The sequence below is a fragment of the Neorhizobium sp. 05N33 genome (genome assembly GCF_056397445.1).
The window spans coordinates 502858-611820 of record NZ_JBFTNK010000002.1 but is presented as its reverse complement, the minus strand read 5'-3'; the positions used below and the strand labels follow the sequence as shown (position 1 = coordinate 611820).

The 108963-nt window shown below is 60.9% G+C and carries 114 protein-coding genes and 5 pseudogenes (2 of these 119 cut by a window edge); 49 read left to right on the top strand and 70 right to left on the bottom strand.

Features of this window, described 5'->3' with window-relative positions; translation table 11 throughout:
- Positions 1-271 carry the 5' portion of an aminopeptidase gene (locus AC1DLT_RS07370; protein WP_255761605.1) on the bottom strand. 983 nt of this gene lie to the left of the window's left edge, so only the first 271 of its 1254 coding nucleotides appear in the window; the start codon lies at positions 269-271; the stop codon falls past the left edge of the window.
- A 79-nt stretch (positions 272-350) separates the two neighbouring features.
- Here AC1DLT_RS07370 and AC1DLT_RS07365 point away from each other — a divergent pair, with 79 nt between their 5' ends.
- Positions 351-1160 carry a hypothetical protein gene (locus tag AC1DLT_RS07365; RefSeq protein ID WP_477486322.1) on the top strand — a complete coding sequence of 270 codons (810 nt, stop codon included), beginning with the start codon at positions 351-353 and terminating at the stop codon, positions 1158-1160.
- Positions 1161-1189: 29 nt separating this feature from the next.
- On the opposite strand, the gene AC1DLT_RS07360 is transcribed toward AC1DLT_RS07365, so the two are convergent.
- From AC1DLT_RS07360 to AC1DLT_RS07350, 3 genes are read right to left on the bottom strand one after another with little or no spacing between them, the layout of a single operon-like run.
- Entirely contained in the window at positions 1190-2077 is an 888-nt protein-coding gene (locus tag AC1DLT_RS07360; protein WP_477486321.1) for an MBL fold metallo-hydrolase, read from the bottom strand.
- Positions 2078-2085: 8 nt separating this feature from the next.
- The gene (gene ybaK / locus AC1DLT_RS07355) at positions 2086-2559 is read right to left on the bottom strand and encodes a Cys-tRNA(Pro) deacylase (protein WP_038548349.1); all 474 of its coding nucleotides are present in this window, start codon (positions 2557-2559) and stop codon (positions 2086-2088) included.
- Positions 2560-2575: 16 nt separating this feature from the next.
- The gene (locus tag AC1DLT_RS07350; RefSeq protein ID WP_477486320.1) at positions 2576-2929 is read right to left on the bottom strand and encodes an ArsC family reductase; all 354 of its coding nucleotides are present in this window, start codon (positions 2927-2929) and stop codon (positions 2576-2578) included.
- A 173-nt stretch (positions 2930-3102) separates the two neighbouring features.
- Here AC1DLT_RS07350 and AC1DLT_RS07345 point away from each other — a divergent pair, with 173 nt between their 5' ends.
- A complete protein-coding gene (locus AC1DLT_RS07345) occupies positions 3103-3267 on the top strand; it encodes a hypothetical protein (protein ID WP_173426764.1) in 165 nt (54 codons plus the stop codon).
- A gap of 179 nt (positions 3268-3446) precedes the next feature.
- Positions 3447-4841, top strand: a complete 1395-nt coding sequence (locus AC1DLT_RS07340) for a methyl-accepting chemotaxis protein (RefSeq protein WP_477486494.1) — start codon at positions 3447-3449, stop codon at positions 4839-4841.
- A 20-nt stretch (positions 4842-4861) separates the two neighbouring features.
- On the opposite strand, the gene AC1DLT_RS07335 is transcribed toward AC1DLT_RS07340, so the two are convergent.
- From AC1DLT_RS07335 to AC1DLT_RS07320, 4 genes are all read right to left on the bottom strand, one after another.
- A complete protein-coding gene (locus AC1DLT_RS07335) occupies positions 4862-5344 on the bottom strand; it encodes a VOC family protein (RefSeq protein ID WP_477486319.1) in 483 nt (160 codons plus the stop codon).
- An 80-nt stretch (positions 5345-5424) separates the two neighbouring features.
- Positions 5425-6081 (bottom strand): 2'-5' RNA ligase family protein, encoded by a 657-nt coding sequence (locus tag AC1DLT_RS07330; RefSeq protein ID WP_477486318.1) that lies wholly within the window; start codon positions 6079-6081, stop codon positions 5425-5427.
- A 185-nt stretch (positions 6082-6266) separates the two neighbouring features.
- The gene (locus tag AC1DLT_RS07325; RefSeq protein ID WP_477486317.1) at positions 6267-7685 is read right to left on the bottom strand and encodes a nuclear transport factor 2 family protein; all 1419 of its coding nucleotides are present in this window, start codon (positions 7683-7685) and stop codon (positions 6267-6269) included.
- Between the two features lie 95 nt (positions 7686-7780).
- Positions 7781-8569, bottom strand: a complete 789-nt coding sequence (locus tag AC1DLT_RS07320) for a helix-turn-helix domain-containing protein (protein ID WP_477486316.1) — start codon at positions 8567-8569, stop codon at positions 7781-7783.
- 136 nt (positions 8570-8705) lie between these two features.
- Here AC1DLT_RS07320 and AC1DLT_RS07315 point away from each other — a divergent pair, with 136 nt between their 5' ends.
- Together AC1DLT_RS07315 and AC1DLT_RS07310 are read left to right on the top strand one after the other, a co-directional pair.
- Positions 8706-9263 carry a methylated-DNA--[protein]-cysteine S-methyltransferase gene (locus AC1DLT_RS07315; RefSeq protein WP_477486315.1) on the top strand — a complete coding sequence of 186 codons (558 nt, stop codon included), beginning with the start codon at positions 8706-8708 and terminating at the stop codon, positions 9261-9263.
- Positions 9264-9379: 116 nt separating this feature from the next.
- Positions 9380-11347, top strand: coding sequence for a phospholipase D-like domain-containing protein (locus AC1DLT_RS07310; protein WP_477486314.1), 1968 nt, complete (start codon positions 9380-9382; stop codon positions 11345-11347).
- 47 nt (positions 11348-11394) lie between these two features.
- Here the strand turns inward: AC1DLT_RS07310 and AC1DLT_RS07305 are convergent, their stop codons facing one another.
- The 3 genes from AC1DLT_RS07305 to AC1DLT_RS07295 form a co-directional block, all read right to left on the bottom strand.
- A complete protein-coding gene (locus AC1DLT_RS07305; RefSeq protein WP_477483890.1) occupies positions 11395-11985 on the bottom strand; it encodes a YqaA family protein in 591 nt (196 codons plus the stop codon).
- A 191-nt stretch (positions 11986-12176) separates the two neighbouring features.
- Positions 12177-12413 carry a hypothetical protein gene (locus tag AC1DLT_RS07300; RefSeq protein ID WP_477486313.1) on the bottom strand — a complete coding sequence of 79 codons (237 nt, stop codon included), beginning with the start codon at positions 12411-12413 and terminating at the stop codon, positions 12177-12179.
- A 95-nt stretch (positions 12414-12508) separates the two neighbouring features.
- On the bottom strand, positions 12509-13162 hold the full coding sequence (locus AC1DLT_RS07295) for a hydrolase (protein ID WP_477486312.1): 654 nt from the start codon (positions 13160-13162) through the stop codon (positions 12509-12511).
- 150 nt (positions 13163-13312) lie between these two features.
- Here AC1DLT_RS07295 and AC1DLT_RS07290 point away from each other — a divergent pair, with 150 nt between their 5' ends.
- The gene (locus AC1DLT_RS07290) at positions 13313-14209 is read left to right on the top strand and encodes a LysR family transcriptional regulator (RefSeq protein ID WP_477486311.1); all 897 of its coding nucleotides are present in this window, start codon (positions 13313-13315) and stop codon (positions 14207-14209) included.
- A gap of 94 nt (positions 14210-14303) precedes the next feature.
- Here the strand turns inward: AC1DLT_RS07290 and AC1DLT_RS07285 are convergent, their stop codons facing one another.
- A complete protein-coding gene (locus AC1DLT_RS07285; RefSeq protein WP_038548372.1) occupies positions 14304-14915 on the bottom strand; it encodes a TetR/AcrR family transcriptional regulator C-terminal domain-containing protein in 612 nt (203 codons plus the stop codon).
- A gap of 68 nt (positions 14916-14983) precedes the next feature.
- Between AC1DLT_RS07285 and AC1DLT_RS07280 the strand changes: the two genes are divergently transcribed.
- Positions 14984-16255: an FAD-dependent monooxygenase gene (locus AC1DLT_RS07280; protein ID WP_477486310.1), complete on the top strand. Its 1272-nt coding sequence runs from the start codon at positions 14984-14986 to the stop codon at positions 16253-16255.
- Between the two features lie 275 nt (positions 16256-16530).
- Here AC1DLT_RS07280 and AC1DLT_RS07275 read toward each other — a convergent pair whose 3' ends face one another.
- Positions 16531-17262, bottom strand: coding sequence for an SDR family oxidoreductase (locus AC1DLT_RS07275; RefSeq protein WP_477486309.1), 732 nt, complete (start codon positions 17260-17262; stop codon positions 16531-16533).
- Between the two features lie 54 nt (positions 17263-17316).
- The gene (locus AC1DLT_RS07270) at positions 17317-17769 is read right to left on the bottom strand and encodes a VOC family protein (protein WP_477486308.1); all 453 of its coding nucleotides are present in this window, start codon (positions 17767-17769) and stop codon (positions 17317-17319) included.
- A gap of 15 nt (positions 17770-17784) precedes the next feature.
- Here AC1DLT_RS07270 and AC1DLT_RS07265 point away from each other — a divergent pair, with 15 nt between their 5' ends.
- Both AC1DLT_RS07265 and AC1DLT_RS07260 read left to right on the top strand, forming a co-directional pair.
- Positions 17785-18036 (top strand): hypothetical protein, encoded by a 252-nt coding sequence (locus AC1DLT_RS07265; protein ID WP_477486307.1) that lies wholly within the window; start codon positions 17785-17787, stop codon positions 18034-18036.
- A gap of 159 nt (positions 18037-18195) precedes the next feature.
- Entirely contained in the window at positions 18196-19086 is an 891-nt protein-coding gene (locus tag AC1DLT_RS07260; RefSeq protein ID WP_477486306.1) for a transcriptional regulator GcvA, read from the top strand.
- A gap of 7 nt (positions 19087-19093) precedes the next feature.
- Here the strand turns inward: AC1DLT_RS07260 and AC1DLT_RS07255 are convergent, their stop codons facing one another.
- Positions 19094-20008, bottom strand: coding sequence for a LysR family transcriptional regulator (locus tag AC1DLT_RS07255; RefSeq protein WP_477486305.1), 915 nt, complete (start codon positions 20006-20008; stop codon positions 19094-19096).
- Positions 20009-20287: 279 nt separating this feature from the next.
- Between AC1DLT_RS07255 and AC1DLT_RS07250 the strand changes: the two genes are divergently transcribed.
- Together AC1DLT_RS07250 and AC1DLT_RS07245 are read left to right on the top strand one after the other, a co-directional pair.
- Positions 20288-21022, top strand: a complete 735-nt coding sequence (locus AC1DLT_RS07250) for an SDR family NAD(P)-dependent oxidoreductase (RefSeq protein WP_477486304.1) — start codon at positions 20288-20290, stop codon at positions 21020-21022.
- 190 nt (positions 21023-21212) lie between these two features.
- Entirely contained in the window at positions 21213-21815 is a 603-nt protein-coding gene (locus AC1DLT_RS07245) for an NADPH-dependent F420 reductase (protein ID WP_477486303.1), read from the top strand.
- Positions 21816-21951: 136 nt separating this feature from the next.
- Here the strand turns inward: AC1DLT_RS07245 and AC1DLT_RS07240 are convergent, their stop codons facing one another.
- The gene (locus tag AC1DLT_RS07240; protein ID WP_247031615.1) at positions 21952-22563 is read right to left on the bottom strand and encodes a TetR/AcrR family transcriptional regulator; all 612 of its coding nucleotides are present in this window, start codon (positions 22561-22563) and stop codon (positions 21952-21954) included.
- Between the two features lie 97 nt (positions 22564-22660).
- On the opposite strand from AC1DLT_RS07240, the gene AC1DLT_RS07235 reads away from it, so the two are divergent.
- Together AC1DLT_RS07235 and AC1DLT_RS07230 are read left to right on the top strand one after the other, a co-directional pair.
- Positions 22661-24088: a coniferyl aldehyde dehydrogenase gene (locus tag AC1DLT_RS07235; RefSeq protein WP_477486302.1), complete on the top strand. Its 1428-nt coding sequence runs from the start codon at positions 22661-22663 to the stop codon at positions 24086-24088.
- A 39-nt stretch (positions 24089-24127) separates the two neighbouring features.
- Positions 24128-24589, top strand: a complete 462-nt coding sequence (locus AC1DLT_RS07230) for a GFA family protein (protein WP_477486301.1) — start codon at positions 24128-24130, stop codon at positions 24587-24589.
- Between the two features lie 219 nt (positions 24590-24808).
- Here AC1DLT_RS07230 and AC1DLT_RS07225 read toward each other — a convergent pair whose 3' ends face one another.
- On the bottom strand, positions 24809-25693 hold the full coding sequence (locus tag AC1DLT_RS07225) for a helix-turn-helix domain-containing protein (RefSeq protein ID WP_477486300.1): 885 nt from the start codon (positions 25691-25693) through the stop codon (positions 24809-24811).
- A 157-nt stretch (positions 25694-25850) separates the two neighbouring features.
- On the opposite strand from AC1DLT_RS07225, the gene AC1DLT_RS07220 reads away from it, so the two are divergent.
- A complete protein-coding gene (locus AC1DLT_RS07220; RefSeq protein ID WP_247136495.1) occupies positions 25851-26240 on the top strand; it encodes a nuclear transport factor 2 family protein in 390 nt (129 codons plus the stop codon).
- Between the two features lie 715 nt (positions 26241-26955).
- Here the strand turns inward: AC1DLT_RS07220 and AC1DLT_RS07215 are convergent.
- From AC1DLT_RS07215 to AC1DLT_RS07170, 10 genes are all read right to left on the bottom strand, one after another.
- The gene (locus AC1DLT_RS07215; RefSeq protein ID WP_247136494.1) at positions 26956-27591 is read right to left on the bottom strand and encodes an NrsF family protein; all 636 of its coding nucleotides are present in this window, start codon (positions 27589-27591) and stop codon (positions 26956-26958) included.
- Between the two features lie 85 nt (positions 27592-27676).
- Positions 27677-28234, bottom strand: a complete 558-nt coding sequence (locus AC1DLT_RS07210) for a chlorite dismutase family protein (protein ID WP_038549975.1) — start codon at positions 28232-28234, stop codon at positions 27677-27679.
- Positions 28235-28240: 6 nt separating this feature from the next.
- Positions 28241-28876, bottom strand: coding sequence for an NrsF family protein (locus tag AC1DLT_RS07205; RefSeq protein WP_038548411.1), 636 nt, complete (start codon positions 28874-28876; stop codon positions 28241-28243).
- Positions 28873-29427, bottom strand: a complete 555-nt coding sequence (locus AC1DLT_RS07200; protein ID WP_477486299.1) for a sigma-70 family RNA polymerase sigma factor — start codon at positions 29425-29427, stop codon at positions 28873-28875. Before AC1DLT_RS07200 ends, AC1DLT_RS07205 begins: the two co-directional genes overlap by 4 nt.
- A 103-nt stretch (positions 29428-29530) precedes the next feature.
- Positions 29531-30151, bottom strand: a complete 621-nt coding sequence (locus tag AC1DLT_RS07195) for a TetR/AcrR family transcriptional regulator (protein WP_247136491.1) — start codon at positions 30149-30151, stop codon at positions 29531-29533.
- A gap of 116 nt (positions 30152-30267) precedes the next feature.
- Positions 30268-30477: a hypothetical protein gene (locus AC1DLT_RS07190; protein ID WP_038548417.1), complete on the bottom strand. Its 210-nt coding sequence runs from the start codon at positions 30475-30477 to the stop codon at positions 30268-30270.
- Complete coding sequence (locus tag AC1DLT_RS07185) at positions 30474-31172, bottom strand: hypothetical protein (RefSeq protein WP_477486298.1); 699 nt, start codon at positions 31170-31172, stop codon at positions 30474-30476. The genes AC1DLT_RS07190 and AC1DLT_RS07185 overlap by 4 nt, the downstream gene beginning before the upstream one ends.
- Before the next feature lie 71 nt (positions 31173-31243).
- Positions 31244-32341 (bottom strand): Rieske 2Fe-2S domain-containing protein, encoded by a 1098-nt coding sequence (locus tag AC1DLT_RS07180; protein ID WP_477486297.1) that lies wholly within the window; start codon positions 32339-32341, stop codon positions 31244-31246.
- Positions 32342-32503: 162 nt separating this feature from the next.
- Positions 32504-32719 carry a hypothetical protein gene (locus AC1DLT_RS07175; RefSeq protein ID WP_477486296.1) on the bottom strand — a complete coding sequence of 72 codons (216 nt, stop codon included), beginning with the start codon at positions 32717-32719 and terminating at the stop codon, positions 32504-32506.
- Positions 32720-32726: 7 nt separating this feature from the next.
- Complete coding sequence (locus AC1DLT_RS07170; RefSeq protein WP_477486493.1) at positions 32727-33413, bottom strand: SDR family NAD(P)-dependent oxidoreductase; 687 nt, start codon at positions 33411-33413, stop codon at positions 32727-32729.
- Positions 33414-33702: 289 nt separating this feature from the next.
- On the opposite strand from AC1DLT_RS07170, the gene AC1DLT_RS07165 reads away from it, so the two are divergent.
- The 6 genes from AC1DLT_RS07165 to AC1DLT_RS07140 all read left to right on the top strand — a co-directional run bounded on the left by AC1DLT_RS07165 (position 33703) and on the right by AC1DLT_RS07140 (position 40568).
- A complete protein-coding gene (locus AC1DLT_RS07165) occupies positions 33703-35031 on the top strand; it encodes a tetratricopeptide repeat protein (RefSeq protein WP_038548433.1) in 1329 nt (442 codons plus the stop codon).
- Between the two features lie 27 nt (positions 35032-35058).
- Positions 35059-35541 (top strand): hypothetical protein, encoded by a 483-nt coding sequence (locus AC1DLT_RS07160; RefSeq protein WP_038548437.1) that lies wholly within the window; start codon positions 35059-35061, stop codon positions 35539-35541.
- 124 nt (positions 35542-35665) lie between these two features.
- Entirely contained in the window at positions 35666-37297 is a 1632-nt protein-coding gene (locus tag AC1DLT_RS07155) for a thiamine pyrophosphate-binding protein (protein WP_477486295.1), read from the top strand.
- The gene (locus AC1DLT_RS07150) at positions 37269-38426 is read left to right on the top strand and encodes an OpgC family protein (RefSeq protein WP_477486294.1); all 1158 of its coding nucleotides are present in this window, start codon (positions 37269-37271) and stop codon (positions 38424-38426) included. Before AC1DLT_RS07155 ends, AC1DLT_RS07150 begins: the two co-directional genes overlap by 29 nt.
- A 9-nt stretch (positions 38427-38435) precedes the next feature.
- Positions 38436-39647 (top strand): CaiB/BaiF CoA transferase family protein, encoded by a 1212-nt coding sequence (locus AC1DLT_RS07145; RefSeq protein WP_477486293.1) that lies wholly within the window; start codon positions 38436-38438, stop codon positions 39645-39647.
- 279 nt (positions 39648-39926) lie between these two features.
- Entirely contained in the window at positions 39927-40568 is a 642-nt protein-coding gene (locus tag AC1DLT_RS07140; protein ID WP_020052535.1) for a LysE family translocator, read from the top strand.
- Between the two features lie 270 nt (positions 40569-40838).
- On the opposite strand, the gene AC1DLT_RS07135 is transcribed toward AC1DLT_RS07140, so the two are convergent.
- The 6 genes and pseudogenes from AC1DLT_RS07135 to AC1DLT_RS07110 all read right to left on the bottom strand — a co-directional run bounded on the left by AC1DLT_RS07135 (position 40839) and on the right by AC1DLT_RS07110 (position 46394).
- Positions 40839-42269, bottom strand: coding sequence for a pyridoxal phosphate-dependent decarboxylase family protein (locus AC1DLT_RS07135; RefSeq protein ID WP_247136488.1), 1431 nt, complete (start codon positions 42267-42269; stop codon positions 40839-40841).
- 231 nt (positions 42270-42500) lie between these two features.
- Positions 42501-42923, bottom strand: a complete 423-nt coding sequence (locus tag AC1DLT_RS07130) for a DoxX family protein (protein ID WP_477486292.1) — start codon at positions 42921-42923, stop codon at positions 42501-42503.
- A gap of 62 nt (positions 42924-42985) precedes the next feature.
- The gene (locus tag AC1DLT_RS07125; protein ID WP_247136486.1) at positions 42986-43540 is read right to left on the bottom strand and encodes a hypothetical protein; all 555 of its coding nucleotides are present in this window, start codon (positions 43538-43540) and stop codon (positions 42986-42988) included.
- 134 nt (positions 43541-43674) lie between these two features.
- Positions 43675-44484, bottom strand: coding sequence for a CE1 family esterase (locus AC1DLT_RS07120; protein WP_477486291.1), 810 nt, complete (start codon positions 44482-44484; stop codon positions 43675-43677).
- 253 nt (positions 44485-44737) lie between these two features.
- A pseudogene (locus AC1DLT_RS07115) lies at positions 44738-44995 on the bottom strand (hypothetical protein); the annotation flags it as partial.
- 475 nt (positions 44996-45470) lie between these two features.
- Positions 45471-46394, bottom strand: coding sequence for a LysR family transcriptional regulator (locus AC1DLT_RS07110; RefSeq protein ID WP_038548460.1), 924 nt, complete (start codon positions 46392-46394; stop codon positions 45471-45473).
- A 176-nt stretch (positions 46395-46570) separates the two neighbouring features.
- Between AC1DLT_RS07110 and AC1DLT_RS07105 the strand changes: the two genes are divergently transcribed.
- The 6 genes and pseudogenes from AC1DLT_RS07105 (at position 46571) to AC1DLT_RS07080 (ending at position 50488) form a co-directional block, all read left to right on the top strand.
- The gene (locus tag AC1DLT_RS07105; RefSeq protein WP_477486290.1) at positions 46571-46918 is read left to right on the top strand and encodes an EthD family reductase; all 348 of its coding nucleotides are present in this window, start codon (positions 46571-46573) and stop codon (positions 46916-46918) included.
- Between the two features lie 38 nt (positions 46919-46956).
- Positions 46957-47760: an NAD(P)H-dependent oxidoreductase gene (locus tag AC1DLT_RS07100; RefSeq protein WP_244447461.1), complete on the top strand. Its 804-nt coding sequence runs from the start codon at positions 46957-46959 to the stop codon at positions 47758-47760.
- Between the two features lie 12 nt (positions 47761-47772).
- On the top strand, positions 47773-48975 hold the full coding sequence (locus AC1DLT_RS07095) for an MFS transporter (RefSeq protein ID WP_127856755.1): 1203 nt from the start codon (positions 47773-47775) through the stop codon (positions 48973-48975).
- Positions 48972-49983: pseudogene (locus AC1DLT_RS07090) on the top strand (zinc-dependent alcohol dehydrogenase family protein). The gene AC1DLT_RS07095 and the pseudogene AC1DLT_RS07090 overlap by 4 nt, the downstream one beginning before the upstream one ends.
- A gap of 17 nt (positions 49984-50000) precedes the next feature.
- Positions 50001-50141, top strand: a pseudogene (locus AC1DLT_RS07085) (hypothetical protein); the annotation flags it as partial.
- A complete protein-coding gene (locus AC1DLT_RS07080; RefSeq protein WP_367396526.1) occupies positions 50081-50488 on the top strand; it encodes an alpha-hydroxy-acid oxidizing protein in 408 nt (135 codons plus the stop codon). The pseudogene AC1DLT_RS07085 and the gene AC1DLT_RS07080, both read left to right, overlap by 61 nt.
- 160 nt (positions 50489-50648) lie before the next feature.
- On the opposite strand, the pseudogene AC1DLT_RS07075 reads toward AC1DLT_RS07080, so the two are convergent.
- A pseudogene (locus tag AC1DLT_RS07075) lies at positions 50649-50805 on the bottom strand (integrase); the annotation flags it as partial.
- A 380-nt stretch (positions 50806-51185) separates the two neighbouring features.
- Positions 51186-52325 carry an epoxide hydrolase family protein gene (locus tag AC1DLT_RS07070; RefSeq protein ID WP_477486289.1) on the bottom strand — a complete coding sequence of 380 codons (1140 nt, stop codon included), beginning with the start codon at positions 52323-52325 and terminating at the stop codon, positions 51186-51188.
- A 162-nt stretch (positions 52326-52487) separates the two neighbouring features.
- Here AC1DLT_RS07070 and AC1DLT_RS07065 point away from each other — a divergent pair, with 162 nt between their 5' ends.
- The gene (locus tag AC1DLT_RS07065) at positions 52488-53390 is read left to right on the top strand and encodes a LysR family transcriptional regulator (protein WP_038548475.1); all 903 of its coding nucleotides are present in this window, start codon (positions 52488-52490) and stop codon (positions 53388-53390) included.
- Positions 53391-53825: 435 nt separating this feature from the next.
- Here the strand turns inward: AC1DLT_RS07065 and guaA are convergent, their stop codons facing one another.
- The 13 genes from guaA to AC1DLT_RS07000 form a co-directional block, all read right to left on the bottom strand.
- A complete protein-coding gene (gene guaA / locus AC1DLT_RS07060; protein WP_247031607.1) occupies positions 53826-55403 on the bottom strand; it encodes a glutamine-hydrolyzing GMP synthase in 1578 nt (525 codons plus the stop codon).
- Positions 55404-55464: 61 nt separating this feature from the next.
- Positions 55465-56118 (bottom strand): 5'-methylthioadenosine/S-adenosylhomocysteine nucleosidase, encoded by a 654-nt coding sequence (locus tag AC1DLT_RS07055; RefSeq protein WP_477486288.1) that lies wholly within the window; start codon positions 56116-56118, stop codon positions 55465-55467.
- Positions 56115-56564 carry a PaaI family thioesterase gene (locus AC1DLT_RS07050; protein ID WP_477486287.1) on the bottom strand — a complete coding sequence of 150 codons (450 nt, stop codon included), beginning with the start codon at positions 56562-56564 and terminating at the stop codon, positions 56115-56117. The genes AC1DLT_RS07055 and AC1DLT_RS07050 overlap by 4 nt, the downstream gene beginning before the upstream one ends.
- A 72-nt stretch (positions 56565-56636) precedes the next feature.
- Entirely contained in the window at positions 56637-57089 is a 453-nt protein-coding gene (locus tag AC1DLT_RS07045) for a TspO/MBR family protein (protein WP_477486286.1), read from the bottom strand.
- Positions 57090-57126: 37 nt separating this feature from the next.
- Complete coding sequence (locus tag AC1DLT_RS07040) at positions 57127-58209, bottom strand: DUF1513 domain-containing protein (protein ID WP_477486285.1); 1083 nt, start codon at positions 58207-58209, stop codon at positions 57127-57129.
- A gap of 4 nt (positions 58210-58213) precedes the next feature.
- On the bottom strand, positions 58214-59317 hold the full coding sequence (locus AC1DLT_RS07035; RefSeq protein WP_477486284.1) for an imelysin family protein: 1104 nt from the start codon (positions 59315-59317) through the stop codon (positions 58214-58216).
- Positions 59317-60855, bottom strand: a complete 1539-nt coding sequence (locus AC1DLT_RS07030) for a di-heme oxidoreductase family protein (protein ID WP_477486283.1) — start codon at positions 60853-60855, stop codon at positions 59317-59319. Before AC1DLT_RS07030 ends, AC1DLT_RS07035 begins: the two co-directional genes overlap by 1 nt.
- Positions 60856-60908: 53 nt before the next feature.
- Positions 60909-62186 (bottom strand): imelysin family protein, encoded by a 1278-nt coding sequence (locus AC1DLT_RS07025; RefSeq protein ID WP_477486282.1) that lies wholly within the window; start codon positions 62184-62186, stop codon positions 60909-60911.
- Between the two features lie 134 nt (positions 62187-62320).
- A complete protein-coding gene (locus tag AC1DLT_RS07020) occupies positions 62321-63610 on the bottom strand; it encodes an RsmB/NOP family class I SAM-dependent RNA methyltransferase (protein ID WP_247136153.1) in 1290 nt (429 codons plus the stop codon).
- 97 nt (positions 63611-63707) lie between these two features.
- Positions 63708-64118 (bottom strand): septal ring lytic transglycosylase RlpA family protein, encoded by a 411-nt coding sequence (locus AC1DLT_RS07015; protein ID WP_247031595.1) that lies wholly within the window; start codon positions 64116-64118, stop codon positions 63708-63710.
- Positions 64119-64499: 381 nt separating this feature from the next.
- The gene (locus AC1DLT_RS07010) at positions 64500-65372 is read right to left on the bottom strand and encodes an SDR family oxidoreductase (RefSeq protein WP_247136152.1); all 873 of its coding nucleotides are present in this window, start codon (positions 65370-65372) and stop codon (positions 64500-64502) included.
- On the bottom strand, positions 65372-66547 hold the full coding sequence (queG, locus tag AC1DLT_RS07005; RefSeq protein WP_247136151.1) for a tRNA epoxyqueuosine(34) reductase QueG: 1176 nt from the start codon (positions 66545-66547) through the stop codon (positions 65372-65374). Before queG ends, AC1DLT_RS07010 begins: the two co-directional genes overlap by 1 nt.
- Complete coding sequence (locus AC1DLT_RS07000) at positions 66528-67220, bottom strand: glutathione S-transferase family protein (protein WP_007775165.1); 693 nt, start codon at positions 67218-67220, stop codon at positions 66528-66530. The genes queG and AC1DLT_RS07000 overlap by 20 nt, the downstream gene beginning before the upstream one ends.
- 155 nt (positions 67221-67375) lie before the next feature.
- Between AC1DLT_RS07000 and AC1DLT_RS06995 the strand changes: the two are divergent.
- A pseudogene (locus AC1DLT_RS06995) lies at positions 67376-68176 on the top strand (undecaprenyl-diphosphate phosphatase); the annotation flags it as partial.
- A gap of 149 nt (positions 68177-68325) precedes the next feature.
- Here the strand turns inward: AC1DLT_RS06995 and AC1DLT_RS06990 are convergent.
- From AC1DLT_RS06990 to dnaN, 7 genes are all read right to left on the bottom strand, one after another.
- Positions 68326-68478 carry a hypothetical protein gene (locus tag AC1DLT_RS06990; RefSeq protein WP_007763306.1) on the bottom strand — a complete coding sequence of 51 codons (153 nt, stop codon included), beginning with the start codon at positions 68476-68478 and terminating at the stop codon, positions 68326-68328.
- A gap of 259 nt (positions 68479-68737) precedes the next feature.
- On the bottom strand, positions 68738-69718 hold the full coding sequence (locus tag AC1DLT_RS06985) for a complex I NDUFA9 subunit family protein (protein ID WP_247136150.1): 981 nt from the start codon (positions 69716-69718) through the stop codon (positions 68738-68740).
- Between the two features lie 102 nt (positions 69719-69820).
- A complete protein-coding gene (locus tag AC1DLT_RS06980) occupies positions 69821-70108 on the bottom strand; it encodes a DUF1330 domain-containing protein (RefSeq protein ID WP_038548507.1) in 288 nt (95 codons plus the stop codon).
- A gap of 150 nt (positions 70109-70258) precedes the next feature.
- The gene (pyrF, locus tag AC1DLT_RS06975) at positions 70259-70951 is read right to left on the bottom strand and encodes an orotidine-5'-phosphate decarboxylase (RefSeq protein WP_477486281.1); all 693 of its coding nucleotides are present in this window, start codon (positions 70949-70951) and stop codon (positions 70259-70261) included.
- Entirely contained in the window at positions 70948-71541 is a 594-nt protein-coding gene (locus AC1DLT_RS06970) for a histidine phosphatase family protein (protein ID WP_477486280.1), read from the bottom strand. The genes pyrF and AC1DLT_RS06970 overlap by 4 nt, the downstream gene beginning before the upstream one ends.
- A 2-nt stretch (positions 71542-71543) precedes the next feature.
- Complete coding sequence (gene pmtA, locus AC1DLT_RS06965) at positions 71544-72137, bottom strand: phospholipid N-methyltransferase PmtA (RefSeq protein ID WP_247136146.1); 594 nt, start codon at positions 72135-72137, stop codon at positions 71544-71546.
- Positions 72138-72258: 121 nt separating this feature from the next.
- Complete coding sequence (gene dnaN, locus AC1DLT_RS06960; RefSeq protein WP_038548517.1) at positions 72259-73377, bottom strand: DNA polymerase III subunit beta; 1119 nt, start codon at positions 73375-73377, stop codon at positions 72259-72261.
- A 269-nt stretch (positions 73378-73646) separates the two neighbouring features.
- On the opposite strand from dnaN, the gene rsmI reads away from it, so the two are divergent.
- The 9 genes from rsmI to AC1DLT_RS06915 all read left to right on the top strand — a co-directional run bounded on the left by rsmI (position 73647) and on the right by AC1DLT_RS06915 (position 82662).
- The gene (gene rsmI, locus AC1DLT_RS06955) at positions 73647-74567 is read left to right on the top strand and encodes a 16S rRNA (cytidine(1402)-2'-O)-methyltransferase (protein WP_477486279.1); all 921 of its coding nucleotides are present in this window, start codon (positions 73647-73649) and stop codon (positions 74565-74567) included.
- Complete coding sequence (locus AC1DLT_RS06950; RefSeq protein WP_247136144.1) at positions 74548-74937, top strand: YraN family protein; 390 nt, start codon at positions 74548-74550, stop codon at positions 74935-74937. The genes rsmI and AC1DLT_RS06950 overlap by 20 nt, the downstream gene beginning before the upstream one ends.
- Before the next feature lie 113 nt (positions 74938-75050).
- The gene (ugpB, locus tag AC1DLT_RS06945; RefSeq protein ID WP_247031575.1) at positions 75051-76373 is read left to right on the top strand and encodes a sn-glycerol-3-phosphate ABC transporter substrate-binding protein UgpB; all 1323 of its coding nucleotides are present in this window, start codon (positions 75051-75053) and stop codon (positions 76371-76373) included.
- Between the two features lie 77 nt (positions 76374-76450).
- A complete protein-coding gene (gene ugpA / locus AC1DLT_RS06940; RefSeq protein ID WP_477486278.1) occupies positions 76451-77335 on the top strand; it encodes a sn-glycerol-3-phosphate ABC transporter permease UgpA in 885 nt (294 codons plus the stop codon).
- 9 nt (positions 77336-77344) lie between these two features.
- Entirely contained in the window at positions 77345-78193 is an 849-nt protein-coding gene (ugpE, locus tag AC1DLT_RS06935; protein WP_038548528.1) for a sn-glycerol-3-phosphate ABC transporter permease UgpE, read from the top strand.
- 1 nt (position 78194) lies between these two features.
- Complete coding sequence (locus tag AC1DLT_RS06930; protein ID WP_038548531.1) at positions 78195-79295, top strand: sn-glycerol-3-phosphate import ATP-binding protein UgpC; 1101 nt, start codon at positions 78195-78197, stop codon at positions 79293-79295.
- A 107-nt stretch (positions 79296-79402) separates the two neighbouring features.
- Positions 79403-79906, top strand: a complete 504-nt coding sequence (locus AC1DLT_RS06925; protein WP_477486277.1) for a cupin domain-containing protein — start codon at positions 79403-79405, stop codon at positions 79904-79906.
- 74 nt (positions 79907-79980) lie between these two features.
- On the top strand, positions 79981-80931 hold the full coding sequence (gene gshB / locus AC1DLT_RS06920) for a glutathione synthase (protein WP_477486276.1): 951 nt from the start codon (positions 79981-79983) through the stop codon (positions 80929-80931).
- A 195-nt stretch (positions 80932-81126) separates the two neighbouring features.
- Positions 81127-82662 (top strand): YifB family Mg chelatase-like AAA ATPase, encoded by a 1536-nt coding sequence (locus AC1DLT_RS06915; protein WP_477486275.1) that lies wholly within the window; start codon positions 81127-81129, stop codon positions 82660-82662.
- Between the two features lie 99 nt (positions 82663-82761).
- Here the strand turns inward: AC1DLT_RS06915 and cysK are convergent, their stop codons facing one another.
- A complete protein-coding gene (gene cysK, locus AC1DLT_RS06910; RefSeq protein WP_477486274.1) occupies positions 82762-83730 on the bottom strand; it encodes a cysteine synthase A in 969 nt (322 codons plus the stop codon).
- A 128-nt stretch (positions 83731-83858) separates the two neighbouring features.
- Positions 83859-84329 carry a dUTP diphosphatase gene (gene dut, locus AC1DLT_RS06905; RefSeq protein ID WP_477486492.1) on the bottom strand — a complete coding sequence of 157 codons (471 nt, stop codon included), beginning with the start codon at positions 84327-84329 and terminating at the stop codon, positions 83859-83861.
- A 98-nt stretch (positions 84330-84427) separates the two neighbouring features.
- Between dut and AC1DLT_RS06900 the strand changes: the two genes are divergently transcribed.
- Positions 84428-86011: a peptide chain release factor 3 gene (locus AC1DLT_RS06900; RefSeq protein WP_477486273.1), complete on the top strand. Its 1584-nt coding sequence runs from the start codon at positions 84428-84430 to the stop codon at positions 86009-86011.
- Positions 86012-86025: 14 nt separating this feature from the next.
- On the opposite strand, the gene AC1DLT_RS06895 is transcribed toward AC1DLT_RS06900, so the two are convergent.
- Both AC1DLT_RS06895 and AC1DLT_RS06890 read right to left on the bottom strand, forming a co-directional pair.
- Positions 86026-86970, bottom strand: a complete 945-nt coding sequence (locus AC1DLT_RS06895) for a threonine/serine dehydratase (protein ID WP_477486272.1) — start codon at positions 86968-86970, stop codon at positions 86026-86028.
- 62 nt (positions 86971-87032) lie between these two features.
- A complete protein-coding gene (locus tag AC1DLT_RS06890) occupies positions 87033-87926 on the bottom strand; it encodes a LysR substrate-binding domain-containing protein (protein ID WP_477486271.1) in 894 nt (297 codons plus the stop codon).
- A 111-nt stretch (positions 87927-88037) separates the two neighbouring features.
- On the opposite strand from AC1DLT_RS06890, the gene AC1DLT_RS06885 reads away from it, so the two are divergent.
- The gene (locus tag AC1DLT_RS06885; protein WP_477486270.1) at positions 88038-88745 is read left to right on the top strand and encodes a glutathione S-transferase family protein; all 708 of its coding nucleotides are present in this window, start codon (positions 88038-88040) and stop codon (positions 88743-88745) included.
- Between the two features lie 103 nt (positions 88746-88848).
- Here AC1DLT_RS06885 and otsA read toward each other — a convergent pair whose 3' ends face one another.
- Both otsA and otsB read right to left on the bottom strand, forming a co-directional pair.
- The gene (gene otsA / locus AC1DLT_RS06880; protein ID WP_247136135.1) at positions 88849-90225 is read right to left on the bottom strand and encodes an alpha,alpha-trehalose-phosphate synthase (UDP-forming); all 1377 of its coding nucleotides are present in this window, start codon (positions 90223-90225) and stop codon (positions 88849-88851) included.
- A 17-nt stretch (positions 90226-90242) separates the two neighbouring features.
- Positions 90243-91058, bottom strand: a complete 816-nt coding sequence (gene otsB, locus AC1DLT_RS06875; RefSeq protein ID WP_477486269.1) for a trehalose-phosphatase — start codon at positions 91056-91058, stop codon at positions 90243-90245.
- Between the two features lie 194 nt (positions 91059-91252).
- On the opposite strand from otsB, the gene AC1DLT_RS06870 reads away from it, so the two are divergent.
- Positions 91253-92047 carry a class II glutamine amidotransferase gene (locus AC1DLT_RS06870; RefSeq protein WP_038548565.1) on the top strand — a complete coding sequence of 265 codons (795 nt, stop codon included), beginning with the start codon at positions 91253-91255 and terminating at the stop codon, positions 92045-92047.
- 3 nt (positions 92048-92050) lie between these two features.
- Here AC1DLT_RS06870 and coaBC read toward each other — a convergent pair whose 3' ends face one another.
- Complete coding sequence (gene coaBC / locus AC1DLT_RS06865; RefSeq protein ID WP_477486268.1) at positions 92051-93256, bottom strand: bifunctional phosphopantothenoylcysteine decarboxylase/phosphopantothenate--cysteine ligase CoaBC; 1206 nt, start codon at positions 93254-93256, stop codon at positions 92051-92053.
- Between the two features lie 128 nt (positions 93257-93384).
- Between coaBC and AC1DLT_RS06860 the strand changes: the two genes are divergently transcribed.
- Both AC1DLT_RS06860 and AC1DLT_RS06855 read left to right on the top strand, forming a co-directional pair.
- Positions 93385-93744, top strand: coding sequence for a hypothetical protein (locus AC1DLT_RS06860; RefSeq protein WP_477486267.1), 360 nt, complete (start codon positions 93385-93387; stop codon positions 93742-93744).
- Positions 93745-93966: 222 nt separating this feature from the next.
- Positions 93967-94527, top strand: a complete 561-nt coding sequence (locus AC1DLT_RS06855) for a glyoxalase superfamily protein (protein WP_477486266.1) — start codon at positions 93967-93969, stop codon at positions 94525-94527.
- 26 nt (positions 94528-94553) lie between these two features.
- On the opposite strand, the gene AC1DLT_RS06850 is transcribed toward AC1DLT_RS06855, so the two are convergent.
- The 4 genes from AC1DLT_RS06850 to ubiE form a co-directional block, all read right to left on the bottom strand.
- Positions 94554-95330: a COG3904 family protein gene (locus AC1DLT_RS06850; RefSeq protein WP_477486265.1), complete on the bottom strand. Its 777-nt coding sequence runs from the start codon at positions 95328-95330 to the stop codon at positions 94554-94556.
- On the bottom strand, positions 95317-96654 hold the full coding sequence (locus AC1DLT_RS06845) for a hypothetical protein (RefSeq protein WP_477486264.1): 1338 nt from the start codon (positions 96652-96654) through the stop codon (positions 95317-95319). The genes AC1DLT_RS06850 and AC1DLT_RS06845 overlap by 14 nt, the downstream gene beginning before the upstream one ends.
- Positions 96655-96802: 148 nt before the next feature.
- Entirely contained in the window at positions 96803-98365 is a 1563-nt protein-coding gene (ubiB, locus tag AC1DLT_RS06840) for a 2-polyprenylphenol 6-hydroxylase (protein WP_038548582.1), read from the bottom strand.
- Positions 98366-98369: 4 nt separating this feature from the next.
- Complete coding sequence (ubiE, locus tag AC1DLT_RS06835; protein WP_046627918.1) at positions 98370-99146, bottom strand: bifunctional demethylmenaquinone methyltransferase/2-methoxy-6-polyprenyl-1,4-benzoquinol methylase UbiE; 777 nt, start codon at positions 99144-99146, stop codon at positions 98370-98372.
- A 151-nt stretch (positions 99147-99297) separates the two neighbouring features.
- Here ubiE and mutM point away from each other — a divergent pair, with 151 nt between their 5' ends.
- From mutM to AC1DLT_RS06805, 6 genes are all read left to right on the top strand, one after another.
- Positions 99298-100176: a bifunctional DNA-formamidopyrimidine glycosylase/DNA-(apurinic or apyrimidinic site) lyase gene (gene mutM, locus AC1DLT_RS06830; protein WP_477486263.1), complete on the top strand. Its 879-nt coding sequence runs from the start codon at positions 99298-99300 to the stop codon at positions 100174-100176.
- Between the two features lie 38 nt (positions 100177-100214).
- Complete coding sequence (locus AC1DLT_RS06825; protein WP_477486262.1) at positions 100215-100988, top strand: enoyl-CoA hydratase; 774 nt, start codon at positions 100215-100217, stop codon at positions 100986-100988.
- Between the two features lie 191 nt (positions 100989-101179).
- Complete coding sequence (gene rpsT, locus AC1DLT_RS06820; RefSeq protein WP_038548594.1) at positions 101180-101446, top strand: 30S ribosomal protein S20; 267 nt, start codon at positions 101180-101182, stop codon at positions 101444-101446.
- A gap of 859 nt (positions 101447-102305) precedes the next feature.
- Positions 102306-103871: a chromosomal replication initiator protein DnaA gene (dnaA, locus tag AC1DLT_RS06815; protein WP_151040492.1), complete on the top strand. Its 1566-nt coding sequence runs from the start codon at positions 102306-102308 to the stop codon at positions 103869-103871.
- Positions 103872-103909: 38 nt separating this feature from the next.
- The gene (locus tag AC1DLT_RS06810; protein WP_244447463.1) at positions 103910-104494 is read left to right on the top strand and encodes a LysE family translocator; all 585 of its coding nucleotides are present in this window, start codon (positions 103910-103912) and stop codon (positions 104492-104494) included.
- Positions 104495-104503: 9 nt separating this feature from the next.
- A complete protein-coding gene (locus AC1DLT_RS06805) occupies positions 104504-105097 on the top strand; it encodes a class I SAM-dependent methyltransferase (RefSeq protein ID WP_477486261.1) in 594 nt (197 codons plus the stop codon).
- Positions 105098-105108: 11 nt separating this feature from the next.
- On the opposite strand, the gene hemW is transcribed toward AC1DLT_RS06805, so the two are convergent.
- Genes hemW through rph form a run of 4 tightly spaced genes read right to left on the bottom strand, consistent with a single transcriptional unit; the run spans position 105109 to position 108104 of the window.
- Complete coding sequence (gene hemW, locus AC1DLT_RS06800) at positions 105109-106302, bottom strand: radical SAM family heme chaperone HemW (RefSeq protein ID WP_477486260.1); 1194 nt, start codon at positions 106300-106302, stop codon at positions 105109-105111.
- Between the two features lie 6 nt (positions 106303-106308).
- The gene (rdgB, locus tag AC1DLT_RS06795; RefSeq protein WP_477486259.1) at positions 106309-106953 is read right to left on the bottom strand and encodes an RdgB/HAM1 family non-canonical purine NTP pyrophosphatase; all 645 of its coding nucleotides are present in this window, start codon (positions 106951-106953) and stop codon (positions 106309-106311) included.
- An 8-nt stretch (positions 106954-106961) separates the two neighbouring features.
- The gene (locus AC1DLT_RS06790; RefSeq protein ID WP_038539097.1) at positions 106962-107369 is read right to left on the bottom strand and encodes a VOC family protein; all 408 of its coding nucleotides are present in this window, start codon (positions 107367-107369) and stop codon (positions 106962-106964) included.
- Positions 107370-107387: 18 nt separating this feature from the next.
- Positions 107388-108104, bottom strand: a complete 717-nt coding sequence (gene rph / locus AC1DLT_RS06785) for a ribonuclease PH (protein ID WP_247031539.1) — start codon at positions 108102-108104, stop codon at positions 107388-107390.
- A gap of 176 nt (positions 108105-108280) precedes the next feature.
- On the opposite strand from rph, the gene hrcA reads away from it, so the two are divergent.
- Positions 108281-108963 carry the 5' portion of a heat-inducible transcriptional repressor HrcA gene (hrcA, locus tag AC1DLT_RS06780; RefSeq protein WP_038539103.1) on the top strand. The gene runs 397 nt beyond the window's last position, so 683 of the gene's 1080 nt are visible here — the first part of the coding sequence; it begins with the start codon at positions 108281-108283; the stop codon falls past the right edge of the window.

Below are 108963 nucleotides of genomic sequence, written 5' to 3'. Positions count from 1 at the left end.
AGCCGGATGCCTTGTCGAAGCTGCCGTCTGGCGCATATTCGTAGCGCGCCAGCGTCGTTTCCTCGTCGGAATAGAAGGTCGTGACGATGCCGGCGCCGGCCATATAGGCGTGTTTGGTGATCAGCCGCACGAGCGGCAGGGCGGCGATCGGTGCCGTGATCACCAGATCCTGGCCCTTCTCGAGGCGCAAGCCCACCTTGATGGCCACTTCCGCCAGCTTTTCGAGCTTTTGAGGATCGACGACGGTTTGAAAATTCGGCACGATTGTCATGAGAGACCTCACCTGATTTCTGTCATCGAAGAGACTTAAAGAGGTTTGGGGCAAAATTGAAGCTCAGGGATCGATGTTCATGAAAACCGCCTTGTTATGCGCCGTTCTCTTCGGCGCCTCGGCCTCCGTCAGTCTCTCGGCAGATTTTGCAGCGACCATGTTCGACCATCAGGTGGCCATCGCATCCGATGACGATGAGGAGAAACTGACGATCGACGGCAGGCAGGTCCATTCCAATCGCTTCCTGCTGATCGACAACGTCGGTCTGGTCGCGGGCGTACCGTTCGTCGTGGTGGTGAGTTCGGACGGCGGCAACGCCTGCCCGGGTTCGCCCCTGGTCGTCTCGTTTCCACCGGGCGGAGAGCCGCGCGTCGACGAGCCGATGGACGATTGCCGCGGTGCCGCTTCGATTGCGGCAGAGGGCGATCACCTTCTGCTTGCAACCGAAGCCATCCCCGGGCAGCCGAGCCTGCGCTGGACCTGGACACCCGGAAAAGGTTTCGCCGAGGCAGGCAAGGTCGCCTTCCAGCCGAATGCGACGATGGGCTGGGATGACATGAAAAAAGCGGGGCACCCTTCCGAGCTTCTCGGCATAGGTCCGATCGCCGATACGGCAAACGCCATGCTTGGCGAGCATCGACAGGAATTCGAGAACTCCATCACCGGACCCGGCAGCGGAGCGTTCAAGAACGGTTTTTATATCGGTGAAGCCTGCATGCCGCATATGTGCACCGAGGTCGAGGCGTTGGTCGCCGCCGATATTTCGGCGAGAAAGCTTTATCTCGCCTGGAAGCCGATGGGAAAGAAGATCATCCTGCGTCCGGCGGTCCGCAGATGGCCGGCACCGGCGCTTGCCGCTCTCAAGCAATGGTCGGCGAAATGGCCGTGATGATTTGATCCGCCGGTTCATCCGGCCGGTCAGCGCTGCAGCGCCGCCTTGACCGCGGCAATGTTGCTGGCATGAACCTCTTCGTAAGGCGAGAAATAAAGCACGGCGCCCGAGGCGATCTCTTCTGCGACGAGCGACTTCAGCGAGGGATCGATATCCTTGCCGGCGGCGATCGCGCCCGCCATACGGCGCAGATAGGCGCGGTTGGCGTCGATCAGGTCCGGCCCATAACCGCCCGCCGCGATACGCTCCGCATCGCCATGCGCCGGCAGGATTTTTGCGATCGGCCAGGAGGCCATCCGCGCGAGTTCGCCGATATGCGTACCGATCTCGGCCGCTTCCGAAATATAGGTGACGGTGTCTTCCAGCGTGTCGCCGGCGAACAGAAGCCGTTCTTGCGGCAGCCAGATCACGTTGCCGTCGGCGCTGTGGATGGCGAAATGATGCAGTTCGATCCGACGGCGGCCTACCGTCAGATCGAGCTGGCCATCGAATAGCGTCGTCGGCATGACGAGGGGTAAGATGGGTGGATTGGCGCTTTCGATCTTGTCGCGGTTTTCTTTCAGCCTCTCGGCCGTCAGCGTCAGCGCGATGATTTCGCAATCGGCAAAGATCGCGTTTCCAGCAATATGATCCTTGTGCCAGTGGCTGAGCACGGTGCGGATCTTCCTGACGCCGAGCCCTTCCAGATGGGTGCGGATCGCCTTGGCGTGACTGAGCGAGATATGGGTGTCATAGACCAGCGCCTCGCCTTGATCGACGATCGCATAGGACGCGACGCCCAGCGAATAGGCGCCGTCGTCCAGCCAGTTTGCGCTTTTCGCATGCAGCCGTTTGCCGGGCACCCGGCCATCGTAATAGGCGAAGATGCCGGGATAGGGCTCGAGAATTCGAAGGGTCGAAGTCATTTCACTCATGATCGCCATCATGCCACCAGCGGCGCTGCGACCGCCTTCAGTGCGTCGCGGGCCGCCTTCGGGTCGAGCCGCACCTGCAGTCCGCGTTGGCCGCCATTGATGAAGACATGCGGCTCGTCGAGCGCGGTGATCTCGATCGCGGTCGGCACCAGTTTCTTCTGGCCGAAGGGGCTGATGCCGCCGACATGATAACCGGTCGCCCGTTCCGCATCGGCGGGCTTCATCATGTTCGCCGACTTACCGCCGAATGCCGCTGCAAGCTTCTTCATCGAGACTTCACGGTCCGACGGCACCACGACGCAGACCGCTTTGCCGTCCACTTCCGCCATCAGCGTCTTCAGGACACGGCGCGGCTCCTCGCCGATCGCCTCCGCCGCCTGCATCCCGATCCGGTCCGCATTCGGATCGTAGTCATAGGTGACGGTGGCAAAGGCGATACCGGCCTTTTCGAGCATCTGGGTGGCGCGGGTTGTCTTGGACATGGCTCGAATCCTGGATTCAGATCTCGGAAAAGGCTTCTTCGTAAATCTCCGGCTTGAAGCCGACGATCAGCTTTCCCTCCGCTTCCAGCACCGGCCGTTTGATCATCGAAGGTTGGGCAAGCATCAGCGCGATCGCCTTCTCCCGGTTGAGGTTCGCCTTGTCCGTTTCGTCGAGCTTCTTGAACGTGGTGCCGGCGCGGTTGAGCACGATTTCCCAGCCGGCGCGGTCCGTCCAGGTATCGAGAAGCGCCCGGTCGATCCCTTCAGCCTTGTAATCGTGAAAAGTGTACGTGACGCCCTTGCGGTCGAGCCAGTCGCGCGCCTTCTTCATCGTGTCGCAGTTCTTGATGCCGTAGATCGTGATTGCCATCGAAGCCTCTTCATTTGGGCTCGACCGATACCAAGCACAACCCTCGCCACGCAAGTCATCCGGCGTGGTTAACGGTTGTTATGTGACAGTTGCATGGCTCCTCTGTTTCGTTGTGCATTGCACAAAAACAGCACAGACATCATATCTTAGCAGAACGAAAAGGAGAGTTTCACATGTCCGTACAGAAGAAGACCCGTGGCAGCGCCATTGGCCGCGCCTTTGCAGTTATGAGCGCCGCAATCTCGGTTTCGGCTGCCGTTGAAAACCATCGCCGTCCGAGCAACGTCGACCTGACCACCCTCGGCATCGATCCGAAGGCTTTCGATCGTCTCGGCTAATCCGTCTTTCCCGCCTTATCCGGCCGGGAGGGGGTGTCGTATCTCAGCCTAAAGTATATGTCTTTGCGAGATACCCGCGGCAACTGTCCGTTAACCATAGATATCCTATATTCCCCTAATATTCGGGAGATGTGGATTTGGTCGGACAGGTTGTCAGGGAAGAAGTGCCGTCTGAGCCCATGGCTGTCGACGGCGAGGCGTTGAAGCGATCCGTCGCCAAGCTTGCAAACGAGGCTTCCGCGCTTGGCCTTCATCTGGTTGATATCGCCGGCGCCATCCAGGATACGGCGACGCAATCCTCGGAACATGCGAAATTGCTTGGTCGCTTGACCCAGTCCGCTCAATCGATCGCGGACGCCAATGGCCATGTTGCCCGTTCCCTCCAGGAATCCGACAAGCTGACCGCGAACGCTCGCAAGGTGCTCGGCGAGCAGGCTGAGCAGCTTTCCGGCTCGATCACGGCAATCGATCACATGGTGCACGCTTCCCAGGAAATCGGCGCCGAGATCAAGCTGTTTTCCACGGCGCTCGGAGACGTTGGTCGTTTGGCGGACGCGATCGGCATGATCGCCCGGCAGACGAACCTCCTGGCGCTGAATGCCGCGATCGAAGCGGCCCGTGCGGGCGAAGCCGGCAAGGGTTTTGCCGTTGTCGCCGCGGAAGTGCGGGCGCTTTCGTTACAGACTTCCCAGACCACAAGTTCGATCCAGGTCACGCTCGATCAACTGAACAGCCGCATCGATCGGCTGGTGACGGCCGGCGAAGGCGCCAGCCAGTCGGCCGAGGGCGTCAAGACGACCGCGATGAAGGTCCAGGGCTCATTCAAGGGCGTCGAAGGCGTCATGACCCAGATCCTCGACAACGCGTCTTCGCTTGCCGGGACCACCGAGACCGTCGACCGGCAATGCGGCGAGTTCGCCTCTTCGATCGCTTCCGCCGCAAGCGCGATCCTGAAATCCAACGACCAGCTGCAGCAGACCTCTTCCCGCGTCGGCGAGGTGGTGACGATCTCCGAGCGGATGATCCAGACGACGGCGAGCGTCGGCATCGAGACGCCGGACAGCCCCCATATCCGCGCCGTGATGGCCTATGCCGCCGAGGTTTCGTCCGTCTTCGAGGCAGCCGTCAAATCCGGCCGCATCGACCTCGGCGCCCTGTTTGATCGGCAATACGCGGCGATCCCCGGCAGCGATCCCGTGCAATACATGACGCGCTTTACGGAGTTCACCGACGCCGTCCTGCCGCCGATCCAGGAACAAGCAGCCGAAAGCGACCCGCAGGTGGCATTCTGTGCGGCCATCGACGAAAACGGCTATCTGCCGACCCACAATCGAAAATTTTCGCAGCGCCAGCGTCCCGGCGACGTGAACTGGAATACCGCCAACTGCCGCAACCGGCGCATCTTTAACGACCGTGTCGGCCTGGCGGCTGGCCGCAACAAGGAACCTTTCCTGCTGCAGACCTACCGTCGAGATATGGGCGGCGGCCAATTCGTGTTGATGAAGGACATTTCCGCTCCAATCACCGTCAACGGGCGTCACTGGGGTGGGCTGCGCCTCGCGATCAAGGTCTGATATCGGCAGGTGGCGTTGCGTCATCCCGCGTAGGCAGCGTCCAGTTTGGCAATTTCGATCTTTTTCATCGAGAACATGGCCTGCATGACACGACTGGCCCGGGCGTTGTCGCTATCCGTCAGCATGGTCGCCATCCTGGCATAATTGACCTGCCAGACGAGGCCGAAACGATCCGTCAGCCATCCGCAGGGCTGCTGCTGGCCACCTTCGACGAGCTTGCCGTAATAATGGTCGATCTCATCCTGCGTCTCGCAATGGACAAGGAAGGAAACCGCGCCGTTGAACTTCGCCAAAGGTCCGCCGTTGATCGCGGCAAAGCTCTGGCCTTCGAGCTCGAAGCCCATCGCCATCACCGAACCCTTCAAGCCAGGGCCGGCGTCGCCAAAGCGCGAGACATCGGTGATCTTTGAATTGTCGAATATCGAGACGTAGAAATTGACCGCTTCTTCGGCGTCGTTCTCGAACCAGAGATGGGGCACGATTCTATGTTTCTGGATGACCATCATTCTCTCCTCAAATGGGTGACCGGCCACAGGACGCCCGCGCTCCCGTCGGCCCGACATGTTCACGAAATTCTTTTCCGTCAGATCGTCATGCGGAGCTGTTCTGGCCGCATCGGATAAGCAGGGGCATTCGGATCGAAACTCCATCTCCCGAATTCCTCGTGCCGGGTTTCGCCATAATGGCTGTAGACCAGCATGAATTCCCCGGCGATCCAGGCGTAGTTCCGCTCGATAGGCATGGGTTCAATTCGGCCGCAGCCATAGATCAGCGTCACATGCGGGGCGGCGTCCGCCATCCAGACATTCGGTAGGTTGTGTCGGGTGAGGGCATGACGCAGCATCTGCGCGAACTGGTTGACAATCGGATTGCCCTTGGCGCGATACAGGGCGAGGTGACGCCTGCCTCCAAACAGGCCGCTGCTGTCGAGCGTGATCGGTATAGGCCTTGCGTGGATGCCGGCCATGACCATCCTGGTTGCCTCGATAAGCGCCAGGGGCGGCTCATCGAACTCTTCCATGCAAAGCAGGCTCATATGAAGAAGATCGGCGGGATAGGCATCGCGAGTATTCTGGTTTGTCGCGTGAATCATGGCATCGCCATGCATGATGAGACCGAGGGGAGCGGAAGGCTTGAGCACGAACATCAGCTTGCTCTTCCGCCGTTCTGGCCGGTTGGGTAGCTGCCAGCTCTCGCCAAAGGGGAACGAGAGCTGGCTAGCGTGCTTGCGCAAGCTCATCTTGCTACCGTCATAGTAATGCGACCTCATGCCGTTGAATGATTTTTAGCGAGACTCCTTGGATGAGTAAAGAACAAATGCGGAACAATTGCAATCATGGTTAATTTGCGAGCCGCTCCGGCACCGGCTTTAGCGGATAAGCCTGCCAGAAGAAGCTGTCGGCCGCCGCCTGGTCCTCCTCAAGTTCAGCGGGTTTTCGACGCGCGTTCGGCGGCGCGCTGGGTGAGCGCCCTGTCGCCGGTCTCGTCCGTCGCAATCATGGTCAGGGCGGAAATTTTCCAGCTGCCGTTAACCTTGGCGAGCTCGTAGCGGTAACTGCCGATCAGCACCCAGAGATCAGTTCCGATGCGATGGGTCGCCTGGAAATCGGCCTCGGCGGTCGCCTTCTCGCCTTGTAAGCCCGTGATCGTATGATTGGTCACGAGATGCAGCGTCTCGTCGAAACCCGGCAGGAAACCGGACCATTGCCGGATCACCTCATCGGCCGGTTGAGCAATCGGCTTGCCGCCCCAGAGGCTCGTATAGTCAAGCGTCACCTCGTCGGCGAAGGCGCGACGTACCCGATCCCATTGATGCCGGTCGGCGCCTGCGGCGATATCGGTGATCGTGTCGATGATCGCCGCACGGTCCTCGGGATTGGTCTGCCGGATCGCATTGACGCGGGTGAAATGCGCTGCCGCGGCGTCCGCCGCAATCGTCACCGGCTCCGATCGGTCGTAGAAGTCGAACTGACTGATACCGTCGAGCCAGAGTTCCGACTTTTCGCCCGGCAGCAGCGCGTAAAACGCATGCGCACCCTGCGGCACGGCAGCTCCCTCCGAATGAACGATCAAGGTCGGCTTGTCGAGCTTTGCCCCAAGCGAAACGGAATCGTAGGTCAGCCACGGCTCCCAGGAGGCGAGGTTGAAGCGGTTGTCATATTGCGGGATAAGGCCGCGATTGGCCTCCGTGTAATAGGGGACCCGATACATGAGCGAGGCCTTGTCGGTCGTGCTGGCGGCGGTGACGATCCTTGGTTCATCCCGGCGCTCGGAGGCCACCGCCTCGCGTGACGTGGCGATCAGCTTGGAAACGCCGTCCGGCCCGCCATAGACCTGCTCGACGATCTGTCGGTTGTGCAGCCATGGTGCGACCAATGCGACGGCAGCGAAATTGCCATTGTCCGTCGCCGCCGCTGCCATGTATCCGGCCGACGCGCAGATGCCGAGCCCGTTGATGTTGGTCGCATCCACTTCCGGCAGTGTCGCCATGAATGCGGCCGCGGCAGCGATGTCGCCGGTCTTTTCGGCCGGATCCTCCTTGAAGCGGATTTCACCGCCCGACTGTCCCCAGCCGCGATGATCGAAGGCGAGTGCGGCAAAACCGCGGTCCGCCATTTCGCGGGCATAGAGGCCGGACATCTGCTCCTTGATGGAAGTCCAGGCGCCGCTAACCACCACGCCTGGACGTTTCTCGCCGGCTCTGTAGTCCGGTGGCAGATAGAGCGTGCCAGCGAGCGCCGCGCCCTGGTTCTCGAAGGAAACGCTGCGGGTCTGGATATCCTCCGCGAGGGCAGCGGAGGTCATCATCGCGACGCAGAAGGTTGAAAAAGCAGCGGCTTTCATGGCGTTCTCCCATCTTGGTTACAATGACGGGAATTTGGCAGTTACGCAGAAGCGGCACAGGCGCAGATCTTGGCGTTCGCTATGCGATTATTGCTTCAATCGACCCTGAAGGCAGCGGGCGTCGTGCCCGTGTGGCGACGGAAATGCTGGCCGAACCGCGAGACATCCTCATAACCGACCCGGGCCGCAACGGAGGCGATCGGCAGCCGCGTGGTCTTCAGAAGCAGCTTGGTGAGTTCCATCCGCTCATGGATGACGTATTGAAGTGGCGATTTGCCGATGGCCCTGGTAAATGCCCGCGCGAAATGAAAACGGCTCATCGCCGCTTCGGCTGCCATGTCTTCCAGTGACAGATCGGCCGAAAGGTTTTCGTGGATGTAGGCAAGCGCGCGGTGCAGCCGCCTGTCGTCGATTCCGACAAGCTTCGGCCGGGCAGGAGCCAGGATCTGGGCGAGGTGCGCCGCCAGCGCCAATTGCATCGTTTCACGGTAGAGCGCCGACGCATGGCCGGCAATTGACACTGTTTGGTGTGCAAGCTGCGCCAGCAGCGGGTCGAAAGTGCCGATAACCGGCCTGAAATCCGAATGACGTTCGAAGCCCACATCGGCGAGCAGGTTTTCGGGCACCTCAAGTCTCAGGAAAGACAGCGCCTCGTCATATTCGCAAATACCCGCCGCACCCGCCGGCAGGATCCAGCCTTCGACGGCTTTCAGAGGCACATGCTGCCGTTTGTCAGAGCCGACGGCGATCCGGTGGCGGTCCTGATCGACGAGAAAAAGCCCGAGCGCCAGGCGCGATATCGCAAAGCTTCCCCCGCCGGCAGGCGTATGCAGCCTCTCTGCCGTCAGTCGCGCTTTTCCGGCCAATGCTTGCGATCCGCTCATGGGGAAAATTTAAGGAGCGGTCGGGGAACTTCAACCGGCAGTTCTGCGAGAACTTCGCCCCTGCAGGCAAGAAACGGGTTGAATCCTTGGGCATAAGGCACGATTTTAAGGTCAATCGCAATGCGGAGGTTTCCTCATGACAATGCATCAATACCTGATTTTTGAAACTGCCGGCGGCTTCTGCGGCATCGCCTGGAATGATGTCGGCATCACTCGGTTCCAGCTCCCGACCAAAAGCGCGGAGTCGACCGAAAAGCTGCTGCGGCGCCGGCTGCCGGAGGCCGAGCCGGGCACGCCTCCGGCCGAGGTGCTCGAAGCTGTCGACGCCGTGAAGCGGTATTTTGCCGGCGAGGAAGTCGATTTCTCGAAGGTCAGGCTGGATCTCGATGGTCAGGACGACTTCTTCAAGCAGATCTATGCCGCCGCCCGCCGGATCGGCTGGGGGCATACGACGACCTATGGCGCAATTGCCAAGCAGCTTGGCGCCGGTCCCGAGGCCGCTCGCGACGTCGGCCAGGCAATGGCGAAAAACCCGGTGGCTCTGATCATTCCGTGCCACCGCGTGCTTGCCGCCGGCGGCAAGATCGGCGGTTTCTCGGCTCCTGGCGGCTCGACTTCGAAATCCCGCATGCTGGAGCTCGAGGGTGTACGCCTGACACCGCCGGAACCGGCGCAGCAATCGATGGGGTTCTGAAACATCCTTTCCCGACCATCTATCAGGGCGGGTATAAAAACGACGCATGGATTTGCGATTGTAATATTCCTGCGAATTTGATCTGCTAGGAGATGGTCAGAGGGTAGGGGATGGCCATGTCCAGGATCGTCAAGGCGAATGCGTGGTGCAACAACGAAGTCGGCTATCTGGCTTGGCGGACTGACGGGATCATCAAGGATTGTCTCGGGTTCATGATAACCCGGATCCACTTCGATCTTGCCGGCAATGAAGTTGCAAGGCGTGTCCTGCCTGCATGGGTCGCTTTCGACACGCAGTCCAATCCGAAGGGCGAGGAGCAGGATACCAGCGTCTGGCCCATCCAGAAATTTTCCTGGCGCGATCTTACGCTTCGCCGCAGCCGCAACGAGACGGTGCTGCGGGAAGGGGAGTTCAAGGTCCGCTACGAGGTCGTACCGGTAGGCTTGGCCGGTCCGGGGCGCTTGTCTGTGCCGCCTTCGGCGACGGCGCCCTTTCTCGACGATGCCGGAAAGCCTCGCTACAAAGGTGACCCGATCCCCCTCTTCTTCTGCGGGGAGCCCGTTTTGACCGATGAACTGCTGGTGACCGGCCGCTTTGGCAAGGCCACGGTGGCGTTCAACAACGGCATCCTGTCGACCCAGAATCTGAGGAAGCAATTGAAGACCCCCGATGGCAAGACGCCATCGAAGAGCGAGGTTCTCAGGCGCATCGCCGACAGACGCGATCCCTTGCGATGGTTCCTGGGCGGCGATGCGCTGAAGACGGTCAAAGGTTTCTTCGATCTGGCGGAAAAGCTGGACGCGGATGTCTATCTGGCGCTCTACGAACTCCACGACGAGGAACTGATCGACCTCATCGATACCCACCATGCCCGTATCCACCTGATCCTTTCGACCGCCGGCAAGTCGAAAGACGGCAAGACCTGGGACACGACCAACGAGGCTGCGCGCGACAGATTGCGGGCCAAGCTTGGAGACCGTTTGCAGAACCGGATGTTCAACAACAGCAAACATATCGGCCACAACAAGTTCGGCGTGCTGGTCTCCAAGACGGGCGAGCCCATGGCCGTGCTGACTGGCAGCACCAACTGGACGTCGACCGGTCTTTGCGGCCAGACGAACAATGCGGTGATGATCGAAGACATGAAGCTCGCCGAGGTCTATCTCGGCTATTGGCAGCGCCTTCTGGCCGACGTGATTCCCGAGCCGGCTCCGCTGAGCAAACCGAACAATGTCGATCAGGGGCCCCAGCTGCGTGCGGATGGAGCGACCCCGCATCCTCTCGATATTGCTTCGGTGGCCCCGTCGGCGAAGGCGATAGCCTGGTTCTCGCCCAACATGTCCAAGGTCAGCGTTCCGCGCCAGAATCCGGCGACACCTCCGGACATGCAGGAGGTCTTCGACCTGATGCGCGGCGCCAAACAAGCTTTGCTGTTCCTGAGCTTCTATCCGGCCCAGCAAGGCCGCAACAGCATCATCGGCGAGGCGGTCAAGATCGCCGCCGAAAAACCCGACCTGCTCGTGCTTGGAGCCATCAGCGCGCCACAGGCGATGCCCAATTACGAAATTCCGATCCGGGAAGACGATGCCGACGAGGAAGACGGGGCTACCAAGGCGCCGGCGCCTTCCATCTATCAATTAAAGGGTGCACCCCGCGTGATGATGGTGAGGGCGAGCGCCATCCGCGACCTGATCGGGGATTTCCAGCGCGAATTGCTGACGGCGGGGACTGCGATCATACACGACAAGATCGTGGTGATCGATCCACTGTCGCAGACCGATTGCGTCGTGATCACCGGCAGTCACAATCTCGGTTTCAAGGCGTCCTATGCCAATGACGAGAACATGCTGATCATCAAGGGCGCGCCGCAGCTCGCGGCCGCCTATGCGGTGCATGTCCTCGACGTCCAGGACCATTACCGTTACCGGGCCGTCCTCGAGGAGCAGCGCAGAAAGGCGCTGCTGACCGGTGCCACTCCACCGAAAGCCTCGACCGGGCATGGTTTTCTCCACACTGACGACGGCTGGCAAGAGCCTTATTTCGATGGGCGCAAGGGCGACGAGCTACGCTATTTTGCCCGCTGACGCGTGATCCCGGTGCCCCCTGGGCAGAGGCAAGAAACGTGAACGCCTCAATGCGTCAGGAATTTGTAAGCGACATAAGCGACGATCAGCACCGCCGCGACCGCCATTGCGATCAGGCCCAGCCGCTTCTCGATGAAATGGCGAATGTCCTCGCCGTAACGGCGCAGCAGCCAGGCGAGCAGGAAAAAGCGGGCGCCGCGGGTGACGATCGCCGAGACGACGAACAGGCCGAGATTGATATGTGCCACCCCGGACAGGATCGTCACCACCTTGATCGGCGGCAGATGCGCGAAGCCCGACGTCACCAGCATCAGCACCACGGCTTCATACGTGATGCCGGCCTTGAGCTCGTTGAAGGTGTCGAGCTTGCCCCAGAACTGAAGGATCGGTTCGGCAAGCGCATCGAAGGCGAAATAACCGATGCCCCAGCCGGCAATGCCGCCGAGCACGGAAAAAACCGTGGCGATCAGTGCATAGCGCCAGGCACGCTCCGGCCGGGCAAGCGCCATCGGCAGGAACAGCACGTCGGCCGGCACCAGGAAGACGGAGCTTTCGACGAAGGCGATGATAGCAAGCCATACCGCCGCGGATTTGCGGGCGCTGAGCGCCATCGTCCAGTTATAGAGGCTGCGAAGCATAAATCAGGCGTCCTGTACGTTTTGGTAACCGGCAGCGTGTGCCGCCTTTATGAATTTGCGAACGAAGGTAACAAATTTCTCGCACCTTCCGCCACCATCAGGCCGGGCTCGTCATAGACGTCCTTCGACAGTGCAGCAACAAGCGCCTTCAGCGCCTCGCGACCTCGGGGAATGTTGGGATTGTGTTGGATCTAATCCGTCACGGAGCGGAACTCCACTGCCGACGCATCATGACGTTGGAATAGCGAGGTCATCGCCTTGATCACGAGCGCCTTGTTGCGCTGGGGACGATCATCGGAGACGCGATCCGGTGGCCGAGTGACCGCAAACGGCCCGGATGACGGATAGCCGGGCTGAGCCGGTTGCAGTCGCGGGTAGCGCTGGAGGAAATGGTCGTTGATCATGCCGGCCACCTTGCATTCAGGCATGGGCGGCCATCTTGTGAAGCGGGGATGACGCAACTCGATATGCAGCCAGCGTGTTGGCGCCGGATCGCTCAAGTCTTTCGTCACCCCCGCTCAGATCATCCTGCGTTGCTCGGCACCGGCGTATTGAGCAGCTGCTGCTCCCAGAGATATGCGATGCCGCTGCCGCTCATGTGCGAGATGAGCACTTCGGTCAGCTCTTCGACGTGTTCGGTGCGAGCCCAGTCACGCTGCCATTCGCCAGCCAGAGCCATCCAGGTCATCATGTTGACGCCGGCCGCAATCATCCGCTGTATGGCGACCTGGTGAGACTCGGTTGAACTTCCGCCCGATGCGTCGGTAATTACGGTCACGTCCCAGCCTTCGCCGGATGCCTGAATCGCGGGCATCGCTACGCAAACTTCGGTCCATAGGCCTGCGATGATCAATTGCTTGCGGCCGGTCGCCTTGACCAGGTCCACCACTTTCTCGTCCTCCCAGGTATTCACCCAGGTCCGGTCGATCACTTCCTGCCCTGGGAAGACGTCAGTGATTTGCTTGAAAAGCTTGCCACCGCGATCCGCGATCACGCTGGTGAGGATCGTCGGAACATTGAAAGCCCTTGCCAGCTTTGCCAGCGCGGTCACATTGTTGACGACAGCCTGCGGGTCGTGGCTATTCAGATTGGTGAGCTGGTAGGGCTGGTGGTCGATCAGAACGAGTACTGAATCTTCGGGACGAAGAAGCGAAGCAAGGCCATTACGAAAGGTCATTGTTACATCCTTTGCTGCCGTGTGAGCGGCATTGGTTTTTCAGAGACATGTGCCAGGGGCACGTTGCCCGCAAGGACTATTGCCGTTCCTATCCAAGTTGCGGTAGTCCCCTTTGGCGGTAAGCTGTGTCGCGAAATAAGGAACGCTGATTTGGACATTGAAGAGCTGCAGACCTTCGTAGAAGTTGCTGATGCTGGAGGCGTTTCCGCGGCTGCGCTCCGGCTCGGCGTCTCCAAGTCGATCGTCAGTCGTCGGCTAATCCGGCTTGAAGCGGAACTTGGCGTCCAGTTGCTTGCACGAACGACCCGGGGCGCCGCTCTCACGGAAGCCGGCGCCACTTTCCGAGACTATGCAGCCAGAGTTTGCGCCGAGATCGACGTTGCCAAGGAAACAATCCTGCCCGCCGGTGACCTTCGCGGCCGCTTGCGAGTTGCCGTGCCGCTTTCCTTCGGACCGACCCACTTCGCTCCCATCCTTGCGGAAATGGCGCGACGCCACCCCCGGCTCCAAATCCACACCTGCTACAGTGATCGCTTCGTCGATCTCATCACGGAGGGATACGATTGCGCGATACGAGTTGGCTATCTCCAGGACTCCAACCTGGTCGCAAGGCGCGTCGGACCGATCTATGGGAAGCTCGTCGCGAGCCCGGACTATATCAAGGCGCATGGGGCGCCCGAAACGCCGGAGGAACTTGTCGCTCACGAGGCCCTCATGCAGGGCACCGAAGCCTGGCAACTCATGGATGGCGACAAGATCGTCACGGTTCGTCCGCAAGGTCGCTTCAAGGCCGACAACGGCATAGCTCTCGTTGCCGCCGCGACAGCGGGACTCGGCATCGCTTACCTGCCCGATTACCTTACCCATGAATATATAGCTTCCGGTGCGCTCATGCCGGTCATGACGCGTCATCCACCACCCCCGGCCGGTGCATATGTCATCCGCCCGCCAGGTCAGCATCCCGCACGGAAGATACGGGTCCTCACCGAATTGCTGATTGAGTATTGCGAACCGGCTCCGCACCTCGCAGGACCTGCCCCTGTCTGAGTGGCGCCGCGGGCCGATCACCTTGCTCACATTGTAACGAGAGCCATCCTGACAAACCCTCCGAGCAACGACGTCAAGAAAGCGACGCGTTGAATCAGGTCCGCATCTGACGGTCGATGGTCGCCCTCGTTGATCGGCGCTCCACTCGTGCGGCGAGGCCATCAAGAATCAGCTTCAGCCCTTCTTCGAAAGCGGCTTCGTGATCTATCTGCGGAACCCCGATCAAATCGTCCGCAGTTGCGCCGAGACTGGCCTCGGCCTGTTCCTCGAGCACGCTTCCGACGGTGAAGCGGCTGGACGCGAGCATCGCCATCTGAGCGTCCCGCTCGGGCAAACCGGACGCGACCAGGAAGGCCATCTTGTGCGCGATCCGATCGATGTCCGCCACACCGGGGCGGCTGCCCGCGTGGAGCTTTGCGCCATCGCGGCGCATCAGCAGCGTTCGCCGGAAACTGCGCGTGTTGTCGAGGAACCAATCACGCCAATCGTCGGCTGGCCTTGGAAGCGTAGCGGTCGCGTGGGGCGCCATCGCAGTCTCGGCCATGGCGGCGAGCAGTTCCTCCTTCTTGCGAAAATGCCAGTACAGCGACGGTTGTTCGACGCCGAGCCGCTTCGCGAGTTGTCTCGTGCTGATGCCCTCAAGACCAACCTCATCGAGCAGATCGAGCGCTTCGGCAATTACGGTTTCACGAGTTAGCTTAGCCATCTTGACAATCTATCGCCGATAGGGAATTTCGTAAATCAGCCTATCACTGATAGATTCGAGTTGCGCACATGAAAATTGAAACTGAAAATCGCTCCCTCAAGATTCTTGTCTGCGGTGGAGGGATTGCGGGTCCGGCCTTGGCCTATTGGCTCACCCGAAGCGGCCATCAAGTTGTCGTAGTCGAGCGGTTCTCAAACCTCAGGGCCACGGGTGCGCAGGTGGATCTGCGCGGTCAAGGCATCGAGGCCGCCAAGCGCATGGGGCTTATCGGCGCCATCCGGAGCAAGCTTGTCGATGAGGCTGGCGTCTCGTTCGTCGACTCCCATGGTCATGCCAAGGCGACGATTCTGGCCAACACATCCGGTCGCGGCGCGCAATCGCTCACGTCCGAATACGAGATCATGCGCGGCGATGTCGTGCGCATTCTCCGTGACGTGACCAGGGATGACGTTGAATACGTCTTCGGCAAGACCGTGGAGCGGTTCGAGCAGGACGACGAGAAGGTTTTAGCTCACTTCTCCGACGGCACCTCTGACACCTTCGATCTGCTGGTCGGAGCGGATGGTCAGGGATCGCGCATTCGCAAGGGTATCCTGCCGCCGGATGCAGCCGACCCTTACCTGCGAATGGGCATCCACATGGCCTATTGGTTCATCCCACGCACACCGGCCGACGACGGCAACATCCGCAATACATACCTCGCTCCTGGCGGCCGGATGATCATGCGGCGGAGCCATAATCCGACGGAAACGCAAGTCTACTTCGTGCTCAGGGAAAGCTCCGAAGAAGCATCGGCCATTCACAGGGCGCCGTTGGATCAGCAAAAGCAATTCTGGATAGAGCGGTTCCGGGACGCCGGCTGGCAGACCGATCGATTCATCCAGGGCATGATGACGACGCCCAATTTCTACTCTCAGGAAGTGGTGCAGGTCCGCACAGACACCTGGTGCAAGGGTCGCGTGGTTCTCGTTGGCGATGCCGCACATTGTGCGTCCCCGTTCAGCGGCATGGGCGTATCCGGCAGCCTGGTCGGAGCTTATGTCTTGGCGGGTGAGATCAATCGCAATACGGGAGATCTCGCGCGAGCCTTTGCGCTCTACGACAAAACGCTACGGCCCTTCGTCAACGAAATCCAGAACGTAAACCCATCGTTCCTGCGCCTGGGGATGCCCAAGACGCGATTTGGGATAAACGTCTTTCTTTCCGTGACGGCCTTGGCCGCACTGTTCCGCATCCCGGACCTGGTCGCCAGATTTTCGTCGGAAGACAGGGACGGCAGCTGGCTTCTGCCCGAATATACGGAGCTGCATCCGGCCCATCAAACTGCGCTACCGGGTTAGGTGAGAACTCAGGATGCAGGCCGTGATTGCGCCACACCGGAAGGAGTTTCCTTTCGAAGATCGATCGCCTCCGGGCCCAGCGGTCGTGCCGCCTAAGCCAGTCGATATAGTCAGGAACGGCCTGCTCGACGTCGAATATCGGCTTGAAGCCCCTGTCTTTCTGAAGCCGAGCAATGCCGAGAGAGTGGTCCGGGCGGCGATCGGGATTCCGGCCAGCCGGACGTGCGATGTCTGCGCCGGTAATGGCTTTGCTGATGGCTCCTCCGCGGAAGCGATCAGATTAGGCTCTGGCCGCCGTCGATATGCAGCGTTTGGCCCGTCGTGAACTCGCTCTCCATGGCGTAGACATAGGCCAGCGCCACATCGGCTGGTTTCGCGATCCGTCCGACCGGGAGCCGCGTCGCCATGCTCTCGAAAAGGCTGGATTTATTCTCGCCGGCCAGTTCGGTGAACATGGGTGTATCGACCCAGCCCGGCGACACCACGTTGACCCTTGTCGGCGCCAGTTCCAGCGACAGCGCATGCGCGAAATAGCTGAACGACCCGGCGATGGCCGCCACGACCGATCCGCCGGGAACCGGCGGCTTGTCCTTGTTGATGCCCGACGTGTAGGTCATCGATCCGCCCTTCTTCAAGGTGCGGACTGCGTACTTGGCCACCAGGACCGCGCCCACCAGCTTGTTGTCGATGAAGCCGCGAACGACATTTAAGTCGGTGTCCCCGATGGGGTAGCCGGGCGGGGGCGTTCCTGCCGTCGAGACAAGATGATCAAGGCCGCCGATTCCTGCGAACAGGCGAGCGATCTCTGCCTCCTGGGTCATGTCGGCTGCGAAGGTGCTGACTTTGCCGGCTGCCGCAAGCGCCCGTTCGGCTGCTTGCAGCTTCTCCAGCGACCGGCCGACAATCATCACTTCGGCGCCTCTGTCCAGAGCGGCGGTCGCAACGCCGAGACCGATGCCGGAGCTGCCGCCGATGACGAGAATTCTCTTGCCCATAAGCGTCGCCATGGGTTCCTCCATATCTGAAGTGGTGCTGTGAAGTCGGGCGCGACGAGGGCGTCGCTAACCCTGGTAGGCGCGTTCGAGATCCGCGATGATGATCTTCTTCATCTTGTACATGGCCTGCATCACCCGCTCCGCCTTGTCCTTATCCACGTCGGCGATCATCTTCAGCAGGATGGCGGGTGTGACCTGCCAGAAAACGCCGAACTTGTCCGTCAGCCATCCGCAGGGCTGCTCCTTGCCGCCGTCTGCGATCAGAGCATTCCAGTAGTAGTCGGTTTCTTCCTGATCGCCTGTTTCGACGAGGAACGAGAACGCCTCGTTATACGGCACGCGCGAGTTGGCATTCAGCGCGGCGATCTGCAGGCCGCCGAGCTCGAACCGCACCACCGACAGTTCCGGGTTGGGCAGTTCGGTGCGTGCAAGGAGCCTGGAGTCCTTGAACACGGATCGATAGAATTCCATGGCCTCTTCTGCCTGGCCATTGAACCAGAGATGGGGGTAGATGTTCATGATCATTGTCCCTCGATGATGGCTGGCGAAGCGGTCGGCGGGCTATGGCTGCCGCAGGACGACGGTTCCGTCCCAGTCGCGCTCGAAGCCGATGTCTTCAAGGCTGTGATCCGAAAAGCGGCCGAGACGCCGCATGTCGGTTCGATGCCGGATCACCAGAACCTGGCGCGTGGCCAGATCGCGGGCGGCACCGATCAAAGCGGCGATCGCATTGATTGGCCGATGCCCGCGTTCCCTTGCTGCCGATCCATGAAAAATATCAAATGATGCGTGAGTAACACTCATGGTCTTAATCCTCTTCAGTGGCGCTTCTCAGCTTGGTCGCCGTCGCCTTTGCGTTATTGACAAGAAGGAGTTTGCTTCTTTCCCTGCTGGACGACAAACGACTAATAGTGCATAATTTGTGATCAACGCTCACAGGTCATCATGCCAAGAAAGCTCCCCCCGTTGACCGCTCTGCCCGCCCTCGAGGCGGCGGCTCGCCATCTGAGTTTCACCAAGGCCGCGGAGGAACTCTTCGTGACCCACGGCGCCATCAGCCGGGCGATCAAGAACCTGGAACAGCAACTCGACGTAACGCTGTTCGATCGGGGGACGCGTTCGGTCCGGCTGACGGCGATCGGAGAGCCCTATGCGCGCGCGGTGCGCGAAGCGCTCGATCAACTGGCAGCGGCCACGAGCATTGCGACGACGCGCCGCTCCGACACGACATTGACTGTGAGCACGTCGGGCGGCTTTGCGGGCAAATGGCTCGTGCCGCGCCTCTATCGCTTTCATCGGGCACACAGCGAGATCGACGTGCGTGTCTCGACAACAGGCACGCTGACCAATTTTTCAGGCGATGGGATCGATATCGCCATTCGTTATGGCGGAGGCGACTATTCAGGACTGACGAGCGAATTCCTGGCCGGCGAAGATGTGTCGCCGGTTTGCAGTCCACGACTCATGGCGGGCAAGCACCCGTTGCGGACACCCGAGGATCTCAAATATCATACCCTTATTCGCGACGGCTATCCGATCGATTGGGCGGCCTGGCTTGAGAGCGCAGGCGTGACGGGCCTAGACCCAAACGGGGGGCTGACCTTCGATTCCTACACCTTCGCGATCGAGGCGGCGGTTCAGGGCGAAGGCGTCGCGCTTGGCCGGACCATGCTTGTGGAAGGCGACCTCGCAGCGGGGCGGCTGGTCCGCCCGTTCGAACATGCGTTGAAGGCCCAATCCAGTTTTTATCTCGTTTACCCTCCCGATGCGATCCGGCAGCGCAAGGTGAAGGCGTTTCGGGACTGGCTTTTTTCCGAGATGGGTGAAGACGGATAGCCTGTAACTAGTCCGGCCCGCATCGTTCTCGATCCGTCGCGGCTTGCCCCGCCAAAAGCGGAGCGTACGCTGCGAGCCTGCGGGATACGAACTCCGTGAAGAGCCGCACGCGCTTGGTCTTGCGTGTCTCCCCGTGTGTGAGAAGCCAGAGCGTTCCGTACATGTGCAGGTCGGTACCCGGCACCCTCACCAGGTGGGGGTCGGCATCTCCGACGAAGCACGGCAGCGTCGTGATCCCGAGCCCTTGCCGCACAGCAGCGATCTGCGCCTCGGCGTCCGTGACCCTGAAGGGAACCCCCGTGGTGCGAACCTCACCCGCGCTGGCCCAATCCGGAATTCCATGAATGCTTATGACGATCCACCGGATGGGATCAGGTGCGCCCGCACCCCATGCGGCTAGCCGATCGCGGGACATGTAGACGCCGCCAAACAGATCCGGTCCCTTCAGGCCGTGAAGATTGACCGGCAGGGTTTTGCGGTCGTAGACGACGCGGATCGCCACGTCGGCCTCTCGGTTGGTCAGATTTGCGAGCTCGCCGGACGACAAGATGTCCATCTCGATGTCCGGATGCAGACGCGCGAAATCGGCGAAGTCCGGCATCAGCAGGTGTGTCGCGAGGGTCGGGGCCAGCGTCACCCGCAGAAGCCCGCGCACGCTCTGGTCGCGCCCGAAGACGCGCGTCTCCAGCTGGTGCGACGACGCTTCCATCTGGTTGGCGAGTTCGAGGACTTCTTCGCCCGCAGCCGTCAGGCGGTAGCCGGAGGGCAACTTTTCGAACATCTGCGCCCCGAGGCGTTCCTCGAGCTGTGCGATGCGTCGCAGCACGGTCGAGTGATACACCCCGAGGCCCTCGGCGGCAGCCCGCACCGAGCCTCCGCGCGCCACGGCAAGAAAGTAGCGAATGTCATCCCAGTCGATCATGGTGCAATCCCGCACCGCACCGCGCGGTGCGCCTTCCCAAGCCCGTATCCAACGCGTCGTACAGCAGTACGGGCGGTCATCATAGCTTATGTGGGCATGTGCGGCCTGATTTCAAACGGCGGACACCGATCGTTGAGGTTGGCGTCAGTCGTCCGGCCGGATTGATTTTGCACCACCGATGTGCGCGCTTCCGCACTCAACGCCTGACTCCGTCGGACCTATCTGGAGGTTCTCGGGGCATCCCCGAACGACCAAAGGCAGAGCCTAGAAGGAGAAGTCATGGGAAAGCTTGAAGGTAAGATTGCAGTCATCACCGGTGGATCGAGCGGCATGGCGCTGGCAAGCGCCAAGCGGTTCGTTGAAGAAGGCGCCTATGTTTTCATCACGGGCCGGAGACAGGAAGTGCTGGACGAGGCCGTCAAGCTGATCGGCCGGAACGTGACCGGCGTGCGCGGCGACGTGTCCAATCTCGACGACCTCGACCGCCTGTTCGATACAGTCAAACGGGAAAAGGGCAAGATCGACGTCCTGTACGCGAGCGCTGGCACGGGCGAAGCCGTCCCCCTGGGCGAGATTACCGAGCAGCATTTCGATGCGACCTTCAACCTGAATACGCGGGGCACGCTGTTTACGGTTCAGAAGGCGCTGCCGCTGTTCAACGATGGCGGATCGATCTTCATGACCGGGTCAGTTGCTTCGCTGAAGGGTTTTCCTGGCTACAGCGTGTATGCGGCGAGCAAGGCGGCGCTGCACGCGTTCGCACGCGGCTGGCTCAACGAACTCAAGGGCAGGAATATCCGGGTGAACGTGCTGCACCCGGGGCCGATCGCCACGCCGATGCAGGACCAGGTTCTCACCGCCGAGGCGAAGCAAATGTTCGAATCCTTGATCCCACGGGGAACGATGGGTCGTCCTGAGGAAATTGCGGCGGCCGCGCTGTTCCTTGCTTCAGACGATTCGAGCTTCGTGAATGGGTTGGAGTTGTCAGTCGACGGCGGCTTCTCGGCCATCTGAATTCGTGCCGGATCGCGGGAGGCGGCTGATCGGCGGGAACTAGCGTGTCCATGGTGAAATGACTTCCGCGTTGAACGGTCGGTCCGACCGCTAGGAAGTCGTTCACGACGGGACGTCTACGCAAAGGTCGGCGCACGGCAACCCGGCGTCGTTGAGGGCGGGGAATCAATATCAACGCAGGAGAAACATTATGAGCTACGCAATTATAGGATTCGGTGCCGTAGGCCAGGCTCTCGCCCGTGCCTTCGCTCGTAGAAATATCGAGGTGGCCGTCGCGAGCCGCCGTCCGCCCGAGGCGTTGGCGCCGCAGGCTCGGGCGATTGGCTCCACGGTCGTCGCCAAGCCGCTGCGGGATGCGCTCGAGGCCGACACAATCATCCTGGCGGTCCCGTTCGGGGAGCATCGCGAGGTTGCGAAGGTCCTGCCGAGCTGGGAAGGCAAGACAATCATCGACGCGACGAATGCGTTTGGAGTTCCCCCTGAAGAGCTGGACGGCCTCCCGTCCTCCGCCTTCGTCGCGAAGTCGTTCACCGGCGCCAGGTTCGTGAAAGGTTTCAATCACTTGGTTGCGGCCACCCTGGCTGCCGATCCGATCGTCGAGGGCGGGCACCGGGTCGTCTTTCTGTCGAGCGACGACCAGGGCGCGATCGCTCCCGTGGCGGATTTGGCCAAACAGCTCGGGTTCGCACCCGTCAAGCTCGGAAAGCTCAACGAGGGTGGCGCGCTGGTGCACGCACGCGGCCGCACTTGGGGCCAACTCATCTTCCAGGATTTGTTCAAGAAGGAGCAGTAATCGATCTGCGACCGTGTGATCGACGCCGAGAACTGGTCGCGCGCCAACGTCTTCGGACAGCGCGCGACCGAATATCTGAAGGCCACACGAAGGTTGGGGTGGCCTGACGGCGTGTGGGCGCCGTTCTCAGCCAGTGTCATGTTGCCGGGTTCGCCAGCCCTTCCACCAGCGTGCCCAAGGCCGCATCCAAGGGAGCCGATCCGACCTTCTCGGGCACCAGTAGCCCATCGATCGCAAGCATGGTCATGCCGTGGATGAGCCCCCACCAAGCTGCTGCCTGGCCTTCTATTGGCCGCTTGCGAATGCTCCCTGCGGCCTGGCCACGCCGAAGGATTTCGAGCGCCACATCGAAGACCGCAAGCGCCCGCTGATTGAGATGTACCCCTTCGGCTTTCTCCTCCCCTGCGCTGAACATCAGGCGGTAGAGAGCCGGGTTGTCCGTTCCGAACGCGACGTAGGCACGAGATATTGGGGCAATTTCGTCGTGCAGAGTTTTGGGCGCTTCAGACTTCGTTGCCGATAGGGTCTCGCGCAGCCGGTCGAAGCCGATCATGGCGAGTTCTGCAAGCAGCGCCGCTTTGTCCGGAAAGTGCTTATAGGGTGCTGCGTGGCTGACGCCAGCCCGGCGCGCTACTTCCCGCAGCGTGAACTGCCAGCCCTTCTCCTCGGCAAGCATGTCCAACGCTGTCTCGATTACCGCGCGACGGAGATCACCGTGGTGATAAGGGCGGTTGGGAGCGTCTTGCATGATGCCTCAAAGTTTCTTGTGGTTACATTGTTGACAGTGGTTACTTAAACGCCTACGTCAAGAGCGAAAGTTTCTCCTGTCTACATTGGAGTGGACCATGAACGCAACCGTAAATACCGCCGACGCCGATCGGCTAGGCAGTCTCCTCGCGGCTCAGCGCGCTGCCTTCCTGCATGAGGGCGCACCGTCGCTGGCGCAGCGACGCGCTGATCTGACTAGGTTCAGGGCCGCGATCATCGGGCACCGCAAACTGATCGAAGAGGCCATCAATGCCGATTTCGGGCATCGCTCGAAGTATGAAACGGCGATCATGGAGGTGGGAGGGGTCGCCGAGGGCACCAAGTATCTGATCCGCAACCTTGCCAAATTCATGGCGCCGACCCGCCGCCACGTTGCTCTGCACATGCGAATGGGCAAGGCCCGCATCGAATACCAGCCGCTTGGCGTCGTTGGCGTGATGTCGCCGTGGAACTATCCGGTAAACCTCGCGCTGATGCCGGTCGTAACTGCTATCGCCGCCGGAAACCGTGTGATGCTGAAGCCCTCGGAGTTCACGCCCGTCACCAATACGCTGCTCGCAAAAATGCTCGGCGAGGTATTCGCCGAAGATCAGTTCGCGATCGTCACTGGCGATACCGCCGTGGGGGCTGCCTTCACGACTTTGCCGTTCGACCACTTGGTCTTTACCGGGAGCACTGCTGTAGGGCGATCGGTGATGAAAGCCGCAAGCGACAACCTCGTTCCGGTCACCCTCGAACTCGGAGGCAAGTCGCCGAGCATCATTGCCAAGGGACACGCCCTCGACCAGGCGGCGGCGTCAATTGCATACGGAAAGCTGCTCAGCGCCGGACAAACCTGCATCGCCCCGGACTACGCACTGGTCCACGAAAGCGAGGTTGACGCATTCGTCAAGGCATATGACCAGAAGGTGGCTTCCTTCTATGCGGATGGTCCGACGAGTGAACATTACACCTCGATCATCAACGAGCGGCACTATGCCCGGCTCCAGGGCTTGATCGACGACGCCCGCTCCAAAGGAGCGCAGATCATCGAGGTCGGCAATCGGCCCGGTGAAGCATCCCTTCGCCTCAACACACTGGCGCCAACCGTGGTGCTTGGCGTCACAGATGACATGCGCATCGCTCATGAGGAAATCTTCGGCCCGGTCCTGCCGATTTTCCCCTGCCGCGACGTCGAAGACGCGATCGCCTACGTGAACGCCCGGCCTCGGCCGCTCGCGCTCTACTATTTCGGTGCCGATGACGAAGACCGGCACAAGGTGCTGAGCCGAACGACCTCCGGCAACGTCACCGTGAACGGCACGATCATGCACATCGCCCAGGATGACCTGCCTTTCGGCGGCGTCGGGGCCAGCGGGATGGGCGCATATCATGGCATCGAAGGCTTCCGTACCCTCAGCCATGCCAAGGGGATCTACGAACAGGGGCGTTGGAACCTCTCCAACCTTCTTCGCGCGCCCTTCAGACAGCCGATCGATACCATCCTCAACGTGATGCTCCGGTGACCAGCATGCCGTCATCAAATCAAGCTCGGGAGCAAGAACATGACCAATGACACGTCGTTGCTATTACGCGGCTCATGCGAATGCGGCGCGTGCTCGTTCGAGGTGCTTGCGGCCCCGAAGGGCAGATTCCGGTGCCACTGCATGATCTGCCAGGCGTTCAACGGCAAACCGTTTGCGGATGTGATCGCTGTCCGCAGCAGGGATGTCGTGCTGAAAAACGCCGGCAATATCTCATTCAAGAAATACCGGCCCCCGCCGAACTTCAATCGCGGGGTCTGCCGGACCTGCGGCAAGCCCGTTGTGGAGGTTGCCGGCTTCGGGCCTTTCAAGGTGATGTTCATCCCGGCGAGCAACTTTGAGCCTGAGGCCCGGCTGCCGCCGGTTCGGTTCGACATGTTCTATCATCGTCGAGTGCTGGACATGCCCGATAGCGTGCCCAAATACAGCGGCTATCTCGCGAGCGAGCTGGCGGTGGGGAAACTGATTATGGGTGGCTTGTAGAGGGCCGGCTAAAGTACCCTTCGCGCGGAAACGCTCGTGAAGGGCGGCTTTCATTGGATTTCAAAGCTGCAAAAAAGTACTGTCAGACCGGGATGACGGCACTTAAAAGGGAAAATCGCCGAATACGAACGCCGTTTCGAGATATGATGCCGCGCCCTTGGCAGGATAGAATCAATCTCCAAGCTATCCGCGGCGGTTAAGGCGCTATCCTCAAGGCCTTCAGTTCTTGTACTGCCTGCGAAACTTGATCGGGGTGAAACCGGTTTCGCGGCTGAAAAACTTGGCAAAATTGGTTGCCTCCTCGAAACCGAGGCCCTCTGCAATGAGGTAGATAGGCCTGTTGGTATGGACCAGGAGCCGTTTGGCTTCCAAGGCGATGCGAGCCGCGATGGCGTTTTTGGCGCTTTGCCCGGTCGCCTCCAACGCCGCTCGCGTCAGGCTTTTCTCGGTACAGCCTAGAGCTGCCGCATAGGCGGATACCCGATGCCAATCGGCATAGTTTCGTTCGACCAGCCTGCGGAACCTGGCATAACGCTGCACACCCGGGCTTTGTGCCACGTCGATGCCCATGTGCTGATCCTGCAGGATGGCAAGGCGCAGAAGCAGCGCACAAAGTTCGTATCTCAGGAGCGCGTGTATATCCTTGGGCGGGGCGGGGCTCGCGGCGTCCCGCTGCATCCTGGCGATCGCCTCCTTCACAGCGCCGAAATCGGCAGCGATCAGGGATAGGTGATCCGGTAACCGATCCAGACTCAGGACAGGCAGCAGATCGGCAGTCGCCTGCGTCTCCGATGGGAGGAATTCTGCGCGGAACAGGACCATCCATCCGTCCCAACCTTTATCACTACCGAAACTGTGAACCTGCCCGGGCCTCAAGACGAGGAGGGATCCAGCCGCGCAATTGACCGGCTGGAAGTCCACGACCTGGGTCACCGCACCTTCGGTCACGCAGATCAGGGTGTGGAAGGAATAATGGTACAGCGCCAGGATCTGCTCGGAGCTCACCCGGCGCCGCAAGTCCGAAAAACGAAATATCTCAACATCCAGATCGCGCCCACTCGGACGGTAATTCAGTTGATCAAGCTTCGCTCGGCTCTTTGTCATTCGCGTTGCGCCAATCCCGATCAGGCATGTCCGATAAGTATCATATTTCGGCGCCTATGAACCACGACAGAATGGCATTCCACCCATTATTATCACTCTTATGAGCTGCGAAGGACACTTCGCAGCAGGTTCCAACATCTGCAAATGAGAGACCGAAATGACCACTATCGACATCGGAAAAGCTTATATCAAAGCCGTCCAGACCGGCGATCAGGCCACGCTTGGCGAACTGCTTTCGCCCCAGATCATTTGGCATCAGCCGGGCAATAACCAGTTCTCGGGCACCAAGAACGGCATTGCCGAATTTGGTGCCATGATGGGCGCCATGATGGCAAAGTCTGGTGGTAGTTTCGCGATCACCCATGCCCATCGTTATCTCGCCAACGGGGATCTCGTTGCCATCGAGATAGAGTTCGCGGGTCAACGCGAAGGCGCCAAGGTCGACCAGTCCGGTATCGATCTGCTGCGCGTGCAGGACGGCAAGATCGTCGAAGTCTGGCTGTTCTCCTCCGATCCGGAAGAAGAGGACCAGTTCTGGGGCAAATAAGTCACCGCATCTGGAGCAGCGGGACGAAAGTGGCCCTGCTCCAACGACTTGTCCATTTTCCAGGGAGCTTCGCGACGAGCGCGAACAACAAGCAGATCGTCACCGACGCCTACCGACGCCTACCAGCGAATTTTCGGTGATTTGGACGGCTCTGAAGTAGACAACAACATGAGCACCAAACGTTCGTCCGCATACGACACGTTACCTTCAACGACAGAATACGAATTCCCACGCCAGGCGACGCTAAATCCCTACTCCCACTCTATTATTTTTTCTGCACCAAGCATTTGTTTTTATTGACGAAAATTATTTCATGCGCTCCATGCTCCGTGGAGGGGAACGTCAAAAAGTTAGCCTTATGATTTTACAGCGGTTTTCGATGCAGCTGCCGCACTAAAAATTCTGTGGACTATCGATATCTATCGACCATTTCGCGGGGTGCCGTAGGCGGCGAAGGTCGAATCTAGCCCGCCAACAAAGTACCGTCAAAACGGATAAAATCAATACACCCTCTCCCGTCCTGGGTTGGGGGATGGGGGTAGTGCCCACGCGTAAAAGGCAGGGGTTGAAAGGATGACGATGGTTCTCGCGAACAGGAATAGCCAAAGCTGTCGGCTTGCAATCAGCGACCCTGTTCCAGACGATTGTTCATAATGAACGCCATCGACTTTCGCCGGACGGATAGGGCCGGCATTTGCGAACTGCATAATCGCAGCTACCACCTTAGAAAGCGTCGGCCGGCAAAATACCCGGCAATGGCCACAATCAGTATGGCGATTGGATACCAGGTTGCGACGAACAACGGACTGTCGTCGGGGCAATTGGAGGCGTAAAGGGTGGCTGCAATACCGGCGGATGCCAATGCCGCGATTGCCCCAGCCTGACCGGGGTGATCCGGCGCACCATGGCGCATCACCAGAAAGAGGAATACGGTCGGCGCTAACGAAAGGATCGGGATGACCGTCAGGCAATGCAACGCATTGTGGCCAACCAGTCTGCTTCCCCAAAGATCGGCCGGGGTGACAATCATCTCGATGGCGGCGGCGGCGATCAGCAGCGCTGGTGCGAGCAGCAACAACCAGCGCCCGGCCGTTGCGCCGTGCCCTGGACGGATAAGGCTCTCCATCAGCGATGCCGCCACAAAAAACAGCGCCAGGGTGGCGATGAACTTGAATGCGAAACGCACAGTCAAGATGGCTTGAGCAAAATCAGGTCGAACACCCAGGACCGAAAAGAACACCAATCCCGCCATCAATGCGCCAGCAGCTGTCGCCAGAGCAAGCGCCCTCGTGAGGTTGACGGGCCGCCGTGTGTCCTCTGATATCAGATTGATCAGGTCTTCCGTGTTCACTCAAGTACTCCGTGTGCGGCCGGCCCGACGAGAACCGTTCCGCTTTGTTGCGCAACCTTACCCAGGATTGGCTATCTTAGCATCATCAATCAGGTTGCCATATCCGCAAGCGGATCTCGACCTCGCGTTCGACAAAACGCCATTCTTCAGTCGCACGCAATCGAAGGAGCATGGCATCAAATTGGGGGGCATCTTCCTCCGCGAATTCGAACCAGGTGAGAAAATCAAAAGGCTCGCCAAGATCACGACTGTGATAGAGTCGTCTAGCGACGGCAGGCAAATAGTCCATCCCGATCTGAAAATGCGCCGACCTCTCCTGAATGATGGCCCTGCGCTCGTCCTGTGCAAGAGACCACCAAAGATCCGACTTGCGGATCGGGATCAAGACCGCGAGGCATGCCGCTTTGCGGCCCAACGGAGGTTGGCGTTCTCCGAGCCGATCGAGCTCGACACGGGTCGTGTATCGCGCGCTGCCGGCTGTTCCGCGCAGAACCCAGGCCGCTGAATCGGGTAATATGACCTGATTGGTGTCCATGACACCAAGACGAGGCGCAACATCCAGACCCTTACCAGCAATGGCGCGCGTTGCCTCGACCTGCCATTGGCCACTCTCACCAGCCACGAAGTATGTCGGCTTTACCATCATGACCTACCAGCGCAACAGTCTGTGGCCAAGCAGAGCACCGGTTCCGGCAACCATCGAAATGGCGATGGGGTACCACAACATTACAAAGAGCGGGCTGTCATCATCGCAATTGGCTGCGTAGAATGTCGCCGCGATCCCTGCCGCGACGAGCCCGGCAACAGCTCCGGCGACCGCGGGTCGGGTGGGGGCAGCGTATCGAAGCGCGTAGAGAAAACAGGCAAGAGGACCGACCGATAAGAAAGGGATAATCGTAAGGCAGAGGCTGGAATTGTGCCCGATCATGCGCGTCGCCCATGTCTCCGACGGCATGACCAACAGTTCAAAGATTGCCGCTGCACTTATCAACAGAGCTGGAACCGTCAAGCCCAATGCCATCAACCGAACCGGGACGCCCGGTCTTCCGATCCGGAACATGACCAGCCCACCGGTCAAGCCGAGAGATCCTGTGATCACGAATTTGAACAGGAAGCGGCCGGTCTCGATGGCCGTGCCGAAGTCCGCACGCAAGCCGATGGCGGCAAAGAACAAAATGGCGGCGATCAATGTGGCGGCTGTGGCAGCATGCATCAGGGCATGATCAAGATTCAGTCGAACCGGCGTATCCTGCACGAGCAGGTCGATCAATTCGTCAGTCTTCATGTCGCGCGCGCCGAATAAAGAGCAGCCAACCCCTTCAATGCCCTATGCAGGGAAACACGAACCGCCACCTCTGTCATTTCCAGCCGATCGGCGGTTTCCCGAACACTCGACCCTTCAATCGATATCGATTGAACGATCGTTCGTTGCGGATCCTTGAGCTTGCCCAGAATCTGTTCGATATCGATGCGATCCGAGGCTGCGATGCGTTCGTCTGTTTTGAGTGTTGCAATGACGTCCTCAAGCGGTACCGACTGCCTGCCACGGCGCCGCAGGCTATCGACCACCTTGTTGCGAACGATTGCCGATAGCCATGGCCCCAAAGGCCGTGACGGATCCCAGGTCCCCCGCTTGAGATGGATAGTAAGCAGCACTTCCTGAACCACGTCCTCAGCCTCGCTGGCCGGCGCACCGAACTGGTCACAACGCTTCCGCGCCATCACCCGTAAATGTGGTGTGAGGGCCGTCAGGAATTTGTGATAGGCATGGCTGTCGCCCGCAATCGCGGAACGCAACCAGGATGCCCATTCCTTCTCACGCGCCAGATCGTTCACCCGACATATCCTTCTTCGGCGGTTCTCGTGCAATTGTTACAGAGATCAGCCAGATTTTTTTGCGTGTGAGATATCAAGCCAAAGCGTGCAAGCATTTGAACGTTCATGTCATCGATCGTGAGATAAGATTGTCTGACTGTGATTGGGGTTCCAGCAGTGCAAAAATGGGCCGGATAAGACCTTCCAGAAGGTCTCGTTCAGGACGCGTGCGCGCAAGCACACGAATACCAAGCAGCGTGCCGAGCAACGTGCCGGCCATGTCCGATGCATTTTGGCAACGATTGATGGATCCGTCTTTCTGGCCACTTTCGATGCAGCGCCTGAAGAAAGCCTCAACCTGCACCAGGACTTGAGCCACCACCCGCTGAAACTCATCATCATGTGGTGCGACCTCGAGCGCGGAATTGACCAGCATGCAGCCTTTCCGCTTGGTATCACTCAACGACCGGTCGATAATTTCGTTGAAAAATGCGCCAATCGCCTCACGCGGCGGTTTCGTCTCAAACCGGCCGACACGGTCGCCGAAGCTCCGTTCGACATAGAAATCGAGCGCTTTGCGATAAAATGCGCGCTTGTCGCCAAAGGCATTGTAGATGCTTGCGGTGGTCAGCCCGATTGCCTGGGCCAGATCGCGGATTGACGTTGCCTCGTAGCCGTGTTCCCAAAACCGCTCCACAGCCAGCAGCAATACTTTTTCTTCATCAAATTCTCTGGGTCTGGCCATATATCCTGTCTCCCAGAACATGGATTGAACGGGCGACTGCCCAGGGGCTGTTGCCAATCCATTTTAGAACATATGATCTAAAACTCAACCCATGCGGTTCGACCTTTGACTGCTTTCTACTTCATCAATCTCAGCGTCAGGCTGTTAAGGGCGGAGAGCAGCCCGACAACGGCAACCCCGAAGATCACGTAGCGCAGCTCCTCGAACGGGGTGCCGCTCAGATAGCCCAGACCATACTGCCATGCGAGAATGATCATGATGATAGCAATCAGCGCCAGCAAAAGACCGAACAGATGGCGCCAGAATCCTCTGACATTCCGGGTCATGCTCCCGCCTTCTCGCTGAAACTGTCGATCTTGAAAATCAGCAGATCGTCGCGGCGTTCGATATCGCCTTCGAGCACCACCGGTAAACCGGTCTTGTCAAGCAAGGCCGCCGGCATCGGTCCTCCGTCCTTGGAAGCGAGAAGAAAGAAGATGTGGCCGTCCACGGGTGAAGTGGAAACGAAGACGGGTGGAACACCTCCGGAAATACACAGATTGGCGCAGGCCTTGTGCGCAAGGCCAGTCCCCGGCTTCATGGCGCCGGCACTGCATTTTCCATCACAGATCTCGCCCGTCAAACGCCACCGACCGAGATTCTCCGGCACGGACGTAACCGGCAGGGCCGGCATTTGCGGATCGCCTGCTTTCAGGTCGTCTTCGCCGCCGATCAGCAGCATGACCAGGTCTCCACGCTTAACGAAGATGCCACCGGCCTGTGCGGTTTTGCCCGCAAGTGGCAGCGCCCTGTCGTCTACCCCGAACTTGCCCGAGCCCGCCAGCATGACAGCGCGCGCGGGCTTTGTGCCGTCGGCGGGAATGCGAAGAATTGGATAGGGTTTCACCTCCATGGTGCCGATCAAATGCGCTCCGGAGAGCCCATCTGCATAACTGCCGGCCCCTGGACTTTCGGTATTAAGGGACAGCAACGCCGAGGTCGTCGCCATGGCGGCAATGAAGAACACGATGAACCCGATCATCAGCAACCTGACATCGGCTGGGACTTTCTTGAAGTAACCGACAAAAAATCCTCGTTCGACGGGCCTCAGCATCAAACTGTTCCTCCATTCTTCGGCGCGGCAGCCGCGGGAAGCAACTCTGCTGGGATGGTCAACGGCTCCAGTTTTGTGCCGAGAGGCAAGGGTTCCGGATCAACCAGAATGCTCGATCCCTCCAGGCGAAGGCGATATTTGCGGATCCGCTCGCGGAACGGCGGCGGTGAACAACCGTCCTCGGGGCGATACTGATAGCCATGCCAAGGGCAGGTGATAAAGCCGATGACGACCTTGCCTTCGCCGACGGGGCCGTTCTGGTGCGAGCAGATATTGGATACGGCTGAAAGACCACCCTTTGAACGGAAGACGGCAATGCGCTCGCCGCCCGGTGCCATCCCGATGATCGCCCTGCCTTCGGCAATCTCGCTGACATCGCCGACGATCACCCAAGGCGCCTCGGTGGCCTTTCGCGACGCAGCCGCGTCAGCCGACGTCTCCCGCCGACCTGCGATAAGGTGCAGGACGCACAGCGTAGCCAATCCGCCGAGCGACAAAAATGCCAAAGCAAGATCCCGGCGATCGATCAGAGCGCCGAACGCCACATGCAGGATGACCGCAACGTAGGCGAAGTAGACGCTTATGTGGATCGCCTTCCACACCGGCGGTGTCAGGAAGGAAAGCCAGAAATCGTGGCTCGTTACCGCAAGGACCGCCAGAATGACGAGCGCGAAGACGCCGAAGAGTTCGAAAGGAAAGCCAGCGATGCTCGTGAAGCTGGTATTGCTGGTGAAGAGCGCCGTGAGCTGTGGTGTTGGACTAAAGGAGAAATACCATCCGAGCACATAGTAGGCGTGCGTGGCTGCAATGATCGCGGTCATCACGCCAAAATGGCGGCGATTGTAGAGGAGCGGAACGAAACGGGCATCGATCCGCGCCAGCGGCCCGATTGCGAGGACGATGGTCAGCATCAGCAAGGCCAGCGACCCGAAGGCACGCATCCGTTGGATCGGCAGGTCGGTATCCCGGAGTGCGGAGGATATGACTGGGCCGAGCCGCAGGAAAATAAGGATGTAGATGAAGATCCCGGCCAGCATGACCGCGTCATAGATGACCTTGGTCTTGTTCCAGATGACTGGCTTGTAGGATAGGCTCACGGTTGCTTATCCCCCTGTGTTGCGGTGGCATCCAGGCGCACAGCCGGCGCATCGGCCGGCAGTTTCGGAACGCTAGCAAAGATAACAATAAGCATGATCGGGATAACGACCGCGATGCCTGTCCAGATCACTGTGTGCGCGCGACGGTGACGGCGTTGCATGCTAGCGTTCTCCCCTGGAAAGTCTGGTCCACCGCCAGACGACCAGCGGCCAGAGGAGAACGAGCCCGGGGATAAGGAGCGGCCGGACCGCATAGGCATCACGCGCTCCCGGATCGACCTTGTCGAATCCGAACAGCAGAAAGGCGACGGCGATGGCAAGACCGATGCCGGCCCAAAGCATCAATCCTGCGGAGACGGGATCGGAGATCGAAACCATGGGACCCTCAGATGCGGCCGGTCGCCGGTATGGCCGCACCAGTGACGATGCCTGCTGCAGGCGAAATGAGGAACCCGATAAGCTTGGCGATATCCATTGGCTGAATCCAGCTGTTCGTCTTCGCATTCGGCATCACTGAGCGGTTTTGCGGCGTGTCGATCGTGCCCGGCAAAATACAGTTGGCGGTAATGCGCTTGTCGCGGTTTTCCGCGGCGATCGCTTCCGTAAGCCGGATCACCGCCCCTTTGGATGCTGCATAGGCGGCTTGATTGGCGCCGGCCTTTAGTCCAGGCGCCGCCGCGACATGGACGATGCGGCCGTAGTCTGCCTGATGCATCGGTTTCAGGACCGCCGCACTAATTGCATAAGCCGTTCTGGCATTCATCTGAAACAACCGGTCCCACTGGTGCACGCCCATCTCGTCGACCGGTCCTGTCTGGAAGCCGCCGACGGTATTGGCGAGCGCGTCGAGCCGGCCAAATCTCGCGAGCGTTTTTTCGACCGCTTCCTGGCATGACGTCAAATCGGCGAGATCCATGCCGCCGATCAGCAGGATTTCGCTATTCTCGGGCAGGCTCTCTGCCAATTTCTCCAGGGCTTCCGAATTATGCTCGACACAGACGAGCCGCGTACCGTTCGCCGCAAGCTCCCTGACGACGGCGCTTCCTAGGTTTCCTGCTGCGCCTGTAACCATGACAACGGGGCTTGTTCCTGTTGCTTCACTCATGATGGTCCCGCCCTTTCGAGTTGAGGCCGCCTGCAAAGGCCAGCCCCGGTAATTCGCGGCACCACATGGTTTTGTTACATGTGTTTTCGAAAAATTCCCGCCCTCTATGCCACGTCAGGAAATTTTGGCGCGACTGCGAAAAAGTTCAGGACCGACTGTAACGAACCACCTGACGCGACCGTAAAGGTCTCTGTCGGACGAAGGGTAATGGGATCTCGAGGGTTCCCGATCGGCGTCCTCCTGAAGGAGCAAACGAATGAAGCGCGATGCTTACGGTCTCATGACCAGCACTGACAGCAACGAGGCACAACGGGCATTCGAGAATGCCGTTTTTGGTCTGGCGGCGCATCGGCCAAGTACTGGCGTGGCCATCCAGTCAACTTTGGCAGCCGACCCCCATCATGTTGCCGGCCATGCGCTGAAGGGCTTTGCAAATCTGATATTGGCGCGGTCGGAGCTCGACCAACCGGCTGCCAAGGCACTCGTTGATGCGCAGGCAGCGCTAGTGGTCAGAGGCGGAGGAACCGGTGACGAGCGCATCCTTGTGAAAGCACTGGAGGCCGCCGTCGAAGGCTCGTTTTCGCGTGCGACGGATATTCTCGACGACGGTTTCGAGGATCGGTCGGTGACGTTCTTGCCCTTTAAGATTTCGCAGGCTCTGCGTTTCATGCTTGGAGATGCCCGCGGCATGCTGCGGGCCAGCACACGTGCAGTCGCGCGCCTTGAGGCCGGCACGACGGCGAGGGGCTTTATACTTGGTTGTCATGCGTTTTCGCTTGAAGAGCATGGTCGGTATGCCGAGGCGCTTGCCGCGGGACAGCTTGCGGTTGCTCTGCAGCCCGATGATTCCTGGGGCCTTCACGCCGTCTCGCATGTCTTCGAGATGCGAGGGGATACGGAAGAAGGCATTGACTGGCTCGAGGCGAACCGCAAAGCCTGGTCGCGCTGCAACAATTTCTCTTTTCATATGGCTTGGCATCTCGGTCTGCTACACTTGGAACGCGGCGATCATGATCGGGTGCTGCAGATCTACGACGACGACGTTCGCCCACAGCAAACCGATGATTTCCGAGACATGGCGAATGCTGTCTCGCTCCTGTGGCGGATGGAGCAATCGGGAGCTCATGTCGGTGATCGCTGGACCGATCTGGCAGAAATGGCCCATCGTCGAAAGACAGACACGACCTTGATTTTTGCGGCTCTGCACAATCTCGCCGCCATGGTTGCCGTTGGCGACCGCGATGGAACTGTGGAGCTTGTATCGCATATAGAAGCCAAGGCGCTTGGCATGGATGACCAGGGCCGCGTCGCCGCCGAGATCGGTGTACCGATGGCGCGCGTTCTCACGGGTCTCGATGCTCCGGCGGACCGCCACATGCTCGAACGCATGGTGGCGAACCTGCCAAAGATCGGCGGCAGCAACGCACAGCGCGACTTCTTCGTCCTCGCGCTCGCCAGGGCGATGGCGACCGATGGCAATAATGTCGGTGTTTCGCGTATCGGCCAAATTCGCCAGCGGCTGAAGGCCGACGACCGATTGTTCAAGTCCATCGAACATTCGGTTGGCATGCGTTTGTCTGCCTGATCTCACCTCAAAGAAAGGAAAAACACGATGTCCATGATGGAAATGCAAAAGACGAGCGTCTTCCCTGAAATTCAACCAAGCCTCGGCCGGACGATTATTCTTTCCGGACTTGCCGCCAATATTACCTGGGAAATCTGGGCACGGCTGATCACCCCACTGTGGGTTGGCGGGCCACTGGAGCCGGCTGCTCTCGTTCAATCGGTGTTCGGGTTCAACAATTTGTTTCTGGCCGAAGCGATCCACGCGATCGTGGGCATCGTTTTTTATCCGATCGGCTACCTGTTCATCGCCCGCCCGTTGCAGCGGCTGATCGTCCCCAAGCTGCCGTTACTATTGACGGGTATCGGCTTCGGCATCGGTCTTTGGATCTTTGCCCTTTACGTCATGGCACACCTGTTTGGCGGCCAACCGGCATTTCTCGGTTTTGTTACTCTCACCTGGGCATCGCTGATCGGCCACATGCTGTTTGGTACGGTCGTCGCGTTCGTCGTCCGCCGCATGGAACATTAGACCCGTTGTGGGACTAGGCCTGCCCGGTTCCGTGAGCCACCGGGCAGGTTTTCTAACCGTGCAAGGGTCCAGTTGCCAGTGAGCGCTGAGCACTGCCCATTTCACCTGATTCGAGAGATTGATAGTGACCGCCGAAAGCTTCTTAACGCCGAGAGTTGCCGACATCGTCGCCAGCACGCTTCATGCCCACGGCGTCCGTCATGCCTTTGGCATGCCCGGCGGAGAAGTGGTCACGCTGATAGACGGCCTGGAGGCCTCGGGTATTGCCTTTCATCTTGCGCGTCATGAAACCGCGGCGGCGATCATGGCGGCAGGCGCAAGCGCGATGACGCAAAACCCGGAACTTCTCGTGACGACCGTTGGGCCGGGCCTTGCCAATGCGGTCAACGGCATCGCCGACGCTGCCCAGGAGCGCGTGCCTTTGATCGTCATATCCGGCATTGTCGACCGTTCGACCCGCGCGCGTTACACCCATCAGGTGATCGACCATGCGCAGTTGCTGCGACCGCTGGTCAAGGCTTCTTTCGAAATCGAGCCCGAGAGCGCTGCTTCCACGGTCGCTCGTGCACTCGCGCTTGCCCTGACAAAGCCGATGGGTCCCGTCCATCTCGACCTGTCTCCGGCGACGGCTGCCGCGGTCTCGCCAACCTTGAACGTCATTTCGCCTCCGAAGCTTCTGAAGTCCTCGGTAACAATGACGGATCCAGTTGTTCACACACTTTCCGAAAGGATTGGCCGGGCGCAACGACCGCTTTTTATCGCTGGTCTTGACGCTGTGCGAGATAATGCCGGTCCGGCACTCCAGCACCTGGTCGAAAAAATTGGCGCACCGGTTATCACGACATATAAGGCCAAGGGCATCATCCCGGAGGGCCACCCGCTGTCGCTTGGCGCCGCCGGATTGTCACCGCTGGCGGATCAAATTCTTCTGAACCTGGTCCGGGATTCGGATCTGGTCCTGTCAATTGGATATGACCCAATCGAAATGCGGCTCGGCTGGCTGGATTTCGTCGGAGATCCAGCCAAGCTGGTGGAGATTTCCGATACCGCTACGGACCACGGCATGCATCATGGCGGAACCAGAATCCAGGCTGCACCTCGCGCTTTTCTACAGGCCTTGGCTGATGTTCACGCGGGGCACAAGACCTGGACAGCTGGCGAACCTGTCGCCGTGAAAAACGAACTTGCCCGTTTATTCGCAAGCGATGATAGCTGGGGGGCCCACGCAATCATCGAGGCGCTCAATGCGGCTGCCGGTCAGGAATCGATCGTCACTGTCGACAGCGGGGCGCATCGGATCCTCCTGTCGCAGAAGTGGGTGGCGCCGCGGTCGATGTCATTGCTGCAATCGGCGGGCTTTTGCACCATGAACGCGGCCTTGCCGCTTGCGATCGGTGCCAAGGTCGCCGATCCATCACGTCCGGTTTTCGCGGTGATGGGCGACGGCGGCCTTGAGATGGGAATCGGCGAACTCGCTACGCTACGCGATCTTAATCTTCCTATCACCATCGTGCTTTTTCAGGACCGAAGCCTGGCGTTGATTGCTCTGAAGCAGGCATCCGCCGGCCTGAAATCGGCCGGCGTCACGCTCGGCGAAACTGACTTTGCCGCCGTCGCACGAGGTTTCGGCGGCTATGGCGTCAATGTGGAGAATTGTAATGACTTCCGTAACGAGCTTGAGGCAGCCCGCGAGCGCGAAGGCTTCACCCTCATCGCCTGCAAGTTCGATGCAGGCGCCTACGACGGCGCCTTCTGAACGCACCCAGGCGACAGGTTCAACCCCTCAGAAGCTCAAGCGTCCCCGTGATCCGCGGCTCGACTTTTTCCGTGGTGTCGGCATGCTGATTATCCTTCTGGCCCATATCCCGAACAACGGGTGGGCGCTGTGGATTCCGGCGCGCTTCGGTTTTTCCGACGCCACGGAAATGTTCGTCTTCCAGTCGGGAATGGCCTCGGCCATCGCCTTCGGCTCGACCTTCGACCGCAGCGGCGCGGTTGTGCTCATTGCCCGCGTCGCTCAACGTGTCTGGCAGATATTTTGGACCCACATTGCCGTCTTTGTCGTCGTTGCCGCCATCATGGTCGTCGCCGGAACCCGCTATGACGGGGTCGCTTATGTCGACAGTCTCAACCTCGTACCCTTCGTGAAGAACCCGGGCAATCTTCTCGTCGGCCTGCTGACGCTCAGTTATGTGCCGAACTATTTCGATATCCTGCCGATGTACATCGTCATTCTGGCGTTGATGCCAGCAATGATCCTTGCATCAAAGCTCCACCGCTTTCTGCCATTCGCCATGATGGTTGCCTTATGGCTGGCGACCCAGTTCGACCTGACCGGGCTGCCGGCGGAACCCTGGTCGGATCGCCGATGGTTCTTTAATCCCTTTGGATGGCAGTTGCTGTTTTTCACCGGTTTCTTCCTGATGCGCGGCAGCCTTCCGGCCCCCGGCTTCGACCGCAGGTTGATGGCGGTTGCGGTTGTCGTCGTGATCCTGACCGTGCCGTTTGCCTGGGTGTGGTTCCAACAAGCGCATCCAGCCTTCCAAATGGCCGCCAGCAAGCTTTTCCCACTCACCGACAAGACCGACTTCGGCCTGCTGCGCTTCGTTCATTTCATGGCGCTCTGCTACATCGCCGTGCATCTCGTCGGTAAGAAAGGCTCCCGGCTGCGTGGCCCTGCCGTGCGCGTTCTGACGGTCGTTGGCCAGCAATCGCTCGCCGTCTTCATCACCGGTATTGTGATTGCCCAGCCGATCGGTGTCGCGCTTGATCATGCCGGTCGCACCACTTCTGCAGAGGCAATTGGAAACCTGATTGGCTTCGGCGTGCTGATAGGAACCGCCTATCTCGTACGCTGGTTCAAGAGTTCGCCCTGGAAATCGTGAGAATCCCTTATGTCTGACCATCAAAAACCCGCCAGCCTCGAAGGTCTGCGCATCCTCGACCTGTCGCGGATTCTCGCCGGACCGACCTGCACGCAGTTGCTCGCCGATCTCGGGGCCGATGTCATCAAGGTCGAGCGCCCTGATACTGGCGACGACACGCGCAGCTGGGGACCGCCCTTCGTGCCGGATGCCGATGGCAGCGACAGTGATCTCAGCGCCTATTTCCTGTCCGCTAACCGCAACAAGCGATCGATAGCCATCGATCTCGGCAGCGATGAAGGCGTTACGCTTGTCAAGCGGCTGGCGGCTGTCTCGGACGTGGTGATCGAAAACTACAAGCCGGGCGTTCTCGACCGGCGCGGACTGGGCTATGAGGATATTCGCAAGATCAAACCGGATATCGTCTGGTGTGCGATTTCCGGTTTTGGTCAAACCGGACCCTATGCCGAGAGAACCGGCTATGATTTTCTCGTCCAGGCGATGGGCGGCATCATGAGCATCACCGGCGAAAGCGATACGGCCGGTGGCCGGCCCCTCAAGGTCGGCCTCGGCATTGCCGATGTCATGTGCGGCATGTATGCGACCGTCGGCATCCTCGCCGCTTTGCGCCATCGCGACCGCACGGGCGAAGGCCAGTATATCGATCTGGCGCTTTATGACACGCAAGTTGCCTGGCTTATCAATGCCGCGACGAACCATCTGGTTTCGGGAAAGGTGCCAGGGCGGATCGGCAACCGGCATCCCAACATCGCTCCCTACCAGACCTTCGCAACGGCTGCTGGAGACATCGCCATCGCAGTCGGAAACGATCGGCAGTTCGCCCGCTTCTGTACGGCGATCGGCCGTCCTGATCTGGCGGGCGACGAGCGGTTTCGCCATAACCGTGATCGCGTTGTAAATATCGATGCACTGGACCCGCTTGTGACCGAGGCCCTAAAAGCCGATACCGCCGAACGCTGGGAGCAGCGGCTTGTCGCTGCCGAAATCCCCGCAGGCCGGGTCGCCACGATCGATCAGGTCGTGGCCAATCCGCATACCTTGGCGCGCGAAATGGTGATGACCATGGAAACCGTAGACGGACAAACCGTCCGCCTCCTCGGCAATCCGCTGAAGATGTCTGCAACTCCGGTTCGCTTTGATCGGGCGCCGCCGCATGTCGATCAGGACAAGGACGATATCCTCCGGGAGCTCACGAGGCTCGAAGCCACGCGCGGAACTTAAATCGTCGTGGGCTCGCCCGTCAGGGTATGCGGTCCCGATACCAAAACGCTGCACCTGGTCTCTATCACCCACCTGCTCTTCGAACGACGAGTACCGCTGTTCAGCCAAATCGACGCCTATCAGCCATCATCGCGTCAAGAAGCGCAAACAGCGGGCACGCCGCAACGATCGATGATCGCTTTAAGAATACGCAGTGATAGTTTTGTGCCAGCCCCATGGCCTATCGTCGTTTTTCCGACGAATGTATTTCTAAAACGGCAAGTTTATCAGAGAATAGATATGACATATACTGAAAATCTTTGGCTTTTCTTTTCACTTTTATTCGGCATCGTCATCGTTCCGGGCGTGGATATGATTTTCGTACTGGCAAACGCGCTGACACATGGTCGATCCGCGGGTCTTTTCGCCACGGCCGGTATCATCGTTGGCAGCCTCGTGCATTCCCTATTTGCGGCTCTGGGCGTCGGCCTCTTTGCCAGCCTCATGCCTGTGCTGTTTCGGCCGCTTCTGATCGTCGGTGCGCTTTATATGGCCTGGATAGGGTTCACTCTGATGCGGAGTTCGATCACCGTCGACCAAGTCCGCGCGACAGATGCCCGCTCGAATGGGGAGGCGTTTCGCCGCGGCATCGTATCCTGCCTGATGAATCCGAAGGCGTATCTGTTCATGCTGGCAGTCTACCCGCAGTTTCTGCGTCCTGATTTCGGCCCGCTTGCGCCACAGGCTGCGGTCATGGCTGCGATGACAGCCGCAACTCTCTTATTCGTCTATGGCGGACTGTCTGTGGCTGCGGGTCGGGCGCGAGAAGTTCTCGTTGGCAACGGTACTGCAACGATCTGGGTCGGGCGGGCCGCAGGCCTGCTTCTGATCCTCGTTTCGCTTGTAACTCTTTGGGAAGGCGTCTCGGGCGGCACCCGATAATGAGACAAGTCATCGGAGTCCGTCACGGCGGGACGGAGCAGCGCAAGATATCCGCAAGACCGGGCCGAAAGTCGAGACAACCAAGCCGAATACATGCGTGCCAAATCCAGAGGAGCTCCCCGTGATGGCGAATTGCTGCTGCTCGGAATCGCCTGATGCGGGCGGTGTGGCTACAAACGGCAGGAGGTTGGCTAACCCCGTCGAAGTTATCATCCGTCAAAAGCTCATTCGTCCCGAGGGTTCCGCCAATGCCACCACCTCTCCGGCCGTTCACGAAAATTCCGGGACGAGTGCGGCAGCCGCTTCCTGTATCGCCTGCCAGACCATTTCTATATCGCTCGCAGCCGTCGTTATTGTGCCGATCGAGACGCGGACCATCCAATGCCCGGCCGCCGTTGCCGGCGTGATATAGGCCTGGCCCGAGGTATTGACCGCGTGCGCCCAGGCGCGAGTGAAATCATCGAGACGGTCGGACGCCACAGACTTCGGCCGATAAACAATACAGACGGTCTGCAGAACGACGGGCGCGATAATCTCCCAATCAGGGGTGGCTTCCACCTTCGACCGAAGATCCTGAGCCAGGCTGATGTCTCGCCGCAACCTGGCTTGCAACCCTGATACGCCCTGTTCGCGTATGGCGAACCACAGTTTCAAAGCCCTGAACCTTCGTCCCAAGGGAATACCGGTATTGCGTAGGTTACGCACTTTTTCGTCGGCACTCGATTGAAGGAAGCTCGGATCGGCAGACATCACCCGAAGCAGATGAGGCTCGTCTCGGACGAAATAGAGCGAGCAATCAAAAGGGACTCCCAGCCACTTGTGCGCGTTTATAACCACGCTGTCTGCGTCCTCGATACCGTCCCACATCCAACGCAACTCCGGCAGGATCATCGCGTTTCCGGCCATGGCTGCATCAACGTGGAGCCACAAGCCGTGTCTGCGTGCGATGTCAGCGACGCTGGATAACGGATCGATGGACACGGTGGCGGTCCCACCGACGGCCGCGACGATCGCACAGGGAGTGGATCCGGAGTGGATATCCGCGGCGATGGCATGCTCGAGCGCCGAAGGATGCATCGCGAAATTGGGGTCGGTATCAACCATGCGGACATTCTCACGACCGAATCCCGCCAGCAGTGCCGCTTTTTCCACCGACGAATGGGCGCTCGCCGACGTGTAGATTGTGAGTGGCCGGTGTTCAGCTTGCAGGCCGCGCCGCGCAAGAGAAAATCTTGTCGTCCTCTCCCGAGCACAAAGCAAAGCGACCAAAGTGCTCGTTGATGCCGTGTCGTTGATAACGCCAAACCACGCCGACGATAGACCAACCATTTGCCTGAACCAGTCGACCGTAACCTCCTCGATCTCAGTCACCGCGGGCGATGACTGCCAGGATAAACCTAGCACCCCGAGGCCACTGCTCACCAGATCGCCCAGAATACCCGAGCCAAGCGAGTTAGAGGGGAAGTAGCCAAAGAACCGTGGGTGTTGCCAATGCGAAATATTCGGAAGAACGACCTTGTCGAGATCAGCGATTATCTGGTCAAAACCCTCAGCTTCTGCCGGCGGTACGGCAGGAAGCATCGCTTTGACATCACCCGGCCGTGTCCCAGGTTGGACCGGATAGTTAGATATCTTCGCATGATAGTCCGCGAGCCAGTCAATGATTTCATGACCTCTCTGCCGGAATTCTTCGGGTGTCATGTAGATCTCCTGCTTGTGCTTAAAAATTCGTGATGTAATTGCGAGCTTTCGAAAAGGTATCTCACGCGACTCCGTATGTTCTCCTTCTCGGACACACTTTCCTGATCATCTGCTCCATGCGGGTGTCGGCCGTGCGCGATATCTCCCAGTGAGCCTAGCGGCGATGATCAGCCGTGACATGACATGAGCCTCGGAGTGGGAAGGGGGAGAGCGTTGACGACTTTCGTGTCCTCAGTCGCGGTCGACGAGGATCTTGCTGGCCAGCACGGCGATCTGGTCGCGATGCGCCCAGGCTACCATCACGCTCAGCGCGAAGAGCACGATTGCGGGGACGGGCGAACCCGGCAGCACGAAGAGATGGGTCAAGGTGGCGCCGACCATGATCGCGGCGAGCAGAAGCGCACCGAGCGAGGCCACAGCCGGGACGAGTAGCGCGGCCGCGCCAATCAGCTCGAGTGTTCCGGTCAAATACCGAAACCACTGTCCGAGCCCGATCTGCTCGAAGTTCTGAACCAACATCGGCAGGCCGTAGAGGTTGGCGCTGCCGGCGGCAATGAAGGCCGCAGCAAGGAGAAGCTTGACGCTCCACAGTCCAATTTGACGCCAGCGCGGCGCCGCTTCATTCTTTATCGCCGGGCTGTCTGAATTCTGCATGGTAACTCCTGGTATGGAACAATCAATTCTACGGCTGCGCATGCGTCTGTCTGAACATGAGTTCATTGCGAACACATCGAGAGCGCCACCTTCAATTCCAGCTCCCGGATTTTGCGGTCCTTCTCGGACACTTGCCTGATCATCTGCTCCATGCGGGCGTCCGGCGCGCGCGATATCTCCCAGAATGTCACGGTGAAAATCACAGGCATGGTGGCGGCAGTTTTGTCGTCGATAGCTGCCAGTTGATCTGACTGCTGCGATGGACTTTCCGTCGCGACACGGCCCCAAATATTGAGAGTGCAATCGGCGCCTGCATCGCAGCGGATGAAGGCTTCCAGCGCCGCTTCGCGTCGGACAACGGTGCGGCGAAACGCCGTGCTTTCGACGTGTATGCGAAACGTGGATCCATCGATGACATGGGGAAGCATCGCAACGCTCGAGACGGTCTCGAACACAATCCCGGGGCGTATCCGGGAATAATTGATCGCCAACTCCCGCTGCGCCTGAACCAGATGAGCAATGCTCGGAGTGATCACCTGCCCCCAGATAGCCGCACCTTCTCCGAAATGATGAACGATGGCATGGCCGATATTTGGACATGTAATTGACTGCAGCATGAGGGGGTTCCCTTGTAATCCTCGAACGATCCGTCAGCATCGCGTCGGATCAGGTTTGCGACCTTGCTGCCTGCTAATTCGCGGGAATGCAGGCAGTTGTTACAAAGGATCTTCGTTTTTTTGCAACCCAGTGTTCATTTGGGAAAGCCCACCGCCGTCAGGCCAGCGTCAAGCATATCGGACCGGGCCTCGTGGCCACCGTTGTGGATGCACATGACACTGTCGCCCCGAATGCAGTCGGGGACATCGTCGCACTCGATGCTATCCAGCATGACTTTTTTCGCAGCCTTCATGTCGCATTTGCCACGCTCACGCAGAATGGCCAAGCTTTTGAACGCATCGCCCTGATGGAATTTTGTGCCAATCGCCCGACCGGTGAGCGGAAACGTCTCATCCGCGGTCCCATGAAAATGGATCATTGGAGGAAGATCGGCAACGCAATCATCCGGTTCTGGAAGAGGGTTCCAGAACACGCCGGAGAAAGTAACCATCGCCGCGGTTTTCTCCCCTTGCTGGCAGGCGGTGTACCAAGCCATCGATGCGCCGATGGAAAAACCCCCGATTACCGTCCGGTCCGGGGTAAAACCGTAGCGTTGCCGCAGGTCATCAAAGACATTCGTGATGAACGCTTTTTCATCGCGATCCTGGCGGGGACCGTGAGGAAAAGACCAACTCCCGTCGATGCCATCGACGGCTACATAGGCGAGATGATGCGCGAGCGTCATCTCGACCAGAGGGCGCTGCTGCATCTGCAATCTGGCGGCGCTTTTGAAACCATGGAAATAGACAAAGACGCCGCGAATATCGCCGTCGTGCGGCAACTCGATCCGATAGTTTCCGTCCTTGACGGGACAAGCAGTCTGCGCTCCGCAAAGCATTGCGGAAGAAACAGTAAGAGGCATGACGGCGATGAGGAGGAGAGCAGCGAGCAGGCATGTGCGCATGAAGATATCACCGATCTTATAATGAGAAGTCTGCCAGAGTCCTGGCGCGTGGCGAGCAGTTTGCGCGAGGCATGTTGTAATAGCGTGCGGGGCCGCGTCTTCAATTCTGGTGTGGCGTGCCGGCGCTGGAGGGAAAGTCGGCTCCGGGCCGGGCGGTGATCGGGAAGGAGGTAGAAAGTCCGGTCACAGCAGATATTCGCGCATGGGTCGCTGAGCGTTACATTCGACGGCGAAAAATAATGAGGACTTTGCGCGGGGCCACGACCACGCAATCATGGCCAGCGGCAGAGAGTTGCCGCTGAATGCCGTAGCCACAAGGTCCTGCTTCGTAGCAAAACTTGAGGGTCCGGCCCGACTGCGAAAGCTTGGCTAGCATGCGGCTCAAGGCCGTTGGTGTGTTTACGATCTGGCCAAACGCGCGCACGTCACCGCGCTTACCGCCATCGGCAAGTGCCACCGAAATCGTCTCTTTGTGAACATCCAATCCGATATATGTGATAGTCTCTTCCATGGCCCGTCTCCTATGCATGAGGCTCTGTGCGGGGTCACCTTACGCAACCCTCGATACCTGCATATTGTGAGACGGGTCACCCAGCCGCAGGCGAACATTTAGTCTAGAACTTACTACCCGTCCGACCGTTGGAAGAAGTCTCGTAGGCCCTTTCCTACCTCAACCCCCTCCTCGACGGCAGCGGCAACGCCGCCAGACACATCCTGCGGCGGGGGCTTGCGCTCGCGGCGAGCGGAGGCGATCCAGCCACCGGGCAGCCTCACCTGGACCATTAGGTCGACGCGCTCTGGCCCCTTCTCGCGGTCTAGGGCCGCGCTGAGGAAACTGAGGACCGGGTTCGTTGGCTCAGCTCAACAACCCGATTTTCCGAGGAGCCGAGCTAGTGCGGGCGTTCTTCGGACCGGCCCAGGTTGTGAAGCAGCGGCGAACTCGATAGCCCTCGGCGATTGCGGAAACCTGTCGCCGCCCGATTAGTCTAGGCGCGCGGCGCGTCGTCTTCGCCCTCGACCATCAGCTTTCGGATCAATTCGCGAACCCAGCGCTGCCCGGCATGGCCGTGACAACGCTCGTGCCAGATCAAGCCGATATCGAACCGTTCGCTCAGCCAGGGCAGATCGATGATCATCAGCCTTTCCGATTGGGCGCGAAACAGCCGCCTGGGTACGAGAGCGACAAGATCGCTGCTGGAAACAATTTCGGGAATGAACAAGAACGAGCCCGCTGACATGACGACATTGCGCCGATAACCGAGAACTCCCAAGGCGTCGTCAACTGGTGTCTCGAAGTTGCCGCCTCGCCGTGAGACGACGATATGTTCCAGCCTGACATAGTTCTCGATCGTCAGACCAGGCTTCAGATCCGGGTGGCCTTGCCTGCCGATGAGGACATATGTTTCCTCGTAAAGATCACATGCACGTAGATGCGGCATCGAGGGATCGGGTGTGGCGATCACCAAATCGATATCGCCGTTCGCCAACTGCTGTTCCATGAGGGCGGGGGACAGGTGCCAAACCGCCACGCGCACGCCTGGTGCTATCCGCCGGAGCGCCAAGACGAGCGGCATCACAACGGCTGCCTGGACATAATCCGAGCAAGCGATCGACACAGCGAGTTGCGCCGTTTCGGGATCGAAGTCCCTGTGGGACTGCAGTGTCGAGCGCACCCGATCCAACGCCTCGCGCAATTGTGGGGCAAGTTCTGTTGCCTTGGCGGTCGGGGTCATTCCGCGCTGGGCAGGAAGAAGCAACGGATCGTCGAACAAATCCCGCAGCCGCGCGAGTTGCGCACTGACTGCCGGCTGGCTGAGATGCAGCTTCGCCGCCGCCTTGGTGACGTTCCGTTCGGCGAGCAGCACTTCGAGCGTTGCCAGAAGGTTGAGGTCGATGCGGCTGGTATCCACCACATTTATTTCCGAATAAAATATAATCGATTTCAAATATCGCTGAAAAGCCTTCATCCTGCAAGCCTCGACGCGGGAGCTTCACCAATCCCTCCCGCGGGAGGCAAGGATGTCATCGTCAGTTTTCTTTATCCCAATACTGAGCAGGCACGCTTCGATGCCGCCTCGAGAAACATGTGCCCTTGGCCCTGGGCCTGCTTGGCGACGCCGTCAGAGGGGTGATCGTCGAAACCGGCCTTGGCGGCGCACAGCCGGGTGCCCCCGCGCCCTACATCGCCGCGTCTCACGCGCTGTTCGAGTCGCCGGACAGCTTCCAAAAAGCATTCCACGCGCACGCGGCCGAAATTCACGGCGACGTATCGAACTACACCGACATCGCGCCGGTCGTTCAGCTCGGGAATGTGAGCGTCGCGACGTTGATGGCCGACGCAAAGATCATCTCCAACTTCACCAACGCGCTGGCCCATACCGAGCTTGATGATCCGGTGAAGCCGCTGGCTTGGGTACATCCCAGCGAGCGCTGAAGCGCCCCCCCACACTCCACGATAGAGACCAGAGAAGCATGATGAAGAAGAATATCCTTATTGTATCTGCGCACCCCGAAGCAACCTCGCTCACCCGGCAGTTGGTCGATGTTACTGTCGAGACGCTTGGCGCCGCCGGACACGAGATCGTGCAATCCGAACTTTACGGTATGAAGTGGAAAGCAGTGTTCGACGCCGACGACTTTCCCGTCCGCACCAATCCCGACCGGCTGTCGTTCATCATGGAATCGGGCCATGCCTATGCGACCGGCAACCAGACGCCGGATGTTGTCGCCGAACAGGCCAAACTCCTTGCCGCGGACGCGGTCATCCTGCAGTTCCCGCTGTGGTGGTATGGCGTGCCCGCGATCCTGAAGGGCTGGATCGAACGCGTCTATGCCTTTGGTTTCGCTTATGGCTACCAGAACGGCACCAACGAGTTTCGCTTCGGGGACGGCATCCTGAAGGGCAAGCGCGCGCTGGTAAATGTTCAGGCCGGTGGACCTGTGGCGGACTATGGCCCGCGCGGGATCAACGCGCCGATTGAGCAGCTGCTCTTTCCGCTGACCCACGGCGCGCTCTTCTATCCGGGCATGGATGTGCTGCCCACGCACGCTGTCTACAGCGTCGGCCATGTCTCCACCGCCGAAGAGGTCGAGGCGATCAAGGCGGGCTGGCGCGCGCGACTCGCCGGGCTGTTCACCGACGCGCCAATCCCGTTCCGTGCGCAGAACGGAGGCGATTTCCCCGATCGCCACACCATGGCGGATGACGTCGCGCCGGGCCAGACCGGCATCGTCGCGCATGTCGCCGAAAGGGTGGTCGAGACGGTTGACGCGTGAGGCACGACGATCATGAAGCCTGCGCTGATCGCGCTGGCCGCCGGAGCATTTGCCATTGGCACGACTGAGTTCGTGATCATTGGCCTGGTTCCCGGGATCGCGCGCGATCTCGGGACAACGCTCCCGGCGGCTGGTCTGCTCGTTTCCGGCTACGCCCTCGCCGTGACCATCGGTGCCCCCACGGTCACGGCGTTAGTCGGGCATCTGCCGCGCCGGCCGCTAGCGGTTGGATTGATGCTGCTGTTCGCGCTCGGCAATCTCTTGAGCGGCTTCGCGTCCGGCTATGGCGCGATGCTGGCGGGACGCATCATCACTGGCGTGGCGCACGGCGTCTTTTTCTCCATCGGCGCCACAATCGCGATGTCGTTGGTGGAACGGTCACGCGGGGCCCGTGCCGTCGCACTGATGTTCGCCGGCCTCACCGTCGCCATGGTGGTTGGCGTTCCGTCAGGAACATTCATCGGCCAGCGACTTGATTGGCGCGCGCCCTTCTTTGTCATCGCCGGGCTGGGCGCGCTGGCGGCGACGTTTCTGCACATTTTGCTGCCGCGCCAGATTTCCTTTGAGCCGTCGGCGGGCTTGCTCTCTCAGTTCAGGCTGTTGCAACAACCCAAGTTGCTCACGCTCTATGCCATCGCGGCGCTAGGATACGGCGGATCGTTCGCGGTCTTCACCTTTCTGTCGCCGCTCATGACCACAGTCACGCATGTGTCCGAGACGAGCGTGAGCCTGGCGCTGATGGTATTCGGCGCCGCCGCGGTGGTGGGCAATCTGGTCGGCGGACAATTGGGGGACGCGCTCGGGACGCGGCGTGGCCTCGCCTTTGCGCTCATCGGCCTTCTATTGGCGCTTGCGGCGCTGCCTTATACTGCGCCGCACGCCGGCGTGATGTTCGTCAATATCTTCTTCTGGTCGGTCTTCTGCTTCTGCACCGGACCGATCGTACAGGCAGGCGTGATTGCTGTGGCGGAGAAAGAGGCACCCGATGCGGTCGCCACCGCTTCAGGGTTTAACATCGCCGCCTTCAATCTAGGCATTGCTGGCGCTTCGGCTTTGGGCGGAGTGATCCTCGCCGGGCCGGGCGTGATGGTGACGCCGTTTGCAGCTATCGCCGCCGCCGCAACCGCTCTCGCCATCACCCCATTCGTTGGTGCTGTCGGCATGGCTGAAAGCGCGCCTGCTCTTCTGCCGATCAAGGGAAAGGAAATCGTATGAAAGCTTGGGTAGTCCGCGCGCCCGGTGGGTTCGACCGCCTGGAAATCGTCGAGCGCGATGATCCCGGCGTCCCTGCCCCGGGTGAGATCCGTGTCGCGATCCACGCCACCTCGCTCAATTTCCACGATCTGCTCGTTGCCAATGGCGGCATTCCGGCCGCCGACGGCCGCGTGCTGATGGCTGACGGTGCGGGTGTCGTCGAGGCGGTCGGCTTGGGTGTCACCGAATTCGCGCCCGGCGATCACGCTGTGTCGACCTTCTTCCCGCACTGGCCGGCAGGCGCGCCGTTCGATGCGGTCGGGAATTTCGCGGGCACACCGGGTGACGGCATCGACGGTATGGCAACAACCCATGTCGTGCGCGCCGCCACCGCCTTCACCCGTGCGCCAGCCGGGTGGAGCCATGCCGAGGCGGCGACGATCACTACGGCAGGTCTCACCGCGTGGCGCGCGCTCGTCGTCGACGGCGGGCTGCGCGCGGGCGCGGCAGTGCTGATCATGGGCACCGGTGGCGTCTCGATCGCCGCGCTTCAGATCGCCAAAGCGATGGGCGCGACGGTGATCGCTACCTCGTCCTCGGGCGCGAAGCGCGAACGCCTCACAGCGCTCGGTGCCGATCATACCCTCGACTACCGCGAGATGCCCGAATGGGGCCCCGCGGTGCGTGATCTGACCGGCGGTCTCGGCGTCGATCATGTCGTCGAGATCGGCGGGCCGGGCACGCTGCCGCAATCGATCGCGGCGGTGCGCGTCGGCGGGCATATCGCGCTCATCGGTGTCCTCACCGGGCGCGAGGGGCAGGTGCCGACAATGGAGCTGATGCGCAAGCAGGCGCGGCTCCAGGGGCTGATCGTCGGCAGCCGGCGCGATCAGCAGGATTATTGTGACGGCGCTGGAGGTGACCGGCATCCGCCCGGTCATCGACAGGAGCTTTGCCTTCGAAGAGCTGGCCGACGCCTTTCGCTACCAACTAAGCGGCGCGCATTTCGGCAAGATATGCGCCGAATGATAGGCGGAGACTGATCCATGATTCGGCTCGGGCTCGCGAACGCGGCGACGATCGAGGCTCTGGCGTGGATCGCACGGCGGCGCATGCCGGCGATCGCATGCGGCTATCTCGAAAGCGGGACCGGCGCCGAGCTGGCGCTCGCGCGCAACCGCGCCGCGCTCGACGCGATCACGCTCGCACCGCGCTACATGCGCGATACCAGCGGCCGCTCGACCGCGCCGCACTGTTCGGCGGCGATTATAACCTGCCGATCGGCATCTCGCCCGTTGGTCTTGTCAACGCGCTGTGGCCCGGCGCTGATAACATGCTGGCGGCGGCGGCGCGGGCAGCGAACGTTCCCTATGGCCTGTCGACCGTGGGCACGACGAGCATCGAAGCGAGCGGCAGCGATGCTGCGCCCTCCTTCGCGATCGTCTCCTTCATCAATTCGGGGTCGTCTACCGCATCCGCTGTGACGTTCGCGACCAGCGCATTCGCTCTAATGATGACGCCCCGCTACGACTGATGACTAAGCAGGCGCAAACCGCATCCAAAGCGCTGTTCACTGACTATCTAAACGACGACTGCTTCCAGGAACGCACATAATCCGACTGAACGGCCGATTATGGGGCGCTTTGCTGCCTCGCTCAAATGCGGCCCATCCATTTACGGACAGGCCGCTCCGTTTAGATTTCCGTTCGCTCTGCAAGTGTCAGCGCATCTTCAATATCGACACCGAGGTACCTTGGCCGTGTTTTCGATTTTGGTGTGACCGAGCAAAATCTGGATCGCTCGGAGATTGCCGGTCGCCTTATAGATCATTGAGGCCTTGGTTCGGCGCATCGGCCCAACCCGGAGGCACCGGACGACCAATTCTGCCGTGCCTGTCCCGCTGGGCCTTCCCAGTCGGGAAAGCCCTCGCACTGGTATCTCAGTATTGTGGTTTCGACCGTGTGACCCAGAACAGGAAGGCGGCGGGGAGAGCTGCGGTGATAGCGAAATGGCGCGTACTGGCTTCCGGCGACCAGCGGCTCGTCCACAGGCTGCGGTCAAAGGCTATTCCGCCAACGGCGTTCACCAGCCCATGCAGCCTGATGCAGGGGATCAGGCTGCCACGGCCGGTCAGCCATAGCCCGCGCCGATGCGGTCGTGACGACGCAGAGCATTGAAGCCCTGCGCCGCCAGCGCCACGCGCCGCGCTTCGGAAACGGAGAGCTCCACCTTCAGGAGCGCACTCCCGACACCGTCGCGATAAAGGCGCGCAGGTCGGCCAGCATCAGTTCCGGCTCTTCCAGCGCGGCGAAATGGCCGCCCCGCGGCATGTCGGTCCAATGCACGATGTTGTAGGTCTTCTCCGCGAACGAGCGCGGCGGCGGCAAGAACACCGGATCGGGGAAGGCCGCAACGCCGGTCGGCACCTGGATGCGGGTGCCGGCCGGAAGCATCAGCGACTCCTCAAGCCGGCTGCCGTAGTAGATCCAGGTTGCAGTCACGAACGATGCCGGCGCGATGTAGAGCATGATGTTGGTGAGGAGTTCCTCCTCGGAAAACTTGCTCCAGACGTCGGGGTTGCCATCGGCGGTTGTCGGAAGATCGGCCCACTTGCCGAACTTTTCGAGTATCCAGCCCGCCGCTCCGACCGGGCTGTCGGCCATCGCGACGCCGAGCGTTTGCGGACGGGTCGCCTGCTCGTGAAAGTAGGCGCTCTCCCGGTCGGCAATCGCGGCGCGCTTGGCGGCGAAGGACTTCTCCTCGCCGGTCGTCGGAGCGGCGTCCTCCGCATGCACGGTCATCATGTTGATATGGATGCCGAGCAGAGCGTCCGGTCGATCATGCGCTGCCCAGGCCGCGATGCCGTGGCCCCAATCGCCCCCTTGAATGAAATACCGCGCGTCGCCGAACAGTTGGATCATCAGCCCATGCACGAGCACAGCAGCCCGCCGCGGGCCAATCGGGCGCGTGATCGGGTTGGAGAACGCGAAGCCAGGAAGCGAGGGGACGACAACATCGTGCCCGTCCGCCGCGAGCGGCTCCAACAGCCGCTCGAACTCGAGATACGAGCCCGGCCAGCCGTGGAGAAGCAGGACGGGCGGCTTGGAGCCGTCGCCTTTCACATGAACGAAGTGGAGGTGCTCGCCTTCCACGTCGGCCGTGAAGTTGGGGAGTGCGTTGAGGCGCCGTTCGACCGCACGCCAGTCGTAGCTGTCCCGCCAATACGCGGCGAGCCGCTTGAGGTCATCAACCCCGACCCCCGCTGACCAGTCCCCCGCATCCGGCAGCTGGCTCCAGTCATAAGCCTCGACCTTGGCTCTGATCGTGGCGAGCCGTTCGTCAGGGATATTGATCGTGTAGGGTGAAATCATGATGTTTTCCGCTTAAGCTGGGATGCGGTTCGAGGGAGAGGGCGTCCACTAATCGGCTATCCGTATTATCGATGAATGTTTGAGAGCCGAAGGCCGCTCGGCATACTACTCGGTACGTCGCCGAGGTTGAAATCGAACCTTCTGCATGTTGTTATCCAACGAATGGATACCAGAAACCTCGATCTCGGCCTGCTCGTCACGCTCGAAGCCCTCTTGGCGGAAGGAAACGTTACGCGTGCCGCCCGGCGCTTGAACCTGAGCCAACCCGCCTTGTCGGCACGGCTGGCGCGGCTTCGCGATGAACTCGGCGATCCCCTCCTCATTCCGGCACAGCGTGGGATGGTCCTGACCCAACGCGCTGTCGGGCTTCGGCAACTGTTGCATGACGCGCTGGAGGGTGTCCGCAGGGTTGTGGCAGATGTAATGCCGTCCGACCCGGCAACCATGGAGGCCACCCTGGTGATCGCCGCGAGCGACTATATGCAGTATGCGCTGCTCACCCGCTTCTCGGTCGCGCTCAGGACAGAGGCACCCAAGGTCCGCATCGCCTGGCGTGCCCTGGACGTGCTGGCGCTCGCCACGCAGTTGGAGCGCGGCGAAATCGACCTGGCCTTGGCATCTCCAGACCATGCACCTGCGGCCATGCGCCAGCGCCAGCTCTTTCGTGAGGATTACGCGGTGATCGCTCGGCAGGGACACCCGGCCGTGCAAGGCCGTCTCAGCCTAGATGTGTTCTGCGCTTTGGAGCACGTTGTCGTGTCTCCCAAGAGCGGCGGGTTCTCAGGGCCTGCCGATGCAGCACTTGAGGCCGTCGGCCGCCGCCGCACAGTAGCCCTGTCCACGTCGGGCTTTCTGATCGTGCCAGAGGTCGTGTCACAGTCCGACATGATCGCTTTGATCCCACGGCGGATCGCCGATGGCTGGTCGGATCAGGTGCAGGTGGTGGAACCACCACTCACCATTCCTGGCTTTACTATCGCGAGTGTCTGGCACGACCGGACCACCAACAATCCGGCAAAACGCTGGCTGCGTGAACGGCTAACGATGTTGGCCGCCGAAGGGTAATACCGACTGAACTGAAGGCTGCGCACGACGTTTCCCGAAACGCCATCGTTTTCGAGACAACTGCCGGGGTAGCGAGCGGCAGCTATTCGCTGCGAGGCTCCTGATAGCCGCCTGGCAGAAAAGTCCCCAATATGAGCCGTTATATGCGAGCGGCGAGCAAGGTGAACGAACGACCGGTTTCGGAATGACTGGCCGGCAGGCGCGACGGCAGCAATTGGGCGCAAAGCTGACCCGCCTTTGTGCACGCTATTCTACGCCAGAGCACTTCCACCCATCGAAGCGGATTTACATCATCCTGATAGTGCGCACAGATCGGTGCCGTGAGACAGAAATGGAGTAGGCCAGCTCGATGCGAGTGAAAGACGGACGCGAACGGCAGTCAAGCGAAGGCGAAAACCACCGCCGAAACTACGCTATTGCCGCAGTTTGTATCCGTCACTCCCACTCGATCGTGCCGGGCGGCTTGCTGGTCACGTCGTAAACGACGCGGTTGATGCCGCGAACTTCGTTGATGATGCGGGTGGCCGTGCGGCCGAGGAAGTTCATGTCGTAGGGATAGAAATCCGCGGTCATGCCGTCGACCGAGGTGACGGCCCGCAATGCGCAGACGAAGTCGTAGGTGCGGTAGTCGCCCATGACGCCGACGGTCTGCACCGGCAGCAGCACGGCAAACGCCTGCCAGATCGTGTCGTAAAGGCCGGCCTTGCGGATTTCGTCGAGATAGATCGCGTCCGCCTTGCGCAGGATGTCGAGCTTTTCGCGGGTGACACCACCCGGGCAGCGGATCGCAAGGCCCGGACCCGGGAAGGGATGGCGGCCGATGAAGCTCTCCGGCAGGCCGAGCTCGCGGCCGAGCGCGCGCACTTCGTCCTTGAACAGTTCGCGCAGCGGCTCGACCAGCTTCATGTTCATGCGTTCGGGAAGGCCGCCGACATTGTGGTGGCTCTTGATGGTCACCGAAGGCCCGCCCGAGAAGGAAACGCTTTCGATCACGTCCGGATAGAGCGTGCCCTGGGCCAGAAATGCCGGAGAGCCCTTGCCGTCGGCGGCGATCTTTGCGGCTTCCGCCTCGAACACCTCGATGAACAGGCGGCCGATCGTCTTGCGCTTCACTTCCGGATCGGAAACGCCGGCAAGCTGGGTCAGGAACAGGTCGGACGCATCCACATGCACGAGCGGAATATTGTAGTTGTCGCGGAACATGCCGACGACCTGCTCGGTCTCACCCTGGCGCATCAGGCCGTGGTCGACATAGATGCAGGTCAGCTGGTCGCCGACCGCCTCGTGGATCAGGACCGCCGCAACCGAGGAATCGACGCCGCCGGAGAGGCCGCAGATCACCCGTTCCTTGCCGACCTGTTCACGGATCTTGCGGATCATTTCGGCGCGATAGGCGGCCATGGTCCAATCGGACTTCAGCCCGACGATCTTGTGCACGAAGTTGGAGAGCAGCTTGGCGCCGTCGGGCGTATGCACCACTTCCGGGTGGAACATGGTGGTGTAATAGTGCCGGCTTTCGTCGGCCGCGATCGCAAAAGGCGCATTCTCCGACGTCGCGATCACTTCGAAACCGTGCGGCAGCTGGGTGACGCGATCGCCGTGGCTCATCCAGACCGGATAACGCCCGCCCATTTCCCAGAAACCGTCAAACAGCGGGCTCGCCTTTTTGATCTCGACGTCGGCGCGGCCGAATTCCGCCGCATGCCCGCCTTCGACGACGCCGCCGAGCTGGGTGCAGAGCGTCTGCTGGCCGTAACAGATGCCGAGGATCGGAACGCCGCTGTCGAACACCGCCTGCGGAGCGCGCGGGCTGCCTTCGGTGGTCACCGATGCCGGGCCGCCAGAGAAGATCACGCCCTTGGGCTGGAGTTTCTCGAATGCTGCGCCCGCGTGCTGGAAGGGGTGGATTTCGCAGTAGACGCCGGCCTCACGGATGCGACGCGCGATGAGCTGCGTCACCTGGCTGCCGAAATCGATGATGAGAATGCTGTCGGGATGAGCTATCTGGGTCATGCCGAGCCTTTAAAGAAACTTCCCGTTTCTGGCAACGGGGAATGAGGCGAAAATCGTGCCTTCAGAGGACGATGGCGCCATCCTCCAACCCCTCGAACAGGCTGTCGACCGCATCTGCCAGCTTTTTGTCGATCACATGCAGGTATTCGGTCCAATCGCCGACATGCTTCAGCTCTTCCTTGCCGTCCGAAATGCCGCGCAGGCCGATCAGCGGCAGGCCGAAAAGCTGGCAGCAGCGCAGCACCGCGAATGTTTCCATGTCGACCATGTCGGCACCGACGAGATCGTAGGCGGCACCGGAGACGATATTGCCGCCGGTCGATAGCGAAGCTTCCCTGACCCCTGGGATGTGCAAGGGAAGCGGGATGATCGCCGGATGATCGAGGAAGGGCGTGCGGCCCTTTTCGAACCCGAGCGGGGAGGCGTCCATGTCGCGATAGGCGACCGACGAAGCCTGGTAGATTTCCGTCTGCTCCAGATTGCGGGAGCCGGCCGAGCCGAGCGAGACGACGAGATCGGGCAGGTCGTCTGTCGCTTCCAGCCTCGTCAGCGCATGGGAAAGCACCACGGCCGCCTCGACCGGGCCGACCCCCGTCATCAATGGCTTGATGCGGGACTGGAGCGCCGGGCCGTATTCAGCGTCGACCGCCATCACGAAGAGAACGGACTTGCCGCCGGCAAGGCTCGGCTCGCCGAGGGGAAGAGAAGAAATCATCCGGTTACGTCCTCTCGGCCGCGGATCACCATCATGGTGCCGGTCATGGAAGCGATGAGTTTGGCGGGGCCGTCGCCGATCGCATAGGCGCGGCCATCGGCGACTATGATCGTCGAGCCCGGCTTGGTGATTTCGCCGCGGAACAGGAAACGTTCGCCACGGCCGGGCGACATCAGGTTCACCTTGAACTCGATGGTAAGGATAGAGGCGTCCGGTTCGATGACGGTATAAGCGGCATAACCGCAGGCGGCATCAAGTGCCGCGGAAATCACGCCGGCATGCAGGAAACCGTGCTGCTGGGTAAGCTTGATGTCGAAGGGCAGCTCGATCTCGACTATCGCCTGTTCGACGCGTGTCAGTTCTGCGCCGAGCATCGCCATCGCGCCCTGCCGGCCAAAACTCTGGCGCACCCGCTCGCGGAAATCGCCCGTATCTTTCCCGTTCATGTTCCCGCCCCTTTCGCAGTTGCGAAATTGGCATGACCGGCGATGTTCGGCAAGCCGTACGATGGAGCGTGCTTAATTCATGAGGACGATCGACAGGTTGAGGAGCGTCGCGAAAGCGACCCAGAGGGCATAGGGCACGAACAGCCGGGCGGATTTGCGGTTTTCCCGCCAGCTCGCGCTGATGAACAGCAGGATGGAGATCAGCAGCGGCACGATGACGACGAGGCCGAGAACAGGGCTTTGCAGGCCGAAGAAAGCAGGCGACCACAGAAGGTTGAGCGCGGCTTGCATGGCAAAGAGAACGAGGCGGCGGCCGCTGTTCTCGTCATACCAGGTTTCGGAAAGCACGACCCCGATCAGGACATAAAGGACGGTCCAGATCGGCGCAAAAATCCAGCTCGGCGGATTGAAGAATGGTTTGTCGAGCGATTGATACCACTCGCCGGGCTGGTTGCTTGCGCCGCTCAAGGCGCCGAGTGCGACGCAGGCGACGATGAAGAGGATCATAACGACGGTTTTGTTCATGCGGCCGCAACTAGGGCGCTTCCGCAGCTGGGAAAGGTCAGTCCAGCCGGACGATATGCTGATCCCAGGCGACTTGGCTACGCGTCTCGTTGAACTGCCCGTCATAGGAGGAAACGGCAATGCCGTGAGCCGCGGGCGCGATGCCGGCGGCCTCGCGGACGGTTTCCTCCTTCACCACGGCCCCGGTTTTCGAGTCGAGCGTGACTGCGGCCCCGCCGATCGGCGAGGTGAGGCCGACGACGCCGTCACGGCGGTTGACGGCAATGGCGCCGACATAATTACCGAGCCGGACGGTCGTTTCGTCCGGCAGCGAGACGAACGACAGGTCCTCGCCCTTGGAAAACCAGCCGGCAAGCGGCGGCAGGGCGTTGCGCGCACCTTCCCACTGACAGGCGAACCAGATGCGGCCGTTTTCCGCGATATCGAGATGGCGGGTGGAGAGCTGTTTCAGCGAGGCGGGCAGGCGGTGCCGCTGGATAAGGGTGCCGGATCTGGCATCGAGCAGAACCAGCGACGGTTCCATGCGGTCGACATTGAGCTTGGTGCGCCCGAAATCCGGATGGGTTTCGATGCCACCATTGGCGATGACCAACAGCTTACCATCGTCGGAAACGGTCATGTCATGAGTGCCGATGCCGTGCGCGTCGAACTCGGCGATGCGGCGGAATTCGTCCCGGGCGTCGTAGACGCCGATCATGCCGCGATTGCCGTCGAAATCGTTCTCGCTGGCATAAAGCCGCGCGCCGTCCGGCGAGAAATGGCCGTGCCCGTAGAAATGCCGGCCTTCCGGCGAGGTGATCATGATCGGCTCGGCCTGTCGGGATAGATCGAAGACCATGGCAAACGTGCCGGGACGGCGGGCAAAAGCGACAGTGYGACCGGTGGCGGTGCTATAGGCCATGCCGTGGGCGCGGGCGGGAAGGGCGACGCGGTCGATGATCTCGCCGCGTTCGGAAACGGTGGCGACGCCGAAAGATCCATCCGGCGCCTTGAAGCCGGAGGCATAGACCGCATCTGTGCGTTCGAACGCCATCAGCGAACGTGGCGCAAGGGCGGCGGTGAAAGTGATACCCGCCGCTTTTAGAAAGCCGCGCCTGTCGATGGCCTCGCCGCGCCACATGGTCTTAGTCGCCGTCCGCGAAGGAAAAGCCGGAGCTGAGGCCGATCGCGCCGCCGTACCCGTCGTTCAGCTTGGAAATGACATCCTTTCCGTCCGCCAGCAGCGTATCGAGCTTCTTGCGCTCGACGGCATTCTCGACCGCCTTTTCGAGATCCGGCGTGATCTTCGCCGAAAGCTCGATCATCGACGTCAGCTTCGCCTGCGTGGCGGCGACGATCGGCCGGTCCTTTTCCTTGAGAAGCGCGGCCATCCCGGATTTTTCGAGCAGGGTCGAAAGACCTTCCAGGTTGCCCTTGACGGTCGCCCAGGTGTTTTCCGAGCGCCAGAACAGCGCCTGCTTGGGGAATTTCGCCTTTTCGGCGCCCTTGTAGAAGGTCTCGATCCGCTGGTCGCGCACGGCTTCGGCACCATGCACGAGAATGCCGAGCAGCGCGGTGATCGCCTCGCCGCCGGTGCGGAAATTGAGATTGTCAGGCCCCGGCTGTTCCCACGTCTTCTGGATGCCATCGGGTGCGTCCCAGATATCGGAAAGTTCCTTGGCGACATTGGTGATATTGCCGGCGATGGCCGCGCCATAGCGGCAGCGGTAGCTGTTCTTCGCCTTGAGAAGTTCGTCGGAACCGGTGCCGGCAAGCACATATTCGAGAGCCCCGAAACCTTGCATCGCAACGCTTTTCGTGCCGAGCGTGGCGGAATCGGTGGCAGTCTCATCCGCCTTGGAGAGGACCGACTGGACCTGCTTTAACCCCGTGCTCTTGCGGTCGGGATAAAAGAGGATGCGCTCGAAGCGGTTCTGCTCGATGACGGGTCCGACGCGCACTACCTCGATATGTGCCCAGCTGACCGCCGCGTCGCGGAAGGCGCCTTTCGCGGCATCGTAGTTCGTCTTGGAGGGCGCCTCGCAGAGCGCCTTCATCGCCGTCGTCATCTTGCCCGCGGACTCGTAGAATGCGTCGTAGCCCGGCCGAATGAACCCATCGACTGCCGCCGTCATCACCTTGGTGACGTCAGCCATCGGCAGATCCACCGAAGGAGCGGGTTCACCTTCCTGCGCGAAGGCGATGGCGGGAAGCAGCGAGACGAGTCCGGCAAAGAATATCTTGCGCATCAGAGAGACTCCAGGAATTTGAGGAGGGCGGCACGGTCTTGTCTTCCGAGCGCGGCGAAGGCATCGCGGGCCTTCTGCGCCTCGCCGCCGTGCCAGAGAACGGCTTCGGTCAGGTTTCTCGCCCGTCCATCATGCAGGAAGAAGGTGTGGGCGTTGACGGTTTGGGTCAGCCCTATGCCCCAGAGCGGCTGGGTGCGCCATTCGCTGCCGGTAGCAACGCCAACCGGCTGGCCGTCGGCAAGGTCTTGGCCCATGTCGTGCAGCAGGAAATCGGAATAGGGCCAGATCAGCTGGAAAGCCTGGGCCTTGTTGCCGGCATCGCGGCTGGTCACGAACTTCGGCGTGTGGCAGGCGGTGCAGCCGGCCTGGTAGAACAGTTCCTTCCCCTTCAGAACCGTCTTGTCGCCGATATCGCGGCGGGCCGGCACCGCTAGGTTTTCGGAATAGAAGGTGACGAGCGGCAGGACAGGATCAGGTGCTTCGACCGGCCCGAGTCGCTGCTGCACGCCGGTCGGCATGGCGAGGCACGCAGCCTCGGCCTTGGTGCAGTCGCCGTGGTCGAACGGATTGTCGGGGGTGGAGATGCCGAGGTCGCCGGCAAAGGCGGACGAACTCTGGTCGCGGACTGAGGCATTCTGCGCCTTGAAGCCGAAGCGGCCGAGCTTCAGCTCGCCGGTCTTGTGGTCGCGCACCATGGCAGGCTTGCCGGAGATCCCGTCGCCGTCCTTGTCGTCCGGGTCGGCCAGGCCGAGAATGTCGGCATCGTGGATCGCCTGGATCAGGCCCATGCCGATCATCGGCGGCGCGATCCGCGGCGACAACGTCACGTCGCCTTCCATAGCACCGTAGCCGAGGTCGGCGACCGAATAGCTCGGCTTGCGCAGGTGGACGATCTCGCCGTCGCCGAGCTTGACGGGGATTTCCTCGTAGGAAATCCGCATCCGGCCTTCTGAGGCGAGGCCGGACACGGCGAGGTCCTGCAACTGCTCGCCATAGATCGCGTCGGGGAAATTGAGCTTCCTGTAATCGGCGACAGCTTCGCGCTCATCGTCGGTGCGCGCCGGGCGGGCGAGCCGGAAGAACATCGAGGTCGCGTCGGCACCCCCTTCCGGCGGGTGGCCGCGGCCATCCTTCAGGTGGCAACTCTGGCAGGCGCGGGCGTTGAACAGCGGCCCCAGCCCGTCGGATGCCTGCGTCGAGGATGGCGCCGAGACCCAGAGTTTTGTGAACAGCGCATTGCCGAGCTTGAACGTCCCTTCTTCCTCGAAGGTGATGTTGGCGGAGAAATGCGAAAAAGCGTCGCCATTGACGTCGGCGCGGCTGGTCGCGGCCCCGCCGGACATGGCCTCGAATGGCTCGGGTTTGGAGAAATCCGTCGTCGGGCGGGTAACGCTCTCGACGCGTTTCTGGTCCTTCGGATTGAGATCCGTGCGGACGGTCGGGAAAAGTGCATCGCCACCGGTTGCGATCAGCGGCGTGAGAAGGAAAGCGCCCGAAAGGATCGGCAGCAGGAAGACAAAAGACTTGGGCGTTCTCATATGCGCATCGGGCCGCAGGCTGAAGGTCAGCCGCGGCCCGCCTTTTTCATTGCTTATTTGAAGACGGCGTTGGGATTATCGAGGCTGGCGGAACCTTCAAGCTCCACTTTGCCAAGCTTCAGCGACGCAATGACGCGCTCGACGCTCTTGCTCTGGTCGATCAGGCCGTCGATCGCCTTCTGGACGACCGCATTGCCCTCTTTATTGCCTTCGCCGATCATCTGGTCGTAGGCCTCGACCTTCTTCGCCCGGTCGGCCATGGCGTTCATGGCGGCGAGCGTCGCGTCGAGCTTGCCGAGCATCTCGCTGTCCAACGACTTGTCGGTGGCCGCAACCAGTTCGGAGAGCGAAGGCCCGGTCATCTTGGTACCGTCGACGCGGGTATATTCGCCCGTATAGGCCGACTTGATGCCGACCGCGTCGTTGAGATGCGAGTTGTAGGTGTTGTCGGAGAAGCAATCGTGCTCCTCTTCCGGATCGTGCAGCAGCAGGCCGAGCTTCATGCGCTCGCCGGCAAGCTCGCCGTAGGAGAGCGAACCCATGCCCGTCAGGATGGCGGTCAGGCCCTTCTTGAAATTGGCCTCGACGTTCTTGGTCGCCTTGCCCTTCGGGCCCCAGGCGGTGACCATGTCCTTGAGGTCGGAGACCAGCAGGGCGGACGCGGCCTTCAGGTATTCGGCGCGGCGATCGCAATGGCCGTTGGTGCAATTGGCCTTGTCGTAGTCCGTATAGGGACGCTTGCCGGCGCCCGGTCCGGTGCCGTTCAGATCCTGGCCCCAGAGCAGGAATTCGATGACGTGGTAGCCGGTCGCGACGTTGGCCTCGATCTCGCCGGCCTCGTTCAGGCTGCGCAGCGTCTTGGCGTTGAACTTCGAAAGGTTGAGCGTCTTGCCGTTGACCTTGATCTTCGGGTTGGCAATGACATTGGCGGTGTAGAGCGCATTCTCGTCGCTCTCCGTGCCGTAGGAGGCATCGACATAGTCGATCAGGCCTTCATCGAGCGGCCAGGCATTCACCTTGCCTTCCCAATTGTCGACGATCGGGTTGCCGAAACGGTAGACTTCCGTCTGCTGGTAGGGAGCGCGGGCGGCGATCCAGGCGTCCTTGGCAGCCTTCAGCGTTTCGTCGCTCGGCTTGGCGATCAGCGCATTGACGGCCTTGTCGAGCGCTTGCGCTGTCGTCAGCGAATCTTCGTATTTCGCATGCGCCAGTTCGGCATAATGCTTGAGAACGGCTGCGGATGTGGTGGCGGCCTGCGCCTCTGTCACGACGAACGCCGCGGAGGCGGCGAAAAGCGCCAGGGCGGCGCCAAGAACGGTCTTGCGGATCATGTCCCTCTCCTTCACGGCCCGGATCTCTCCCCGGCCGTTAGAGGGTTCATCGCGCAATTGGAAACTGGTGTCAAACAATCTAGTTTAGAATAATTTGAAAGTAGAACTCGACTTTGTCTTCGCTTCCGCTGCATTCAAGCTCTGCGTTGCATGCGGCAGAAAAAGAATCCGTCGGTATCGGTACTTGCGGGCGTCAGCGTCACTGTCAGGGCATCTTTCGAGCGAGGCTGCGGGCCATCTTTTTCGAAGATGCTGTCCCAGTGCTCTGCCGCGGGGACGATCGAAAATTCCGGGTTTTCGACACAGAAGCGGGAAACCTGGGCGTCGTTCTCCTCCGGCAGGATCGAACAGGTGACATAGACGAGTGCACCACCCGGCTTCACGAAGACGGCAGCCTCGGAAAGCGCTTCCTGCTGCTGGGCGATGCGCTCGTCGAGGTTCTTCGGGGTCAGTCGCCATTTGGTGTCCGGACGGCGGCGCCATGTGCCGGTGCCGGTGCAGGGGGCATCGACCAGGACCGCATCGAGCTTGCCCTTCAGGCCGTTGAGTTGGCGCGCGTCGTCGTGCACCTGAACGTTGCGGGTGCCTGCGCGCCGCAGCCGCTCGATGATCGGCGCCAGCCGTTTGCGGTCGGCGTCATAGGCGTGGATCTGGCCCTTGTTGTGCATCGCGGCCGCCATGGCGAGCGTCTTGCCACCGCCGCCGGCGCAATAATCGAGGACCTGATGATGTTCGCCGGGCTGCACGAGCTCGGCAACGATCTGCGAGCCTTCATCCTGAACTTCGAACCAGCCTTTCTGGAACGAAAGCTCGGCGGTGACGTTGGGCAGGCGGGACGCTCCCTCGCCAGCGGCAATCCGGATGCCGTTGCGGGCGATGCGCGAAGCCTTTGCGTTCGAGCGTTCAAGCGCCTTGACGACCTTTTCGCGGGATGCCTTCAGCGTGTTGGCACGCAGATCGAGGGTGGGACGGCCGGCCAACGCTTTGGCCTCAATCAGCCAGTTCTCGCCGAAATTGGCTTCGAAGGACGGCTGGATCCAGTCCGGAATGTCGCCCTGAACGTGCAGGGGCGCATCGTCGAGATTGCGGGAGGCAAGCGACGAAAGGTTCGCCTCGGTTAGAGCCGGCGGTGCAAAGCGGTCGTCCGTGAACTCGGCCTGGAGAGCGTCGGGCGTCAGGCCCCATTGCCGGATGAGAACCGCGTAGGCGAGGGCCGCCGGGCTTTCGTCGTCCATCAGCCAGGCATGCGAGAGCCGCATGCGCAGTGCGTCGTAGACGATATTTCCGATCGCCGCCCGATCGCCGGAACCAGCGAAACGATGGGCGAGGCCCCAGTCCTTGAGCGCGTCGGCGACAGGGCGTTTGCGCGTCTCGATGTCGGCCAGCACCTCTATGGCCCCGGCAATTCGTCCGCCCAATCGCATGTCAGTCTCCGTCTCGGTTGCACCCGTATGGCACGGGTCGTAACCGCGATTGCGCGATAGGGCAAGAGGCCGGCCTAAACGGTCTCTCTGAACAGCTTCAGCCGTCGATCGCTTTCAGGCCCTTGCCTGCGACCTTCTGATCGCCGGCATCGACGATCTGGTAACAGACCTGGGCGGTACCGGAACTGATCATGCCGATGTCCTTGGCCGCGGCCTTGGAAACATCGAGCACCCGGCCGCGGATGAATGGACCGCGGTCGTTGATGCGCACAACGACGCTTTTGCCGTTGCGCTTGTTCGTCACCATCACCTTGGTGCCAAAGGGCAGCGTCCGGTGGGCCGCTGTCATGAGAGAAGGGTTCATTCGTTCCCCGGATGCCGTCTTGGATCCGAGGGCATACCAGGATGCGTGACCGCACCCGGGCGCAGCATTGGCCTGCGCGGAGCCGAGAGTTGCAAAAGCAGCAATGGAGGCCGCGGCGAAAGTCGAGCGTCGAATTGTTGTCAAGTCGGTCGTCCCCGTTCGTTTTGTCCCTGCACGTTGCGTGCAAAACGGCTAAGCGGGGCGAAAAGTGGCGAAAAAGTGAGGCTTTTGATCACGGAACATTACAGTCTGTAACATTTGTGATTAGATTGCCGCTGATCTTTTTAGAAGCCAGCTAAGCTTCTACGGAAGAAAACCTTTAAAAACAGTCAGAAAGCGGAATGTAGTTTCAGTGAGACTCGCAGGGAGTCCGTGATCACGAAAACCGCAGAAAAAAATTTGTCGCGATGCGTGATTTATTGCCTCATTTGGGCAAATTTTGTGACGCTCAGCCGTAAGTATTAAGAAATAATAACTAGATCAACCGATCAGGATGGAAATTTCAACCGTTTCATAATGGGAATTTTATCCTCGCCAGCGGCCCGAAGTCCACATTTCGGCGAGCGACATACGGTAATTGGGGAAGAGGAACTCGAACCCCGCGGCGCGGATTTTGGCATTGGAAACGCGCTTGTTGGCGCCATAGAAGGAACGCGCCATCGGCGTCATGTCAGCGGTCTCGAAATCCAGTTCCGGCGGCGGCTCGACACCCATCAGGCGCGCGGCTTCGACGATGACATCCTGCGGCGGACCGGGCTCGTCGTCGGTGACATTATATATGCCGCCCATATTGCCTCCGGCGAGAAAGAGCGCCGCGCCGCCGATGTCTTCGACGCGGATGCGGTTGAAGACCTGGTCTCTCTTTATAATGCGCCGCGCCGTGCTGCGCGCCAAGTTGACGAGAGCGTTGCGGCCGGGGCCGTAGATACCGGAGAGGCGCAGGCTGGCCACAGGTAGACCGGCGGCCCGCCCTTCGGTAGCCCAGGCATCTTCCGTATCGACCCGTTCGATCGACCGGCCCTGGATCGGGCTGCCCGGCGTCTCCTCGGTGACCCAGCCGCCACCGTGATCGCCGTAGACGCCGACCGTCGAGAGATAGCCGATCCATTCGAGCTTCGGGCAAAGCGCACGCAGCCGTCCGGAGACGAGCTTCAGCAGTGGATCGCCCTCGGTGCCGGGCGGGATCGACTGCACCAGATGCGTCACCTCTTGAAGCTCCGCCAGCAGTTCGCCGCTGAACGGGCTGCCGTCGAACACGAAGGCCTTGATGTCACGGGCAGCGAGTTCCAGTGCCTTGTGGGCCGTCCTGACCGTGCCGGAGACCCGATGGCCTTCGGATTTGAAGGCCTCGGCGATTGCCTGGCCCGAATAGCCGCATCCGAAGATCATCACATTCATCAGGCCGCTCCCGCCAATCGCCATTCTTGCTGCACTTCCGGATCCTCTTCGGCGCTGCGCGCCTCGGCAAACCGCGCGAAGTCCACATCCGTCATCAAGCGCTTCAGGGCCCATATAGCCATGCCGCGCACCACGGGCGAGGGGTCGCCCGCAAGTTCGAGACATCGTGCGATGAGGTTGGCATCGCCGGAATTGCCCGTAGCGATCAGCACGTTGCGAATGAACCGGTCGCGGCCGATCCGCTTGACAGGCGAGCCGCTGAAAAAGGTCCGGAAGGTCGCATCGTCCAGGGTCAGCAGAAACGCGATCGATGGTTCCTTCAAGTCGTCGCGCGCCTGCAGTTTCATCTCCGAGGCGCTCGCCGCAAACTTGTTCCAGGGACAGGCGGCAAGACAGTCGTCGCAGCCATAGATGCGGTTGCCGATCAACGGCCGGAATTCCGGATCGATCGGACCTTTGTGTTCGATCGTCAGATAAGAGATGCAGCGGCGGGCGTCGAGCCGATAGGGAGCCGGAAACGCCGCCGTCGGGCAGGCGTCGAGGCATGCCCGGCAGGAACCGCAATGGTCGGCCTCGGGCGCGTCTATAATAAGGTCTGCCGTGGTGAACAGGCTGCCGAGGAAAAGCCAGGAACCATGGGTGCGGCTGACGAGATTGGTATGTTTGCCCTGCCAGCCGAGCCCGGCCGCCTCCGCCAGCGGTTTTTCCATCACCGGCGCCGTATCGACAAAGACTTTGACGTCCTCGCCGGCGCGCGCCGCAAAGCGCGTCGCTATCTCTTTCAGCCGGCCCTTGATGACGTCGTGATAATCGCGGTTGCGCGCATAGACGGAGATCGCGGCCTTGTCGGGCTTGTCGAGAATGCCGCGCGGGTCTTCGTCCGGCCCGTAATTCAGCCCGAACATCACGATCGAACGCACCTGATCCCATAGCACCCTCGGATCGGCGCGGCGCAGCCTAGTCTCTGCCATCCAGTCCATGCTGCCGTGGTGGCCGTCGGCGAGGAAAATCTCCAACCGCTCCGGCGCCCGCGGAATGCTGTCCGGGCCTGTAATCCGGCAAAGATCGAAGCCCTGAGCCGCCGCTTCCTCGCGAATGAAGGCAGTCAGCTTCTCCCGCCGCCGGAGCGCCTTTTCTTCCTCGCGCGCGGGCGCGTCAGAAATCAAGGTCCGCATAATGGGATACCGGGGTGAGGCCGCGGATGCGTTCGGAAAGCATCGGCCGGAAGGAGGGTCGGGATTTCAGCCGCTGATACCAGTCCTTGGCGACCGGCGTCTCCGACCAGTCGATCTCGCCCAGATAGTCGAGGATTGAAATCGAGGCGGCGGCGGCGAGATCGGCATAACTCAGGCGGTCACCCGCAAGCCAGGGCCGTGAGCCGGCAAGCCAGGAGAGATATTTCATATGCTGGCGGATATTGGCGCGGGACGTGCGTAACACCTTCGAATCCGGCGCGCCGCCGCCTTGAGCCGTCGTCATCTGCAGCTTGAAGACCCGCTCCCGGGTCAGCGGCCGGGTGACATCCTGCTCCATCTTCTGCAGGAACCATTCCGTCAGACGCCGGATTTCGGCGCGCTGCCACGGGTCTTCCGCCAGCAGCCGGCGGTCACGCTTCAGCACGCCATGGGTTTCGTCGAGGAATTCCAGGAGCACGGAAGGGCCACAAAGCACTCTCATGCTGTCGTCGACATAAACCGGGAGCGTGCCCGCAGGATTGAGCGTCAGGAATTCCCGCCGCTTTTCCCACGGTTGCTCCTCGACCAGGTCCGCCTGGAAGCCATATTCGGCGAGAATCAGCCGGACGAACCGCGAGGCCGAAGACATGGAATGATGATAGAGCGTGGGCATGGATACTTGAACTTCACGAATATCGTATACGAAGGATGGGGCACGTAGCGCGCCCGCGTGACATATGGCAGCTATATGGATTTGGTAGGTCCAACACAAGCAACGGCTCATAAACTGCTTAAAACTGTCCTTATCTGCTCAACAAAGGATTAAGAATGGCTGATCAGTCGATTATCAGCGCCCTCGTTCTCGGTGTGATCGAGGGTATTACCGAGTTTTTGCCGATCTCCAGCACCGGCCATCTCATCATCGCGGAACAATGGCTGGGTCACCGGTCTGATACGTTCAATATCGTCATCCAGGCCGGCGCCATCATCGCTGTAACCATCATCTACTGGCGTCGCCTGCTTAACCTGTTGCTCGGTTGGCGGGAGCCGGCAAATCGCGACTATGCCGCCAAGCTGATCGTTGCCTTCCTGATCACGGCGGCTCTCGGGCTGATCGTCAAGAAGCTCGGTTTCGCGCTTCCCGAGGACGCGGCACCGATTGCCTGGGCACTCATCATCGGCGGCATCTGGATGATCTTTGCGGAATGGGCCGCTGCACGCAGGCCGGCTTCCACGCAGATAACCTGGCTCGTCGCGATCCTGGTCGGCATTGCGCAGGTGGTTGCGGGCGTCTTTCCCGGCACGTCGCGTTCGGGTGCCACGATCTTCATCGCCATGCTGGCCGGTACCGGAAGCCGGGCCGCGGCCACCGAGTTTGCCTTTCTCGTCGGCATTCCGACCATGTATGCGGCCAGCGGCTACGAGCTGCTGAAGACGCTCAAGGACGGCAGCGCCGCGCACGAGGATTGGACCTCGCTCGGCGTGGCTTTCGTCGTGTCGACGATCGTCGCCTTCATCGCCGTGAAATGGCTGCTGACCTATATCCGCAGCAACCGCTTCACCGTCTTCGCGATCTATAGAATCGTTTTCGGATTTTTGTTGCTCGGCCTGATCGCCCTGGGATCTGTCCCGCAACGCGGTGAACAGAGTGCCGTGGTCTCAAGCGCCGTCGCGCCGGCCGAGACTGCCCTGCGTCCTGCACTGCTAAAGTGAAGGGCGCTCAATTCTTCATGAAACAAAAAGGCTGCTAAGGAGCGGCCTTTTTGTTTTGTCGATGCTTAGTGATGAATGGATGCCGTGCTGCACGGATCAACACCGTATGCGGGCGTGCATTCGCTCTTGCCGGCTGCGCCCGTCGTCGGAGCCATGAACGAGCCCGCGAGGATGATCAGCGCTGCGCATGCAAAAAAGAGGGCGATGGGCTTGCCCATGGAGGAATGCCTTTCGATGGAAGATTTTATCGTCACGGTTGCGCCGCTTGTTTGGTGAGGGAGGATTTATGGGTTGGATTAGAAGAATTCAATAAAGGATTTTGCTGAACCGGCCGTTAACGCGACTGCTTCGGCCACTGCGACCTTTGTGCCACTATCCTTGCCCGAAACATGAGCGACAACAAAGGGGTGCCCGATTTTTCAGCGGGCACGACCGGAATGTCGAAGCGAAACAAATTGCTGGATATGGTTAATGATATCAGGCCGCGCGGCCAGAGCCTGTGTACTGGCCCTGCGGGCGATACTGCACAAGGTAAGATGGCAGAACCGAGGACGCGAGCGTCGGGCGGATGCCTATTCCCTGCAGCGTGCGGCCTTCCGTGGCGGCCGCATCGGAAACGACATTGTCGATTTTCAGGAGCTTCACCTGGTCACTGGTGATCGGCGGCTGGACGAAAGGGATCAACGACGCGATGCTGCCGATCAGCGATGCGATGCCGAAGGGCAGCGAGACGAGCGCATTGCTGCGATTGGTGACGCGCAGCATCGTTTCGAGACACTGACGGAAGGTCATGACCTCGCCGCCGCCGAGCTCATAGATCTTGCCGGACGCGATCGTGCCGTCGACGGAGCGGGCGACGGTTTCGGCGACGTCCTCCACATAGACCGGCTGGAACTTCGTTTTGCCGCCGCCGATCAGCGGTAGCGCAGGGAAGGTGCGGGCCATGGAGGCGAACTTGTTGAAGAAGCTGTCTTCCGGGCCGAACATGATCGACGGCCGGAGGATCACGGCATCCGGCAGCGTTGAGAAGATAGTCGCTTCGGCGCGGCCCTTGCTGCGGGCGTACGACGATTGCGAATTGGCATTGGCGCCGATCGCGGAAATATGGGTAAGTCTGGCGCCGGCAGCACGTGCCGCATCGGCAACCGCGCGAGCGCCAAAATCCTGGACCGCGTCAAACGTGTTGCGGCCGCTCTCGAACATGATGCCGACGCAGTTGACCACATGCGAAGCGCCTTCGGCGGCCTTCAGGACCGATTGGCGGTAGCGCAGGTTCGCTTGGACCAGCGAGATCTGCCCGACATAACCGGCGGGCAGCAGGAAACCGGCAAGATCCGGACGGCGAACGGCGACCCGAACGCGATAACCGCGCTTGGCAAGCGTACGCACCACATGCCTGCCGACGAAGCCCGATCCTCCGAAAACGGTGACGAGCGGCGGAAGGTTGTTGATGGTCATGGCGTGCTCCGGGAGCCTGTGGGATGAGATGAGTGCTGTTTAACCGAATCGCGGCACGGGTGGAAGTGTCTCCACTGCCGCATCGAGCGCGACAATCGGTTCTTAAAGGCCGTCGAGGACGACGATTTCGCCATCCGCCACTTCCTGGCGGATCTTGATGGCGATCGCATATTCGGGCGAATTGTAGCAGTCGATGGCAGCCTGCATCGACGGGAACTCGATGATGACGTTGCGGGCGCGGGATTTGCCTTCCATCGCCGCCATGGCGCCGCCGCGGGCGAGGAAATTGGCGCCGTATTTCTCGAAGGCGGGCGTGGCCGCTGCGATATAATCCTTGTAGCGTTCCGCGTCGCGAACATCGACGCGAGCGACCCAATATCCCTTGGCCATGGTATCTCCTCCAGCGTGTTTTCGGTTAGGACGATTTCCGGCAAATTCCCGGGCGAGTCAATATGGCGGGCGTTGCGTACCTGTCCGACGGCCACCGGGACTCATCCCGGATCACGACCGGCAGGATATCTCTCCGGCAACGACGGATTATCAGAGCACGCCCTGCATCTCGGCGAGGATGGCTTGCGCCGCCGCCTTCGGATCCGGCGCCTTGACGATCGGGCGGGCGACGACCAGATGGCTCGATCCGGCGCGCAATGCGTCGGCCGGCGTCATCACCCGCTTCTGGTCGCCCGCTTCCGAACCCGCAGGGCGGATGCCGGGCGTGACGATCGCCAGATCAGGGCCGACAATCTTGCGAACCGCAGCTGACTCCTCGGCCGAGCAGACGATACCGCCCATGCCGGCAGCCAGCGCCTGTTCCGAGCGTAGCAGAACCAGCGTGTGCGGATCGTATTCGTAACCGGCATCGACGAGGTCCGTTTCGTCCATCGAGGTCAGGACGGTGACCGCGAGCAGGCAGAGGTCCGAACCCCTGGCCGCCTCGACCGCGGCGCGCATCGCCTTCGGATAGGCGTGCAGGGTGAGCATGGTCATGCCCATCTTGACGATGTTCTCGACGCCCTTCGCGACCGTGTTGTCGATGTCGAGCAACTTCATGTCGAGGAAGACTTTTTTGCCATCCTTTGCGAGATCGCGTGCAAGTTCGAGACCGCCGGCAAACACGAGCTGATAGCCGATCTTGTAGAAGGAAACGGTGTCACCGAGCGTGGAGACCATCTTTTCGGCTTCGCCGATGGTCGGAATGTCGAGGCCTACGATGAGGCGATCACGAGCTGTCATGCCTGGAACCCTTCCCATTTTTCGATGGGCGTCCAGTCGCATGAGAGCGTCCGATCCGCAAGGGTGAAGCAGAAGAGATTTCCCCCGCCGCCCGGCTGGTCCCGGTCGCGAGCGATCGGCGAGCCGGTGAGGTGGCATTTCAACAGCGTACCAACGCCGCCATGACCGACGAAGGCGATCGGCACGCTTGGATCGTGAGCGGCAAGAGTTCTGGTGACCGCCGAGACGATGCGGCTCTGCGCATCCACGGCGCGCTCCCAGCCTTTGAAGCTCTCTTCCGGATGGGCGAAAAACCAGTTGGCCGCGTCCTCGAACTGCGGCGGCGGCAGAAAGCCTGTCGCCGAGCGATCGTTCTCATGGGTGTCCTCGGCGATCTCGATCGAAATGCCCGAGGCGAGGCTGAGGATTTCGGCAGTCTCGATCGCCTTCACCTCGTCGCTGGAGATGATCCGGCCGAGTTTCCTTGCCCATTCGGATTGGGCGGCCGCGCGAGCGCGGGCGGCGCCAACGTCGGAGAGCCCCCACCGAGGCACCGGCACGTTCGCATCGATGCGGACCTGCGGATGGGTGATGTAGAGGCCGAATGCCATGGTCAGCCGCGGCTATAGGTCCAGAGCTGCGCTGGCGGAATGTTGCGGACGACGAAATCGTAATGCTTGATCCGGTAGCGGTCGGGCTGAGCAATGATCGGCGAGACGGGGCCATAGGTGATCTGCATTACCGGCCGGCCGGCCGGGATGCGGTCGAGCAGGTCTTCGAGCAGCCCGATGCGGCGCTCCATCGGGAAGCTCAAAAGCGGGATTGCCGAAATAACGCTGTCGAATGTCGTGTCCTTCAAGGCGCCGAGCGTGCGCTTGAGATCGAAGGCATCGCCATTGATGAAGTTCACGCCTTCATAGGTGCGGACTAGGTGCTGGAAGAAATCGGTCGAATATTCGATGGAGACCAGGTTTTCCGGCGAGATACCGTGCTTCAGGATCGCCTTGGTGATGATGCCGGTGCCGGGCCCGAGTTCGAGGACAGGCAGGCCGGAGGCCGTGTCGATGACGCTTGCCATGCGTTTGGCGGTAACGGAGGAGGTGGGGCAGATCGCGCCGACCCGTTTCGGGCCATCGATCCAGCCTTTGAAGAACCGGATCTCATCATCGAACTTGCGGCCAAGCCGCTCCTTCAAGCGCAGTTCCATTTTTTTATCCTCTCCCTTTTGCCCCATGTGGAACCCCGATGCCGCAAAAGCAAGGAAAAATGTCGCACCTGGGAAAACCGCATGAAAAAGGCGGCCGGAGCTTCCGGCCGCCTTGATGATGTTAAACGCGCATCGGCATCAAGACATAGAGCGCGTCGTCGCCCGCGGTGTCTCGCACCAATGTCGGAGAACCGGCATCCGCCAGCATGAAGATCGCGTCGTCACCCGAAAGCTGGGCGGTAATGTCGAGCAGGTATTTGGCATTAAAGCCGATTTCCATCGGATCGTTGTCGTAACCGACTGCAACCTCTTCCGTGGCGCTGCCCGAATCCGGATTGTTGACGGTCAGCATCAGCTGGCCGTCTGTCAGCGACAGCTTTACGGCACGGCCGCGCTCGGAGGAAATGGTCGAGACGCGGTCGACAGCCCTGGTAAAGCTCTGGCAATCGACGCGCATTTCCTTGTCATTGCCTGTCGGGATGACGCGCTGGTAATCCGGGAAGGTGCCGTCGATCAGCTTCGAGGTCATGACGATCGAGCCGATTGTGACGCGGATCTTGGCGTCCGAAACCTCGACCGTGACCACCGATTCCGGATCATCGACCAGTTTCTGGAGTTCGCCGACCGTCTTGCGGGGAATGATGATGCCCGGCATGCCTTCGGAACCCGATGGCGCCTTCACATCGGCGCGGGCCAGGCGGTGACCATCGGTCGCGACTGCGCGAAGCTTCAGGTCCCCATCGGCTTCGATCGTGTGGAAGAATATGCCGTTCAGGTAATAGCGGGTCTCCTCGGTGGAGATCGCGAACTGGGTGCGGTCGATCAGCATTTTCAGATCGGTCGCCTTCAGCTTGAACGTATGCGTGAAGCTGCCGGCGGTGAGGTCGGGGAAGTCGGATTCCGGCAGGCACTGCAGCGAGAATTTCGAGCGGCCGGATTGCACCGTCATCGAGCTGCCGTCCGGATTGGTGGCGAGCAGCACTTCCGAACCATCCGGCAGCTTCCGGACGATTTCGTAAAGCAGGTGCGCCGGAACCGTCGTGGCGCCGGCAGTCTCGACCATGGCCGGAAGGGCTTCGGTGATTTCGAGGTCGAGGTCGGTCGCTTTCAGGTCGAGACCGGCGCCGGACGCGCGCATCAGCACGTTGGAGAGGATCGGGATGGTGTTCCGTCGCTCCACCACGCGATGCACGTGGTTCAGCGACTTCAGAAGGTTTGACCGCTCAAGAGTAATACGCATGGACGCAATCGCTTTCGACCGTGGCGATCCGGCAGGGCCGGACCCTGATATTCTGCCGGCTTTGGGCCAGCCGGATGATGTGGACCGGCAAAATGGCAGACAACCCGTTCGAAAAGCAAGAGGTGAACAAGGCGTTAGCAAGTCATTTCGCATCTGTCTCACGCGCTGCACACAGAAAATATGCGTTCTCAACAGCTTGGGCTTTACTTGCCGAAGCCGGTCCGCTTGCCCATAAAGGCACATGACCATCCTTTTGTGCGTGACGCCCCTTGACCGATGACTTGAAGAGCAGCCAGCGCGGCTATCGCGTCGCCAATACTTTCGTGGCCGCGCGGCCATTGGAGCCGGCGCTTTATCTGGTCGCGACCCCGATCGGCAATCTCGGCGACATCACGTTGAGGGCGCTGGAGACACTCTCCGGCGCCGATGTGCTCGCCTGCGAGGATACCCGGGTGACCCGCGTCCTGCTCGACCGCTACGGCATCGTCAACCGGCCCTATGCCTACCATGAGCACAATTCCGACGACGTCGGACCGAAGCTGATCGCGGCTTTGGAAGAAGGAAAGTCCGTGGCGCTGGTCTCCGATGCCGGCACCCCCTTGGTCTCCGATCCCGGTTACCGGCTTGGTCAGATGGCGATCCAGGCCGGCCACAAGGTCGTGCCGATCCCCGGCGCCTCTGCGCCGCTCGCAGCGCTCGTCGGTTCCGGCATGCCGTCCGACGCGTTTCTGTTTGCCGGTTTCCTTCCGGTCAAGGACAAGGGCCGCCGCGACCGGCTGGCCGAGCTTTCGAAAGTGCCGGCAACGCTGATCTTCTTCGAATCGCCGCATCGCATCGGCGCAACGCTCGCCGCTGCCGCCGAAGTGCTCGGAACTGGCCGGCGCGCAACGGTCTGCCGCGAATTGACCAAGACTTTCGAGGAGTTCCGCCGCGGTACCCTGGAGGAACTCGCCGCCTATTACGACGACGACCGCGTGGTGAAGGGCGAGATCGTGCTGCTTCTGGCGCCGCCCGAGGCCGAGGAGCCTCCCGGCGAAGTCGAGGTGGACGTGCTGCTGCGCCGGCTTTCAACCTCTATGCCAGCCGCGAAAGCCGCTGCCGAGGCTGCGCGGCTCACCGGACTTGCCCGCAAGGTTCTTTATCAGCGGCTCCTGGAGTTGAAGGGCGAGGATGGCGGCGGAGCGCAATGACAACAGCCTGAACCGGCGAAAGGCCGAGCGGCAGAAGGCTTATAAAAGAGGCCATCTCTCCGAGTATCTCGCCGCGCTCTATCTGTTTGTGAAGGGCTACCGCATCCTTGCCATTCGCTATCGCACAAAGATCGGCGAGATCGATCTTATAGCCCGCAAGGGGGACCTTGTTATATTCGTCGAGGTCAAGGCGCGCAGAGGCGAAAGCGAAGCCATCGACGCAGTCGGCTACATGACCCAGAACCGTATTCGCGCGGCAAGCGCGCTGTGGCTTTCGAAGCGGAAGCATGTAGCGACGCTTTCACAGCGCTACGACATTATTGCAGTGCTTCCAGGGCGTCTGCCGCGGCATTTTCCCGACGCATTCTAACGAACAAATCAAGTGTCCTTGCTCTGTTAGAAAAATGACATAAAACTGTAACGGTGGTGTCATGGGAGGACCCTATTTGGGGGCCGACACCAATCAAGGTGGAGGAAATAATAATGTTGAGAAAACTCTCAATGGCCGCATTCGCGGTCGCGCTGTCGGCAACGTCGTCGCTTGCTGCGACGGAAGTCACCTGGTGGCATGCCATGGGTGGCGAACTCGGCAAGAAGCTTGAAGAAATCGCTCAGAAATTCAACGAGAGCCAGTCCGACTACAAAGTCGTTCCGGTCTATAAAGGAAGTTATCCGGAAACGTTGACCGCCGCGATCGCCGCGTTCCGCGCCGGCCAGCAACCGGCTATCGTCCAGGTCTTCGAAGTTGGCACCGGCACGATGATGGCTGCCAAGGGCGCCGTCTATCCTGTCTACAAGCTGATGGCGGACGAAGGCGAACCCTTCGACACCAAGACATTCCTGGCTCCGGTTACCGGCTACTATTCCGATACGAAGGGCAACATCCTGTCGCTGCCCTTCAATTCCTCCACTCCGATCATGTATTATAACAAGGACGTCTTCAAAAAGGCCGGCCTTGATCCTGAAGTTGCTCCGAAGACCTGGAAGGAAGTCGAGGAGTTCTCGAAGAAGATCGTTTCCTCCGGCGCTGCCAAGTGCGGCCTCACCTCGGCTTGGATTACCTGGGTCCAGACCGAAAACCTTTCGGCGCTGCATGATAAGCCTTTCGGCACGCTGCAGAACGGTTTCGGTGGCGTGAAGTCCGAATTCACCTTCAACGGTCCTCTGCAGGTCAAGCACTGGGCAAACCTGAAGAAGTGGCAGGACGAAGGCCTGTTCAAGTATGGTGGCCCGGTCGGTGGCGACCAGGCGGCGACCATGTTCTATTCGCAGGAATGCGCCATCACGATGAACTCCTCCGCAGGCCGCGCCGGGGTCATCAACAACGCCAAGAACTTCACGCCGGGCTTCGCTCCGCTGCCTTATTACGACGATGAGATCAAGGAGCCGAAGAACTCCATCATCGGCGGCGCCACCCTCTGGGTGCTGAACGGCAAGGATAAGGCGACCTACAAGGGTGTAGCCAAGTTCTTCAGCTATCTCTCCAAGCCGGATGTCCAGGCTGATTGGCACCAGTTCACCGGTTATCTGCCGATCACCAATGCTGCTTACGAACTCGGCCAGAAGCAGGGCTATTACGAAAAGAACCCCGGCTCCGACATCGCCATCAAGCAGATCACTCGCGGTACTCCCTCGGAAAATTCGAAGGGCGTGCGGTTCGGCAACTTTACCCAGGTCCGCACCATCATCGACGAGGAGTTCCAGGCACTCCTCGCCAACAAGAAGGACGCCAAGCAGTCGCTCGACAGCGCAGTGCAGCGCGGCAATGCGCTTCTGCGTGAATTCGAGGCGGCCAACTCGAACTGATCGTTCCGATCTCCGCAGGGAGGACCGGCTACCGCCGGCCCTCCCTTGCTTGCTTATTACGTTGTGGTGAGGGAACGGTGGATACCAAAAGAACAACCTTCAATAACCGCCTGCTGCCCTATTTGCTGCTCGCGCCCCAGCTCGCTATCACGCTCGTCTTCTTCATCTGGCCTGCCGCGCAGGCAGTGAAGTCTTCATTCGAGCGGGAAGATCCCTTTGGTTTCTCTACCGTTTTCGTCGGATTGACCCATTATCGGCAGCTGATCGAGGACCCGAACTATCTGGATGCACTTTGGCACACCGCCGTATTCGCGGTGTCCGTAACCATCCTTTCGATGATGCTCGGCCTTGCGTTCGCGGCCGCGGTCAACCGCGTGACGCGATCCGCCAGAATCTATACCACCCTGCTGGTTTGGCCTTATGCCGTCGCCCCTGTCGTGGCGGGCGTCCTGTGGTGGTTTCTCTTCAATACATCCACCGGTCTGCTGCCCTTTTTCCTTGAGCGCGTCGGCATTCGCTGGGACCATGATCTCAACGGCACGCATGCGATGATCCTGATCATCATTGCGGCAGCCTGGAAGCAGATCTCCTACAACTTCCTTTTCTTCCTGGCCGGGTTGCAGTCGGTGCCGCAGTCGCTGATCGAGGCCGCCGCGATCGACGGTTCGGGCCCGGTGAGGCGCTTCTTCACCATCTCTCTGCCGCTTCTGTCGCCGACGACGTTTTTCCTGTTCATCATCAACGTCAACTACACGATGTTCGACACCTTCCCGATCGTGGATGCCACGACGGGCGGCGGGCCCGCGCAGGCGACGACCACGCTCGTCTACAAGGTCTATCAGGACGGTTACGTCGGTCTGAACATCGGTTCGTCCTCGGCGCAGTCGGTGTTGCTGATGTTGATCGTGATGCTGCTGACCTTTGTTCAGTTCCGCTTCGTCGAACGCCGCGTCCAGTATTGAGGAACGATCATGGTTGAAAACCGCCCCTTCCTGACTTTCCTCACCCACGCATTCCTGATCCTGGGATTTCTGGTGGTCGCGCTGCCGGTCTATGTCGCGATCATGGCGTCGACCCATGACGTCTCGACGCTGATGAGCGGGCCGGTCCCGCTTCTGCCGGGCTCGCATTTCATCGAGAACTATTCGACCATTCTGACGAGTGCCGCTGCCGCTCACGGCCTGCCCAATTATTCGCACATGGCGCTGAACTCTCTGATCATGGCGTTGACGATCACGGTCGGAAAAATTGCCATCTCGATCCTTTCCGCCTTTGCGATCGTCTATTTCCGGTTTCCTTTCCGGCTACTGGCTTTCTGGATCATCTTCGTCACCCTGATGCTGCCGGTCGAGGTGCGCATCATGCCGACATACAAGATCGTCGCCGACCTCGGCATGTTGAATTCCTGGGCCGGTCTGACTGTCCCGCTGATCGCATCGGCCACGGCGACCTTCCTGTTCCGTCAGTTCTTCATGACAGTCCCGGACGAACTTCTGGAAGCGGCCCGTGTGGACGGAGCCGGCCCTATGAAGTTCTTCCGGGACATTCTGCTGCCGCTCTCGCGCACCAATATCGGCGCGTTATGCGTCATCCTCTTCATCTATGGCTGGGTTCAGTACCTCTGGCCGCTCCTGGTGACCACCGACCCCGGTTATTACACGCTGATGATGGGGATGAAGCGCATGGTCACGGCGCAGGACGGCGTCATCGAGTGGCAACTCGTCATGGCAGGGTCCGTACTCGCCATGCTTCCCCCCATCCTCGTCGTGGTTTTCATGCAGCGGTTGTTCATCCGCGGGCTTACTGAAACGGAGAAATAACATGGCTGGCATTCACATTTCAGAGGTTTCAAAGGTTTATACCGGCGGCGTAAAGGCGGTAAGCTCCGTCTCCATCGACATAGCCGATGGCGAGTTCATCGTCCTTGTCGGTCCGTCTGGCTGCGGAAAGTCCACGCTGTTGCGCATGGTCGCGGGGCTGGAAGCCATTTCCGCGGGCGAAGTGAAAATCGCCGGCCGGGTCGTCAACGAGGTCGAGCCGGCCGAGCGCGATATCGCCATGGTGTTCCAGAATTACGCGCTCTATCCGCATATGACGGTGTATAACAACCTGGCCTACGGTCTGAAGAACCGCGGTACGCCGAAGGCTGAGATCGACGCGCGTGTCGCTGAAGCGGCCCGCATGCTGGAGATCACCCAGTATCTGGAGCGCAAGCCGCGCGCGCTTTCCGGCGGCCAGCGCCAGCGCGTCGCCATGGGCCGCGCCATCGTACGCAAGCCGGCAGCCTTCCTGTTCGACGAGCCGCTCTCCAACCTCGATGCGAAACTGCGCGTTTCCATGCGTGGCGAAATCAAGCGCCTGCAGCGCCGCCTCGGCACCACGTCGATCTACGTCACCCACGACCAGCTCGAAGCCATGACGCTCGCCGACCGCCTCGTCGTTCTGAACGGGGGAGAGATCGAGCAGATCGGTGCGCCGCTGGAAGTTTACCACGCACCCGCCTCTACCTTTGTGGCAAGCTTCATCGGTTCGCCGGCCATGAACCTCGTCAGGGGGGAGTTGCATGGCGACAAGCTGGCGATCGGCCCGGCGATGATCAGCCTCAACGGTTTCGCGCCGACTTCGGGCGCCGTTACCGTCGGCGTCCGCGCTGAGGATCTGCGCATCGCGCGCGACGACGAAGAGGCCCTGCCTTTCCGCCTCGAATATACCGAGGAACTGGGTGCCCAGCGCCTGATCCACGGCACCGTCGGCGATCAGCAGATCACTGCCGCCGTTTCGCCGGAGATTGCGCTCTCTGCGGAAATGCGCATCGCCGTCGATGCCAAGCGCCTGCACTTCTTCTCGCTCGATACGGGCAAGCGGCTGCCGGGCAACGTACCGGCCGAGGCAAAGCTCGCACCCGTCGAACCGGTTCTCTGAAGAGCGCGCGAAATCAGGCCGATCGTTAAAATTGTACGATCGGCCTGAACAGCAGCCTTACTCTTTGCCGCTACATTTTCCCGGAATTGGCAGCTTTTGGGGGAAAGATGAGTTGGCATGTCCTCGCCGCGACCGCAGCGGCACTCGCATTCAGATATAAGTCAGACGCGCCGGAGAAGCCGAAGGTTAAGGCGTTCATCGGTGCCTGTCCGCATTCTCTGGAGATGAAGCCGATGCCGATCGAGCCCACATGGGTGCTCGCCGGTGATCCGCGGGCGCGTGCCGCCTCCCACTCCACCGCAGAAGACGATTGCGCCACGACCGGCGTGTGGGAATGCACGGCCGGCGAGTTCCGCTGGTATTTCCACTGGGACGAGACGGTGGTGATCCTCGAAGGCGAGGTGCATGTGACTGCCGATGACGGCACGCAGCGCACGCTGACGGCAGGCGATGTCGGCTATTTCAAGGGCCGGACCTGGGCCACCTGGCGCATCGACAACTATCTGAAAAAGGTAGCATTCATCCGCCGGCCTTTCCCGAAGCCGATCGCCATGCTTTTCCGCCTGCGCAACATGTTGCGGGCAAAGACGCAGGTCGGCATCTCCGCGTGATATTGGCCGATTGCAGTTGCCTTTGGGGGCTCGCCATCCTACATCAGGCGGGCCAATCCTAGGGGGCTGAAGTCATGGCGAAAATCCGCAAGATCGCGTTTCAGATGGACCATATCTCCGGCATCAGCATTGCCGGCGATTCCACCTTCGCCATGGCGCTCGAAGCGCAGGCGCGTGGCTTCAAACTCTTTCACTATACCCCCGACCGCCTGACCATGCGCGACGGCAAGATCTTCGCTGCCGTCGAACCGCTGCAGGTGCGCGACGTCAAGGGCGATCATTTCACGCTCGGCGACAAGGAGCTCATCGATCTGTCGGAGATGGACGTCGTTCACCTGCGCCAGGATCCGCCCTTCGACATGGGCTATATCACCTCGACCCATCTGCTCGAGCGCATCCACCCGAAAACGCTTGTCGTCAACGACCCCGCCTGGGTGCGCAACTCGCCGGAGAAGATTTTCGTCACCGAATTTGCCGATTTGATGCCGGCAACGCTGATCAGCCGCGATCCGGGCGAAATCGCCCGCTTCCGAGAGGAGATGGGCGATATCATCCTGAAGCCGCTCTACGGCAATGGCGGCGCCGGGGTTTTCCATTCCGCCCGCGACGACCGCAATTTCACGTCGCTGCTCGAAATGTTTGGCCAGATGTATCGCGGCGAACCCTATATCGCCCAGGCCTATCTGCCGGCCGTGCGCAAGGGCGACAAGCGCATCCTTCTGGTCGACGGCGAGCCGGTCGGCGCGATCAACCGGGTTCCCGCCGAACACGACAGCCGCTCCAATATGCATGTCGGCGGCCGCGCCGAGGCGACCGAGATCACGCCGCGCGAGAAGGAAATCTGCTCCCGCATCGGACCCGCCCTGCGCGAACGCGGCTTCATCTTCGTCGGCATCGATGTCATCGGCGACTACATGACCGAGATCAACGTCACATCCCCGACGGGCATCCGCGAAGTCAAGAAGTTCGGCGGCGCCGACGTCGCAAGCCTCCTCTGGGATGCAATCGAGGCAAAACGCGCCTGATGGAGGCAGGGCGTTTCGGATACGGTTCGCCTTTGTTCTCACGATACAACCGCCTGCAACCCGCTTGCAGCGGATGCGTGAAGTTGTTCGATTAATGTTCTTGTTTCATTCTTATTTCCATGCCAGATTGCAATTCCTGGCACGGAAAGCGTGTATCGCTGGCGTCCTGGACATGAAGTTAGGGGCGGGGTGGATATGGTTTCGCGCGTCAGCACGGTTGCATTCCAGGGCATAGAAGGCGTTCCGGTCGATGTGCAGGTCATGGTCGGACCCGGAAAAATCAACATGCATATCGTCGGCCTGCCCGACAAGGCGGTGGCCGAGAGCCGCGAGCGGGTGCAGGCGGCGTTGCATGCCTCGGGCCTTGCCATGCCGCCGAAGAAGATCACCGTCAATCTGGCGCCGGCCGACCTTCCGAAAGAAGGATCGCATTTCGACCTGCCCATCGCGCTGGCCCTGATGGCGGCACTGGGCGCCGTTCCCGGAGATGCGCTCACCGGTTATGTCGTGCTCGGAGAACTGAACCTCGACGGCACGCTTGCGCCCGTGGCCGGCGCACTTCCGGCGGCAATCGCCGCAAACGCCTTGGGAAAGGGTCTGATCTGCCCGGCCGACAGCGGCGCGGAAGCCGCCTGGGCAGGGGCCGATATCGATATCATCGCGCCGCGCAGCCTGATCGCGCTCGCAAACCATTTCCGCGGCACCCAGGTCATCTCGCGTCCACAGCCGGCAATCCGCGCCTTGCCTGCCAATTTGCCGGATCTCGTCGACATCAAAGGTCAGGAAACCGCCAAGCGGGCGCTGGAAGTCGCCGCCGCCGGCGGTCATAATCTCCTGATGGTCGGCCCTCCCGGCTCCGGAAAATCCATGCTTGCCGCTAGGCTGCCGTCGATCCTGCCGCCGCTTTCAGCCGCCGAACTGCTGGAAGTGTCGATGATCCATTCGATCGCCGGCCAGCTTTCCGGCGGCAAGCTTTCCGACCGCCGGCCTTACCGCACGCCGCATCACTCGGCCACCATGGCAGCGCTGGTGGGTGGTGGCCTGCGCGCCAGGCCCGGGGAGGCATCGCTTGCCCATCACGGCGTGCTGTTCCTCGACGAATTCCCGGAATTCTCTCCGCAGGCGCTGGACGCGCTCCGCCAGCCGCTGGAGACCGGCGAATGCATTATCGCCCGCGCCAACCACCGGGTTTCCTATCCCGCCAGTATTCAGCTCGTCGCCGCCATGAACCCATGCCGCTGCGGTATGGCGGGCGAACCCGGCCATTCCTGCGCACGTGGACCAAAATGCATGTCGGACTACCAGGGGCGCATTTCAGGGCCGCTGATGGACAGGATCGATATCCGCATAGACGTGCCGGCCGTGTCCGCTGCAGATCTCATTCGCCCGAGGCCGGCGGAAAGCAGCGCGGATGTCGCCAGGCGCGTGGCGGCTGCGCGTGACAGGCAACGGGAGCGGTTCGAACAGGCCGGTTATCCGCGCGTGCTCACCAATGCCCGCTGCTCGACGGCCCTGATCGAGAAGATCGCCGAACCCGATCCCGGTGGTCTCCAGTTGCTCAGGGATGCGGCCGAAAAGCTCAAGTTCTCGGCCCGCGGATACCACCGCATTTTGAAGGTCGCCCGCACGCTCGCCGATCTGGACGGCAAGGATACCGTCGGCCGCCTCCATCTCGCTGAGGCGATTTCCTATCGCATGGCCGGCGAACGGCTGGCGACGGCCGCGGCGTGAGAGCGAGTGAATAGTGGGTAGTGATTAGTGGATGGAGCTCGGCAGCTTGTATGCCGCCCGCTTTGCCCGACACTACCCACTACCCACTACCCACTACCACTAATTCCCCAACCCTTCAAAAAGCGCGGTCGACAGATAACGCTCGGCGAAGGATGGAATGATGACGACGATGGTCTTGCCGGCGTTTTCTTCGCGGCTGCCGACTTCGATGGCGGCCTGCAGCGCCGCGCCGGAGGAGATGCCGACCGGTACGCCTTCGAGCCTGGCCACCAGGCGGGCCATCTCCATCGCCTCACCGCTGTTGACGGTGATGATCTCGTCATAGATGTGCGTGTCCAGGATCTTCGGAGCGAAACCTGCACCGATGCCCTGGATCTTGTGCGGCCCGGGCTGTCCGCCGGAGAGGACCGGCGATTCTTCCGGTTCGACGGCAATGATCTTGAGTGCCGGGTTGCGCTCCTTCAGTACCTGGCCGGCACCGGTGATCGTGCCGCCGGTGCCGATGCCGGAGACGAAGATGTCGATCTTGCCGTCGGTATCGTTCCAGATTTCCTCGGCCGTCGTCTTGCGATGAATTTCGGGGTTGGCCGGATTTTCGAACTGTTGCGGGATGACTGCATCCGGAAGCGAAGCGGCGAGTTCTTCCGCCTTGGCGATCGCACCCTTCATGCCTTTCGGGCCTTCGGTCAGCACCAGTTCGGCGCCGAGCAGGGCCAGCATCTTGCGGCGCTCGATCGACATGGTTTCCGGCATGGTGAGGATCAGCTTGTAGCCCTTGGCGGCGGCTGCGAAGGCCAGCGCAATACCGGTATTGCCGGACGTAGGTTCAACCAGCGTCGTCCTGCCGGGCGTGATCTTGCCTTCAGCCTCCAGGCTTTCGATCATCGCCACCCCGATACGGTCTTTGACGGATGCGATCGGGTTGAAGAATTCGAGCTTGGCCAAAAGATTGGCCTTCACGCCCTTTTCCCTGGCCAGCTTGTCGAGGCGCACGATCGGCGTGTCGCCGATGGTTTCGGTGATCGAGGAATAGATTCGGCCGCGGCCCGGCTTTCTGGTCTCTGGCATGGTGCTCTCCCTGAGTTTGGAGAGAAGTTAGGGCGTGTTCCCCACGAATGCCAGCAAGGCGGAACCGGACGGAAAGAGAAATGGAAATTTTGTTCCCGGAAGTGGTCGGGAACGAAACGCCTTTGCGTTCAAAGGCCGGTCGAGCCGAAGCCACCGGCACCGCGTGCCGTCGTCGAGGTTTCCGTAATCTCGGTTACCCGAGCCTGTGTCACCGGCGCGATCACCATCTGCGCGATCCGCATGCCGCGGGTGATGATGAAATCCTCGTCACCGAGATTGATCAACAGCACCTTCACCTCGCCGCGATAATCGCTGTCGATCGTGCCCGGCGTGTTGAGACAGGTGATGCCGTTCTTGAAGGCAAGGCCTGAGCGCGGCCGCACCTGCGCCTCGAAACCTTCCGGAATTTCGAAAATAAAGCCTGTCGGTACCAGTGCTCTTTTGCCGGGTGCGATCGTCAGCGGCATGTCGTCCTCGACGGCGGCGCGCAGGTCCATGCCGGCAGCGCCGGCGGTTTCATAGGCCGGCAGATCGAGGCCGGCGCCGTGCGGGAGGCGGACGAGATTGAGCTTCGGCGAGGAGGGAGCGTGAACGTTCATCATATCATTTGTCGACCCACGGTCGCTCCGGTCAAACACGAATTGAAAGTTATCCACGGAGTCGTTAGATACGCGGCAACGTAAAGGATCTAGAAAAAATGCCCGAAACGATTGCCGAGGCGGTTTCCCGCCGCCGCACATTCGCAATTATTGCCCATCCGGACGCGGGCAAGACGACGCTGACCGAAAAACTGCTGCTGTTCGGCGGCGCGATCCAGCTCGCCGGTGAGGTGAAGGCGAAGAAGGACCGTATCCAGACCCGGTCCGACTGGATGAAGATCGAGCGCGAACGCGGCATCTCAGTCGTCACCTCGGTAATGACCTTCGAATATGACGGCAACGTCTTCAACATCCTCGATACGCCCGGCCACGAAGACTTCGCCGACGACACCTACCGCACGCTGACGGCGGTGGATGCCGCGGTCATGGTCCTCGACGCCGCAAAAGGCATCGAACCGCGGACGCTGAAATTGTTCGAAGTGTGCCGCATGCGCGATATTCCGATCATCACCTTCATCAACAAGATGGACCGCGAAAGCCGCGATCCCTTCGAGATCCTGGACGAGGTCGAGGAAAAGCTGGCGCTCGATACCGCTCCGATCACCTGGCCGATCGGCCGTTCGAAGACTTTTTGCGGCTCCTATAATCTGGCCGACAACACGGTTCGCGGCTCGGATACGGACGTAAAGGCGACGCCTGTCAACGGACCCCAGAGCGTTGCCGACCGCCTGCCGGAAAACGAACGTGCCGCCTTCGTCGAAGAGACCGAACTGGCGATCGAGGCCTGCCGGCCGTTCGACCGCAAGGCTTTCCTCGAAGGCCACATGACGCCGGTCTTCTTCGGTTCGGCTTTGCGGAATTTCGGCGTGCGCGATCTCATCGATGCGCTGGGCGATTTCGCCCCTCCGCCGCGCGACCAGGTGGCGGACATCCGCACCGTGCACGCGACCGACGACAAGATGACGGCCTTCGTCTTCAAGATCCAGGCGAACATGGACCCGAACCATCGCGACCGTATCGCGTTTGCGCGCATCTGCTCGGGCAAGCTGGAACGCGGCATGAAGGCGCGGCTGTCGCGCACGGGCAAGCAGCTCGGGCTAACAGCGCCGCAGTTCTTCTTCGCATCCCAGCGCCAGTTGGCCGATACTGCCTATGCCGGCGATGTGGTCGGCATCCCGAACCACGGCACGCTGCGCATCGGCGATACGCTGACCGAAGGCGAGCAACTGGTGTTCCAGGGCGTGCCGAACTTCTCGCCGGAAATCCTCCGCCGCGTGCGGCTGGAGGATGCCATGAAGGCGAAGAAGCTCAAGGAAGCGCTGCAGCAGATGGCGGAAGAGGGCGTCGTGCAGCTCTTCTCGCCGGAAGACGGCTCTCCGGCCATCGTCGGGGTCGTCGGCGCGCTGCAGCTCGACGTCTTGAAGGAACGTCTGCAGGGCGAATACGGCTTGCCGGTCTCCTTCGAAATGTCGCGCTTTTCGATCTGCCGCTGGATCTCGGCCGATCATCAGGCGGATCTCGACAAGTTCCTGACGGTAAAACGCGGCGATATTGCCCGCGATCTCGATGGCGATCCGGTTTTCCTGGCGCAGGACAGCTTCTCGCTGCGCTACGAGTCGGAGCGTTTTCCAGCGATCAAGATGGTCGCGATCAAGGAATATCAGGTCGCCAAGGCGGCCTGATACCATCCTGTGTTTTAGCCGAACTTGACCGCCGTCGTGTTGGAACCGCAGACCAGCACGCAGACGCGTTCGTCGGGGCCGGGAACATATTTGCTGGAAAGCAGGGCGGCGAAGGCCGCAGCGCCGCCGGGCTCGGCAACGATACGGGCGCCGGCCCACAGTGCCTTCTGAGCGGCGAGGATCTCATCGTCGGTCACCAGGATCGGTGGCTGGAGGAATTTCTGGGCAACGGGGAACATCAGTTCGCCGACCTGTTTCGGCGCAAGCGAATCCGCGGCGATGCCGCCGGTCGGCGCATCCACCGGGTGACCCGCCTTGAAGGCTTCGTAAAGGGTTGGCGCACCGTCGGATTCCACCGCGACGATCTTCACCCGTCCGCGGAACCAGGAGGCGATGCCGCCGATCAGCCCGCCACCGCCGACAGCGACCAGCAGCGTCGTCATCTCCGGCAGGTCGTCCTCGATCTCCTTGCCGAGCGTGCCCTGGCCGAGCAGGGTTTCCACCTGGTCATAAGCATGGGCGGCGATTGCCCCGCTCGTCGCCACATAGGTCTGGCTCGCGGCCAATGCATCATTGTAGCGATCGCCGCCGACCACCAGTTCCGCGCCATAGGAGCGAATGAGGTCGATCTTCGCCTGCGAGGCCACGCTCGGCACGAAGATATGCGCTGGTACGCCGAGCTTCATCGCTGCGTAGGCGACGGCCGCTCCGTGATTGCCGCCGGACGCGGCGACGACGCCTGCTGCCGGGACATTGCGCGTCAAAAGGTTGGTGAAGGCGCCGCGCGCCTTGAACGAACCGGAATGCTGCAGCAGCTCGAGCTTCAGGTCGACCGGCAGCGGTGCCCCGCCGAAATCCCGCATGTCGACGCGCATCACCGGCGTGCGGCGGATATGCGGACGGATGAGCGTTTCGGTTTCCGCGATACGTTCGGGCGTGACGGTATGTTCGATCGACATGATGGCCTCTTGGGAATGGAACGGCCATGGGTAGCCGCCAAGACGCCGAAAGAAAAGTCCCTTTAGGCGCCTATCCGTTCGCTGAGAAAGTCGACCACGGCGCGCACGGCCGGAAGCTGCCCGCGTCGATGCGGCATCAGGATCGTCGTGGTGATGCTGCCGGCGGTCCAATCGGGCAACAGGCGGATCAGCCTGCCCTCGGCAAGCGCCTCGCGGCAGACGGAAGTCGGCAGGCAGGTCAGGCCAAGGCCTGTCATCGTCGCCTTCATGATCACCATCGGCTCGTCGGCGGAAAGCACAGATTGAGGTGTCACCACAACCGCTTCGCCATCCCCGGAGGCCAGCTTCCAGACCGTATCTGTAGGGCCGGCGGTGACCGCCCTGTGTCCGGCGAGATCTTCCGGCCGCAGGGGTTCGCCATGGATGCGAACATAATCCGGCGAGGCGACGACGAAGAAAGAGTGCACCGCGAGCTTCTTCTGCAGAAGTGTCGAATCCGGCAGCGGCGCCTGATGGCTGCGTATCGCGATGTCGAAACCCTCCTGAACGATATCGACGAACCGGTCGCTGACATGCAGCGAAAGATGCAGCTTGGGATAACGGGTCGAAAGCTCGGCAAGATGATCGGCGAGTACGAATTGCGCGGTCGGCACCGCGGCCGTCATCCGCACGATGCCGCTCGGTTCGCCGAGATGGGTGCGAACGATGGTTTCCGCCATCTCCGCCTCGATCACCGATGCCTGCGCGTGCCGGAAGAAATCCCGGCCGAGGTCGGTCAGCGAGAAACTGCGGGATGTCCGCTGGATCAGCCGCACGCCGAGCCGGTCCTCGAGTTCCGCCACGCGTTTGCTGACGGTGGATTTCGGCACGCCGAGCCGGCGGCCTGCCGCGGAAAAGCCGCCATGCTCCACTGCCTGCACGAAGAAATAGAGATCGTTGAGGTTGGGCAAAGTCATTCTCAGCTTCCATACCTGTAGACTTAAAGGCGGAAAATTGGTGTCTACCGCGCCAGCGTCCACAAATTCATATTGCCGGGGCCTCAAAATTTCAATCCAAGGAGTATGAAAATGATACCGATCCTGTTTTACGGCGTACCGGAAGGATGTTCCTTCGGCTCGATCGTCGCGCTCGAATGGACCGGCGCGCCATATCGGCTATGCCGGATCGAAATGCCTAGCGTGGTTTCGAGCGACGTCTACAAGCCGGTCAATCCGATCGGCGAAACACCGTCGCTGATGCTGCCGGACGGCCGGGTAATGAGCGAAAGCATGGCGATCCTCAATCACATCGCCGCGCGCACGGTGGGCAAGGGCTGGGGTTTCGATCCGAAGTCGGAAAAATTCGACCGGATGAACCAGATGCTGGCCTTCCTCAATACCGCTTTCTTCAACGCCTTCGGCCCGCTCTGGCACACAGCGGAGCATGAACTCGACCCGCAGGCCAACCAGGCACTTCGCACCTATGGTATCGCCAAGGTCGAAAAGGCGCATGCGCAGCTCGAAAAGCTCCTTGGCGGCCACGAATGGCTGCTCGGCGACGAGAAGAGCTTTGCGGACGCCTATTTCGCGGGCATCGCTCGCTGGAACGATTTCCACAGGGTCGTCGACCGGACGCAGTTTCCGGCGCTCAACGCGCTTTACGAGCGCCTGCAGCAGGACCCGGCGGTGCAGTTCGCCTGGGCCATCGAATATCAGGAAGAGGCGCGGACGAGCGGCCAGTTCCTTGGCCATGTGAGCCTCGATGAAGCGCTCGGGTCTTTGAAGCAGGCGGCGTGATCGCCGATATCCATGCGCAGTCGTGGCGTCCCTGGTGGGCGCCGCGACCTGAGGTGCTTGTCTGAAATGATACTCGGATTTGATCCTTAGGGGTTCAACGAACTTACGCCGCGGTGAGGTCCTTGAGGAAGTCGTCGCACCAGCGTGTCACGTCGTATTCGAGGAGATGCTCCATCATCCGGCCCCAGCGCTCCTTGCGCTCTTCAATCGGCATGTTGATGCCGCGCGCGATCGCGTTTGCCGTGCCTTCGATGTCATAGGGATTGACCAGCAGCGCCCCACGCAGTTCCCGCGCAGCACCCGCGAAGCGCGACAGCACCAGAACGCCCGGGTTGTCCGGATCTTGGGCCGCCACATATTCCTTGGCGACCAGGTTCATGCCGTCGCGAAGCGGCGTGACGAGCCCGATTTTGGCGAGCCGATAAAGGCCTGCCAGAACGGGCCGGCCGATCGAGCGGTTGATATAGCGGATCGGTACCCAGTCGACCGTGCCGATCGCACCGTTCACGCGGCCTGCCTGCTCGGCCACCATGCGCTGCATCTGCTCGTATTCCGGCACTTCGGAGCGAGATTTCGGCGTGATCTGTAGATAGGTTACGCGGTTATGATGGGCAGGGTTGGATTTGACGAAGTGTTCGAAGGCATCGATCCGCTGGGTGATGCCCTTCGAATAATCCAGCCGGTCGACGCCGATGATCAGGTCCCGCCCTTCGATGCTCTGCTTGGCCTTGCGCACGATGACGTTGCTCGCGGCCTTCTTCGCATATTCCGCAAACATCGCCGTCTCGATGCTGATCGGGTAGTAGCCGCCCTTGAAGGTGCGCCCATAGGAGGTCAGTTTCCCGCCCTCGAGTGCGTCACCGATGCCCTCTCGCACAAGCCCGCCGACGAAATTGGCAAGGTCATGGTCTGTCTGGAACCCGACAAGATCGTAATACGACAGCCCTTTCATGATCTCCTCGTGGACGGGCATGGTGAAGAGCACGTCGGCCGGCGGCCAGGGAATGTGCAGGAAGAAGCCGATCTTGTTCTTGAGGCCCATCTGGCGCAATTCCGCAGCCAGCGGGATCAGGTGATAGTCGTGCACCCAGATGACGTCGTCGTCCTCTATGAGCGGTGCCAATTTATGGGCGATGAAGCGGTTGACGCGGAAGTACCCGGCCATCTCCTTTCGTCCATATTCCGCAAGATCCATCCGGTAATGACAGATCGGCCAGAGCACCCGGTTGGCAAACCCGTGGTAATATTCCTCGACGTCCGTCTTGGTGAGATCGGTGAGCGCATAGGTGATGTTGCCGTGCTGCTGCATGTCGAGCGGCGCCGGCTCCTTCGCGCCGCTGGATTTGCCGGACCATCCCATCCAGATGCCGCCGTGCTCCTCCAGAGCGGCCTGCAGCGCGACAGCCAGCCCGCCGGCTGGAGCATCGCCGCTCTTCTGCGGCAGGGAGACACGGTTCGAAACGACGACAAGTCGGCTCAAGATATTGTCCTTTCAGCTCACGCGGCGTCGGGCTTGACGCCACTCGCGAGCGCTTTGATTGCCGCGCGCAAGGCAGCGGCCGAGGGGAGGGTGGATTTGGCTTCCGTGTCACCCGGCGTCTCGGTGATGCGGATGGAATGGCCGCCGAGTTGGTTGGCGGTGCGGAACATCGCCTCGTCGGTCACGTCGTCGCCGATCGCGATCGGCTTGCGGCCCTTGAAGGGCGGTTGATCGAGAAAGGCCTGCAATGCGTGGCCCTTGCTCGCCTGGGCCGGCCTGATCTCCATCACCATCTTGCCGTGCTGGAGCGTGAAGTCGGGTCCTGCCATATCGAGGTAGCGGGGCATGGCCGCCTCGACCGCTTCGCGTTGCTTCGGCGCCTGGCGATAATGGGCGGCGACGGCCGCCCCCTTGTCCTCCACCAGAACGCCCGGCCACTGACGGGCTTCGCGGACAAGAGCCGCCTTCAGATCCTCGAACGCGGCACCGATCTCGACACGGCTGATCGCCCCGGAGGGATCGCGGCGCTCCGAGCCGTGCAGGCCTGCGATCGGGAATTTATACGGGGTGAAAAGCTGGTCGGCATAGGGAAGAGCCCGGCCTGTGACCAGCGCCAGCGCGCCGCCGAGGCTCATGGAAAGACGATGCAGGTTCTCGGGCAGATCCAGCGGTACGACGATCCCGTCCGGGGTCTCGGCAAGCTCGATCAGCGTGCCGTCGATATCGAGAAACAGCGCCCATCGCTCCGGTTCGAGCATCAGCCTGGCGAGAACGGAATCCCCCGGAAGGCGCGCTTCTGCAGTAGCTGGGCTCGGCTGTTCTTTACGCGACATGAGCCTCTATCTAGGCCGCCAAACTCCGGCGGCAACCTCGAAAGATCACGCTCTGTCGCAAAAAGTGATACATTCTTTAGCAAGAAGCTGGCATGTAACCATTGAATTCATGTTTCATTAAGCCTTTGTAGAGACCCTGAAATTCCTGGATTTTCAGGCCGCGGACGGGCGGCAACGTCGGAGCAGAAATACTCATGTGTCGTTGGGCAGCCTATCGCGGCGAACCTCTTTATCTCGAAGAACTCGTATCCTCACCGGCGCATTCCCTGATCGAGCAGTCTCATTGCGCCACCCGCGCCAAGACCGCGACGAATGGTGATGGTTTCGGAATTGCCTGGTATGGAGACCGGCCGGAACCGGGCCGTTACCGCGACATCCTGCCTGCCTGGTCCGATTGCAATCTGAAGAGCCTGGCGCGGCAGATCCGTTCGCCGCTCTTCCTCGCCCATGTGCGGGCGGCAACCAATGGCGCGACGCGGCGCGACAATTGCCACCCTTTCGTCCAGGGCCACTGGTCGTTCATGCACAATGGCCAGATCTCCGGCTTCGAGCGCATCCGCCGGCATATGGAGGGCATGCTTTCGGACGCGCTGTTCGAAGCCCGCAACGGCACGACCGATTCCGAGCTTCTCTTCCTGCTCGCCCTGCAATTTGGCCTGGATACCGATCCGTTCCAGGCCATGGAAAAGGCGATCGCCACGGTCGAGGACCTGTCTCTGGAAAAATCGGGCGAGGCGTTGGTGCGCTTCACCGCCGCCTATTCCAACGGCCGCGAACTTTATGCGGTGCGTTACGCTACCGACCATAAACCGCCGACGCTCTACGCGGCACCGATGGGCGGCAAGACGGGTTATTGCCTTGTTTCCGAGCCGCTCAACGATGAAGTCGATACCTGGGTGGAAATCCCGGACGGCAGCGCCGTCGTGGTTGGTGCCGATGGCCTGCAGGCCACGCTCTTCCGGCCGAAGGCGCTCTCGGAAGCGGCTTGAGATCTACCCGAGCTTCGAGGCGATCAGTGCCGCAAGGCGCTCTGCCACCTCGTCCTTGTCAAGCTCGGGCCATTCGTCGACGCCTTTGGCGCTGATGATCTTCACCCGGTTGCGGGTGCCGCCCATGATGCCGGTTTCCGGCGACACGTCGTTGGCAACGATCAGGTCGGCGCCCTTGCGCTCCAGCTTGGAGCGGCCGTTCTTCTCGACATCCTGGGTCTCTGCGGCAAAGCCGACCACCAGCTTCGGCCGCTTTTCGTGATGACTCACGGTCTTCAGGATGTCCGGGTTTTCGGTCAGCAACAGGGGAGGCGGGGCCTCGCCCGGCTGCTTCTTGATCTTCTGGCCGGCCGACGAGGCGACGCGCCAGTCGGCAACGGCCGCGACCATGACCGCGATATCGGCTGGCAGCCGGGAAATCACCGCTTCCAGCATTTCCTCGGCGCGTTCCACATGTACGGTCTTCACGCCGACAGGATCAGGTATGGTGACCGGTCCGGAGACGAGTGTCACATCCGCGCCGAGCTTTGCGAGTGCCGCGGCGATCGCATGGCCCTGGCGGCCGGAGGAGCGGTTGGCGATATAACGCACCGGGTCGATCGGCTCGTGCGTCGGGCCGGATGTGACGATCGCCTTTTTGCCGGTCAGCGGCTTCGGTGCGCCGTCCAGCAGTTTGACCGCTGCCACGACGATTTCCAGCGGCTCGGCCATGCGGCCGGTGCCCGCCTCGTTGCTTTCCGCCATCTCGCCCGCCATCGGGCCTATGAAATGGATACCATCAGCCTTCAGCGTTTCAACATTGCGCCTGGTCGCGGGCGCTGCCCACATCTTCGGGTTCATGGCGGGTGCGACCAGGACCGGGCGGTCGGTGGCAAGCAGCACGGCGCTCGCCAGATCGTCCGCCAGGCCATGCGCCATCTTGGCCATCAGGTCGGCGCTGGCGGGCGCGACGATCACGAGGTCGTTGTCGCGGGCGAGCCTGATATGGCCGACATCCTGCTCGTCCTCTCGGGAAAACAGATCGATATAGACGTGGTTGGCGGATAACGCGCCGACCGCGAGCGGTGTGATAAATTCCTGGGCCGCCTTGGTCATGATCGGACGAACCGATGCGCCCCGCTCGCGAAGCCGACGGATGAGATCGAGGCTTTTATAAGCCGCGATGCCGCCGGAGATGATCAGAAGAATATGCTTGCCGGAGAGTTCCATGCCGTTACCCGATACCAGAATGGCCGGAAGCTAAGCTTTCGGTCGCCAAGTTGCAATTGCCTTCCCCATTTGACGGCGTCACGGAACAGTTGCAGCCGATGGGAGTTCAACGGCAAAGGAGAGCCGTCATGAAAAAGAAGATCGTTCCGAAGAAGGTCGCGGGGTTCAAGGTGCCGAAATCCGTGCGCAAGTCGTCACTGCTGCGCAACATGCTGGCAAGCCGCACCGGTCGGCACATGCTGGCGAGAGCCCTCGTCGCAGGCGCCAATGCCGCCGCCGCCGTCCTGACCGACGAGCGGGCCGATGTCCGCAAGCCCGGCAAGATAAGCGGCCGCAGACGCGCCCTTGCCGCAAGTGTGGCAGGCGAGGCGATCGAGAGCGCAACTGCAGCAGCGATCGACGTCGTCACCAGCCCGACGCGCTCTCTCTTCAAGGCAAGCGCAAAGGCGAAGGAGGGCCGGATTTTCCCGGAACGGGTCACGCACTGACGCGAAGGCGGTTTGGACATCTTGCGCTAGATTCTGGACTGCATTACTCCTGTTTGCGGCCGGATGCGGCCAGCCGCCCGCGGCGCCTCAAGCGCTAAGGTGAACGCATCCACCGCCTCTCATCCTTTGCCAATCCGGCCAGCGATGACGAACGGATCAGCAATGCGGGCGCTGATTGATGAGCCCAAAAGGCTTTCGTTCGTCCGTTGAAAGGATGATGAGATGCGCGATTTCCGCGATGCAAAACTGATGGCGAAAAGCCTGCGCGAGGCGCTTGCCGAACGTAAGGTCGAGCTGACGCATAGCCAGGCCCTGGAACTGGTTGCGACGCAGTTCGGCTACGACAACTGGAATATCCTTGCTGCAAAGATCGACGCGTCAGAGCCGCAGCAGAGGAAGCCGGATGCGGTGTCGATCCAGCCGGCGATCCCGATCTTCCGGATATTCTCCGTCGACAAGGCGATGGAATTCTACCGCGATTTCTTAGGCTTTACCGTGGACTGGGAGCATCGCTTCGGCGAAAACTTCCCGCTTTATTGCCAGATCTCGCGAAGCGGCATGCTGATGCACCTCTCCGAACATGCGGGCGACGCGTCACCGGGAGCCAGGGTCTTCGTGCCGATGACGGGTGCGCGCGCCTTTCAGCAGGAACTGATCGGCAGGAACTATCAGTACATGAAGCCAGGGCTCGAACAGGCGGATTGGGGCCTGGAAGTGACGGTCACCGACCCGTTCAGCAACCGCATCACCTTCTGCGAGCGGGAGATCAAGCCGCAGGGCTGACCCGGCCCCTCAAGGCACAACGGGCGCTAACTCTTCTTCCTCGCCGTCGCGAGCGGCTCGGTCGTCAGCTTGAAATCCGTCATTTCCTTCGGTGTCAGGTAATAGAGCCGGTCCGGCGGCGTTTCGAGCGCATGGATCCAGAGCCCCGCACCGATGCCCATCTGGTCGAGATGCCGGGCGACCCGCGCCGTGGTCGTCTGCGCGGCGGACATCGCCTGTTCCGCCGACGGCCGGTCCTTGGCTCCGTTGAACACCTGGTGCACGCCGATCACGGCATCCTTTTCCGCCAAACGCCCGACGCCGCCGGCAAATACGATCGGGCAGGAAGAGGCGCAGAGCGCTTTTGACGCGACCTTCGTGTCGAGCTTCCTGTCGCGGATCAGCTTCGACATGGCGAGGGCATCGTCAACCGAGCCGCCGGGGGAGTTGAGCGTCACCGTCTTCACATATTCCCCGCGGGTCTCGATCTCCTTTGAGAAGCGGGCGGCGGCGCCCCGGTCGATCGTCCCTTCGGCGAGCAGCAGGCCGCCTGTGGTGAGCTCGAAGGTGATCGGCTTGCGCAGCACTTCCTTGGGGCTGGCGGGCTGCACCGGCGGTGCTGCGGGCACGCCTTCGGTCAGCGCCGGCGGCAGCACGGGCTGGTCCTCGTGCATCGGATCGAAGCCGGGCAAGGCGGCGTTCATCACCGTCATGTCGCGAATATCGACGACGAGGAACACCGCCGCGGCCGAGAGCAGCATGTAGAAGGCGGCGCGCATCAGCACGCCTTCGTCGAGTTTGCTGATCGCCTCACCGATCCTCATGCGTCCGGTCCCGGCTGCGCGACTTGAGGTCGATGGCGGTGATATTGTTCGGCTCGGTCTCCGGCGACAATTCCGGATTTGACGTTGGTGTTTCGCTCTTCGCGTCTGTTTTGGAAACGGCCTGTTCGATGGTGACGCCGCTGGCGGTAACGGCGCGCTGCACCTCCAGCGCCCTGAGAAGTTCGGCCGCCGTGATCCGTTCCGCGAAGGGTAGGTTTTCTTCCTGGCGGCGGATAGCGCCATGCACGACGGCCAGGATGAACACCATCACACCAGGCAGCAGGTCGATGGAAATAGCGCCGGCCCAGGCGGGAATGAAGTCCTGCGCATAACTCAGCACGGCTTCGGCGGAGGAGAGTGGCACGAAACGACGCTCCTGCACGGGCGGCCGGGCGAGGATTTCGTCGGCAGCCTTGGCGAGCGCCTTGGATTGCGCCGTGACCGAGGTACGCACCGTGTCCATTACCTGGTTCTGTCGGTTGACGAGATCGGCAGCGCCGCCATCCGGGACCGGCGCAATGAAGCCGAGCGACAGGTCGCCAGCCGCGCGGCGGATCGATGGTGCGATCGAGGTCTGGGCAAGCGAGGTGATGACGCCGGTCAGTGCCACGGCTTCGGTCGAAAACTGGTCGGCACGCGGCTCGATCGTGCCCGGCGCGGAAACCAGCGAACGCATCGTCTCAAGCCGTTTCTGGCCTTGGGCGAAGAGGTCGTCCACCTGTTCGCGCGAGGCATTGATGTTGGCTGAAAGCGACTTCATCTGCGCCGACATCTGGCTGAGAAGCTGCACGACGCTGCCCGATCCGGTCGTGCCGGTGAGCGAACCGGACTGGCGCTCGACGCCCGCAAGCTGGGCGAAACGTTCGGACGCGCGCTGGATATCCGGCAGCAGGCTTTGGGCCGCGAGTGCGTTCTGGTGGGCGCGGTCGAGATCCGCGGTATAGTCCTCGACCGTCTCGGAAAGATGCTGCTCCACGGCTGCGGAACCGGCAAGCGCCGCCGCATTCAGCCAGCTCGACATGGCAAGGATCATCGCAGCACCCACCGCCATGACGCCGAGCATGGCGGTGCGGCCGCCACGGCTCGTCACATGCGGGTAGAACCGGGCCATATAGGACCAGAAGGCATAGATGCCGACCGAGACCGAGGCGGAGTAGATGACCGCTGCAAAGAATACGGCCGTCGGCGACCCGTCGAGAATGCTGCGTGCCCCGAGATAGGTGTAGACGCCGGAGGCGAGCGCCAGGACGGCAAGCGCGAAACGGGTCATCGTCTCGACGGCCGCGACGCCGTCATGCAAGCGTTGAGTTGCGCCTAGCGCCATGAACTGTCTCCGAAAGGCGAATTCCAAAAGGAATGTATTCCTTAACAGAGGATGAGAACTCGGCGGAATAAAGGCCGCTTTGGAGTTGCACTATGGCGAAAACCCTTGTGGAGCAGGGTTTTTGCATCACTACGTGGCCCGGCAAAGCTCAGCTGAGCGTGAAGGCAATATAAAGCAGCGACAGCGCGATGATCCACAGCGCGACGCGTCCCGAACGATTGTGTCGCGCTTCCGACTTGCCGATGGCCTCTGTGGTCTCAGGATCGAAGCGCAGGCCGTGCTCGCTCATATAGACGAGTTCTTGGTGTAGCGTCTCCGTCTTGGCGGCGATCTCCGGCAGGGCTTCGGCGAGCTTGACGGCGGCTTTCACCCCGTCGCGCAGGTCCGAGACGATGCGTTTCGGCCCGAGATTGTCGCGGATCCATTGGCCGACGACCGGTTCTGAAGCCTTCCACATGTTAAAGCGCGGATCGAGCATGCGCGACACGCCTTCGACCACCACCATGGTCTTCTGCAGCAGGATCAGTTCGGTACGGGTCTGCATCTCGAACAGGTCGGTCACTTCGAAGAGCAGCGCCAGGAGCCGCGCCATCGAGATCGTTTCGGCCGGCTGGCCGTGGATCGGTTCGCCGATTGCGCGGATCGCCTGGGCGAAGCTCGCCACGTCGTGATGGGCGGGTACATAGCCCGCTTCGAAATGCACTTCCGCGACGCGCAGATAGTCGCGGGTGATGAAGCCGTAGAGGATTTCGGCGAGGAAGCGACGCTCTTTTTTGCCCAATCGCCCGACAATGCCCATGTCGACGGCGACGACCGTGCCGGCGGTGTCGACGAACAGATTGCCGGGATGCATGTCCGCATGGAAAAAGCCGTCCCGCAGCGTGTGGCGCAGGAAGGACTGGATCAGCACCTCGGCGAGCTTTTCGAGATTGTGGCCGGCGGCGCGAAGAGCCGCAACATCCGACATCTTGACGCCGTCGATCCATTCCATGGTGATAACGTCGCGGCCGGTGCGTTCCCAGTCGACCAACGGCACTCGGAACCCGGGATCCTCCTTGGTATTCTCGGCAATCTCCGAAAGCGCCGCGGCCTCCAGGCGCAGGTCCATTTCCACCTTGGTGGTCTGTTCGAGCGTCCGCGTCACCTCGATGGGCCTTAAGCGCCGGCTGGAGCGCATGAAGCGTTCCTGCATGCGCGCCAGGAGATACATGCTTTCGATGTCATGGGCGAAGCGCTGGCGCACGCCCGGGCGCACCACCTTGATGGCCACTTTCCTGTCATTGACGACGCCGGGATGGACCTGGGCGATCGAGGCCGCGGCGATCGGCTCGTCGAAGGAAGAATAGAGATCGCCGATTGTTCGGCCGAGCGATGCCTCGACCGCCGCCTTCGCAATCGCGGTCGGGAAGAAGGCCATCCGGTCCTGCAGCATGGCGAGATCGACGGCCCAGTCGACACCGACGACATCCGGACGGGTCGCCAGGAACTGGCCGATCTTGACATAGGAAGGCCCCAGCCGGTCGACGGCGCGGGTCAGCCGCTCGCTGCGCGCCTGCGTTTTGGAGCGGAACCGCGCCAAGGGCTCCACCAGAGCCTTGATGAGGCCGACGGAGGGCGGCATGTCCTGGGTCGGCAGTGCCGATACCACGCCCTCGCGCACCAGAACCCAGCCGACGCGGGCAAGCCGGAAATAAGCGCCGATCGTGCTCATGCGTTCAGAGTTTCCAGCCGGAATGCAGCGCCGCGATGCCGCCGGTATAATTGGTGTAGGTGACGCGCGAAAAACCCGCATTGCGGATCATCGCTGCGAAATTCTCCTGGTTCGGAAATTTCCGGATCGATTCCACCAGATATTGATAGGGCTCCGCCTCGCCGGTGATCATCTTTCCGAAGCGCGGGATCGCCTTGAACGACCATTCCTCGTAAAAGCGCTCGAGAAGCGGCATCTCGACTTCTGAAAATTCCAGCACCAGCAGCCGTCCGCCGCGCTTCAGCACGCGATAGGCCTCCTTCAGAGCCACGTCGATATGCGGCACGTTGCGGATGCCGAAGGCGATCGTGTAGGCGTCGAAGGAGTTAGCCTCGAAGGGCAGGGACTCAGCGTTGGCCTCGACGAAGGCGAGGTTTTCGGAAAGACGTTTCTTCTCAGCGCGCTCGGCCCCGACAGCCAGCATCGAGCCGTTGATGTCGAGCACGGTCACATGCGCCTTGCGGTCGGAAGCCTCGACGATGCGGAAAGCGATATCGCCCGTGCCGCCTGCCACGTCCAGGGTTTTATAGCCGACGTCCTTTCTCGGATTGAGCGAGGCGATCAGCGCATCCTTCCAGACACGGTGCATGCCGGCCGACATCACGTCGTTCATCACGTCGTAGCGTTTGGCGACCTTATGGAAGACGTCGTTGACGAGACCCTGCTTCTCGCCGTCGGCGACCTTGCGGAAGCCATAGGACGTTTCCATCCCGCCGTCGGCGCTGGTACGAGCTTCAGTCATCGGTGAACTCCTAACGTCTCTCTTCTGGTCGGCGACCATAGCGAAATCGCTCATCCCACGCTATCTGTGGCGCGTGTCATTACATGGGTGCGACATCCGGTCCGGTCTATAGACTAGGCGCGATGTCGTTGAAACAGGAAGTTAGTCGATCATGCCCGAATTGCCAGAGGTGGAAACCGTCCGGCGCGGTCTCGCCCCGGCAATGGAAGGTGCGGTGATCGCCAGGCTGGAGCTCAACCGTCCGGACCTGCGCTTTCCGCTTCCGGAGAATTTCGCCAATGCCGTCAACGAACGCCGAATCGTCTCGCTCGGCAGGCGCGCCAAATACCTGCTGATCGACCTGGAGGACGATCTCACCGTGATCAGCCATCTCGGCATGTCGGGATCGTTTCGGATCGAGAACGATGCGCTCGCCGAGTTCCACCATCCGCGTTCGAAAGATCAGAAACACGATCATGTCGTCTTCCATCTGAGACAGAATGAAGGCCTGCTGCGCGTCATCTATAATGACCCGCGCCGCTTCGGCTTCATGCAGCTGTGGAAGCGCAGCGAGCTCGATCTTTACCCGGCCTTTGCCGAGCTCGGGCCGGAGCCGACCGGCAATGCGCTCGATGCGGACTATCTGGCGGGCAGGTTGGCGGGCAAGAGCCAGCCGCTCAAGGGCGCGCTCCTCGACCAGACGGTGATCGCCGGCCTCGGCAATATCTATGTCTGCGAGGCGCTGTGGCGCGCGCATCTGTCGCCGAAACGCGCGGCCGGCAGTGTCGTGACCAAGACCGGCAGGCCGAACAAGGAGCTGGTCCTCCTCAACCAGTCGATCCGCGACGTCATCGCCGATGCGATCGCCGCCGGAGGTTCGTCGCTGCGGGACCATATCCAGACGGATGGCTCTCTCGGTTATTTCCAGCACTCCTTCGCCGTCTACGACCGGGAAGGCGGCGCTTGCCGCACGCCGGGCTGCGGCGGTACCGTCGCACGCATCACCCAGGCGGGCCGCTCCACATTTTATTGCCCCGTCTGCCAGAAATAACCGCTGCCAAAAGCAGAAGAGCTAAGAGGAGACATTCGATGAGCTATGAAACCCTGCTGACCGAAACCCGGGGCGCCGTCGCGCTCATCACCCTCAATCGTCCGAACGCGCTGAACGCGCTCAATTCGACCGTCATGGCCGAATTGAACGAAGCGCTTTCCGCATTCGGCAAGGACGAGGCGATCGGTGCGATCGTGCTCACCGGCTCGGAAAAGGCCTTTGCCGCCGGCGCCGATATCAAGGAAATGCAGGGCATCGATTTCGTCGAAGCGTATGTGAACGACTTCATCTCCGGCTGGGAGGCAATTGCCGCGTCCCGAAAGCCGATGATTGCCGCCGTTTCCGGTTTCGCGCTCGGCGGTGGCTGTGAGCTCGCCATGATGTGCGATTTCATCATCGCCTCGGAAACCGCGAAGTTTGGCCAGCCGGAGATCACGCTCGGCGTCATTCCCGGCATGGGCGGTTCGCAGCGACTGACCCGAGCGGTCGGCAAGGCGAAGGCGATGGACATGGTGATGACCGGCCGGATGATGGACGTGGCGGAAGCGGAGCGGGCAGGGCTCGTGTCGCGCATCGTTTCGCCGGAGCGGTTGATCGACGAGGCAGTCGAGGCGGCCGCAAAGATCGCCTCCTTCCCGCGCGCCGCGGTGCTGATGGCAAAGGAGGCCGTCAACCGTTCCTTCGAGGGCACGCTTGCCGAAGGGCTGCGTTTCGAACGGCGGCTTTTCCATTCCTTGTTTGCGACCGCCGACCAGAAGGAAGGCATGGCGGCCTTCGTGGAAAAGCGCAAGCCGCAGTTCTCCAACCGATAAATCGTGCAACAGCGGATGGTCATCCACCAAAATGCGCGTTGACTGGGGCGGGTATTCCGGTTATATGCCCGCCCACAGTTGGGAAAGCCTGATCATGGCTTCCTCTATTGCTCCCGAATTGCTGGATTGATGGTCGCAAGGACCGGCGCGGCAACGGCGGAGTTTGGTTCGAATTCGTAGAGAGGCATGAAATGGCCAATACAACTTCGGCGAAAAAAGCGACCCGCAAGATCGCTCGCCGTACTGCAGTCAACAAGTCCCGCCGCTCGCGCGTTCGCGGCTTCATCCGTAAAGTCGAGGAAGCCATCGCTTCCGGCGATGTGGCCGTTGCTGCCGAAGCCCTCAAGGCTGCCCAGCCGGAAATCCAGCGCGCCGCCACCAAGGGCGTGCTTCACAGCAACACGGCATCCCGCAAGGTGTCCCGTCTTGCTGCACGTGTGAAGGCCCTTTCGGCCTAATTAATTTCACAAACTGTATCATAATGAAGCCTGGTCGTTCCGACTGGGCTTTTTGTGATTCTCTCAGGCCTCCTTATATTTATCCGGCTCATTAACAATTTCGTGTCATCGGCGTGACAGAAAATAGACTTAAATATCAAATGCTTACTGGAGGTCTATGAGTCTGTAGGTGACTTTGGGGGCCATCAAATGCCCTCGGATCGAGTCAAGAACATTTTTATTTTTTCTGTGAACAATCGTTCAGAATGTATGTCCTTTTTGAATCCCATTGATTCAACAGCGATTCTCCATGAATGCCTCTGTGACATTCAAATCACGCTCGCGGAGTCAACGCCCGGCTCTTAATTTTGCGTAAAATTCATCATTGATCTTGGCATTTGATCCTGCCTAAATGCCCTTCAGCAAGGGGCGCGGGGATTACTTCAGAGGCTGCCGATAACCGTCAAAGTGAAGGACGGGAAGCAGACTTTTGCCCTTTGCAACGGGGATAAATTCTCCCGTTTTCCTGATAACCATCGGTTGTGGTCCGGAAATTGGCATTTCCGGAAGCGGTCGGTCTTTGTCAATGCGAATCCGGGTCCTGTATCCGGACCAAGGAGGTGGAAGAGTTCGGACGGCTCATGATGAGGATGAGAGCGTTCGTATATGTGGGGTGGCTCCTGCAAGCGCAGACCGTTCACGAGGCGGGCTGGGCGGGACTTTTGATCGGCTGCGAGGACGAGAGAGAGTTTTAAAAAAAGGGGACGGGCGGCGACGGTTCTCAATGATTGGGAATGGTTTTGCTATGCCTTGAAACGATGTTTGTTCTGGCGGCGTTAACGAGAACCGCCAGGCTACTAGATTTGGAAGGCGGCGAATTATGCATATGAATACTATATCGGCCCGTGCAGGTAATGGGGACCACGCACGGCAAGGATTTGATTCAAGTTGCTCCCAGGCGGCAGGGGAAACGACGGAGATGAAGCATAATGCTCTTTTTGAGCGGTTTAGCACGCGTTTGAAGGCACAGGTCGGCCAGGATGTTTATGCGAGCTGGTTCGGACGCCTGAAGCTGCATTCCGTTTCGAAGAGCGTTGTTCGGCTCACGGTTCCGACCACTTTTCTGAAATCCTGGATCAACAATCGCTACCTCGATCAGATCACCACCATATTCCAGGCGGAAGACGCGGAGATCCTGAAGGTGGAAATCCTGGTGCGCAGCGCAAGCCGCAACACCAAGGTACTTGTGGCAGGTGAAGAGCGCACTCTTGCGCCGGAGCCCGTCGTCGCAACCTCCTTCCCGCGCTCTCAGGCTCCCCGCGAGATCGGCAAGATTGCCGCTTTCCCGTCGCCGTCGGCTTCTCCTGCCCGTTCGGCCCACGTTCCAGGCCCGCTGTTCGGCTCACCGCTCGATAGCCGCTTTACCTTTGATACGTTCGTGGAAGGTCCGTCGAACCGGGTAGCGCTTGCTGCCGCCAAGACGATCGCCGAAGCTGGCGCCAGCGCGGTCCGTTTCAATCCGCTGTTCATTCATTCCGGCGTCGGCCTTGGCAAGACGCATCTTCTGCAGGCGATCGCCAATGCGGCGGTCGGCAGCGAGCGCATGCCGCGGGTCGTCTACCTGACGGCGGAATATTTCATGTGGCGTTTCGCGACCGCGATCCGTGACAATGATGCACTGACGCTAAAGGACTCGCTTCGCAATATCGATCTGCTGATCATCGACGACATGCAGTTCCTGCAGGGCAAGATGATCCAGAACGAGTTCTGCCATCTCCTGAACATGCTGCTCGACAGCGCCAAGCAGGTGGTGGTTGCCGCCGACCGTGCGCCCTGGGAGCTGGAATCGCTCGATCCGCGCGTTCGTTCACGTCTGCAGGGTGGTGTGGCGATCGAAGTCGAAGCGCCGGATTACGAGATGCGTCTCGAAATGATCAAGGGCCGCCTGGCGACTGCCCGCCAGGACGATCCGTCGCTGGATATCCCGGCGGAAATCCTCAGCCACGTGGCGAGAAATGTCACCGCCAGCGGTCGCGAACTGGAAGGCGCGTTCAATCAGCTCCTGTTCCGCCGTTCCTTCGAGCCCTCCCTTTCGATCGAGCGTGTCGATGAACTGCTCGCCCATTTGGTGGGTGCCGGCGAGGCCAAGCGCGTCCGCATCGAGGACATCCAGCGCATCGTCGCCCGCCATTATAATGTGTCGCGCCAGGAACTGGTCTCGAACCGCCGCACCCGCGTCATCGTCAAGCCGCGCCAGATCGCCATGTATCTGTCGAAGACGCTGACGCCGCGCTCCTTCCCGGAGATCGGGCGTCGTTTCGGCGGCAGGGACCACACGACCGTCCTGCATGCCGTCCGCAAGATCGAGGAGCTGATTTCGGGTGACACGAAGCTCAGCCACGAGGTAGAACTGCTGAAACGGCTGATCAACGAGAACAACGCTTAAAATCCATGTTTCTGCTTTCTGTTGCAATGATCTGGGCCGTGGCGTGCATAACGCCAGGGCCCAACACGCTTCTGGTCATGCGTTATGCGCTGACCGCGCCGCGTCGCGTGCCGATTCTCGCGGCAATGGGGACCATTACAGGCACGTTCTGCTGGGGTCTTGCCGGGTGGCTGGGGATCAACGTCCTCTTCCAGGCGGCACCTTTCGCCTATGTGGCGTTGAAGATCGTCGGCGGACTTTATCTTGTCTGGCTCGGATTGAAGATATTCCTGGATGCGCGAAAGTCGCGCCAGTCGGCTGATATAGCGGCGGCGCGTATCGACGTGCCGCTCAAGACCGCCTATCGCATGGGCCTGGTGACTAATCTTGCCAATCCGAAATCGGCGCTGTTCGTTGCCAGCCTTTTTGCCGCGACCATGCCGGTCGGAACGCCCTTCCTCTATGGCTTGGCGGCGATCGCGGTCATGGTCACCGTTTCGACCATCTATTATTCTTTTCTCGTCGCGCTGATCACTCACCGGACGGTGGCCGCAGCCTATCTGAAGGCAAAGAAGAAGATCGATCTGGGCGTCGGCATGGTTTTTGTCGGCTTTGGCACCAAGCTGCTGATGTCGCAGCGCTGAGGATCACGAATGGCCATGGAAAAGGATCCGACGGCGAGCTTCTACAGCGAAAACGCGGTGGCTTACGCGGAGAGCTCCGCACCAAATACACGCCGCCTCGATAGCTTCCTGTCGAAACTTGTGCCTGGCGCTGCCATCCTCGAACTCGGCTGCGGCAGCGGGCGGGATAGCGCGGCCATGATCGCGCGGGGTTTCGACGTCACGCCCACCGATGGCACGCCGGAGATGGCGCAGGAAGCCGCCAAACATCTGGGCAGGCCGGTTAGCGTGCTCCGTTTCGGGGATATCGACGCGGTCTCGGCTTTCGATGGCATATGGGCCAATGCCTGCCTGCTGCATGCACCACGGGCGGAACTCGGCGGCATCCTCGGCCGCATCCACGAGGCCTTGCGCCCCGGCGGCGTCTTCTATGCGAGTTTCAAGGCTGGCGAAGCCGAGGGGCATGACGGCCTCGGGCGTTATTACAATTACCCGTCCAAGGCCTGGCTAAGTGCGGCCTACGGGGCTTTCGCCTGGACATCCGTCGATATCGATGAGGTACAGGGCAGCGGCTACGACAGGAAGCCGACCGACTGGCTGCATGTTCTGGCGGTAAAAGCTTAAGCGCCGGGTTTTCAGCAGGCGAGATCGGCCACGACAGCGTCAAGGATCAGCATACCGGACGGCGTGCAGCGCAGCCGCGAGTTGCCGATCCGCTCGATGAAGCCATATTCCAGCAGCCGCTCCTCGCGGATCGGGTCCGGGTCCCGGCCGGAAAGCTGCTGCCAGCGGGCGAGATCGACGCCTTCCCGCAGCCGCAGGCCCATCAGCAGCAATTCGTCGGCCTGTTCCTCGAAGCCGAGGATTTCTTCGTCCAGCATGCCGTGCCCGACACGCTCCACCTGTTCCAGCCAGGTTTCAGGACGCCGTTCGGTGGAGGTGGCGATCTTGTTTCTGCCACGCATCAGCCGACCGTGGGCGCCGGGTCCGATGCCGGCATACTCGCCATAGCGCCAATAGGTCAGGTTGTGGCGGCTTTCAGCACCGGGGCGGGCGTGATTGGAAACCTCGTAGGCCGGCATGCCGAACCGCTCGGTAATTTCCTGCGTCGCCTCGTAGAGCGCTGCGGATTGGTCGTCATCCGGCACGATCAGCTTGCCGGCCTTGTGCAGGCCATAGAAGGGCGTGCCTTCCTCGATGGTGAGCTGGTAGAGCGACAAATGGTCGACCGCGTAGGAAACCGCTTCCTTCAGCTCCGCTTCCCAGGCCTCGACCGTCTGTTTCGGCCGGGCATAGATGAGATCGAAGGACATGCGCGGAAAGATCTCCCGCGCCAGTTTGATGGCCTTCAGCGCATCGGCAACGTCATGCAGCCGACCGAGGAATTTGAGGTCCGGATCGTTGAGCGCCTGTACGCCGAGCGAGACGCGGTTGACCCCGGCAGCGCGATAGCCGCGGAAGCGGGTCGCCTCGACGCTGGAAGGGTTGGCCTCCATGGTGATCTCGATGCCGTCGGGCACATGCCAATGCCTGGCAATGCCGTCGAGGATCGCCGAGACCGTGGTGGGGTCCATCAGAGACGGCGTGCCGCCGCCGAGGAAAATACTGGTGACGGTTTTCGGCCCGCTCATCCGCCGCATCACTTCCATCTCCTTCAGGAAGGCGGCGGTGAAACGCGGCTGGTCCACGGGCTGATGGCGCACATGGCTGTTGAAGTCGCAATAGGGGCACTTGGCCGCACAGAATGGCCAATGCACATAGACGCCAAAGCCCGGCTCGCCGGTATCGGGCAGAAGGGTGTCGCGCAGAAGAGGAGCGGCCGAGTTCAAAATGCCTCAAGCCTCCAGGCAGGTTTCGACGAAACGCTTGAAGGCGCGGGCGCGATGCGAAAGCGCTTCCGGTTCGCCAGGTTTCCAGCCGTGTTTCTGGTCACTACTCATTTCACCGAAGGTAATATCATAGCCTTCCGGTTGGAAGACAGGGTCATAACCAAAACCCTGGATGCCGCGCGGCGGCCACACTACGGTGCCTTCCACTTCGCCCCGGAACATTTCCGTGTGTCCGTCAGGCCATGCGAGACAGAGAACGCTGACAAAGCGGCAACCGCGCTGTTCCGGCTTGGTCGCGCCGCGTTCTTCGAGCGCCTTCTCGACCTTTTCCATCGCCATCTGAAAATCGCGGCTGCCATCCTCACGTTCCGCCCAGTTGGCGGTGTAGACACCCGGCGCGCCGTCGAGCGCGTCGATGACAATACCGGAATCGTCAGACAGTGCGGGCAGGCCGGAGGCCCTGGCGGAGGCGAGTGCCTTGATCGCGGCATTTTCCTCGAATGTCGTGCCCGTCTCGTCCGGCTCTTCGAATTGCAGTTCGGCGGCGGATTTGGCCGAGAAGCCGAAGGGGCCGATCAGTTCGGCGATTTCGCGGATCTTTCCGGCATTGTGGCTGGCGACCACGATCGTCTTGGTAACGAGCTTGCGCATGATAATTCCTATTCGATATTCCAGAGCCTGGGCTCTGCGCATTCCAGGCTGTTGCCGGCCGGATCGCGGAAATAGATTGAGCGGGCACCGTTCGGCCAGCGGAAATCGCTTTCGATGGCAATCCCTGCCTTGTTGAGCTTTTCCTTGATCAAGTCAATCGCGTCGCCCGTCATGCGAAAGCAGACATGTCCCGGTCCCGTCGCGCCATGTGGCGGTACGGGCAGCGCATCGGCGGGCGGTGGCTTGATCGTCTCAGCCGGATTGAAGATCAGCAGGATCCCCGGCCCACAACGGAAGAACACATGTCTGGTACCAGCGCGCAGCACCTTCTCAAGGCCGAGAATGCCGCCGTAGAACGCTTCGGCGGCATCGAGATCATCGGCGTAGAGCGCGGTTTCGAGAATGCCTTCAATCAAACCGCACCTCTTTCAGGTTCAGGCAATCGCCTGCTTCTGCAGCGCCACCAGTTCCTGGGTACCGTCCTGAGCGAGCGCCAGCAGCTTCAGGAACTCTTCCTGGCTGAAGGGCTTGCCTTCCGCCGTGCCCTGCACCTCGACGATGCCGCCGGAGCCGGTCATGACGAAATTGGCGTCCGTCTCGGCAGCCGAATCCTCGATATAGTCGAGGTCGATTACCGGCTGGCCGGCAAAGATGCCGCAGGAGATCGCCGCGACATGGTCCTTCAGCACCTTGTCGACCTTGGTCATCGAGCGGGCTTCCATCCACTTCAGGCAGTCGTAGAGCGCAATCCAGCCACCGGTGATCGAGGCGGTGCGCGTGCCGCCATCCGCCTGGATGACGTCGCAGTCGATGGTGATCTGCTTTTCGCCGAGTGCTTCGAGATCGATGACGGCGCGCAAGGACCGACCGATCAGGCGCTGGATTTCCTGGGTGCGGCCGCCCTGCTTGCCGCTAGCGGCTTCGCGCTTCATGCGGTCGCCGGTGGCGCGCGGCAGCATGCCGTATTCGGCCGTCACCCAGCCCTTGCCGCTGTTGCGCAGCCACGGCGGCGTCTTTTCTTCAAGACTCGCGGTGCACAGCACATGCGTGTCGCCGAACTTCACGAGGCAGGAACCTTCCGCGTGCTTGGAGAAATTGCGCTCGAACGAGACCTTGCGCATCTGGTTCAACTGTCTGCCTGAAGGCCGCATGCTTCACTCCCTGGATTTCTGTTTCCGCCTTCTAAGGCCCCGGCCGAGCTTTTGCAAAGAAAAAGCCCTAATGAGTGTGCAGGCGAATGATCCTGGCTGGCGCAATTTTCCCTTTGGAGAAGGCGCGTCGAATGACTATATTTTGTCGAATGATCAACGGAACGGTGAAGGTCTAGATGGGATTTTCGGCATCGACGGGTAGGGACAGCGGCTCTGTGCTCGATGACCGTTCGCGCGAAATTTTCCGCCGCATCGTGGAAAGCTACCTGGAAAACGGTGAGCCGCTAGGTTCCCGCAATCTTTCACGGCTGCTGCCCATCTCCTTGTCGCCGGCTTCGGTGCGCAATGTGATGAGCGATCTCGAGGAGCTCGGCCTCATCTATTCCCCGCATATCAGCGCCGGGCGCCTGCCGACCCAGTCGGGGCTCCGGTTTTTCGTTGACGCCTTCATGCAGGTCGGAGACCTGTCTGCCGAGGAGCGTGCCAATATCGATCGGCAGATCCGCCCGGCCGACCGAGATCAGCCGATGGAAAGCCTGATGGCGGAGGCAAGCCGTATGCTCTCAGGCGTCTCGCGCGGCGCCGGCATTGTCATCACCACCAAGAGCGATCCGGTTCTCAAGCATGTCGAGTTCATCCGCCTGGAGCCGACCAAGGCGCTCGCCGTGCTGGTCGGCGATCACAACCAGGTCGAAAACCGCATCATCGAATTGCCCGCCGGCGTGACCTCGTCGCAGCTGACCGAGGCGGCGAATTTCCTCAATGCCCACCTGAGCGGCCAGACGCTACCGGAACTGCGTGGCCAGCTGAAGACCCTCAAGGACCAGGTCCAGGGCGAGCTTTATGCGCTCTCGCAGGA

What these genes read in the sequence shown, in the direction of transcription:
- AC1DLT_RS07365 (WP_477486322.1), top strand. Translation starts at nt 351, where the DNA reads ATGAAAACCGCCTTGTTATGCGCCGTTCTCTTCGGCGCCTCGGCCTCC.
- AC1DLT_RS07360 (WP_477486321.1), bottom strand. Translation starts at nt 2,077, where the DNA reads ATGAGTGAAATGACTTCGACCCTTCGAATTCTCGAGCCCTATCCCGGC.
- ybaK (WP_038548349.1), bottom strand. Translation starts at nt 2,559, where the DNA reads ATGTCCAAGACAACCCGCGCCACCCAGATGCTCGAAAAGGCCGGTATC.
- AC1DLT_RS07350 (WP_477486320.1), bottom strand. Translation starts at nt 2,929, where the DNA reads ATGGCAATCACGATCTACGGCATCAAGAACTGCGACACGATGAAGAAG.
- AC1DLT_RS07345 (WP_173426764.1), top strand. Translation starts at nt 3,103, where the DNA reads ATGTCCGTACAGAAGAAGACCCGTGGCAGCGCCATTGGCCGCGCCTTT.
- AC1DLT_RS07340 (WP_477486494.1), top strand. Translation starts at nt 3,447, where the DNA reads ATGGCTGTCGACGGCGAGGCGTTGAAGCGATCCGTCGCCAAGCTTGCA.
- AC1DLT_RS07335 (WP_477486319.1), bottom strand. Translation starts at nt 5,344, where the DNA reads ATGGTCATCCAGAAACATAGAATCGTGCCCCATCTCTGGTTCGAGAAC.
- AC1DLT_RS07330 (WP_477486318.1), bottom strand. Translation starts at nt 6,081, where the DNA reads ATGAGCTTGCGCAAGCACGCTAGCCAGCTCTCGTTCCCCTTTGGCGAG.
- AC1DLT_RS07325 (WP_477486317.1), bottom strand. Translation starts at nt 7,685, where the DNA reads ATGAAAGCCGCTGCTTTTTCAACCTTCTGCGTCGCGATGATGACCTCC.
- AC1DLT_RS07320 (WP_477486316.1), bottom strand. Translation starts at nt 8,569, where the DNA reads ATGAGCGGATCGCAAGCATTGGCCGGAAAAGCGCGACTGACGGCAGAG.
- AC1DLT_RS07315 (WP_477486315.1), top strand. Translation starts at nt 8,706, where the DNA reads ATGACAATGCATCAATACCTGATTTTTGAAACTGCCGGCGGCTTCTGC.
- AC1DLT_RS07310 (WP_477486314.1), top strand. Translation starts at nt 9,380, where the DNA reads ATGTCCAGGATCGTCAAGGCGAATGCGTGGTGCAACAACGAAGTCGGC.
- AC1DLT_RS07305 (WP_477483890.1), bottom strand. Translation starts at nt 11,985, where the DNA reads ATGCTTCGCAGCCTCTATAACTGGACGATGGCGCTCAGCGCCCGCAAA.
- AC1DLT_RS07300 (WP_477486313.1), bottom strand. Translation starts at nt 12,413, where the DNA reads ATGCCTGAATGCAAGGTGGCCGGCATGATCAACGACCATTTCCTCCAG.
- AC1DLT_RS07295 (WP_477486312.1), bottom strand. Translation starts at nt 13,162, where the DNA reads ATGACCTTTCGTAATGGCCTTGCTTCGCTTCTTCGTCCCGAAGATTCA.
- AC1DLT_RS07285 (WP_038548372.1), bottom strand. Translation starts at nt 14,915, where the DNA reads ATGGCTAAGCTAACTCGTGAAACCGTAATTGCCGAAGCGCTCGATCTG.
- AC1DLT_RS07280 (WP_477486310.1), top strand. Translation starts at nt 14,984, where the DNA reads ATGAAAATTGAAACTGAAAATCGCTCCCTCAAGATTCTTGTCTGCGGT.
- AC1DLT_RS07275 (WP_477486309.1), bottom strand. Translation starts at nt 17,262, where the DNA reads ATGGCGACGCTTATGGGCAAGAGAATTCTCGTCATCGGCGGCAGCTCC.
- AC1DLT_RS07270 (WP_477486308.1), bottom strand. Translation starts at nt 17,769, where the DNA reads ATGAACATCTACCCCCATCTCTGGTTCAATGGCCAGGCAGAAGAGGCC.
- AC1DLT_RS07265 (WP_477486307.1), top strand. Translation starts at nt 17,785, where the DNA reads ATGATGGCTGGCGAAGCGGTCGGCGGGCTATGGCTGCCGCAGGACGAC.
- AC1DLT_RS07260 (WP_477486306.1), top strand. Translation starts at nt 18,196, where the DNA reads ATGCCAAGAAAGCTCCCCCCGTTGACCGCTCTGCCCGCCCTCGAGGCG.
- AC1DLT_RS07255 (WP_477486305.1), bottom strand. Translation starts at nt 20,008, where the DNA reads ATGATCGACTGGGATGACATTCGCTACTTTCTTGCCGTGGCGCGCGGA.
- AC1DLT_RS07250 (WP_477486304.1), top strand. Translation starts at nt 20,288, where the DNA reads ATGGGAAAGCTTGAAGGTAAGATTGCAGTCATCACCGGTGGATCGAGC.
- AC1DLT_RS07245 (WP_477486303.1), top strand. Translation starts at nt 21,213, where the DNA reads ATGAGCTACGCAATTATAGGATTCGGTGCCGTAGGCCAGGCTCTCGCC.
- AC1DLT_RS07240 (WP_247031615.1), bottom strand. Translation starts at nt 22,563, where the DNA reads ATGCAAGACGCTCCCAACCGCCCTTATCACCACGGTGATCTCCGTCGC.
- AC1DLT_RS07235 (WP_477486302.1), top strand. Translation starts at nt 22,661, where the DNA reads ATGAACGCAACCGTAAATACCGCCGACGCCGATCGGCTAGGCAGTCTC.
- AC1DLT_RS07230 (WP_477486301.1), top strand. Translation starts at nt 24,128, where the DNA reads ATGACCAATGACACGTCGTTGCTATTACGCGGCTCATGCGAATGCGGC.
- AC1DLT_RS07225 (WP_477486300.1), bottom strand. Translation starts at nt 25,693, where the DNA reads ATGACAAAGAGCCGAGCGAAGCTTGATCAACTGAATTACCGTCCGAGT.
- AC1DLT_RS07220 (WP_247136495.1), top strand. Translation starts at nt 25,851, where the DNA reads ATGACCACTATCGACATCGGAAAAGCTTATATCAAAGCCGTCCAGACC.
- AC1DLT_RS07210 (WP_038549975.1), bottom strand. Translation starts at nt 28,234, where the DNA reads ATGGTAAAGCCGACATACTTCGTGGCTGGTGAGAGTGGCCAATGGCAG.
- AC1DLT_RS07205 (WP_038548411.1), bottom strand. Translation starts at nt 28,876, where the DNA reads ATGAAGACTGACGAATTGATCGACCTGCTCGTGCAGGATACGCCGGTT.
- AC1DLT_RS07195 (WP_247136491.1), bottom strand. Translation starts at nt 30,151, where the DNA reads ATGGCCAGACCCAGAGAATTTGATGAAGAAAAAGTATTGCTGCTGGCT.
- AC1DLT_RS07190 (WP_038548417.1), bottom strand. Translation starts at nt 30,477, where the DNA reads ATGACCCGGAATGTCAGAGGATTCTGGCGCCATCTGTTCGGTCTTTTG.
- AC1DLT_RS07185 (WP_477486298.1), bottom strand. Translation starts at nt 31,172, where the DNA reads ATGATCGGGTTCATCGTGTTCTTCATTGCCGCCATGGCGACGACCTCG.
- AC1DLT_RS07175 (WP_477486296.1), bottom strand. Translation starts at nt 32,719, where the DNA reads ATGGTTTCGATCTCCGATCCCGTCTCCGCAGGATTGATGCTTTGGGCC.
- AC1DLT_RS07170 (WP_477486493.1), bottom strand. Translation starts at nt 33,413, where the DNA reads ATGGTTACAGGCGCAGCAGGAAACCTAGGAAGCGCCGTCGTCAGGGAG.
- AC1DLT_RS07165 (WP_038548433.1), top strand. Translation starts at nt 33,703, where the DNA reads ATGAAGCGCGATGCTTACGGTCTCATGACCAGCACTGACAGCAACGAG.
- AC1DLT_RS07160 (WP_038548437.1), top strand. Translation starts at nt 35,059, where the DNA reads ATGTCCATGATGGAAATGCAAAAGACGAGCGTCTTCCCTGAAATTCAA.
- AC1DLT_RS07150 (WP_477486294.1), top strand. Translation starts at nt 37,269, where the DNA reads ATGCAGGCGCCTACGACGGCGCCTTCTGAACGCACCCAGGCGACAGGT.
- AC1DLT_RS07145 (WP_477486293.1), top strand. Translation starts at nt 38,436, where the DNA reads ATGTCTGACCATCAAAAACCCGCCAGCCTCGAAGGTCTGCGCATCCTC.
- AC1DLT_RS07140 (WP_020052535.1), top strand. Translation starts at nt 39,927, where the DNA reads ATGACATATACTGAAAATCTTTGGCTTTTCTTTTCACTTTTATTCGGC.
- AC1DLT_RS07135 (WP_247136488.1), bottom strand. Translation starts at nt 42,269, where the DNA reads ATGACACCCGAAGAATTCCGGCAGAGAGGTCATGAAATCATTGACTGG.
- AC1DLT_RS07130 (WP_477486292.1), bottom strand. Translation starts at nt 42,923, where the DNA reads ATGCAGAATTCAGACAGCCCGGCGATAAAGAATGAAGCGGCGCCGCGC.
- AC1DLT_RS07125 (WP_247136486.1), bottom strand. Translation starts at nt 43,540, where the DNA reads ATGCTGCAGTCAATTACATGTCCAAATATCGGCCATGCCATCGTTCAT.
- AC1DLT_RS07120 (WP_477486291.1), bottom strand. Translation starts at nt 44,484, where the DNA reads ATGCGCACATGCCTGCTCGCTGCTCTCCTCCTCATCGCCGTCATGCCT.
- AC1DLT_RS07100 (WP_244447461.1), top strand. Translation starts at nt 46,957, where the DNA reads ATGATGAAGAAGAATATCCTTATTGTATCTGCGCACCCCGAAGCAACC.
- AC1DLT_RS07095 (WP_127856755.1), top strand. Translation starts at nt 47,773, where the DNA reads ATGAAGCCTGCGCTGATCGCGCTGGCCGCCGGAGCATTTGCCATTGGC.
- AC1DLT_RS07080 (WP_367396526.1), top strand. Translation starts at nt 50,081, where the DNA reads ATGCGGCTATCTCGAAAGCGGGACCGGCGCCGAGCTGGCGCTCGCGCG.
- AC1DLT_RS07070 (WP_477486289.1), bottom strand. Translation starts at nt 52,325, where the DNA reads ATGATTTCACCCTACACGATCAATATCCCTGACGAACGGCTCGCCACG.
- AC1DLT_RS07065 (WP_038548475.1), top strand. Translation starts at nt 52,488, where the DNA reads ATGGATACCAGAAACCTCGATCTCGGCCTGCTCGTCACGCTCGAAGCC.
- guaA (WP_247031607.1), bottom strand. Translation starts at nt 55,403, where the DNA reads ATGACCCAGATAGCTCATCCCGACAGCATTCTCATCATCGATTTCGGC.
- AC1DLT_RS07055 (WP_477486288.1), bottom strand. Translation starts at nt 56,118, where the DNA reads ATGATTTCTTCTCTTCCCCTCGGCGAGCCGAGCCTTGCCGGCGGCAAG.
- AC1DLT_RS07050 (WP_477486287.1), bottom strand. Translation starts at nt 56,564, where the DNA reads ATGAACGGGAAAGATACGGGCGATTTCCGCGAGCGGGTGCGCCAGAGT.
- AC1DLT_RS07045 (WP_477486286.1), bottom strand. Translation starts at nt 57,089, where the DNA reads ATGAACAAAACCGTCGTTATGATCCTCTTCATCGTCGCCTGCGTCGCA.
- AC1DLT_RS07035 (WP_477486284.1), bottom strand. Translation starts at nt 59,317, where the DNA reads ATGCGCAAGATATTCTTTGCCGGACTCGTCTCGCTGCTTCCCGCCATC.
- AC1DLT_RS07030 (WP_477486283.1), bottom strand. Translation starts at nt 60,855, where the DNA reads ATGAGAACGCCCAAGTCTTTTGTCTTCCTGCTGCCGATCCTTTCGGGC.
- AC1DLT_RS07025 (WP_477486282.1), bottom strand. Translation starts at nt 62,186, where the DNA reads ATGATCCGCAAGACCGTTCTTGGCGCCGCCCTGGCGCTTTTCGCCGCC.
- AC1DLT_RS07020 (WP_247136153.1), bottom strand. Translation starts at nt 63,610, where the DNA reads ATGCGATTGGGCGGACGAATTGCCGGGGCCATAGAGGTGCTGGCCGAC.
- AC1DLT_RS07010 (WP_247136152.1), bottom strand. Translation starts at nt 65,372, where the DNA reads ATGAATGTGATGATCTTCGGATGCGGCTATTCGGGCCAGGCAATCGCC.
- queG (WP_247136151.1), bottom strand. Translation starts at nt 66,547, where the DNA reads ATGCGGACCTTGATTTCTGACGCGCCCGCGCGCGAGGAAGAAAAGGCG.
- AC1DLT_RS07000 (WP_007775165.1), bottom strand. Translation starts at nt 67,220, where the DNA reads ATGCCCACGCTCTATCATCATTCCATGTCTTCGGCCTCGCGGTTCGTC.
- AC1DLT_RS06990 (WP_007763306.1), bottom strand. Translation starts at nt 68,478, where the DNA reads ATGGGCAAGCCCATCGCCCTCTTTTTTGCATGCGCAGCGCTGATCATC.
- AC1DLT_RS06985 (WP_247136150.1), bottom strand. Translation starts at nt 69,718, where the DNA reads ATGACCATCAACAACCTTCCGCCGCTCGTCACCGTTTTCGGAGGATCG.
- AC1DLT_RS06980 (WP_038548507.1), bottom strand. Translation starts at nt 70,108, where the DNA reads ATGGCCAAGGGATATTGGGTCGCTCGCGTCGATGTTCGCGACGCGGAA.
- pyrF (WP_477486281.1), bottom strand. Translation starts at nt 70,951, where the DNA reads ATGACAGCTCGTGATCGCCTCATCGTAGGCCTCGACATTCCGACCATC.
- AC1DLT_RS06970 (WP_477486280.1), bottom strand. Translation starts at nt 71,541, where the DNA reads ATGGCATTCGGCCTCTACATCACCCATCCGCAGGTCCGCATCGATGCG.
- pmtA (WP_247136146.1), bottom strand. Translation starts at nt 72,137, where the DNA reads ATGGAACTGCGCTTGAAGGAGCGGCTTGGCCGCAAGTTCGATGATGAG.
- dnaN (WP_038548517.1), bottom strand. Translation starts at nt 73,377, where the DNA reads ATGCGTATTACTCTTGAGCGGTCAAACCTTCTGAAGTCGCTGAACCAC.
- AC1DLT_RS06950 (WP_247136144.1), top strand. Translation starts at nt 74,548, where the DNA reads ATGGCGGCGGAGCGCAATGACAACAGCCTGAACCGGCGAAAGGCCGAG.
- ugpB (WP_247031575.1), top strand. Translation starts at nt 75,051, where the DNA reads ATGTTGAGAAAACTCTCAATGGCCGCATTCGCGGTCGCGCTGTCGGCA.
- ugpE (WP_038548528.1), top strand. Translation starts at nt 77,345, where the DNA reads ATGGTTGAAAACCGCCCCTTCCTGACTTTCCTCACCCACGCATTCCTG.
- AC1DLT_RS06930 (WP_038548531.1), top strand. Translation starts at nt 78,195, where the DNA reads ATGGCTGGCATTCACATTTCAGAGGTTTCAAAGGTTTATACCGGCGGC.
- AC1DLT_RS06925 (WP_477486277.1), top strand. Translation starts at nt 79,403, where the DNA reads ATGAGTTGGCATGTCCTCGCCGCGACCGCAGCGGCACTCGCATTCAGA.
- gshB (WP_477486276.1), top strand. Translation starts at nt 79,981, where the DNA reads ATGGCGAAAATCCGCAAGATCGCGTTTCAGATGGACCATATCTCCGGC.
- AC1DLT_RS06915 (WP_477486275.1), top strand. Translation starts at nt 81,127, where the DNA reads ATGGTTTCGCGCGTCAGCACGGTTGCATTCCAGGGCATAGAAGGCGTT.
- cysK (WP_477486274.1), bottom strand. Translation starts at nt 83,730, where the DNA reads ATGCCAGAGACCAGAAAGCCGGGCCGCGGCCGAATCTATTCCTCGATC.
- dut (WP_477486492.1), bottom strand. Translation starts at nt 84,329, where the DNA reads ATGAACGTTCACGCTCCCTCCTCGCCGAAGCTCAATCTCGTCCGCCTC.
- AC1DLT_RS06900 (WP_477486273.1), top strand. Translation starts at nt 84,428, where the DNA reads ATGCCCGAAACGATTGCCGAGGCGGTTTCCCGCCGCCGCACATTCGCA.
- AC1DLT_RS06895 (WP_477486272.1), bottom strand. Translation starts at nt 86,970, where the DNA reads ATGTCGATCGAACATACCGTCACGCCCGAACGTATCGCGGAAACCGAA.
- AC1DLT_RS06890 (WP_477486271.1), bottom strand. Translation starts at nt 87,926, where the DNA reads ATGACTTTGCCCAACCTCAACGATCTCTATTTCTTCGTGCAGGCAGTG.
- AC1DLT_RS06885 (WP_477486270.1), top strand. Translation starts at nt 88,038, where the DNA reads ATGATACCGATCCTGTTTTACGGCGTACCGGAAGGATGTTCCTTCGGC.
- otsB (WP_477486269.1), bottom strand. Translation starts at nt 91,058, where the DNA reads ATGTCGCGTAAAGAACAGCCGAGCCCAGCTACTGCAGAAGCGCGCCTT.
- AC1DLT_RS06870 (WP_038548565.1), top strand. Translation starts at nt 91,253, where the DNA reads ATGTGTCGTTGGGCAGCCTATCGCGGCGAACCTCTTTATCTCGAAGAA.
- coaBC (WP_477486268.1), bottom strand. Translation starts at nt 93,256, where the DNA reads ATGGAACTCTCCGGCAAGCATATTCTTCTGATCATCTCCGGCGGCATC.
- AC1DLT_RS06860 (WP_477486267.1), top strand. Translation starts at nt 93,385, where the DNA reads ATGAAAAAGAAGATCGTTCCGAAGAAGGTCGCGGGGTTCAAGGTGCCG.
- AC1DLT_RS06855 (WP_477486266.1), top strand. Translation starts at nt 93,967, where the DNA reads ATGCGCGATTTCCGCGATGCAAAACTGATGGCGAAAAGCCTGCGCGAG.
- AC1DLT_RS06850 (WP_477486265.1), bottom strand. Translation starts at nt 95,330, where the DNA reads ATGAGGATCGGTGAGGCGATCAGCAAACTCGACGAAGGCGTGCTGATG.
- AC1DLT_RS06845 (WP_477486264.1), bottom strand. Translation starts at nt 96,654, where the DNA reads ATGGCGCTAGGCGCAACTCAACGCTTGCATGACGGCGTCGCGGCCGTC.
- ubiB (WP_038548582.1), bottom strand. Translation starts at nt 98,365, where the DNA reads ATGAGCACGATCGGCGCTTATTTCCGGCTTGCCCGCGTCGGCTGGGTT.
- ubiE (WP_046627918.1), bottom strand. Translation starts at nt 99,146, where the DNA reads ATGACTGAAGCTCGTACCAGCGCCGACGGCGGGATGGAAACGTCCTAT.
- mutM (WP_477486263.1), top strand. Translation starts at nt 99,298, where the DNA reads ATGCCCGAATTGCCAGAGGTGGAAACCGTCCGGCGCGGTCTCGCCCCG.
- AC1DLT_RS06825 (WP_477486262.1), top strand. Translation starts at nt 100,215, where the DNA reads ATGAGCTATGAAACCCTGCTGACCGAAACCCGGGGCGCCGTCGCGCTC.
- rpsT (WP_038548594.1), top strand. Translation starts at nt 101,180, where the DNA reads ATGGCCAATACAACTTCGGCGAAAAAAGCGACCCGCAAGATCGCTCGC.
- dnaA (WP_151040492.1), top strand. Translation starts at nt 102,306, where the DNA reads ATGCATATGAATACTATATCGGCCCGTGCAGGTAATGGGGACCACGCA.
- AC1DLT_RS06805 (WP_477486261.1), top strand. Translation starts at nt 104,504, where the DNA reads ATGGCCATGGAAAAGGATCCGACGGCGAGCTTCTACAGCGAAAACGCG.
- rdgB (WP_477486259.1), bottom strand. Translation starts at nt 106,953, where the DNA reads ATGCGCAAGCTCGTTACCAAGACGATCGTGGTCGCCAGCCACAATGCC.
- rph (WP_247031539.1), bottom strand. Translation starts at nt 108,104, where the DNA reads ATGCGGCCTTCAGGCAGACAGTTGAACCAGATGCGCAAGGTCTCGTTC.